Source organism: Acidobacteriota bacterium, from assembly GCA_033549365.1.
Classification (GTDB): domain Bacteria; phylum Acidobacteriota; class Aminicenantia; order Aminicenantales; family Saccharicenantaceae; genus JAWSUF01.
The window spans coordinates 170058-285400 of sequence record JAWSUF010000002.1 but is presented as its reverse complement, the minus strand read 5'-3'; the positions used below and the strand labels follow the sequence as shown (position 1 = coordinate 285400).

Annotated in this window: 100 protein-coding genes and 1 pseudogene (2 of these 101 cut by a window edge); 47 read left to right on the top strand and 54 right to left on the bottom strand. The window is 60.1% G+C overall.

All coding sequences use genetic code 11. The features are described from left to right. The 9 genes from SCM96_04075 to SCM96_04035 form a co-directional block, all read left to right on the top strand. Positions 1 to 1630, top strand: the 3' portion of a protein-coding gene (locus SCM96_04075) for a molybdopterin-dependent oxidoreductase (GenBank protein MDW7759800.1). It extends 614 nt beyond the left edge of the window; only the last 1630 of its 2244 coding nucleotides appear in the window; its start codon lies off the left edge, out of view; the stop codon is at positions 1628 to 1630. Beyond that, a complete protein-coding gene (locus tag SCM96_04070; protein MDW7759799.1) occupies positions 1630 to 2463 on the top strand; it encodes a sulfide/dihydroorotate dehydrogenase-like FAD/NAD-binding protein in 834 nt (277 codons plus the stop codon). The genes SCM96_04075 and SCM96_04070 overlap by 1 nt, the downstream gene beginning before the upstream one ends. A gap of 102 nt (positions 2464 to 2565) precedes the next feature. Continuing rightward, the gene (gene gltA, locus SCM96_04065; GenBank protein MDW7759798.1) at positions 2566 to 3981 is read left to right on the top strand and encodes an NADPH-dependent glutamate synthase; all 1416 of its coding nucleotides are present in this window, start codon (positions 2566 to 2568) and stop codon (positions 3979 to 3981) included. Positions 3982 to 4004: 23 nt separating this feature from the next. Next, the gene (buk, locus tag SCM96_04060; GenBank protein ID MDW7759797.1) at positions 4005 to 5066 is read left to right on the top strand and encodes a butyrate kinase; all 1062 of its coding nucleotides are present in this window, start codon (positions 4005 to 4007) and stop codon (positions 5064 to 5066) included. Positions 5067 to 5162: 96 nt separating this feature from the next. Beyond that, positions 5163 to 6080 (top strand): patatin-like phospholipase family protein, encoded by a 918-nt coding sequence (locus SCM96_04055; GenBank protein ID MDW7759796.1) that lies wholly within the window; start codon positions 5163 to 5165, stop codon positions 6078 to 6080. A gap of 39 nt (positions 6081 to 6119) precedes the next feature. Continuing rightward, positions 6120 to 8303 carry a carbohydrate binding family 9 domain-containing protein gene (locus tag SCM96_04050; protein MDW7759795.1) on the top strand — a complete coding sequence of 728 codons (2184 nt, stop codon included), beginning with the start codon at positions 6120 to 6122 and terminating at the stop codon, positions 8301 to 8303. Positions 8304 to 8378: 75 nt separating this feature from the next. Then, entirely contained in the window at positions 8379 to 10220 is a 1842-nt protein-coding gene (locus SCM96_04045; protein MDW7759794.1) for a M12 family metallo-peptidase, read from the top strand. 12 nt (positions 10221 to 10232) lie between these two features. Further along, positions 10233 to 11144 (top strand): diacylglycerol kinase family lipid kinase, encoded by a 912-nt coding sequence (locus SCM96_04040; GenBank protein ID MDW7759793.1) that lies wholly within the window; start codon positions 10233 to 10235, stop codon positions 11142 to 11144. Further along, positions 11141 to 11869: a lysophospholipid acyltransferase family protein gene (locus tag SCM96_04035; protein MDW7759792.1), complete on the top strand. Its 729-nt coding sequence runs from the start codon at positions 11141 to 11143 to the stop codon at positions 11867 to 11869. The genes SCM96_04040 and SCM96_04035 overlap by 4 nt, the downstream gene beginning before the upstream one ends. 423 nt (positions 11870 to 12292) lie before the next feature. Here the strand turns inward: SCM96_04035 and SCM96_04030 are convergent, their stop codons facing one another. The 6 genes from SCM96_04030 to SCM96_04005 all read right to left on the bottom strand — a co-directional run bounded on the left by SCM96_04030 (position 12293) and on the right by SCM96_04005 (position 19517). Beyond that, positions 12293 to 13261: a YitT family protein gene (locus tag SCM96_04030; GenBank protein MDW7759791.1), complete on the bottom strand. Its 969-nt coding sequence runs from the start codon at positions 13259 to 13261 to the stop codon at positions 12293 to 12295. Then, positions 13245 to 14048 (bottom strand): ATP-dependent sacrificial sulfur transferase LarE, encoded by an 804-nt coding sequence (gene larE / locus SCM96_04025; protein ID MDW7759790.1) that lies wholly within the window; start codon positions 14046 to 14048, stop codon positions 13245 to 13247. Before larE ends, SCM96_04030 begins: the two co-directional genes overlap by 17 nt. A 26-nt stretch (positions 14049 to 14074) precedes the next feature. Further along, positions 14075 to 14575 carry a hypothetical protein gene (locus SCM96_04020; protein ID MDW7759789.1) on the bottom strand — a complete coding sequence of 167 codons (501 nt, stop codon included), beginning with the start codon at positions 14573 to 14575 and terminating at the stop codon, positions 14075 to 14077. After that, positions 14572 to 16494: a phosphate acyltransferase gene (locus SCM96_04015; GenBank protein ID MDW7759788.1), complete on the bottom strand. Its 1923-nt coding sequence runs from the start codon at positions 16492 to 16494 to the stop codon at positions 14572 to 14574. Before SCM96_04015 ends, SCM96_04020 begins: the two co-directional genes overlap by 4 nt. Before the next feature lie 92 nt (positions 16495 to 16586). Beyond that, positions 16587 to 17129 (bottom strand): hypothetical protein, encoded by a 543-nt coding sequence (locus SCM96_04010; protein MDW7759787.1) that lies wholly within the window; start codon positions 17127 to 17129, stop codon positions 16587 to 16589. Positions 17130 to 17522: 393 nt separating this feature from the next. Next, positions 17523 to 19517, bottom strand: a complete 1995-nt coding sequence (locus SCM96_04005) for a biosynthetic peptidoglycan transglycosylase (GenBank protein ID MDW7759786.1) — start codon at positions 19515 to 19517, stop codon at positions 17523 to 17525. 337 nt (positions 19518 to 19854) lie between these two features. Between SCM96_04005 and SCM96_04000 the strand changes: the two genes are divergently transcribed. The 3 genes and pseudogenes from SCM96_04000 to SCM96_03990 all read left to right on the top strand — a co-directional run bounded on the left by SCM96_04000 (position 19855) and on the right by SCM96_03990 (position 21872). After that, on the top strand, positions 19855 to 20019 hold the full coding sequence (locus SCM96_04000) for a CsbD family protein (protein ID MDW7759785.1): 165 nt from the start codon (positions 19855 to 19857) through the stop codon (positions 20017 to 20019). Between the two features lie 40 nt (positions 20020 to 20059). After that, positions 20060 to 20146, top strand: a complete 87-nt coding sequence (locus SCM96_03995; GenBank protein ID MDW7759784.1) for an LPXTG cell wall anchor domain-containing protein — start codon at positions 20060 to 20062, stop codon at positions 20144 to 20146. 229 nt (positions 20147 to 20375) lie between these two features. After that, positions 20376 to 21872 (top strand): annotated as a pseudogene (locus tag SCM96_03990) (L,D-transpeptidase family protein). A 222-nt stretch (positions 21873 to 22094) separates the two neighbouring features. Here the strand turns inward: SCM96_03990 and SCM96_03985 are convergent. Beyond that, entirely contained in the window at positions 22095 to 22520 is a 426-nt protein-coding gene (locus SCM96_03985; GenBank protein ID MDW7759783.1) for a YcbK family protein, read from the bottom strand. On the opposite strand from SCM96_03985, the gene SCM96_03980 reads away from it, so the two are divergent. Then, positions 22473 to 22676 (top strand): hypothetical protein, encoded by a 204-nt coding sequence (locus SCM96_03980; protein MDW7759782.1) that lies wholly within the window; start codon positions 22473 to 22475, stop codon positions 22674 to 22676. The genes SCM96_03985 and SCM96_03980 overlap by 48 nt on opposite strands. A 98-nt stretch (positions 22677 to 22774) precedes the next feature. Here SCM96_03980 and SCM96_03975 read toward each other — a convergent pair whose 3' ends face one another. From SCM96_03975 to SCM96_03955, 5 genes are all read right to left on the bottom strand, one after another. After that, the gene (locus SCM96_03975; protein MDW7759781.1) at positions 22775 to 23842 is read right to left on the bottom strand and encodes a nitronate monooxygenase family protein; all 1068 of its coding nucleotides are present in this window, start codon (positions 23840 to 23842) and stop codon (positions 22775 to 22777) included. After that, positions 23839 to 25095 (bottom strand): beta-ketoacyl-ACP synthase II, encoded by a 1257-nt coding sequence (gene fabF, locus SCM96_03970; GenBank protein MDW7759780.1) that lies wholly within the window; start codon positions 25093 to 25095, stop codon positions 23839 to 23841. Before fabF ends, SCM96_03975 begins: the two co-directional genes overlap by 4 nt. 13 nt (positions 25096 to 25108) lie before the next feature. Next, positions 25109 to 28084, bottom strand: coding sequence for a hypothetical protein (locus SCM96_03965; GenBank protein ID MDW7759779.1), 2976 nt, complete (start codon positions 28082 to 28084; stop codon positions 25109 to 25111). 76 nt (positions 28085 to 28160) lie between these two features. Then, positions 28161 to 30461, bottom strand: coding sequence for a TonB-dependent receptor (locus SCM96_03960; protein ID MDW7759778.1), 2301 nt, complete (start codon positions 30459 to 30461; stop codon positions 28161 to 28163). Between the two features lie 67 nt (positions 30462 to 30528). Further along, positions 30529 to 30801: a hypothetical protein gene (locus tag SCM96_03955; protein ID MDW7759777.1), complete on the bottom strand. Its 273-nt coding sequence runs from the start codon at positions 30799 to 30801 to the stop codon at positions 30529 to 30531. Between the two features lie 121 nt (positions 30802 to 30922). Between SCM96_03955 and SCM96_03950 the strand changes: the two genes are divergently transcribed. Genes SCM96_03950 through SCM96_03925 form a run of 6 tightly spaced genes read left to right on the top strand, consistent with a single transcriptional unit; the run spans position 30923 to position 37681 of the window. Next, entirely contained in the window at positions 30923 to 32647 is a 1725-nt protein-coding gene (locus SCM96_03950; protein ID MDW7759776.1) for a ribulokinase, read from the top strand. 2 nt (positions 32648 to 32649) lie between these two features. Further along, entirely contained in the window at positions 32650 to 33348 is a 699-nt protein-coding gene (gene araD / locus SCM96_03945) for an L-ribulose-5-phosphate 4-epimerase AraD (protein MDW7759775.1), read from the top strand. A 10-nt stretch (positions 33349 to 33358) separates the two neighbouring features. Then, positions 33359 to 34840 (top strand): fucose isomerase, encoded by a 1482-nt coding sequence (locus SCM96_03940; GenBank protein MDW7759774.1) that lies wholly within the window; start codon positions 33359 to 33361, stop codon positions 34838 to 34840. A gap of 9 nt (positions 34841 to 34849) precedes the next feature. Further along, positions 34850 to 35926, top strand: coding sequence for an NAD-dependent epimerase/dehydratase family protein (locus SCM96_03935; protein MDW7759773.1), 1077 nt, complete (start codon positions 34850 to 34852; stop codon positions 35924 to 35926). Further along, entirely contained in the window at positions 35907 to 36650 is a 744-nt protein-coding gene (locus SCM96_03930; protein ID MDW7759772.1) for an SDR family oxidoreductase, read from the top strand. Before SCM96_03935 ends, SCM96_03930 begins: the two co-directional genes overlap by 20 nt. Further along, positions 36647 to 37681, top strand: a complete 1035-nt coding sequence (locus SCM96_03925; GenBank protein ID MDW7759771.1) for an alcohol dehydrogenase catalytic domain-containing protein — start codon at positions 36647 to 36649, stop codon at positions 37679 to 37681. The genes SCM96_03930 and SCM96_03925 overlap by 4 nt, the downstream gene beginning before the upstream one ends. Here the strand turns inward: SCM96_03925 and SCM96_03920 are convergent, their stop codons facing one another. Continuing rightward, positions 37682 to 38890, bottom strand: coding sequence for a glycosyltransferase family 4 protein (locus SCM96_03920; protein MDW7759770.1), 1209 nt, complete (start codon positions 38888 to 38890; stop codon positions 37682 to 37684). 105 nt (positions 38891 to 38995) lie between these two features. Between SCM96_03920 and SCM96_03915 the strand changes: the two genes are divergently transcribed. The 6 genes from SCM96_03915 (at position 38996) to SCM96_03890 (ending at position 45146) form a co-directional block, all read left to right on the top strand. Next, the gene (locus SCM96_03915; protein ID MDW7759769.1) at positions 38996 to 40498 is read left to right on the top strand and encodes an oligosaccharide flippase family protein; all 1503 of its coding nucleotides are present in this window, start codon (positions 38996 to 38998) and stop codon (positions 40496 to 40498) included. Beyond that, entirely contained in the window at positions 40498 to 41724 is a 1227-nt protein-coding gene (locus SCM96_03910; protein ID MDW7759768.1) for a cation:dicarboxylase symporter family transporter, read from the top strand. Before SCM96_03915 ends, SCM96_03910 begins: the two co-directional genes overlap by 1 nt. After that, positions 41721 to 42830, top strand: coding sequence for a hypothetical protein (locus SCM96_03905; GenBank protein ID MDW7759767.1), 1110 nt, complete (start codon positions 41721 to 41723; stop codon positions 42828 to 42830). The genes SCM96_03910 and SCM96_03905 overlap by 4 nt, the downstream gene beginning before the upstream one ends. A gap of 247 nt (positions 42831 to 43077) precedes the next feature. Then, complete coding sequence (locus SCM96_03900; GenBank protein MDW7759766.1) at positions 43078 to 44334, top strand: FAD/NAD(P)-binding oxidoreductase; 1257 nt, start codon at positions 43078 to 43080, stop codon at positions 44332 to 44334. Between the two features lie 16 nt (positions 44335 to 44350). Further along, positions 44351 to 44668, top strand: coding sequence for a TusE/DsrC/DsvC family sulfur relay protein (locus SCM96_03895; GenBank protein MDW7759765.1), 318 nt, complete (start codon positions 44351 to 44353; stop codon positions 44666 to 44668). 10 nt (positions 44669 to 44678) lie between these two features. Further along, on the top strand, positions 44679 to 45146 hold the full coding sequence (locus SCM96_03890; protein MDW7759764.1) for a DsrE/DsrF/DrsH-like family protein: 468 nt from the start codon (positions 44679 to 44681) through the stop codon (positions 45144 to 45146). On the opposite strand, the gene SCM96_03885 is transcribed toward SCM96_03890, so the two are convergent. Next, positions 45139 to 46314 (bottom strand): proline dehydrogenase family protein, encoded by a 1176-nt coding sequence (locus SCM96_03885; GenBank protein MDW7759763.1) that lies wholly within the window; start codon positions 46312 to 46314, stop codon positions 45139 to 45141. The genes SCM96_03890 and SCM96_03885 overlap by 8 nt on opposite strands. 121 nt (positions 46315 to 46435) lie before the next feature. On the opposite strand from SCM96_03885, the gene SCM96_03880 reads away from it, so the two are divergent. Together SCM96_03880 and SCM96_03875 are read left to right on the top strand one after the other, a co-directional pair. Continuing rightward, positions 46436 to 47944, top strand: coding sequence for a M28 family peptidase (locus SCM96_03880; GenBank protein ID MDW7759762.1), 1509 nt, complete (start codon positions 46436 to 46438; stop codon positions 47942 to 47944). A gap of 111 nt (positions 47945 to 48055) precedes the next feature. Beyond that, positions 48056 to 48973, top strand: a complete 918-nt coding sequence (locus SCM96_03875) for a cation diffusion facilitator family transporter (GenBank protein MDW7759761.1) — start codon at positions 48056 to 48058, stop codon at positions 48971 to 48973. A gap of 72 nt (positions 48974 to 49045) precedes the next feature. Here SCM96_03875 and SCM96_03870 read toward each other — a convergent pair whose 3' ends face one another. Both SCM96_03870 and SCM96_03865 read right to left on the bottom strand, forming a co-directional pair. Continuing rightward, positions 49046 to 51409 carry a glycyl radical protein gene (locus tag SCM96_03870; protein ID MDW7759760.1) on the bottom strand — a complete coding sequence of 788 codons (2364 nt, stop codon included), beginning with the start codon at positions 51407 to 51409 and terminating at the stop codon, positions 49046 to 49048. Positions 51410 to 51414: 5 nt separating this feature from the next. Continuing rightward, entirely contained in the window at positions 51415 to 52320 is a 906-nt protein-coding gene (locus SCM96_03865; GenBank protein MDW7759759.1) for a glycyl-radical enzyme activating protein, read from the bottom strand. A gap of 203 nt (positions 52321 to 52523) precedes the next feature. On the opposite strand from SCM96_03865, the gene mnmA reads away from it, so the two are divergent. Next, complete coding sequence (mnmA, locus tag SCM96_03860) at positions 52524 to 53615, top strand: tRNA 2-thiouridine(34) synthase MnmA (protein ID MDW7759758.1); 1092 nt, start codon at positions 52524 to 52526, stop codon at positions 53613 to 53615. 18 nt (positions 53616 to 53633) lie between these two features. Here the strand turns inward: mnmA and tyrS are convergent, their stop codons facing one another. The 12 genes from tyrS to SCM96_03800 form a co-directional block, all read right to left on the bottom strand. Continuing rightward, positions 53634 to 54869, bottom strand: coding sequence for a tyrosine--tRNA ligase (gene tyrS, locus SCM96_03855; GenBank protein MDW7759757.1), 1236 nt, complete (start codon positions 54867 to 54869; stop codon positions 53634 to 53636). Between the two features lie 94 nt (positions 54870 to 54963). Next, positions 54964 to 56112: an aldose epimerase family protein gene (locus SCM96_03850; protein MDW7759756.1), complete on the bottom strand. Its 1149-nt coding sequence runs from the start codon at positions 56110 to 56112 to the stop codon at positions 54964 to 54966. 49 nt (positions 56113 to 56161) lie between these two features. Further along, positions 56162 to 57166 carry a tetratricopeptide repeat protein gene (locus tag SCM96_03845; GenBank protein MDW7759755.1) on the bottom strand — a complete coding sequence of 335 codons (1005 nt, stop codon included), beginning with the start codon at positions 57164 to 57166 and terminating at the stop codon, positions 56162 to 56164. Between the two features lie 24 nt (positions 57167 to 57190). Next, the gene (locus SCM96_03840; protein MDW7759754.1) at positions 57191 to 59260 is read right to left on the bottom strand and encodes a GWxTD domain-containing protein; all 2070 of its coding nucleotides are present in this window, start codon (positions 59258 to 59260) and stop codon (positions 57191 to 57193) included. A 75-nt stretch (positions 59261 to 59335) separates the two neighbouring features. Beyond that, the gene (locus SCM96_03835; GenBank protein ID MDW7759753.1) at positions 59336 to 60076 is read right to left on the bottom strand and encodes a thioesterase; all 741 of its coding nucleotides are present in this window, start codon (positions 60074 to 60076) and stop codon (positions 59336 to 59338) included. Positions 60077 to 60080: 4 nt separating this feature from the next. Next, entirely contained in the window at positions 60081 to 61496 is a 1416-nt protein-coding gene (locus SCM96_03830; protein MDW7759752.1) for an MFS transporter, read from the bottom strand. After that, on the bottom strand, positions 61493 to 63163 hold the full coding sequence (gene murJ, locus SCM96_03825; GenBank protein ID MDW7759751.1) for a murein biosynthesis integral membrane protein MurJ: 1671 nt from the start codon (positions 63161 to 63163) through the stop codon (positions 61493 to 61495). The genes SCM96_03830 and murJ overlap by 4 nt, the downstream gene beginning before the upstream one ends. Further along, positions 63105 to 64688, bottom strand: a complete 1584-nt coding sequence (locus SCM96_03820) for a YgiQ family radical SAM protein (GenBank protein MDW7759750.1) — start codon at positions 64686 to 64688, stop codon at positions 63105 to 63107. Before SCM96_03820 ends, murJ begins: the two co-directional genes overlap by 59 nt. Positions 64689 to 64756: 68 nt before the next feature. Next, complete coding sequence (locus tag SCM96_03815; GenBank protein ID MDW7759749.1) at positions 64757 to 64891, bottom strand: hypothetical protein; 135 nt, start codon at positions 64889 to 64891, stop codon at positions 64757 to 64759. A 116-nt stretch (positions 64892 to 65007) separates the two neighbouring features. Beyond that, positions 65008 to 65979 (bottom strand): DUF4097 family beta strand repeat-containing protein, encoded by a 972-nt coding sequence (locus SCM96_03810; GenBank protein ID MDW7759748.1) that lies wholly within the window; start codon positions 65977 to 65979, stop codon positions 65008 to 65010. Positions 65980 to 66011: 32 nt separating this feature from the next. Further along, on the bottom strand, positions 66012 to 66731 hold the full coding sequence (locus SCM96_03805) for a hypothetical protein (GenBank protein ID MDW7759747.1): 720 nt from the start codon (positions 66729 to 66731) through the stop codon (positions 66012 to 66014). Between the two features lie 19 nt (positions 66732 to 66750). Beyond that, positions 66751 to 67431 carry a sigma-70 family RNA polymerase sigma factor gene (locus tag SCM96_03800; GenBank protein MDW7759746.1) on the bottom strand — a complete coding sequence of 227 codons (681 nt, stop codon included), beginning with the start codon at positions 67429 to 67431 and terminating at the stop codon, positions 66751 to 66753. 98 nt (positions 67432 to 67529) lie between these two features. On the opposite strand from SCM96_03800, the gene SCM96_03795 reads away from it, so the two are divergent. Both SCM96_03795 and SCM96_03790 read left to right on the top strand, forming a co-directional pair. Next, entirely contained in the window at positions 67530 to 69278 is a 1749-nt protein-coding gene (locus SCM96_03795; GenBank protein ID MDW7759745.1) for an SBBP repeat-containing protein, read from the top strand. 14 nt (positions 69279 to 69292) lie between these two features. After that, positions 69293 to 69838 (top strand): hypothetical protein, encoded by a 546-nt coding sequence (locus SCM96_03790; protein MDW7759744.1) that lies wholly within the window; start codon positions 69293 to 69295, stop codon positions 69836 to 69838. Positions 69839 to 69842: 4 nt separating this feature from the next. On the opposite strand, the gene SCM96_03785 is transcribed toward SCM96_03790, so the two are convergent. The 6 genes from SCM96_03785 to SCM96_03760 all read right to left on the bottom strand — a co-directional run bounded on the left by SCM96_03785 (position 69843) and on the right by SCM96_03760 (position 77748). After that, the gene (locus SCM96_03785; GenBank protein MDW7759743.1) at positions 69843 to 71276 is read right to left on the bottom strand and encodes a DUF1302 family protein; all 1434 of its coding nucleotides are present in this window, start codon (positions 71274 to 71276) and stop codon (positions 69843 to 69845) included. After that, positions 71273 to 72037 carry an outer membrane lipoprotein-sorting protein gene (locus SCM96_03780; GenBank protein ID MDW7759742.1) on the bottom strand — a complete coding sequence of 255 codons (765 nt, stop codon included), beginning with the start codon at positions 72035 to 72037 and terminating at the stop codon, positions 71273 to 71275. Before SCM96_03780 ends, SCM96_03785 begins: the two co-directional genes overlap by 4 nt. Continuing rightward, entirely contained in the window at positions 72034 to 74940 is a 2907-nt protein-coding gene (locus tag SCM96_03775; GenBank protein ID MDW7759741.1) for an MMPL family transporter, read from the bottom strand. The genes SCM96_03780 and SCM96_03775 overlap by 4 nt, the downstream gene beginning before the upstream one ends. A 57-nt stretch (positions 74941 to 74997) precedes the next feature. Next, complete coding sequence (locus SCM96_03770) at positions 74998 to 75612, bottom strand: TetR/AcrR family transcriptional regulator (GenBank protein ID MDW7759740.1); 615 nt, start codon at positions 75610 to 75612, stop codon at positions 74998 to 75000. Between the two features lie 68 nt (positions 75613 to 75680). Continuing rightward, positions 75681 to 76892 carry a glycosyl transferase gene (locus tag SCM96_03765; GenBank protein ID MDW7759739.1) on the bottom strand — a complete coding sequence of 404 codons (1212 nt, stop codon included), beginning with the start codon at positions 76890 to 76892 and terminating at the stop codon, positions 75681 to 75683. Between the two features lie 37 nt (positions 76893 to 76929). Then, a complete protein-coding gene (locus SCM96_03760) occupies positions 76930 to 77748 on the bottom strand; it encodes an HAD-IIB family hydrolase (GenBank protein MDW7759738.1) in 819 nt (272 codons plus the stop codon). Positions 77749 to 77880: 132 nt separating this feature from the next. Here SCM96_03760 and SCM96_03755 point away from each other — a divergent pair, with 132 nt between their 5' ends. Further along, on the top strand, positions 77881 to 79146 hold the full coding sequence (locus SCM96_03755; GenBank protein MDW7759737.1) for a glycosyltransferase: 1266 nt from the start codon (positions 77881 to 77883) through the stop codon (positions 79144 to 79146). Positions 79147 to 79154: 8 nt separating this feature from the next. On the opposite strand, the gene rfaE2 is transcribed toward SCM96_03755, so the two are convergent. The 8 genes from rfaE2 to SCM96_03715 form a co-directional block, all read right to left on the bottom strand. Next, on the bottom strand, positions 79155 to 79643 hold the full coding sequence (gene rfaE2, locus SCM96_03750) for a D-glycero-beta-D-manno-heptose 1-phosphate adenylyltransferase (protein ID MDW7759736.1): 489 nt from the start codon (positions 79641 to 79643) through the stop codon (positions 79155 to 79157). 65 nt (positions 79644 to 79708) lie between these two features. Then, complete coding sequence (locus tag SCM96_03745; protein MDW7759735.1) at positions 79709 to 80995, bottom strand: ABC transporter ATP-binding protein; 1287 nt, start codon at positions 80993 to 80995, stop codon at positions 79709 to 79711. Continuing rightward, entirely contained in the window at positions 80996 to 81829 is an 834-nt protein-coding gene (locus SCM96_03740; protein ID MDW7759734.1) for an ABC transporter permease, read from the bottom strand. Further along, positions 81826 to 82572 (bottom strand): methyltransferase, encoded by a 747-nt coding sequence (locus SCM96_03735; GenBank protein MDW7759733.1) that lies wholly within the window; start codon positions 82570 to 82572, stop codon positions 81826 to 81828. Before SCM96_03735 ends, SCM96_03740 begins: the two co-directional genes overlap by 4 nt. Next, positions 82550 to 83878, bottom strand: coding sequence for a folylpolyglutamate synthase/dihydrofolate synthase family protein (locus tag SCM96_03730; protein MDW7759732.1), 1329 nt, complete (start codon positions 83876 to 83878; stop codon positions 82550 to 82552). The genes SCM96_03735 and SCM96_03730 overlap by 23 nt, the downstream gene beginning before the upstream one ends. Further along, complete coding sequence (gene accD, locus SCM96_03725; GenBank protein MDW7759731.1) at positions 83875 to 84666, bottom strand: acetyl-CoA carboxylase, carboxyltransferase subunit beta; 792 nt, start codon at positions 84664 to 84666, stop codon at positions 83875 to 83877. The genes SCM96_03730 and accD overlap by 4 nt, the downstream gene beginning before the upstream one ends. Beyond that, positions 84663 to 85145: a response regulator gene (locus tag SCM96_03720; GenBank protein ID MDW7759730.1), complete on the bottom strand. Its 483-nt coding sequence runs from the start codon at positions 85143 to 85145 to the stop codon at positions 84663 to 84665. The genes accD and SCM96_03720 overlap by 4 nt, the downstream gene beginning before the upstream one ends. 119 nt (positions 85146 to 85264) lie before the next feature. Then, positions 85265 to 87577 (bottom strand): metallophosphoesterase, encoded by a 2313-nt coding sequence (locus tag SCM96_03715; GenBank protein ID MDW7759729.1) that lies wholly within the window; start codon positions 87575 to 87577, stop codon positions 85265 to 85267. Between the two features lie 112 nt (positions 87578 to 87689). On the opposite strand from SCM96_03715, the gene SCM96_03710 reads away from it, so the two are divergent. The 3 genes from SCM96_03710 to SCM96_03700 all read left to right on the top strand — a co-directional run bounded on the left by SCM96_03710 (position 87690) and on the right by SCM96_03700 (position 91208). After that, on the top strand, positions 87690 to 88667 hold the full coding sequence (locus SCM96_03710) for a glycosyltransferase family 2 protein (protein MDW7759728.1): 978 nt from the start codon (positions 87690 to 87692) through the stop codon (positions 88665 to 88667). 23 nt (positions 88668 to 88690) lie between these two features. Further along, entirely contained in the window at positions 88691 to 89845 is a 1155-nt protein-coding gene (locus SCM96_03705) for a glycosyltransferase family 4 protein (GenBank protein ID MDW7759727.1), read from the top strand. A gap of 133 nt (positions 89846 to 89978) precedes the next feature. Further along, the gene (locus tag SCM96_03700) at positions 89979 to 91208 is read left to right on the top strand and encodes a dicarboxylate/amino acid:cation symporter (GenBank protein MDW7759726.1); all 1230 of its coding nucleotides are present in this window, start codon (positions 89979 to 89981) and stop codon (positions 91206 to 91208) included. Positions 91209 to 91568: 360 nt separating this feature from the next. Here the strand turns inward: SCM96_03700 and SCM96_03695 are convergent, their stop codons facing one another. Further along, on the bottom strand, positions 91569 to 92321 hold the full coding sequence (locus SCM96_03695) for an acyltransferase (GenBank protein MDW7759725.1): 753 nt from the start codon (positions 92319 to 92321) through the stop codon (positions 91569 to 91571). Between the two features lie 47 nt (positions 92322 to 92368). Next, complete coding sequence (locus SCM96_03690) at positions 92369 to 93217, bottom strand: ChbG/HpnK family deacetylase (GenBank protein MDW7759724.1); 849 nt, start codon at positions 93215 to 93217, stop codon at positions 92369 to 92371. An 89-nt stretch (positions 93218 to 93306) separates the two neighbouring features. Between SCM96_03690 and rsmA the strand changes: the two genes are divergently transcribed. The 5 genes from rsmA to SCM96_03665 all read left to right on the top strand — a co-directional run bounded on the left by rsmA (position 93307) and on the right by SCM96_03665 (position 98760). Further along, positions 93307 to 94116 carry a 16S rRNA (adenine(1518)-N(6)/adenine(1519)-N(6))-dimethyltransferase RsmA gene (gene rsmA / locus SCM96_03685; protein ID MDW7759723.1) on the top strand — a complete coding sequence of 270 codons (810 nt, stop codon included), beginning with the start codon at positions 93307 to 93309 and terminating at the stop codon, positions 94114 to 94116. 17 nt (positions 94117 to 94133) lie between these two features. Beyond that, on the top strand, positions 94134 to 95108 hold the full coding sequence (locus SCM96_03680; protein ID MDW7759722.1) for a radical SAM protein: 975 nt from the start codon (positions 94134 to 94136) through the stop codon (positions 95106 to 95108). Between the two features lie 196 nt (positions 95109 to 95304). Beyond that, complete coding sequence (locus SCM96_03675; GenBank protein MDW7759721.1) at positions 95305 to 97560, top strand: DNA translocase FtsK 4TM domain-containing protein; 2256 nt, start codon at positions 95305 to 95307, stop codon at positions 97558 to 97560. Further along, positions 97557 to 98048 carry a sigma-70 family RNA polymerase sigma factor gene (locus SCM96_03670; GenBank protein MDW7759720.1) on the top strand — a complete coding sequence of 164 codons (492 nt, stop codon included), beginning with the start codon at positions 97557 to 97559 and terminating at the stop codon, positions 98046 to 98048. Before SCM96_03675 ends, SCM96_03670 begins: the two co-directional genes overlap by 4 nt. Before the next feature lie 61 nt (positions 98049 to 98109). Further along, positions 98110 to 98760 carry a zf-HC2 domain-containing protein gene (locus SCM96_03665; GenBank protein ID MDW7759719.1) on the top strand — a complete coding sequence of 217 codons (651 nt, stop codon included), beginning with the start codon at positions 98110 to 98112 and terminating at the stop codon, positions 98758 to 98760. Here SCM96_03665 and ricT read toward each other — a convergent pair whose 3' ends face one another. Genes ricT through uvrA form a run of 3 tightly spaced genes read right to left on the bottom strand, consistent with a single transcriptional unit; the run spans position 98761 to position 102973 of the window. Continuing rightward, positions 98761 to 99444 carry a regulatory iron-sulfur-containing complex subunit RicT gene (gene ricT / locus SCM96_03660; GenBank protein MDW7759718.1) on the bottom strand — a complete coding sequence of 228 codons (684 nt, stop codon included), beginning with the start codon at positions 99442 to 99444 and terminating at the stop codon, positions 98761 to 98763. It lies immediately after the preceding gene. Between the two features lie 2 nt (positions 99445 to 99446). Beyond that, the gene (gene holB / locus SCM96_03655) at positions 99447 to 100427 is read right to left on the bottom strand and encodes a DNA polymerase III subunit delta' (protein MDW7759717.1); all 981 of its coding nucleotides are present in this window, start codon (positions 100425 to 100427) and stop codon (positions 99447 to 99449) included. Continuing rightward, positions 100415 to 102973 (bottom strand): excinuclease ABC subunit UvrA, encoded by a 2559-nt coding sequence (uvrA, locus tag SCM96_03650; protein MDW7759716.1) that lies wholly within the window; start codon positions 102971 to 102973, stop codon positions 100415 to 100417. The genes holB and uvrA overlap by 13 nt, the downstream gene beginning before the upstream one ends. 69 nt (positions 102974 to 103042) lie before the next feature. On the opposite strand from uvrA, the gene SCM96_03645 reads away from it, so the two are divergent. The 8 genes from SCM96_03645 (at position 103043) to ssb (ending at position 110650) form a co-directional block, all read left to right on the top strand. Then, positions 103043 to 105391, top strand: coding sequence for a DEAD/DEAH box helicase (locus tag SCM96_03645; protein ID MDW7759715.1), 2349 nt, complete (start codon positions 103043 to 103045; stop codon positions 105389 to 105391). Positions 105392 to 105491: 100 nt separating this feature from the next. Next, positions 105492 to 106154 carry a protein TolQ gene (gene tolQ, locus SCM96_03640; protein MDW7759714.1) on the top strand — a complete coding sequence of 221 codons (663 nt, stop codon included), beginning with the start codon at positions 105492 to 105494 and terminating at the stop codon, positions 106152 to 106154. Next, positions 106144 to 106590, top strand: coding sequence for a biopolymer transporter ExbD (locus SCM96_03635; GenBank protein MDW7759713.1), 447 nt, complete (start codon positions 106144 to 106146; stop codon positions 106588 to 106590). Before tolQ ends, SCM96_03635 begins: the two co-directional genes overlap by 11 nt. Then, positions 106587 to 107429 carry an energy transducer TonB gene (locus SCM96_03630; GenBank protein ID MDW7759712.1) on the top strand — a complete coding sequence of 281 codons (843 nt, stop codon included), beginning with the start codon at positions 106587 to 106589 and terminating at the stop codon, positions 107427 to 107429. The genes SCM96_03635 and SCM96_03630 overlap by 4 nt, the downstream gene beginning before the upstream one ends. Further along, positions 107426 to 108715, top strand: coding sequence for a Tol-Pal system beta propeller repeat protein TolB (locus tag SCM96_03625; GenBank protein MDW7759711.1), 1290 nt, complete (start codon positions 107426 to 107428; stop codon positions 108713 to 108715). The genes SCM96_03630 and SCM96_03625 overlap by 4 nt, the downstream gene beginning before the upstream one ends. Positions 108716 to 108845: 130 nt before the next feature. Further along, complete coding sequence (gene pal / locus SCM96_03620) at positions 108846 to 109388, top strand: peptidoglycan-associated lipoprotein Pal (protein ID MDW7759710.1); 543 nt, start codon at positions 108846 to 108848, stop codon at positions 109386 to 109388. Positions 109389 to 109391: 3 nt separating this feature from the next. Next, positions 109392 to 110198 carry a tetratricopeptide repeat protein gene (locus SCM96_03615; GenBank protein MDW7759709.1) on the top strand — a complete coding sequence of 269 codons (807 nt, stop codon included), beginning with the start codon at positions 109392 to 109394 and terminating at the stop codon, positions 110196 to 110198. Then, positions 110195 to 110650, top strand: a complete 456-nt coding sequence (gene ssb / locus SCM96_03610; protein ID MDW7759708.1) for a single-stranded DNA-binding protein — start codon at positions 110195 to 110197, stop codon at positions 110648 to 110650. The genes SCM96_03615 and ssb overlap by 4 nt, the downstream gene beginning before the upstream one ends. On the opposite strand, the gene ptsP is transcribed toward ssb, so the two are convergent. The 7 genes from ptsP to raiA form a co-directional block, all read right to left on the bottom strand. Further along, positions 110647 to 112431, bottom strand: coding sequence for a phosphoenolpyruvate--protein phosphotransferase (gene ptsP / locus SCM96_03605; GenBank protein ID MDW7759707.1), 1785 nt, complete (start codon positions 112429 to 112431; stop codon positions 110647 to 110649). The genes ssb and ptsP overlap by 4 nt on opposite strands. 5 nt (positions 112432 to 112436) lie before the next feature. Continuing rightward, the gene (locus SCM96_03600) at positions 112437 to 112706 is read right to left on the bottom strand and encodes an HPr family phosphocarrier protein (protein MDW7759706.1); all 270 of its coding nucleotides are present in this window, start codon (positions 112704 to 112706) and stop codon (positions 112437 to 112439) included. Further along, positions 112703 to 113116, bottom strand: coding sequence for a hypothetical protein (locus tag SCM96_03595; protein ID MDW7759705.1), 414 nt, complete (start codon positions 113114 to 113116; stop codon positions 112703 to 112705). The genes SCM96_03600 and SCM96_03595 overlap by 4 nt, the downstream gene beginning before the upstream one ends. 82 nt (positions 113117 to 113198) lie before the next feature. Next, positions 113199 to 114074, bottom strand: a complete 876-nt coding sequence (gene rapZ / locus SCM96_03590; GenBank protein MDW7759704.1) for an RNase adapter RapZ — start codon at positions 114072 to 114074, stop codon at positions 113199 to 113201. A 12-nt stretch (positions 114075 to 114086) separates the two neighbouring features. Continuing rightward, positions 114087 to 114629, bottom strand: coding sequence for a hypothetical protein (locus SCM96_03585; protein ID MDW7759703.1), 543 nt, complete (start codon positions 114627 to 114629; stop codon positions 114087 to 114089). After that, positions 114626 to 115087, bottom strand: a complete 462-nt coding sequence (locus SCM96_03580; GenBank protein ID MDW7759702.1) for a PTS sugar transporter subunit IIA — start codon at positions 115085 to 115087, stop codon at positions 114626 to 114628. Before SCM96_03580 ends, SCM96_03585 begins: the two co-directional genes overlap by 4 nt. Before the next feature lie 28 nt (positions 115088 to 115115). Then, positions 115116 to 115343 carry the 3' end of a ribosome-associated translation inhibitor RaiA gene (gene raiA / locus SCM96_03575; protein ID MDW7759701.1) on the bottom strand. 318 nt of this gene lie beyond the right edge of the window, so 228 of the gene's 546 nt are visible here — the last part of the coding sequence; its start codon lies beyond the right edge, outside the window — the gene reads right to left on this strand; its stop codon occupies positions 115116 to 115118.

Sequence of the window (115343 nt, the reverse complement as noted above, 5' to 3'; positions counted from 1 at the left end):
TCGGACGCTGCTCGATTCCGGCTGCCGATTCTGCGGCGCCTGCGTGGATGTCTGTCCGACCGGCGCGCTGACGGAACGGGCCGCCCGGCCGGAACTCCTGCCCGACCGGACGGCTCGGGCCGTCTGCCCGCTCTGCGGCATGGGCTGTGAAGTCGAGGCCGGGATCCGCGACGGCCGGATCATTTCGATATCTCCGGCGGCGGACGGACCGGCCAATTCCGGCCAGGCCTGCGTCAAGGGGCGTTTCGTTTTGCGCGCCTCCGCCGCAAGCCCCAACCGAATTCTTGAACCCCATGTCCGGAAAAACGGGGCCCTCGTTCCCGCAGGCTGGGACGAGGCTTTCGAGAAAGCCGCCGGGTTTTGGAAACAACACCGGCCCGAAGAGAAAGCCGTGACGGTCTCCTCCCAGGGAACGATCGAAGAGATCTTTCAATCGGCCAAATTCGCCGACGCATCGGAAATCGGCGCCTGGGCGGCGACATCCGAGGGAACGTCTTGCCCGACGTTTCGATTCAAGGAGATTTCCCAAGCCCGGACCATCGTTCTCTTCGGAACCGATATTTCCGACACCCACCCGATCGTCTGGGTCGAGGTGTTCAAAGCCCTCAGAAACGGCGCCCGTCTGGCTTACTTCGGTGCCGGACCCATAAGCATCAAACGTCATGTCGCCCTGAATCTTAAAGCCCGGGCCGGACATGAGATTCCGCTTCTTGCCGCCCTGACAAAATTCATTCTCGAAGAGGGTTCGACGGATGGATCCGGAGGAAACACGGACGATCTGCGGCGGATTCTGGAGCCTTATGTCCCGGACGATGCGGCCAAGGCCTCAGGGGTCGATCCCGAGGACTTACGCGCCTTTGCACGCCTTATTGCAGGCAAACAGCCCGCGGTTTTTCTTCACGGTCCGGATTATGCGGAAGACCGGGGAGGAGCCGGAACAGCGCTTCAAAACCTGTCTCTTCTCGTCGGAGCAAGGCGCCTCTCCCTCTCTGAAGACTGCAACAGCCGCGGGCTGGCTGAACTCCGCCGGCTTTTTCCTGCCGGCGAAACAACGCCCGAAAATCTGATTGAGGCCGTTAAATCCAACCGGATCAAGGCTCTTTATCTCCTAGACGGCGGTACCGGTCTCGAAGGAGTCCGGCCGGACGTCCTCATCGGCCAGGGGGCCTTCTGGACCGATGCCCTGCGGGAAGCCGATGTCGTCTTCCCCGGCACGACGGCCCTGGAAACGGCCGGGAGTTTCGTCAACGCCGAAGGACGAATCCAGGCCTGGGATGCGGCCCTGCCGCCGCCGGGCTCGGCGCGGCCGGACACGGAGATCCTGGCGGGTCTGGGACACACCCTTGGTTTTGAAGGATTCGCGGCGGCGGACATCCCGAACATCCGGAAAGACCTCGCCGCCCGGGACGGCGCCTTTGCGGGCCTGGCCGATCTTGCCCCCGGCGATCCGCGCGATGTCTTTCTCCAGGGTTCCGTCGAAACGTCCTCGTCTTTTCTCCCGATCGATTCCCCCGCAGCGGCCGGCAGCCGGATTTCCGGAAATCCCGACATCTATAAGGGCTGGGACCCCGTCCGGGAAGTCAAAGGTCTGGCCCGCGTCCGGAATTCCCCCAAAAAGAAGGTGACCTGATGGCCAAGATCATCCAGCGCATCCGCCTTGCCCCCAATATCCATCTTCTGGAAGTCCATGCCCCCGACGTGTCCCGAAAAAGCGAAGCGGGCCAGTTTCTGATCGTCATGCCCGACGAGAGGGGCGAGCGCATCCCCCTGACCATCGCCGACTGGGACAAAGAGAAAGGCACGGTTACAGCCGTTTTTCTCATCGTCGGCACATCCACTCAGAAACTGTCGCTCCTCAAGGCGGGCGACGACATCCCCGTCTTCGTCGGCCCTCTGGGCAAGGCCTCAGAAATCGCCGATTATGGGACTGTCGTCTGTGCCGGAGGCTGTTTCGGGATCGCCGCCATTCATCCCATCGCCCGGGCCCTCAAAGCCAAGGGCAACCGAGTGATCACCCTCATCGACGTCAAGAGCCCCTATCTCCTTTTCTGGGAGGACAAGCTCCGAAAAGTGAGCGATGCTTTCCATCTCTCCACCCGTGACGGAGCCGTCGACAATCCGAACACCGTGGCCAATGATCTGGCCGGGCTTCTGGAAAAGGAAAAAGACGTCGCCCGCGTCTTCGCCATCGGCTGCACCCAGATGATGGCCACATGCGCCGAGGCCACGCGTCCGCTCGGCATCCGGACGATGGTCAGTCTCAATCCCATCATGGTCGACGGAACGGGCATGTGCGGAGCCTGCCGGGTCACGGTGGGAGAAACGACGAAATTCGCCTGTGTCGACGGGCCGGAATTCAACGGCCATTCCGTCGACTGGGCGGAGCTTTTCGCGCGGAGGAAGTCGTATTTCAATGACGAAATCCGCTCCCTGTGCGCATGGGAACAGGAGATCTATTCCTAGGCCGAACGGCATTCGAGAGGAACCATGACCGAGGAAAAAAAGCTTCCGGCAGAACTCAAGGAAACCCTGAAGGCGGAGTATGACCGCGACTGGCGCCGGGATATGCGCAAGGCCGTTCCGGTCAAGGAACGGATGAAAACCCCCCGGCAACCCATGCCGTCGCGGAGTCCCGAGGAGAGAAACAAAGATTTTTTTGAAGTCAATCAGGGACTCGATGCCGAGGCGGCCGTGCAGGAAGCCCGCCGGTGTCTCGATTGCGCCAATCCGTCCTGCGTTCTCGGGTGTCCCGTCTGCATCGACATTCCTTCTTTTATCAAGCTCATCGAAAAAGGGGATTTCGCCGCAAGCGTCCGCAAGATCAAGGAGACCAACAGCCTGCCGGCCATCTGCGGCCGCGTCTGTCCCCAGGAAACTCAGTGCGAGGAAGTCTGCAATCTGAAGAAAGCGGCCGGATCGCCGGTGGCCATCGGCAATCTCGAACGATTCGTCTCCGACATCGAGCGGGCCGAAGGACCGGCCTTCATCCCAGAAATCCCGGCTTCGACCGGGAAAAAAGCGGCCATCATCGGGGGCGGCCCGGCCGGCCTCACGGTGGCCGGAGAGCTGGCCAAGAAAGGCCACGAAGTGACGGTCTTCGAAGCCCTGCACGTCGCCGGCGGCGTTCTCGTCTATGGCATTCCGGAGTTTCGACTGCCCAAGGAAACCCTCAAGGCCGAAGTTGAATATCTCGAAAAACTCGGCGTCGAATTCCGGATGAACGTCGTCGTCGGGAAAACCGTCGGGCTGGACGATCTCCGGGCGGCCGGTTACGAAGCCTTTTTCATCGGCAGCGGCGCCGGATTGCCCAACTTCATGAAAATCCCCGGAGAAAATTTGGTCGGCGTCTATTCGGCCAATGAGTATCTCACCCGCGTCAATCTCATGAAGGCCTATGATTTCCCCAATTACGACACACCGGTTTTTCTGGGCAAACGGGCGGCCGTGATCGGCGGCGGAAACGTGGCCATGGATTCGGTGCGGACGGCGCAGCGATTGGGAGCCGAGAAATCGATGATCATCTACCGCCGGTCCCGGACGGAGATGCCGGCCCGCGTGGAAGAAGTTCATCACGCCGAGGAGGAGGGCATCGAGTTCCATTTCCTGACGACGCCCATCCGGTATATCGGCGACGAACAGGGCCGCGTCCGGGCCATGGAATGCCAGAGAATGGGATTGGGCGAGCCGGATGCCTCCGGCCGGAGGCGGCCCGTTCCCATCGAGGGCTCGGAATACACGGAGGAAGTCGATCTCGTCGTCGTGGCCATCGGCCAAAGCCCGAACCCCCTGATCTCTCAGGCCATGCCTGAATTGAAGATGGGCAAATGGGGGAACGTCGAAGTCGATTGGGCGACCATGGCCACCAACATTCCGGGCGTCTATGCCGGAGGAGACATCATCCGCGGCGGCGCCACGGTCATCCTGGCCATGGGCGACGCCCGGATCGCCGCGGCCGAAATGGACAAATATCTCCGCGGTTGAACCATCCCCGTTCAGGAGGACGCATGCGGATTCTGGTCATCAATCCCGGTTCAACTTCAACCAAGATCGCCGTCTACGAGAATGACCGGGAGATTTTTTCGGAAAACATCGCCCATTCCGTCGAAGATCTCGAACGCTTCGCGAAAATCGTCGATCAGAAAAGCTACCGGAAGGATATCATTCTCCAGGTTCTGAAGGAACGTGGATTCGAGGCCGGGGACTTTGCGGCCGTCGTCGGGCGGGGCGGCGTTCTCCATCCCATTCCGAGCGGCGTCTACCGGGTCAATGCCAAGATGCTCCGGGATCTCCAGGAAGGTGTTCAGGGAGAGCACGCCTCGAATCTCGGCGGCCTGATCGCCGACGAGATCGCCCGGCCTCTGGATCTTCCGGCCTTCATCGCCGATCCCGTCGTCGTCGACGAACTCGACGACTGGGCCCGGCTGACCGGAATTCCCGAAATCCCCCGGCGGAGCATCTTCCACGCCCTGAACCACAAATACACGGCCCGGCTTGCGGCCGCTGATCTGGGAAAGGCTTATGAGGACTGCCGTCTGATCGTCTGCCATATGGGGGGCGGCGTCACGGTCGGAGCCCACAAGCACGGACGCGTCGTCGACGTCAACAACGGATTGAACGGCGAGGGCCCGATCACGCCCGAACGGGCCGGCACGATGCCCGCGGCCGATCTCGTCGATCTGGTCCTTTCCGCGAAATACGACCGCGGCACTCTGCGGAAAATGCTGGCCGGGCAAGGCGGCATGGTCGCCCATCTCGGGACCAACGATATGCGCGACGTTGTTCGGAGAATGGACGAGGGCGATGCCGCGGCCCGCCTCGTTTTCGAAGCCATGGTCATGACGACGGCCAAGCAGGTCGGGCAATGCGCCGCCGTTCTCAAAGGGCGGGTCGATGCGGTCGTTCTGACGGGCGGGCTGGCTCACAGCCGGGAATTCGTCGACCGGCTACGGGAGCAGGTCGAATTCATCGCCCCCGTCTTTATCTACCCCGGGGAAAACGAAATGGTCGCCCTGGCCGAAGGCGTTCTCCGGGTGCTTCAGGGAAAAGAGACCGCCAAGACCTATTGACTCTCCTTCGCCGGCGGTGTTATCAAACCGAAGATCAACAATCAAGATATCCGATTTTCAGCCGACTAATGCTGTAAAAGATTAAGGAGGCCGGTGATGATCGGAGTCTGCATTTCCGGAGGCGGTGCGAAAATCGGATTTGCCGTGGGGGTTCTCGAGGTGATGGCGGAGCGTGGAATCCGGCCGGACCTGCTTTACGGGATATCGAGCGGAAGCCTCTGCACGGCCGCCCTCTGTTACGGAGACCTGGCGTTTCTGAAGGACACCCTCCTGGCCATCGAAAAACGGCGTGATGTTCTGAAGAAACAATGGCACAAGGTCATCTGGACCCTCCTGACAAAAAAGGGTGAAGCGGACGGCTGGTTCGAAATGGACACCATGCGGCGGAAGCTGGACACTCTGCCCAGGGACACACCGCAAATCAAGGGCGTCGTGGGGTACGTCAAACTGCGGAGCGGAGAGATTGTGTTCAAGTCCACGTCCCAAACCGACAAGAAAGATTTTCTCGACGCCGTTCAGGCCAGCTGCTCCATTCCGGTTTACATGCAGACCCGGCGCGTGAACGGGGACAACTACGTGGACGGAGGGGTCCGGGACATTCTCCCCATGAAACCCCTCCTCAAAGACGACCTCAAGGTCGACGAAGTCCACGTCATCTGCCTGAGTCCGCTCAATCCCGCCTCCGACAAGACCTTCCGCACCATCATCGACGTCGCGGTTCGGTCCCTGGACCTTCTGCTTAACGAAATCCTGCAGAACGACTACGACACCATGATCCGCACGAACCGGCTGATCGCCCAGAAACAGGCCCTCGAAGGCCGGCTTCAACAATGGCTGGAAGGCAAACGCATCGTCACACCCTTCCGTTACCTGCCCGAACGCATCATCTGCGACACAACGGATTTTCGAAGGGAAACCATTCTGGAGGGAATCGCCCACGGCCGGGAAATCGCCGCACGGGTTCTGAAAGATTATCCTCATCCGCCGCCGGACTCCTCGGCGTTCCCCGGATAAGATTGATCTCGTCAGGCGGGACGGGTAAAATGGCCTTTCATGTTTTATCCGATCCTTGCCGGCTGCCTTGGTTTTCTCCTTGCGGCGACCGCTCTTCCCGCCGCAGAGATCACGGCGGTCCGTACCGCTGAACCGCCCAAAATCGATGGGCTGCTTGCGGATCCGGCCTGGAAATCGGCTGTCCCCGTCACGGATTTCCTCATGGTCGAACCGCGCCCCGGCGACGAGCCGACGGAACGGACCGAAGTCCGCATTCTTTACGACGACGCCAATCTCTACATCGGCGTTTTCTGTTTCGACGCCGAACCCGGAAGGATCTCGGCCAACACCATGGCTCACGACAGCGCCGAGTCCGTCCAGAGAATGGGTTTCGGCCGGCCGCCCGCCGCGGCCGCGGAAGACCTGGTCCGCATTCTGCTCGATCCGTTCCAGGACAGACGAACCGCCTATGTCTTCATCGTCAATCCCCTCGGCGCCCGAAGCGAAGGTCTGGCCTTCGCCGGGAGCGCCAGCCTGAACTGGGACGGAATCTGGGAAGCCCGCAGCCGGATCCTGGACAACGGCTGGAGCGCCGAAATCCGGATTCCTTTCAAGAGCATTTCCTTCAAACCCGGCCTGTCCGCCTGGGGAATCAATATCGAGCGCACCATCCCCCGCAAACAGGAAACCATTCGCCTGTCGGGGACAACGGCCGACAGCAATTTCAACAACCCGGGCGACGCGGCCGTCCTGGCCGGGATCGAAGGCATCCGCCAGGGTCTGGGAATCACCTTCAAACCTTATGGGCTGACGGCGGTCCGCCGCAGCGGCCCGGAAAACCGACCCGCCTCCTGGGAAATCGACGGCGGATTCGACCTTTATAAGAGCATCACCCCGAATCTGGCCGGTGTCGTCAGTTACAACATGGACTTTGCCGAGACCGAGGCCGACGAGCGGCGCATCAACCTGACCCGCTTTCCCCTGTTCTTTCCGGAAAAACGCATGTTTTTTCTGGAGGGGTCCGAAGTCTTCAGCTTCAGTTCAAGCATCAGCTTCACCCCCTTTTTCAGCCGGAAGATCGGGCTTGTTCAGGGGGCTCCGGTTCCGGTTCTCTACGGCGCCAAAATCTACGGCAAGATCGGCGACACCAATCTGGCCGCCTTGAACGTCCGGACCGGCGAGTCCGGCGATCTTCCCGGACGCAATCTTCTGGCCGCCCGGATGACCCGGAATATTTTCGCCCAGAGCCGAATCGGCTGGATCTTCACGAACGGCAGCCCGACGGGCGAAAGGAACGCCCTGGCGGGAGCGGATTTCAATTACACCTCCTCGGAATTTCTCGGCAATAAAAACCTCTTGCTGGCCGCCTGGGCGGCCTACAATTGGAACGAACGGGATGAGGGCCGCCATCACGGTTTCGGTTTCCGCGCCGACTATCCCAACGATCTCCTGAATATCCAGTCGACTTACGCCTACTACGGCGAGGCGCTCGACCCCGGACTGGGCTTCATGATGCGCCGGGGAATTCAGACCGGTTACGCCCGAATCGGCTACCGCCCGCGCCCGGCAGACGGCTTTCTCGGCCGTTTCGTCCGGCAGTTCTTCTTCAGCACGAGCGCCGATCTCTACTGGGACCTGGCCGGAAATCTCGAAACGCGCAGACTGGATGTTTCGCCTTTGAGTTTCCGCACGGAAAGCGGGGAGCAGATCGAAACGAAAATCACGGCCAACCGGGACATCCTGCCCTTTGATTTCGAGGTCGCCCGGGGAGTCGTCCTTCCGGCCGGACCTTACGATTTCACGAATTTCGAGTTCGGCTTCACAACGTCCCGGCACCGCCCGGCCTCGTTCGAAGCGGAGGTCAAGTTCGGGGGGTTTTATTCCGGACGCTACGACGACATCAAGCTCGGATTGACCTTAAAACCCAGCGGATACCTCATGTTGGGTTTCGACACCAACATGGTTCGGGGCCGACTTCCCGAGGGCCGCTTCAGCGAAAACGTCACTCAGATCAAGGTCGATCTTTTCCTTTCGCCCGACTTCGGTTTCATGAACTACATCCAATATGACGACATCTCGCGCAGGCTCGGCTGGAACGCCCGGCTCCGCTGGCAGATTTCTCCGGGAAACGAAATCTATCTCGTTTACAATACAAACTGGGAACGGCGCTGGGACCCGGCCCGACGGTTTCATCCCCTGGAGGGACGGGGCGTTCTCAAGATCTCGCTGTCCATAAGGCCGTAACCCGCCTGTGGATTTTTCTTCAAGAAACAGCGGGATTCGTGTAAAATCGGTTTCAAGAGTGAAGAGGAGGATGTCATGACTCTAACGCCTCTCAAAACCATGTCGAGGCCATGGATCGCCGTGCTGATTCTGATTCTCATCGGGTCCGTCCTGCCTCTCTCCGCGGACGATGTCCATCTTTTCCGAACCGAGGGAGTCGTCGGTCTCGTGTTGCCCCCTCCTCCGGATTTCCCGGCGGCGGCACGACTGAGACCCGTCGCCTTGACTCCGGACATCACGACTTCGGGCCGACTGGCCGAGGGAGACAGGCTGGTTCTCGATCTGTTTCCGGGTCGGATGTATACGGCCCTCATCGACAGCACGGATTTGAACGTCAACGGCACATGGACGGTCCGCGGCCGCATCGAAGAATATCCTTTCGGCTACGTCCTGATCTCGACAACCGGCGGTCGGAGCCTGGGCGCCGTCCGGATCCCTGAGAAAGGCGAACGCTATATTATCCAAAGCGAACCTGAGGCCCTGACGCATTATCTGATCGAACCCCTGGCGGATCATCCGGACGAGGTGCAGGTCGGTCCTCCTCTCATCCCTCCGGGGCCAGGAGCTCAGGAAATTCAGGATATTGAAAAGATCGCTGCGGCGACGGCGGCCGCCGGACCTCAGGATCCGGCCCAAATCGATGTGATGATCGTCTATACGCCCGCCGCCCGGGAGTGGGCCGAAGCATCGGGCGGGGGGATCGCCAATGTCATCGCCCAGGCGATGGCCAAAGCGAAGCTCGGCCTGGACAACAGCAACACGTTCCTGACCATGTTCCTGGTCCGCTCCTTCGAGGTCAATTATACGGAAAGCGGCAGTTCGAATACCGACCTGGAACGACTGACCTACCATGCCGGCTACGATCCCTGGAACCGCGATCCCGACCGCTATATGGAGGAAGTCCATACGTGGCGCAACCAATACGGGGCGGACCTGGTGTCTCTTTTCGCCCTCGTCAGCGATACGGGGGGGCTCGCCTGGTTGTTGAATTCGGGTTCGGGCCGTCCTCATTTCGGGTTTTCCCTGACCCGTGTTCAGCAGGCGGCCACGGGCTACACCCATATTCATGAAATGGGCCATAACATGGGCTGCCATCACCATAAGGAACAGAACGTTCAGCCCGGCCCCGGATTGTTCGGCTTTTCCGCCGGCTGGCGATGGGTCGGAAACGACGCTCTCCGGTACTGTTCGATTATGACGTATGCGTCGGGATCGTATTTCACCGACGGTCAAACCCACACCCAGGTGGCTCATTTTTCGAGCCCGAATATTCTTCATCAAAGCGTTCCCACGGGTCACGGGACCAACGGAGACAACGCCCGCACCATCCGCGAGGTCAAGCATGCCGTCGCCGCCTATCGGACGGTTCCCAAAAACAATTTGACGATCCAGGCCGGCGCGGGCGGAACCACGGATCCGTCTCCGGGAACGTACGGCTATATCCCCGGCGATTCGGCGATGGTCACGGCCATTCCCGACGACCATCATGTTTTCACAAATTGGACCGGGGATGCCGGCGGCTCGACCAGTCCGATCCATATCACCATGGATCGAAACAAGACCGTCAGGGCGAATTTCCGGGCCGTCCAAGCGCCTTCGAATGCATCCGGCCAAAAGGTCTTCAACCGGTCTCTTCTGCAGGGCGAGCATATCAATGTCCTCCGCTGGCAGGCCAATCCGGCCAACCAGGGGCTTTCCATCGCCAAGTACCGGATCCATATGAGAAGCGGCAATACCTGGAGCATGCTCGCCGAGGTGGATCCCGGCGTCTTTGAGTATCGGCATCGGAAAGTGGACAAGTCGGCGGGCTATACTTACGCGGTGGTCGCCGTCGTCGACGGCCGCGACGGCTATCCGGCCTATATCACCATCCAGTAGAAACGGTCGGGAATGTCTTTACAAAAATCGCTTCTCGTCGTCAATCCGGCTGCCGGACACGGCCGCGGGTTGAAGTGTTTCCGCCGTCTGGAAAGCCGGATCCGAGCCGCATTTCCGGGAATCGCCGTGCGCCTATCGGAATACCCCGGGCACGCCGTGGACATCGGGCGTTCGGCGGCCGGCGGGGGCTTCACCCGGGTGATTTGCCTCGGCGGCGACGGGACGCCTTTCGAAGTCCTCAACGGCCTCTGCACGGAGGGCCGACCCGATTCGCTTCCCGAGCTTGGGCTGATTCCGGCCGGAACGGGAAATTCCTTTCTCCGTGACTTCGATGTCCTATCGGCCGATCAGGCCCTTGACGGCATCACCGCCGGCCGGCGCCGCGCCGTCGACATGGTGGAGTTTTCTTATGACCAGGACGGCCGCAGGGTGCGCCGCTTCATGATCAACATTCTCGGCGTCGGGCTCATCGCCGATATCCTCAAGTTGACAAACGAGCGCCTGAAAGGATTCGGCGCCCTGGGATACAGCCTGGCCGTTCTGATCCGGTTGGCCAAGGGCATGCGCAACAGCATCGACATCACGGCCGACGGCCGGACCCGGACGGTGAAAAACAGCGCTCTGGTCGTCTCCAACTCCAAATTCACGGGCGGAAAAATGAAAATCGCGCCGGACGCCGATACGGCGGACGGACAAGCCGACCTCGTCGTTTTCCGTGAAGTCAACCGGCGGGAAATCCTGGCCATTTTTCAAGGTGTTTTTTCCGGATCGCACTCAGCGCACCCCAAGGTGGAGATGGAACGGGCCTCGGAGATCGCGATCGACGGGTCTCCCCCGCTTCTCCTCATGGCCGATGGAGAACTTCTCGGTAAAACCCCGCTCACCCTGAAGGTCCTTCCCGGCGCCTTGACCGTCCTCGCATGAAAGGGATTCTCCGCGCTCTTCGCTCCCTGGTTCTCTGGACGGCGGCCCTGCCGGTCTTTGCCGTTTGTTGCCTTCTCGTTCTCATCGCCGCATCCGTCTTCAGCGGACCGAAACTGGAAACCCTGATCAAAACCTGTTGCCGCCTTGTGCTTCTTGCCTGCGGCATCCGCGTCCGGGTCCACGGGCGGGAGAATCACCTCCCGGGAAATCGCTACATCGCCGTGATGAACCACGTCAACTTTTTCGATCCGCTTGTTTTTTACGCGGGATTTCCCGGGATGGCCCGCGGCATCGAGGAAGAGAGTCACTTCCGCTGGCCGCTCTACGGGGCGGTTTTGAGGCGGATCGGCATGATTCCCGTCAACCGCAAGGACCGAGGGAAAGCCAGGGTCAGCCTGCGCCGGGCGGCCGACCTCATTCGAAACAGGCGGGACTTTTCCTTTGTCGTCCTGCCCGAAGGCACGAGGACTCCGGACGGACGCTTGATGCCCTTCAAGCCGGGCGCTTTTCTCCTGGCCACCGGCTCCGGTCTGGACATCCTGCCCGTCGTCCAGACCGGAGCCCGCCGTATCAATCGCAAGGGAAGCCTGGCCATCCGGCCCGGCCGCGTCGACCTTCACATCGAGCCGCCGGTCTCCGTCGCCGGATTTCCCACGGACGACATCCAACCGCTTATGAATCACGTAAGGAACATCTTTCTACACCTTTTGGAAACCGCCCCCTGAGGGCGTACCGATCTCGCCATTCCGACTGCGTCACTCCTCTTTAATATCCCGCAAGGAGGCTTCTGCGGGGCGCAGGGGGGATCCCGGAGCAAGCCGTCGGAGGGTCGAGCGGGCACGGATCCGAGACTCTCGGCCTCGGAGAGCGAGACCCGGAGCCGGGGTCGTACGTGAAAACGCTGTTTTTTCTTCTCTTCTCATAATCCCAGCGTTTTCACCCTGCGGGCGAGTCGATCTTACCGCGTCGGCTTCGTTGCAGCCTGCTCGACGTAGGCATGCTACGCCTTCGCAAGCCGCGGCCTCGCCGCCACGGCAACCTCGACTCGCGTACAACCCCGGAGCCGGAGTGGACGGGACTCGCTGGGGCCCGGACACGTCTTGTGAAGGGATTCCCCCGAGCCCGCAAAGCAGAAGCCGACGCAGCCCTTAAGGTCCGTCGGTGTAGTCGATGGTCCGTTTGCGGAAGCCGAGGCCCATGACGTCGTAGGCGTCATGGAGAACCATGAAGGCCTCGGGATCGATGGTCTTGACCAACTTCTGGAGCACCATCACCTGCCGGCGATGAACGCAGACGTAGACGATGTCGCGGTCTTTTTTATCGTAGCCGCCCTGACCCTTGAGGAACGTCACGCCTCGGTCGAGGTGTTCGTAGACGGCGTCGCGGATCTTGTCGGCGTGATCGCTGACGATGAATACGGCCTTGACGAAGGGGATGCCCTCGGCGGCCAGGTCGGTCATTTTTGTGGACAGGAAGAGATTGAGATAGGCCCAAATCACCAGCCGGGGATCGCCGAAGACCACACCGACACAAAGAATGATGACGCTTTCGACCATCCAGTAACCGGTCGAGATGGTGACGCCCATGTATTTTTTCAGAATGGCCACGGGGATGTCCGTTCCTCCCGTCGAGGCCCGGAACCGGAAGATCAATCCGAGCCCGATGCCCAGGAGGGCCGACCCGGCCACGGAGGCCAAAAGAATGTCCATTTCGCTTTGCCCCGAGAACAGGACGGCCTGCCGGGGAAGCTCTCCCGGCGGGGCGACATTGTGGACGAGTGTGGAGAATCCGGGGATGAAATCGAGGTTCGCCGGCCGGAAGAGCCAGCAGGAGGCGTTGGACAGCATCATGCCGATGAAACTGCGGACGCCGAACTGTTTTCCCACGAGTTTGTATCCCAGGATGAAGAGAGGGATGTTGAAGCCGAACATCCAGAGACTTTCCGGTACGCCTGAGAAATGATAGAGAATCTGCGACAGCCCGGCCACGCCGCCCGGCGAGATCCGAAAGGGAAACAGAAACCAGGAATAGGCGATGCCGAAAAGAACGGCGCCCAGGACGATGCCGAAGTAGTCCCGACCCGGAAGAAGCTGTTTGGCCTTAGGAGAGGACTTCATTCATGCTCCCGGTTCGATAACCTTCCAGGTCGAGCGTCACATACCTGAAGCCGCATCCCTTCAAGGTCGCGATGAGTTCGCTTCGCAGAGGTTCCAGAAAGAGCTTCACCGATTCGTCGCGGCCGACCTCGATCCGGGCGATATCTCCGTGGCATCTCACCCGGGATGTCCGAAAGCCCTTCTTGATCAGGAATTTTTCCGACTGCTCGATCCGGAAAAGATCTTCGGTTTTGATCTCCTGTCCATAGGGAATGCGGGAATAGAGACAGGCGTAGGCCGGTTTATCCCACGTGGGAAGTCCCATTTCTCGCGACAACTCCCTGATATCGTTTTTGGTCAGGCCCGCTTCGAGCAGAGGACTGACGACGGCCAGCTCCTTGACGGCCTTCATGCCCGGCCTGTAGTCGCCCGTGTCGTCGGCGTTGCTCCCGTCGAGGACATAGGGAAATCCCAGCCGGGACGCCTCCTCGAGGATGGAACCGAACTCGAATTTCTTGCAGTGGTAACAGCGGTCGGCGGGGTTCTTCCGCACCTCGTCCTCGATATCCGGGGATTCGAGGATATTGTGGCGGGCCCCGATCCGGGCCGCAAGGTTGACGGCGTCTTCGAGTTCATGCCGGGGGAGAGCCGGCGAATCGACGGTGATGCCGACGGTGTTGTCCGCGCCCAGCGTTTCCCTCGCCGCGGCCAGCAGAAACGAGCTGTCCACGCCGCCGGAGAAGGCGACCGCGACCCGGCCGAGACGCTTCAGATGCCGCGTCAGCTTTTCGTATTTTTCGTCTTTCATGGCCGCGTTGGAAAGCGGATCGCCGTTTACAATCCGATGATGGAATAAACGATGTCCTTGATGACGCCTTCCCAGGCCAGGGGCACAAGGATCCGGTCCAATTCCTTGGGCGAGCCGGCCAGAAAGTACGTCCAGGTGTCCTCGCCCCGGCCGACAAGCTCCGTGGTCAGGAAAGATTCCTCTCCCGCAACGTCCCGGGGGACGAGTTTCCGGGTTGTGAGAACAATGGCCGATTTGCGGAGGATTTTGGAGTCGTAGGGCCGCTCTTCGAGCGACATGACCTTGCTCAGTCTTTTGACCTTGCGGACCATGACGTCCTTTTTGTCCTCATCGCAGAAAAAGGTCATGACCACGCTTCCGACCGTGGACGTTTTCTCCTCGACGCCGTGTCCGACGATGGTGTCGATGCTGACCCCCTCGTTGCTGAAGCACGAGGCGATGCTGGTCAGGGCGCCGACCCGGTCGACGAGATGGGCCCGAAAGACCCACTGGGATTTTTTCGATGATGTGTCGGGCGATTCCTTCATTTCCGTTTTCTCCCCGGATCGGATTTGGCCTGGAGAAAGGCCAGGGCTTCCTGTGCGGCGAGGGCCGTTGAACGCGCATCGGGCCGTCCTTCGAAGATCAGGATCGGCGCCAGGGCGCCGATGGATTTTCGCACGGCCCGGCCCAGGCCGGAATTGCGGGCCAGTTCCCCTGTCAGGATCACGGCGTGAACATGACCGTTCTTTTCCGCAACGGCGTTTTCAATTTCCCGGACGACGGGAGCCGCAACCTGCAGGGCCCTCTCTTCCGTCAATCCGGTTTTATTGACGGCATCCATGTCGAGAATGGTCACACGGGCGACATCGACGCGATCCCCCTCGACGCTCATCACGGTGATATCCTCGGCGCCGTGAGCCAGAACGACGGACAGCGTTTCGACCGGAAGACCGATTCTGTCGGCGGTATCCCGAAGCGCTGCAGGGGCGAGCCACTCCCGGAACATGATTTTCCGGTCTCCCGTTCTCAGGGTTTTCCAGGACTCGGCCGAAAATTCAGCCGGTTGAACGGCCAGAGGAGGAACGGCCAAGGCTTCGGCCAGACGGCGGACAAGGGGAATTCCGAGATGAACGGCGCCTCCGGCCTCCACCAGTTCGAGCCGGTTGAATAGAGCCGAGGGCGCTCCGGCTTTTTTCGCCGCAGCGACATCCGCCTTGAAGACGTGTCCGCAGATTCTCTCCGTCCTTTCCCGGACGACACCGCCGCCGCAGGCGACGGCGGCCGGGCGAAGAGACGCGGTTTCCAACCGGGCCTGAACCTGGTCCGACCACAAGCCGATCTGCCTGTCCCATTCGACATCCGGGGGCGGCACTTCGGCCTCCAAAGGAAAGACGTCTTCCCACACACAGCGGCTTCCCGCAAAGAGGGCCGCGGTCAAACCTTCCAGCCCGGGCATAACGGACAGGACGGGCAGGGCTTCTCCCCGGACGAGATGGGTGTGCCGGATGGGATGGGGCTTCTCCCGCGTCCGCTGGGCAAAAACGCTGCAGAAAGCAATCGAGGCCAGGCGGACCTCCAGTGAATCGGCCCGCGACATAATCCCGTAGGACACCTCGAATCCGACGGTGATATTGGCCAGCGAGGCATCGCCGTAGCTTTCCTGAGCGGCGATGCTCTTGTAGAGGACGTTGCCCGTCTCGATGTTGGGGCAAATGAGAATATCGGCCCGCCCGGCCACCTTGTCGGCATTCGGCAGTTTCGGAAGGCCCTTCACCTCGAGGGCACACATGGAAGTGGCCAAGTCAAAGGAGAGCGGGCCGCAGACATCGGCGTCCGGCCAAGCCAGGCCGGCCAACTCGAAGGCGGCGGCGGTCGAGGGCAGGGTCGGGATCAAGCCTTCATAGGCATTCAAAACGGCCACTCTGGGACGTTCGATCTCCAGGACGGCTTTGGCGACGTCCACGGCATTGCGGATGATTCCGGTCAATCGCCCGAAATTCGTGATCGTCGTGAGTCCCGGATCCGAAAGGAGCATGGGGCGGCCGCCGGCGATGGACGAAGCGTCGAGGAGTGTCACAAGGCTGGCCGTCGGCCGATTGGCCAGTTTCATCATCTCCCGGCTGAGAATTCCCGTGGGGACGCCGCCTTTGAGCAGGATTTCAATATCCTCATCGAGCGCCGCACGCACGGTTTCGGCCGCCACGGCTTCATGCCCCTCGGCATGGATCATATCCTTCTCGGGAATATCGATTCCCAGCTTCTCGACCGTCTCGAGGATTTTCTTGCGGTCGCCGACCAGAACGATTCTTTCCACGATCCCATGATCCCGAGCTGTTTCGACAAGCTCCACATCCTCAGGTCTGTCGCCTCCCGCGACGATCACGCTCGAGCAACGAAGACGGCCGGCCGTGTCGATGATGTCCAAAACGCGCTGGAGCGGGAGGTCCCGCCGTTCGCCGGGCATGGTTCTTTCTCCTTATCCGAGTTTGAGAGAACGGAATTATACCATGTTTGGCGGCCGACTTCAGCCGCTCCGGGACCCGCAAGGAGGAGCGGCTATTTTTTCTTGCCCTTTCTCTGGGCCTTGCCCCGGGCTTCATCCTTGGTCTTGCGGTCATGTTCCCGCGCTCGCACCAGTTCCTGTTTTTGTTGTGCTTTCCGGGCCTTGGCCATGGATTTCATGTGGCCAAGGGAGCCGCGGGCGTTGGCCTTCAACTGCTTGAATTCCGGCGAACCGGGCTTGATGCCCATGCTCATGGCCGTCACGCCCCATCCTCTGCCCTGGTTCTGCTTGTACTCTTCGGCAACGACTCCGATCGGCCTCTTTGAGATCCTGGACAGGCCCGTGGCCATATAGGTGTCTCCATAGCTGAGTCGGTGCCGTTCCATCGCCTGCCGGATCTCTTCCTCAGGGGTGCCGTGCTTCCGGCTGAGCTGGTGGAAAAACACGTCCGGGTCGGCGCTCGCCTTCTCGTTGATCTTCTCCAGATAAGAATCGAGCTTCCTGTCCCCGGTGTTGACCTTCTGGGCGAAGGCCGCGCCGTGGACGAGAAGCGAGAGGAAGATCAGGCACGTCGTTGAGGTTAGGAATTTTTTCATTTCATGCTCCTTCTTTGCCGCGGCTTCTCGTTGCCTCGCACTTTTTCTAGATTTGCCGGTTTCATGCCAGATCCCTCCTTAGGGCTTGGCATGGGAATTGCTGGGTTGATTTGATATCTAACTGATCGATCTTTCTCACGATTCCGGACATCCGTGCTTTGCTGCAGGAAACATTCCTGCCTGGTCACTTTGCCGGATTTCGGGGTAAGGAGCAAGCCCGCGATCAGTCCGATCAAGCCCCCATACAAGAAATGCCGCATGCTCATGACCAACTCTCCTTCATCCGGTTCTTCATTTCGCTCTTGTGAGCTACGCAAGTCCCGTGCCAAACCGCCTCACTGGAGCTAAAAATCCGCCTCGCCCTCAGCCCGGCTTCGCGAACACGGCGCCGCGTCATCGGATATCCCAGGCGGGCTCTTCCGGCCGAGTGTCCCGGCCTTTGAGCAGGAGGCGGGCCGGGCCCCGCAACCGGATATCGGCGGTCAGAGCGTCGAAATCCCGCTGTTCGATCCATCCCCGCTTCAACATCTTGGCGGACACGTCGGTGTAATAGGCCTGCAGCCATGAGCGCAGACGCTGCTCCTCGTCGAACGAGGCCATGAAACGCTTGGGCTGCGGGATGATGCTGGCCATGAATATCGCCTCGGCCAGGGTCAGGTCGGCGACATCCTTGTCGAAATAGAAGCGCGCCGCTTCCTGGGCACCGTACACCTGCGGCCCCCATTCGATGATGTTCAGATAGATCTCGAGCATGCGCTCCTTGCTGACCAGCCGGTTCTCCTCGATCAGCCAGGTAATGATCATCTCCTCCAGCTTGCGGGCGATGGTCTTCTGTCTCTTGAGGAAAAGGTTCTTGACCAGCTGCATGGAGATGGTGCTGGCGCCGCGCACAAAGCGCTTCTCCCTCAGGTTGAGGGCGATGGACTCTTTGAAGGGCTCGAGCAGGAAGCCGCGATGACCGAAAAACGCGCCGTCCTCCGAGATCATGACGGCGCTCTTCAGAAAAGACGGGATGTCTTCGAGGACGCGGAAATCGGGGTTTTCAGGCCCGACCACGAACGACCTCAGCGCCTCGCCTTCCTCAAAAACCGTATGGAGAAAGGGCTCGTTGACGGACCTGAAGTCGGCGCGGCCGAATCGTATGATGCTGAAATCGCGCTTTTCGAGGCCCGATTCGAGCTGGAGCGCCTGAGGGCGGCTGAAGTCGATGAAAAAATCGAGCCGGTAGGCAAGATCGCCGCCGGCTTCCAGGCCGGCAAGCTGGGTGAACAGTCCGGCCGGCAGCGAGCCGAAAAAATCGTCGGCCTTGAATTCGGTCTTATCGAGCCTCAGGGTCAATTGCCCGGCCGGCCCGGCTTGGAACTTGAAGTACGGATGGAAGGAAAGCCTGTTGAAAGAAACCTTTGTGGCATTATCCAGCTCGATAGAATCGGCGCCGATGCGCAGGGTGTAGTCGATGGAGGCGTTCTGCAGGTGGACGTCTTCGGCGGCGACGCTCTGGTGGTTAAGCGCCAGTCTACTGACCGCAAGCAGGCCGTCCAGGCTCAGCACGCCGCCCTTGCGCCCCCGGCTGTGCAGGCCGACGGCCAGGGAGTCGAAATCGACCTTCAGCCCCCACTGCCGTTCGACGAACGGCAGAACGGCCGGGCTGCTGCTGAACCGGGGCTCCAGGCGCAACTCCAGCCGCCTTTCCTCCCTCTCGATCGCTCCGGCCAGGAGGTAGACCCATTTATCCCCTTGGTCGAAGACCTCGAGCGTCGTCTCAAAAGCGGAGTCGTGGATGGCCAGCCGGGGGAAGAAGAGGCCCTGCCGGACATCGCCGAAAACGGAATTGAGAGTGAGCCGTTCGATTTCCAATCTGTCGGGGATAAGGGTGAAATACAGGTCGAGCAGCCGCGCTCCCCTGGCCCCCAGGTCGGGCGCCAGGCTTGGGGCGGGACGAGGCGGGACGGGCGCGCCTGTGTCGCTTGGCGAGACCGGGAGCGGGCCGGGAGCGTCTTCGCGGCTCAGGTCGAGAGTCACGTCACTCAGTACAAGGCGCTTCAGCCGCACGCGGCCGCTGAGCATCTTAAGGAAGTGGACCTCGATGGAGCATTTTTTTACGGTCGCGGCGAGGTCCTTGGCTGTGGCAAGCACCTGGATGTTTTCCAGGTCGATGCCCTCCAATCCGCTGAATCTCGCTGTACCTATGCGGATGAAATCCCCGGCGTGGTTCGCCTGGTAGGAGCGGATGCGACTGTCCAGGACGCTGCGCAAAATGACATTGCGCAGGGAAAAGAACAGGGCGCCGAGGAGCAGGGCCACACCCAACAGGGCGATCGCCCCGATGCGCAGCGCCTTTCGGAACTTAAATTTTGAAATAACCCAACCTCCACGAAATCGCCTCAATTCTATTCATGACAAACTCTCCTTCATCCGGTGTTCACTCCGCTCTTTTATCCTATGCAAGCCCCGTGCCAAACAGCCTCACCAAGCGAATAGCCGGGCCCCTGAGCGCATCCTTTGCCGTCTGTGCGGAATGTCCGACCAAACAGGAATTGTCCTGTTCAAGAGACTGTTTTCTTGTTCACGAAAGCGGTTTCACCTGTTCACCCCCAAAATCCGAATCGCCGGTCGCCCGGAATTCGACCTTTTTCCTGAGAGGAGATCCATTCCCCGATATTCCGCGCAAGCGGAGGGATCCTGGCATGAAAACGGCATTAGCTATTAGTCCAGGAGGTGGAAGATGGGCGAATTGGCAGATAAAAGCAAAGGCAAGATCAAGCAAGCCGTCGGGGACTTGACCGGCAACAAGAAGCTCGAGCGAGAGGGCCGGAGGGATGAGATCAAGGGCCGGGCCAAGGGCGCGGCCAAGGATCTGAAGCGCACGGTCAAGCGCGCCGTGAAATGACAACTCTTATCATTTGACAGAATAAAGAAAGGAAACGACCATGAGCAGCACAACACTTCTCATCATCATCGTCCTGGCCATCCTCTTTCTCGGCGGAGGCGGTTACTACTGGAGAAGGCGCCGGTAGTCGCTCTACCCCCCACCGCGCCGAGGCTCGCGCTCACAGACAAAGGGCGCCTGTTCCCGATGGTGAGGTTTGCCTGATTTGGCGACTCTCAACGGCCCCTCTCGATCCGGCTTAAATGGCATGATTCATGCGAGTAACAAACGTGGAGGGAACCACCGCGGCGCTGTCGCTCGCTCCTTCGGGCGCCCGCGCCGCGAGGGAATATCATTGAGGAGGACCTTTCAAGGCGATGGGTCTGAAACCGGCGGCTGCGATTCTCGGTCTCGTCTCGCTCTGCGCAGCGGTCCTACTCCCCTCCTGCGGGGCTCCGATGGCACCGCCGATCTCAGAAATCTCGCCGGTCGAGGCGACTCGAAGCGTGCTTCAGACCCGGGTCGGCCCGACCGGGACCACCGGACCCATATATTGCCGGAACATCCCGCTATGCGGCTCTGAGATCCTGCCCGATTTCTACAGGGCCCGGGATTTCCGCCCGGCCTGGATTTATGACGGGCTCGCTCTCACGGAGGCCTCGTCCTACCTGGATGCTCTGCGCCTCGTTTCCGAGGACGGGCTGGATCCCGACAACTACCACCTGGAGGCCATCGAATCCCTGCTGTCCGAGATCACGGAGGACCTCGAGACAAAGCCCCGGAAGGCCCGGCCCGAGGCCTTGGTCGATCTGGAACTGCTCCTGACGGACTCCTTCCTCCTCTGCGGGTCTCAGCTCGTCCACGGCCAGCTCGATCCGGAAACCTTCCAGTCCGAATGGTTCATCAAGGGGCGCATCGAGGACCTGGCCGCCGTCCTGGAAAAAGGCCTGACGGACCAGGACATCCCCGGCGCGCTCGATTCGCTCCGGCCGAATCACGCCGTGTACCGCGGCCTGATCAAGGCGTTCCGAGCCACCCAGACAGTCGCCGCCGCGGGCGGCTGGCCGGAGTTCCCGCCCGGTCCGAAGCTTGAAAGGAGCGACGTGGACCCGAGGGTCAAGGCCCTCCGGACCGGTCTCGAAGCCAGGGGGGATATCGCGCTTTCGGAGTCCTTCGGGCAGGACTTTTTCGATGCTGAGCTCGAAGAGGGTGTCAAGTCCTTCCAACGTCGCCACGGCCTCCAGCCCGACGGCATCGTCGGGCCGGCGACCGAGGCCGCCTTGAACGTCCCCGCCGAAGTCCGGCTGACGCAGATCCTGGCCAACCTCGAGCGCTGGCGCTGGATCACCCAGGACCTGGGAGATAAGTTTATCCTGATCAACATCGCTGATTTTCGGGTCGGCGTCTTCGAGGGCGTCCGGGAGGTCCTGTCCATGCCGGCCATCGTCGGCAGCGCCTACCGGCGCACGCCGGAATTCAGCGGCAAGATGACCTACATCGAGATCAACCCCACCTGGACCGTCCCGCCCAAACTCGCCCGGGAGGACATCCTGCCCAAGGTCAGGGAAGACCCGGATTATCTCAAGGAAAGGGGGATCCGGGTCTTCCACGGCTGGTCGGAGGATGCGCCGGAGATCGACACCGAAGCCGTCGACTGGTCACAGGTCGAGGCCGAAGCCGAGGCCTTCATGTTCCGGCAGGACCCGGGGCCCAGAAACTCTCTCGGCCGGATCAAGTTCATGTTCCCGAATAAGTTCGACGTCTACCTGCACGACACCCCGGACCGGGGGCTTTTCGCCCAAGCGGGGCGGGATCTCAGCTCGGGCTGCATCCGGCTCGAACAGCCGCTGGAGCTGGCCGAATACATTCTGCGGGACGATCCGGTCTGGAGCCGGGAAAAGATCCTGGCGGCGCTCGAGGACACGACGACCCGTGTCATCACCCTGCGGAATCCGATCGGCGTCCACCTCCTGTATTGGACCGCCTGGCTGACCGACGACGAGCGCGTGCAATTCCGGGAGGACATTTACAAGCGGGACGCGGCCCTCTCCGAGGCCTTGCGACAGCATGCACTGCCGTCGGCCGGGTCGCCCGGCCTACCAGGTCCGGACGCGGCCGATATCAACATGGACAAAGTCCGACTTGGGATAGATCCCCACGCCCCCGGCCCGCAGGGAAACCGCCGCCCGATAGAGGTCCTGAAGCTTGAGGCCCGGGACCCGGATGTCGACGGCCTGCCCGCGAAGGTGCAGGCTGTTCTCGGCGACGCCCGACCCGTTGGCCCGCAGGTGGGCATTGGTCCGGGGAGACCGGTAGCCGGAGATGATATGGAAGGGCCGGGCGGCGCCAACCTTCCGGGAGAGCACATGAAGTAAGTCGAGAAGACGGACATCGATGTCCTTGGTCTCTCCGGTCCGATGGTCTCTGAGGATGTGATTGATCTTCTCGAGCGACGAGGAGATGAGGGAGCCGGAATGGCAATAGTCGAGGGCCGCCTGCTCCCCGGTATGGGTGTTGTACAAGGCGAGGCCGCGGTCGGGGGGAAGCGGCTCGGAGAACGCGGCGGCCGGGATCCGGGATATGAACGGCAGGGCCAGGGCGGCGGCGCCCAGACTTATGAATCGGCGCCGGCTCACAGGCGCGGGGACCAGCATTTTCGGTTCATTCTCGTTCATTGACTTTTCCGATACAAAGCATTTTATTATACCATATTATGAATTTGTTTGTTCATCTTCACAGTGTAAGGTGAGCCTCTATATCATTCGCACCCCGTTGATCAGGCGGTTTTCAGTTCGGCAAGCAGTTCGGCGATGAGTTCCTTGACGGTCACGATCTTGTCGCAGCGGTGGGCGTTTCGGCCGCAAAAAATGAGCCCGTTGTCGACATCCCCCAGGTAGGCGTTCAGCAGGGCCAGGGCGATGCAATATCGGGCCTCCGTCACCTTGCACGCAGTCAGGCAGTGATAGGGACAGTTGATCTTGAGCTTTTCCACAACGTCGAGTTTTTTGAGGAAAGGATTCCGGATGGCCCGCCCGGGCATGCCGACCGGGCTTTTGATGATGACGATGTCCTCTTCTTTCGCATCCAGGTAACACTGTTTGAATTCCCGGGAGACGTCGCACTCCTCCGTGCAGACGAAACGGGTCGCCATCTGGACGCCCGAGGCGCCCAGGGACAGCATGCGGGCGATATCGCGGCCGTTGAAAATCCCGCCGGCGGCGAAAACCGGGATCTTTTTCCCGAAACGGTCCTCAAAGGGCTTGATCGCCTCCAGAATCCGGGGCAGAAGTTTCTCCAGGGAATAATCCTCAGCATTTTCGAGCTGTTCGAGGGAAAATCCGAGATGACCGCCGGCCAGAGGCCCTTCGAGAATGAGCGCGTCCACCGTCCTCGCAAAACGCTTTTCCCAGCCGCGGAGAATGATTTCCGCGACCCGGGCCGAGCTGACGATGGGCACAAGACTGACCGAGGTTTCGGGAACAAGTTCCGGAAGTTTCATGGGCAGCCCGGCGCCGAAGACGATCATCCGGATGCCTTCGCGGACCGCCGTCCGCACCAGGTCCTCGACGTTGCTCAGGGCGCCCATGAAATTGACGGCCAGGACGCCCCGGGTCATGCTGCGGGCTTTCCGGATTTCGTTTTCCAGGGCTTCCCGGGAGATCCGTTCATACTCGGTTTTCGAGGCTTCGAAATCCCCCAGGCCGATGCTCGAGATGGTGCCGATCCCGCCTTCCTCCGCAACGGCCGCGGCCAGGCCGGCCAGCGAGACACGGACGCCCATCCCCCCCTGGACGATGGGAATTTCGGCGGTCAGTCCGCCGATGCGCAATTCGGGTATCTTCATGGTTCTCTCACATATTTTTTGACGGCCAGGCAGGCGTTTCCACCCCCAAAGCCGAAAGATTGGCTGAGCGCCGCCCGGAGGTCGATCTCTTCGGCGCCTCCGGCGACATAGTCCAGCGGACAGTCCGGGTCGGGATGTTCGCAGTTGAGGGTGGGATGAATCCGTCCGGTCGCGACGCTCAAGACGGCCACGGCGAATTCGACCGCACCGGCCGCCGCCAGCAGGTGGCCGATCATGGATTTTGTGGAACTGATCTTGAGCTTTCGGGCATGATCCCCGAAAACCTTGATGATCGCCGCGCTTTCGATCCGGTCATTGAGATCCGTCGACGTTCCGTGGGCGTTGATGTATCCGATGTCCTCCGGCTCCAGACCGGCGTCGCGCAAGGCCGCTTCCATAACCCGGACCATGCCGTCCCCGTCGGGTTCGGGCGCCGTGAAGTGAAAGGCGTCGGCCGTATTGCCGTAGCCCGCCAATTCGGCGTAAATCGGAGCCTCCCTGGCCAGGGCATGCTCAAGACTTTCCAGAACAATGACGCCGGCGCCTTCCCCCATGACGAATCCGTCGCGGTCTCTGTCGAAGGGGCGGCTGGCCCGTTCCGGATCGTCGTTTCTCACGGACATGGAGCGCGTGCCGCAGAATCCGCCGTAAGGCAGCGGGCTGACGCTGGCCTCGCTCCCTCCGGCCAGCATGACATCGGCGTCGCCCCTCTCGATGACCCGGGCGGCGTCGCCGACGGCATTGGCCCCGGTCGAGCAGGCGACCGAGGGCGCGGACAGAAAACCTTTGAGGCCGTGGGTGATGGACACCATGCAGGCGGCCGTGTTGATCAGGACCTTGGTGACGACGAACGGTCCCAGCGATTTCGGCCCTTTTTCGAGAAGGTCGACGTGGGCGCCTTCCAGCGTTTGGGCGCCGCCGATTCCAGACCCGATGATGACGCCGGCCCTCCGGCCATCGAAGGTTCCGGCGGCCAGCTTGGCATCCTTGACGGCAAGGTCCGCGGCGGTCAGAGCGAAGTGCGTGAAGCGGTCCATGCGGCCGGCCAATTTGGAATCGATCCAATCTCCGGGCCGAAAGTTTTTGACTTCACCGGCCATTTGAGACCGGAATTCAGACGGATCGAAAAGCGTAATCCGGGAAATGCCGTTTTTTCCGGCCAGGGCCGCCCGCCAGAATTCCTCCCGGCCGATCCCGATCGGCGTGACGACTCCAAGACCCGTCACAACCACGCGGCGGTGTTGGTTTTTCATCTGCCGTTCAGATTCACTTCTCCAGCATGGGATCAAGACGGACGGAGACCGTTCCGGAGGCCGTTTTTTCGCCGAAGGTCACTTTCACGGCATAAACCCCGGGTGCGGCCGTCTCCGCGCCCATGCCCGGGCCGCCCCTGAAACGCATGAATCCGCCGAACCCGATGGCGTCGAACGCCTCCCGAACGATGCCCATGGCTTCCCTATAGCCGAGGCCGGGTTTCTGGATTTCATCCAGGGCTTTTTGAACGATCGTCTTGGCGCTCTCTTCGACTTCCGGCCGCTGGAGAATCATTCCGATCTGGCCGCGAAGCATGTTCAGCGTCTGGGCGAGTTGCTGCGGCGAGGGATCGAAACGCATGTCCCAAAGCAGCCTGTGGATCCCGGCATCCGGGTCCTTGAGCGTGTAGACCGTCTTGAGATCGCCGGTCACGTCGGAAATCTCGACCGTCACCGGTCCGGCCGGTTTCTCTTTCAAATAAAAATGAACGGCGGCTCCCTCGGCCGGGTTTTCGCCGCGGAAGAAGAGATCGCCGCGGCCGTATCCCCCGCGTGGGAGACTCAGCCATTGGGTCCCCGGACGTTCGTTGGCGAAGACATGAACGTCCGCGGACAGAACTTCGGCCGCGGCCTGCTGGAGAGGCGAGATGTCGTCCAGAATCCAAATTCCCCGGCCGTGGGTTCCGGCGATGAGATCGTTCTCCCGGGGATGGATGATCAAGTCGTGGAAGGCGACCGTCGGCATATTGAGATTGAGCCGGGACCAGTTCGCCCCCCCGTTGATGGAAAAGAAGACGGCGAATTCCGTGCCCAGAAAGAGCAGGTTCTTGTTTTTGAGATCTTCCCGGATCACATAAACCGGACCGTTGTCCGGAAGGCCGGCGGTGAGGGGCACCCAGGTTTTCCCGAAGTCCGTCGTTTTGAAGACATGGGGCCGGAAATCGTCGCTCCGATGCCCGTCGAACGACAGATAGCAGGTCCCTTCGTGAAAACGCGAGGCCTCGACGCGGCTGACCCAGGTTCCGGCCGGGACGCCGGGGACATTGGCCCGGACATTGGTCCAGGAGACGCCGCCGTTCCGGGTCAACTGGACGTTGCCGTCGTCCGTTCCGACCCAGATGAGTCCGGGCGCGATGGGCGATTCGGATATCGTGATGATGGTGCAGTGGGTTTCCGCTCCGGTCTGATCGCGAGTGATGCCGCCCGTGGGACGGCTGTGTTTTTCCGGGTCATTCGTCGTCAGATCGGGAGATAGGATTTGCCAGTTGTCGCCGCGATTGACCGATTTGAAGAGATGGTTGCCGCCGAAAAAGACGGTATGGGGATTGTGCGGACTGATCAGGATGGGCGAGCTCCAGTTGAAACGGAAAGGCTGGGGGCCCTGCCGGAAAGCCGCGGCCTGACCGGCGGACGGCTGCTCGGCGGCCTTTTTCTGTTCGCTCTTCGGCAGGTGGTCTTTCCAATTGTAGGTGTTCTGAGCCGAAGGCCGGATGCGCGCCGTCTCCCGCGTCTCGACATTGACCCGCATGATGTTTCCGCCCTGGGTTTCGGCGTAGAGCGTTCTCCAGTCCATGGGATCGATCTGGACGTGGAAGCCGTCCCCGCCGGCAAGGTTGAACCAGAAGTCCGTCAGGATGGTCCCCTCGCGGCTCAAGCTGGGACCGCCCCAGGTCCCGTTGTCCTGAAGCCCGCCGTAGACGTAGTAGGGATCCCGGTTATCGGCGCCCACGGCATAGAACTGGGAAAGGCACAGGTTGTCGAAGAGAATCCAGGTATTCCCATGATCATGCGTGAGAGCCGCTCCGGCATCCTGGCCGACATAATAGCGGTTCCGGTTGGACGGGTCGAGCCACATGGCATGGAAATCCGGATGGAGGCCCGGAACGTTTTTCCACGTTCGTCCTTTGTCTTCCGACATCTGGAGATTCGTCGCCAGATAGTAGATGAGCGTATCGTCGAACGGGTTGATATAAATATGACTGTAATAAAACGGGCGGACATTGATCCGGTTCATGTACATCCAGGACCGCCCTCCGTCCTCGGAGCGATAGATCCCCGTCCCGAGTTTGGTCATGTCTTCATATTCGGGATTGGGTTTGCGACCCTCTTTGGTCTGGATCGTCGGCTGCGGTTGAAAACCGTGTTCGACGACGGCCATCAGGACTTCGGGATTGTTGCGGGATATGGCCAGTCCGATCCGTCCCAGATCGCCCTTGGGAAGACCCTGCATCAGTTGGGTCCAGGTCTTGCCGCCGTCCTCGGTCCGGAAAATGCCGCCGTTCGGACCGCCGGAGTCGAAGCGCCAGGGCCGCCGGATGCGCTGCCAGAAGCTGACATAGAGAATGTCCGGGTTTTCGGGATGCATGACCAGGTCGATGGCGCCCGTGCGCCCGTCGTTCGGCAAACCGCCTCCGAGTTTTGTCCAGGTTTTGCCGCCGTCCTCGGTTTTGAACAGGCCCCGATCTCCGGAGAATCCCCAGAGAGGTCCGGTCGCCGCGGCGTAGACGACGTCGGGATTGTCCGGATGGGTCAACACCCGGCCGATCACCTGGGTGGTTTCGAGTCCCATGCGCGCGAACGTTTTTCCCCCGTCGACGGACTTGTAAATGCCGTCGCCCCAGGCCACGCTGTTTCTCGAACATTCCTCGCCCGTCCCGACCCAGATGATGTCGGGGTTTTTCTGAAAGACGGCGATATCGCCGATGGAGGCCGAGCCGTAATGATCGAAAATGGGTTCCCAGGTGGTTCCCGCGTTCACGGATTTCCAGACTCCGCCCGAAGCGGAGGCCACAAGGACGTGGGAGAAGTCGCTCTCGAGGGCGACGATATCCGAAATCCGGCCGGACATGTTGGCCGGACCGATATTCCGCCACCTCAGATTCTTGATCAAGTCCTCCTCGGCGGGCTGGGACGTCAGCGCAGCCGTTGCAGACAGAACAAAACACAGCCCCAACAGAAGGCTCGAATATTTTCGGGAAGCACCGGTCATCAGGACCTCCATGGGATCAGACGGGATTTTTCTTGAATCCGCATTATAAGCCCAACCCCCCGGGAATGCAATTCCACTAGAAATTGAAGGTGAAACCGGCGGTGAAGGAGCGGGGCTTTGAAGGGCCGTAAAGGTATCCGGCATCGCGGTCGGGACCACGGTCGAGATCGCGCTGGAAGGCATTCAAAAGATTGAAGACTCCGGCGAAGATCTTGGCCGAAAACCCGTCGGAGAACTTGATTTCCCGGGAAAACCGGGCGTTCAGCATCCAAAAATCCTCCACGATCTCAAGGCGGGCCTCCTCGATATATCCGGCGAAATGCGGAACGCTCATGGGCCCGGTATAATCCAGGGACAGTTCGAGGTCGGCCAACTTATTGTTTTCCCAGGCAAACTGGAAGAAACCGTAGACATCGGGCGTACGGAAGAACCGCAGGGATTCGAAATCAGGCTCGGGGTCGTCCAGCCGGCTGCGTTGAAACGTCCAGCCGGTATTGATCCGCCACCCCGAACCGGACAACAATCCGAATTCCAGGGATACGCCGGCCACTCGGGCGCCCGGACTGTTGATCCGTTCAAAGGCCAGGACGTTCTCCCGGGTATCGGAATCCTGCTGTTCCATGACGAAGGCGTCGCGAAGAACCGTGAAGAACCCTTCGGCGCTCAACTGAAGGAGATGGGTCCCGACCTGGCGGCCGAAATCGAATCCGGAGCTGAGGCTGAGGGACTGCTCCTCCTTGAGGTCGGGAGCGTTTCGAATCACCACGCCCTGCCCGCCGACCTGAGTGATGTGAAGGTCCTCGTCAAACACTTGGGGGGCCCGGAACCCGGTCGACAATGTCGTCCGCCAGCCGAGGTCCGGAGTGAGGTTGGCCAGGAAGCTGAAGCGGGGATTAAAAATAAGGCGGTCAATCAGGGAGTGTTGCGTTGCGCGGAGACCGGCCAGCAGGGACAGCGTCCGGCTGATTCTCATGTCGTCCTGGATGAAGACGCCGATTTCACTGTAGGTGTCGTCGATGACGCGGCCGTAGCCGAGGGCCCTGTCTTCCAGGCGCTCGCTCTTGGCCTGCACACCGAACGACAGGAGATGCCCGCGCGATTGCCGGTTGAACTGGCCGCTGAAAATCAGGAGAGGATTCCGGGTCGAACCGTAGGCGTTGAGGTCCTGTCCGGATCCATAATAGGATTCTCGGGCGGCGTCCAGATAGGAAAATCCGACATTGTAGAACATGCGGGTGGAGAGATACTGATTCCACTCGAGCGAAAGGCCGGTCATGTTGGATTCGACGGCTTCGGCGATATCCGCCTGGTGAGGTAAAAGATCGAAGGCGTTGCCGCCGCGGCGGTTCTCGACGATGCGGGTGACACCGAGTTTGAGCTTGCCCCGGACGCCCGGCGCATCCTGATAGAGGTTGAAACCGAAACTTGTCGCCTTGAGTTTTCCGATTTCGCTGAAGCCGTCGCCGTTGACGTCGACGGGGCTTCGGTTTCGGGCATTGGCGAACAGAAAGCCCTTTGTGGTTCCCGAGGGGCTGGTCAGACTCGAGTGAAAACCGAAGTTCGAAAACGGCCGGCCGTCGATGGCCTCCTGTTGAAAGCTGAGAGACGCGCCGTTCTCGTGAGGTTCCTTCGTCAGCACATTGATGACGCCGGCAACGGCGTTTCCGCCGTAGAGGGCCGACCCGCCGCCTTTGACGACTTCAATGCGGTTGATCATCTCGGCCGGAATCTGCTCCAGGCCGTAGACGCCGACCATGGATCCGAAAACGGGCGAATTGTCGATCAGGATCTGGGTGTATTTCCCCTCCATGCCGTTGATGCGAACCTGGGTGAAGTTGCAGTTGAGGCAGTTGGTTTCGACCCGGAGACCCGTCGTGTAGGCCAGGGACTCGGCCAGTTGCGTGGCTTGGCGGATTTCGATTTCGCGGGCGCCGATAATCTGGGTTTTTACGGGAACTTCGGCATAAAGCCGCGGCGTCCGCGTGGCCGTAACGACGATCTCTTCGGCGGGAATCCGGGGCAGGACGGCTTCGAATTCGTCGATATCGGCGGACAGCTCGAAAAGCTCCGACCGGAAATCCATGTGCCCCGGAGCGTACACTTCGACCTGGTATCGACCCGGAGGGATTCCGGAAATTTCGAAAACGCCGTCGGCTCGGGTTTCGACCGATTTCGGAAACGGCGGGATCAGGACGACGGCGCCGGCAAGCGGCTGTCTGTCCGCATCGATCACCGTTCCCCGAACGGACAGATGCCCTTCGGCGCCGTGGCGGGCACCCAGGCGCCGGCGCTGTTGATCCTCATCTGCAGCGTGTGCGAACGACGCAGCCAAACCGGCGGCCAGGCAAAGAAGAAGAATTTTTCTCGCGATTGTCATCTTGGACCTCCTTATGGAATCAAGGAACTCGGGTTTTCCGTCGAGGTGACGGAGCGGGAGAAGGAGGTCAGGCGAGAGGCGGACCGCGCGGCGATGCGCGATGAAGGCCGTCATTTTCAAAAAGGACGATCTCTTCGGAAAAAACGACCGATGTGCAGGTGCAGATGATGGGCAGGGCGAAATGGACGGCCGTCGTGCTCAGGGAGCATTTCTGGAAATGGCAGGCCGGGCAATCGTCCCTTTCCTGGATCGTCGTTTCGATGTGGAAGAAGTTGCCGAAAAGAGAAAGGGCCAGAAAAAGTCCCAAAGCAGCGACGTCGATGGTTTTGCGAAACTTCATTTCTACACCTGATATATTTTATCCGGTCGCCGCACTGTTGTCAATTCTCTCTGATGCCGTGTTGTCCGGGCGGGCGGATTATGATAAAGATGAGACGGAGAAATGTCCAGGAGGTTCAGTCATGAAGCGGCAGACGGCCTATAGTCTCGGACTCGACTTCGGCACAAATTCCGTACGGGCCCTCCTTGTCGATATCCGCAACGGACGGGAAGTCGGAACGGCCGTCCACGGTTATGCGTCGGGTCAGGAGGGCATTCTCCTCCATCCGGCCGATCCCGACCTGGCCCGCCAGAATCCCGCCGACTATCTTGCGGGCATGGAGACATCCCTCGCCGCAGCCCTCAAGGCGGCCCGGAAAAACGACAAGGCTTTCGATCCCGGCCGGATCATCGGCATCGGCGTCGACACCACGGGCTCGACGCCGCTTCCCGTCGATGCGGCGGGCGTCCCTCTTTGTTTTCGCGCCAAGTTCCGCAAAAACCTCAACGCTATGGCCTGGTTGTGGAAAGACCACACGGCCCATGCCGAAGCGGCGGAGATCACCCGTCTCGCCGCTGAAAAACATCCCGAGTATCTGGCCAAGTGCGGCGGGACTTATTCCTCGGAGTGGTTTTTCAGCAAAATCCTCCATTGCCTCCGGATCGATCCGGACGTCTTCGCCGCCGCCCATTCCTGGGTGGAATGCTGCGATTACATCCCGGCCGTTCTGACCGGCGTCAAAACGGCGGAAGACATCAAGCGCAGCCGCTGCGCCGCCGGCCACAAGGCCATGTTCAACGGAACCTGGGGCGGGCTTCCTTCGGCCGATTTTCTGTCCGCGCTTCATCCCAAACTCGGCCGTCTTCGCACCCGCCTTTACGACCGTACCGAGACCTCGGATGTTCCGGCCGGAGGACTGACGAAGACCTGGGCCGCTCAACTCGGTCTGCGCGAGGGAACGCCCGTGGCCGTCGGCGCCTTCGACGCTCATCTCGGCGGAGTGGGCTCGGGCGTCGCCCCAGGCGTCTTCGTCAAGATCGTCGGCACCAGCACATGCGATATCGCCGTCTGGCCCGAAAGCGAAAATCTTCCCGACATCCCCGGTCTCTGCGGCATCGTCGAAGGCTCGGTTCTGCCCGGATATCTCGGTCTCGAAGCGGGCCAGTCGGCGGTCGGCGACATTTTCAACTGGTTCGTCAACACGATTCAACCGGGCGGCCCGAAAAAAGGCTCGCATGACGCACTGACGCGCCGCGCCGCCCGGCTTCGTCCCGGGCGCTCGGGACTTCTGGCTCTCGACTGGAACAACGGCAACCGGACCGTTCTCGTCGACCAGCGCCTGACCGGCCTCCTCGTCGGCCAGACCCTCCACACAAAGCCTGAAGAAATCTACCGCGCCCTCATCGAGGCCACGGCCTTCGGAGCCCTGACCATCATCCGGCGATTCGAGGAATACGGGGTGGCCGTCCGTGAAGTCGTCAACTGCGGCGGTATCGCCGAAAAAAACCCCCTGGTTATGCAGATCTACGCCGACGTGACGGGTAAAGAAATGAAGATCGCCCGCTCGGTCCAGACCTGCGCCCTGGGCGCGGCCATGGCCGGAGCCGTCGCCGCCGGCGAGGAACGAGGCGGGTACGCCCGTTTCGAGGACGCCCAGGCGGCCATGGCGGGCGTCCGGAAAAAGACCTTCAAGCCCAATCCGGAGAATCACGCCGTCTACAGAGAACTTTTTCTTTTATATAAGAAGCTTCACGATGCATTTGGAACGAAGGAAGGAGACGGCCGGTTATATCCCATCATGAAAGACCTTCTCGATATTCGGGATCGAAAACCGGGCGGGAAGAAACCCCGGCGCCGAAGGAAATGACCGTGTTCGAAGAGCTGAAGGAGCGCGTCTGGAAGGCCAATCGGGATCTGATCCGCCATGATCTCGTCATCCTGACCTTCGGAAACGTCAGCGGCACAGACCGGACCGCCGGCGTTGCGGCCATCAAGCCGAGCGGCGTATCTTATGAAGACATGACGCCGGACGATATCGTCGTCGTCGACCTCGAAGGAAAAACCGTCGACGGCCGCCGGGCGCCGTCTTCGGACACGGCCGCCCACCTGGAAATCTACAAGTCCTTTTCCGAAGCGGGAGGGGTCGTCCACGCCCACAGCCCCTACGCGACGGCTTTCGCCCAGGCCGGCCGCGAAATCCCCTGCCTGGGGACAACGCACGCCGATCATTTTCACGGGCCCGTCCGCCTGGCGCGCCCTTTGACGAAGAAAGAGGTCGAATCGGAGTATGAAAGAAACACGGGTCGGACCGTCGTCGAATCGTTCCGCGGGCGCGATCCCATGACCGTTCCGGCCGTTCTGGCGCCCGGCCACGGCCCCTTTGTCTGGGGACGGACGCCGGAGGAGGCCGTCCAAAACGCCGTCGCCCTGGAATTTACGGCCCGCGCCGCCTTTCTGGCTCTGACCCTGAATCCCGAAGCGGCCGCTCTCCCTGAGTTCATTCTGAACAAGCATTACCAAAGAAAGCACGGCCCCCGCGCCTATTACGGACAGAAGAAGGAGTCTTGAGATGAAAGCCCTGATCAATATTCCCGATGTCCTCGTCGGACTTGTCGCCGTCAGCCGCGACTGCTTTCCCATCGAACTCTCCCGAACACGGCGGGCCCGAGTCGCCGAGGCCTGCCGGGCCAAAGGCCTTCCGTTCGTCGAACTCGAGACCGTCGTCGAAAGCGAATCCGACGCCCTCAAGGCCCTGGACGAGGCCCGGAGCCGCGGCGCGAATGCGCTCGCCGTCTATCTCGGGAACTTCGGTCCGGAAGGGCCGACGACCCTGATGGCCCAAAAATTCGGCGGGCCGGTCATGTTCGCCGCCGCCGCCGAGGAAACGGAAGCCGATCTCGTCGGCGGCCGGGGCGATGCCTACTGCGGTCTTCTCAATACGTCCTACAATTGCGGCCTGCGCAAGCTGCGGCCGTTCATCCCCGAAACTCCGTTCGGCCTGCCCGACGCGATCGCCGGCATGATGGACGATTTCGTTCCGGCCGCGCGCGTCGTCCTCGGCCTCCGCGGTCTCAAGATTTTCGGCTTCGGACCGCGGCCCCAGGACTTTCTGGCCTGCAACGCGCCCGTCAAGCCCCTTTATGACCTGGGGGTCGAAGTCATGGAAAATTCCGAACTCGACCTCTACGACATCTTTCTCAAAGCCGAGGGCCGGCCCGAGGTCGAGGACGTCGCCCGCGACATGGCCGAAGAGCTGGGCGCGGGAAACACCTACCCCGACCTTCTGAAAAAACTGGCCCGATACGAAACCGCCCTCATGACGTTCATGGAAACCCATCTCGGCGCCTCGGCCTACGGCGTTTTCGCCAACAAATGCTGGCCGGCCTTCGAAAGCTTTTTCGGTTTCGTCCCCTGTTACGTCAATTCCCGGCTGGCCGGACGGGGCATCCCCGTCGCCTGCGAAGTCGACATCTACGGCGCCCTCAGCGAATACATGGCCGTCTGCGCGACCGGTCTCCCGGCCACGCTCCTCGACGTCAACAACACCGTCCCCTGCGATATGATCGTCGCTTCGGCCGGAGCGTTTCGCGGCTTCAAGCCGACCGACCTTTTCATGGGCTTCCACTGTGGAAACACGCCGGCGCCTTGTCTTGTCGACGGAGCCATGAAGCACCAGCTTATCATGCACCGGCTGATGGAGCCGGAGAATGATCCGGACATCACGCGCGGCACGCTCGAAGGCCGGATCCGTCCGGGAGGCATCACGCTGTTCCGCCTTCAGTCGACGGCGGACACCGTTCTCCTTTCCTATATCGCCGAGGGCGATGTGCTGGATGTCGACCCGAAATCCTTCGGCGGCATCGGCGTGTTCGCCGTTCCCGAAATGGGACGCTTCTATCGCCACGTTCTGATCGAAAAGCGCTTTCCCCACCACACGGCGGTGGCTTTCGCCAAGGCGGGACGGGCTCTTTGGAACGCGCTTCGGATGCTGGGCGTCGAGGATGTTTCCTTCAACCGGCCGAAGGACCTGCCCTACCCCACGGAAAATCCGTTTGGCTGAGGCCCCACCGTGAGCGTTTCGACATCCATGGAAGAGAAATTCCGGACGCGAAGCGGGGAAGCGGCCCGGGGACCGGCCGTTCTGATCACCGGGGGACACGGCTTCCTGGGCCAATATGTCGTCCGGGCGCTTCTCGAGGAGTTTCCCGGGGCGGTCCTCACCATTCTCGACAAGCAAGGCCCCGCCATCGATCTTTTCGGGCTGAGCGAACGGCCGGAGATATCGACCGTCCTTGCGGACATCACAAGCTACACAGCCATCGAAAGCGCCTTCGCCGGAAAGGACGCCGTCATTCACCTGGCCGGTCTGGTGACGACGTCGCGAAAGGACCGAAAGAGTCTTCTCGCCGTCAACGTGGAGGGGACCCTCAATGTCCTCCGGGCGATCGCCGCCCATCATGTCTCCCGCTTGGTTCACGTCAGTTCCGTGGCCGCCGTGGGATACAACGGCAACAGGGGACAGCCGGTCGACGAGGATTTCGCCTTCGACTGGAAAATCGCCCGCCGCCGGAAAAAATTCTACATGTTGACCAAGCACCTGGCCGACGAGGCCGTCCTTCAGAGCATGGCGGAGGGGTTGGACGCGGTCGTTCTTCATCCGAGCCTGATGTTCGGCCCCGGCGATCTTTCCAATTCGGCCCGATTCATCCGGGCGATGCAACAAGGACGCATCGCCTTCAACATGCCCGGGGGGATGAGCGTCATGCATGTCCGGGACGCAGCGGAGGGAATCCGGGCCGTCATGAAAAACGGCGTGCGCCGGGGGCGCTATCTCCTCTCCGGAGACAACCACACGTTCCGGGACATCAACCGGATCACGGCTGAAGAACTGGGGGTTCGTCCGCCCCGATGGAACGCACCCCGGGCCGCCGGCCCGTTTCTCTATCGATTGGCGCGCTTTCTGGAAGCCGCCAGCCCGAAAAAAATCGAAGTCACCGCAGAAGATGTCGACAATTGTTTCAGGTTCCGCTACTGCGACAATTCCCGGGCCCGCAAAGATCTTCAGTGGCGGCCGTCCGTTTCTTTTCCGGAAACGATTCGGGAAACCGTCGACTGGCTGAAAACCCATGGGTTTCTTGACGGATAAGGTCCTGATCGTCACCGGGGCCGGTTCCGGAATCGGCTCGGCGGCGGCCCAAGCCTGCGCCCGGCGCGGCGCCGCCGTCGTTCTGGCCGGGCGGCGGGCGGACAAACTGGATCTTGTGAGGGAGAAACTGACCGGACACGGTTTCCGGGCCGCCGCCGTTCCGGCCGACGTCACCCGGCCGGAGGACGTCCGGCGCCTTTTCGATGAAACGGAAAAGATTTTCGGCCCGGTCGATATCCTCGTCAACAACGCCGGGCGGGGCCTCAAGGCCGACATCCTCGAAATCCGGGATGAAGACTGGCGAGAGGTTCTCGACACCGATCTGACGAGCGTTTTTCTCTGCTCGCGCGAGGCCTTGAGACGGATGATCAAAGCGGGCCGCCGCGGACACATCATCACGGTTTCTTCCATCGCCGGACTCTACGGCACAGGCGGATACGCCGCCTACTGCGCGGCCAAGCACGGCGTCACGGGCTTTCAGCGTTCGCTCAAATGGGAAGCTCGAAAACGCGGCGTCAAGGTCTCAACGGTGTTCCCCGGGCGTGTGGATACGGAGTTTTTCGACGTTTACTCCAAGCGGCCCGGTCAGAGACAGATGCTTCCGGCCGCCGCTCTCGGCGAATACATCGCAGCCATCGCAGAGCGGAAGCCCCTGAAACGCCAAGCCCTCCGGATCTTGAATATCGGGAGAAGAGTCGTTCGTCTGGCTGGGATCGACTCGTGAAGGCCGCCGTTCTCGCCGGCCCCAGCCGCATCGAAATCCGGGACATTCCCAAGCCGGAAATCAAAGATCCCCGGGATGTTCTTCTGCGTGTTGTGCGGGCCGGGATCTGCGGGAGCGATCTGCACTATTATGTCCCCGGCTATTTTGAAGCGGGCGGCGTCGCCTATCCGCTCGTTCCCGGACACGAGTGCACCGCGGTCATCGAGGAGATCGGGAGCGGCGTGTCTCGCCTGAGACCCGGGATGCGGGCGGCCGTCGATCCCGCCATCGCCTGTGGACGATGCGACCAGTGCCGCGCCGGACGGCCTCATACCTGCCGGAATATCGGCTTTCTCGGTTTTCCCGGACAGCTCGTCGGCGGACTGGCTGAGTTCATCTCCGTCCCCGAGGCCAATGTCTTCCCCCTGCCGGACGGCGTGAGTTTTGAGGAGGGCGCGCTCGTCGAGCCCCTGGCTATCGGCATGTATGCCGTATCTCTGGCCGGCGGAACGCCGGGAAAAAGCGTCGGGATTCTGGGCGCGGGACCGATCGGGCTCTGCGTGCTTCTTGCCGCGCGCGCAGAGGGTTGCGGTCCGGTTTTCGTGACCGACAAGGTCGAAGACCGCCTTAGGGCTGCGGCCGAAACCGGCGCGTCATGGACGAGGAACCCGGATGATGTCGATATGGCTGAAGACATCCCGGCCCGCGAGCCGGCCGGACTCGATCTCGTCTTCGAATGCTGCGGTGATCAGGCGGCTCTTGACCAAGCCCTGGCCGTTCTCAATCCGGGCGGCAAACTCCTGGTTCTCGGCATCCCTCCGGCTTCACGAATTTCCTTTGATGCCGGCCGCCTGCGACGGCACGAGATCTCAATCATTCACGTCCGCCGCCAGAACGGCTTCACCGGCCGGGCCGTCGAGGCCGTCGCCTCCGGGCTTATCTCCCCGGCCTTTCTGGCCACCCACCAGTTCCCTCTGGACCGGACACAGGACGCTTTCATTCTGGCCGCCTCCCGCGCCGACGGCGCCCTTAAAGTCATGGTTTCGCCTTAATCACAGCCGCCCGGCCCGCTCGCCGAGCTCGCGGATTTTTTGATAAACGGGCTGCAGGACACGGCGGGGCGTAAGCTCCTTGACGGATTCGAGGCAGCGGGAGACAGTGTAGATATCCGGGCGACTGAGAATCCTGTCGAGGGCATTGCCGATGTCCTCTGCCGAGGCGTCGACGATCTCTCCAGAAACTCCGCTCCTGACAAAGCAACGAACTTCGCCGACGTCCGTGGTTACGACGGGAATTCCACTGCCGAGGGCCTCCAGGACTGAACGCGGTCCGCCCTCGGTCAGGCTGGTCGAGACAAGGATGTCCGCGGCCCGATAAAAATCCGCCAAAGCCTTCTGCGTCATCTCGCCGAGCAGAAAAACATCGTCCACCAGTTCTTCCCGGCGGATGGTTTCGGCGATCCGCTCCCTGAGATTGCCTTCACCGATGATGAGAAGCTTTCCGGCGCCGCCCGCCCGGCGAAATTGCCGGAAGCCGGCGACGGCCAGCCGGGGGTTCTTGACCTTTTGAAGCCGTCCCGCGAAAACGATCCAGGGGTCATCGATTGGAAGAAAAGGACGGATCTGCCGGAGATTTTCCCGGGCGGAGCGTTTCGACTCGGCGGAGGGGAAAAAAAGCTCGGGATCCACCCAAATCGAAACATAGGCGAACTTGCCCGTCGCCCGGGGATGGCGGCGCATATAGTGCTCCAGACTCCTACGGTTGTTGACGAAAACCATATGGAGACGCCGGAAAGCCGCCTTTTCTAAAAGCGAATAGGCATGCGGCCAGCGGGACCACAGGACTTCGGTCGCCCCGGCGGCCGTTTGGCGGGTCATATCCGAATGAATGAATCCGATCTTGGGGTCGGTCCTTCCCGGAAAAGCAAGCGATGGCTCAATTCTGTTGAAGACGAAAACGCCCGGAGCCGGACGGACACGGCGCAGGAGAAGAGCCAGGCTGAATTTCAGGGCAAGGGGGATAGGATCTTTCTCGTTTTCGTTCCTTTTTTCGAGAACGGGAACAAACGAGAAAGATTTCGCTCCGAACGCAAGAGTCCGCCTTTTCCAGAGAGGCCGATTCCGGCGATCAGACGTGATGCCGAAGAAATCGAAATGGAAATCCGGGGGAGAATGGGCGATGAGTCCTTTGAGAAACGTGACCACTCCGCCGATTTTGGAACCCAGCGGATCCATCGGGTAGACGATGACGACATGGAGCATCGGAAAAGCTGAATGTACTTCAGACCGCGAGATCTGTCAACGAATCCGGCACACCTAAAACACCTTTCATGAAATGCTTTTCCGGAATCATGAGATTCGAGTAAAATGAAGGCCATGCCGGCCGAAGGTTCTCCCGAAAATCTCGGTTTATCCGTGGTTAAAGGCGCATCATGGATCGCCGTTTTGAGAATCAGCGCCGGGATTCTGAGGGCCGTCCGGCTGGCCGTGCTCGCCCGTCTTCTCTCCCCGAAGGATTTCGGGACCTTCGCCGTGGCCCTTCTGACGGTGGATTTTCTGACGACGTTTTTTCACAGCGGATTCATCCAGGCCCTGATCCACAAGAAAACCGATACGAAGCTTTACCTTGACACCGCCTGGACCATCGGAATCATCCGGAGAGGTTTTTTGGCCCTGTTCCTATTTGTCCTCGCCCCCCAGGCCGCCTTGTTTTTCAATACGCCGGAGGCGGCACCGGTCATTCGGCTGCTGTCGGTATCCTTTCTCTTCCGGGCGGCGGCGAATATCGCCGTGGTTTTTTTCGAAAAAGACCTCGCCTATCATAAATATTTCCGCTATGAATTCATCGGGGCGGCGGTCGACTTCACGGTCTCAATCAGTACCGCTTTTTTGCTGAGAAGCTACTTGGCGCTGGCCTGGGGTTTCCTGGCGGGAGTCGCGGCTCAGAGCGCGATTTCCTATCTCATGTCGCCGTACCGGCCGAGACTCCGGTTGGATTTCGCCAGAGCGAGCGAGCTTTTCCGGTACGGAAAATGGATTGTCCTTTCAGGGATTCTTCTCTATTTCGGGGCTAACCTTGGGCAAATCTTCGTCGGCCGGCTTTTGGGAACCGCCCTGTTGGGCCTTTTCCTGGTGGCATCGAGAACAGCGGACTTGGCGACGGGCGAAATCAGCCGTATCGCAACCCGGGTGGTTTTTCCCGCCGTGGCCAAGATCCAGGACGATGCCGCACGCCTTCAGTCCGCCTGGTTCAGGGTCCTCGGGACGGTCTGGACCGTCGCCCTTCTCCCGGCAACGATCCTCCTCTGCTTGACCCCTGAAATCACGTCCGTACTCCTCGGTCCTCAGTGGCTCGAGGCCGTTCCGGCCATTCGGCTATTAACCGTGGCCGGAGCTGTCATGGCCGCGGCCCAGGCGGCCAGTCCGCTTTTCCGGGGAACCGGATCTCCTCGAAACGACGTGCTCATGCACTCCGCCAGGGTTCTCGTTCTGCTGTTCGTTCTTTATCCGCTCTCCCGGAGATGGGGAATTGCCGGAGCCGCTTTCGGCGCCGGACTCGGCGCGGCGGCGGCCGCCGGAATCGCGCTTCTGTTGTCCCAAAGGACCCTTCGTGTCTCCGCCCGAAGATATTTCGAGGCCATCTGCCCCCCGGCTGCAGGCGCCCTGGTCATGGCGGGTGTCATCCTTCTGATTCGAAGCGCCTTCAAGACCGAACCGGCCTTGACTTTCCCGACGGCCGCGATGACGGCGGCGGCCGCCGCCGCAGGAACGGCGGCCTACGGACTCATACTGGTCCTGATCTCACGGATCCGTCCGGAATGGAGCATCTTGAAATTCCCGCTTCCAGGATTCCGAAGAAGGGCGCTGTGATGAACACGCGGTATCTGACCCTCGGTTCGATGAGCGGCCTCATCGCGGGCATCGCTCTCGGTCTAGCCGCCTATGCGAAACAGGACGCCGGTCTTCTGACCGCGTCACGCTTTTTCGAAGCCTTCGGAATGCTCTGGACGAATTGTCTCGGCCTTCTCGTCGCTCCGATGATCTTCGTCTCCGTTTTTCTGGCCGTTTTGTCCTTCGCCAGGACAAGCACCGCGGGGAAGATCGGCATCTCGGCATTCCTTGTCCACGCCGTCATTCTGGCCGTGACCGCGCTCCTTACCGTCACGATCAGCCTGTGGATCGTTCCCCGGCTACCGGTCGGCTTGCCCGCACCGGGAGCAAGTCTTGAGCCCGTCCCGGACTCCGGCGACACCCCTCGGCTCCCGGGTGGTTTGGCGGCCGTCGTCACTCTGGAGCCCGTCATGAAACCCGTGAGGGACAATCTCCTCCCGGTCATTGCCGTGACATTTCTCCTGGCCCTGGCGTCCACGCGCCTCGATAATAACCGAAGAAAGGCTTTGACGGATTTTTTCCGCCGGACGGCCTTGCGGTTGACCGCTCTGCTCAACGGAATTCTCCTGCTTCTCCCTGCGGCCGTCTTCGGCCTCTCCTTCGCCCTGGCCGCCGAAACGGGTCTCTCCCTCGCCGGTGTGGTTACGGCATTCATCATCCTGACAAGCCTCCTGCTGATCCTCTATACCCTGGCGCTTTATATCCCCGCATCGGTCGGAGGCCGCATCCCCCTCCGGATATATGCGGCCGCGCTCTGGCCTTCCCAGGCCGTCGCCGCCGGAACTCGATCCTCCCTGGCCTGCCTGCCGACTCTTCTTGAAGGAGCCGAAAAACTCAACCTTCCCAAACCTGCGGCCGGTTTTGTCCTCCCTCTTTCGGTCTCCACATTCAAGCTCACACGCGCCGTTTCGAGTCCTCTCAAGCTTATCTTTCTCGCCCACGTCTACGGGATCGATCTTTCTCCGGCCACAATTGCCGGTTTTGTGGCCACATCGCTTTTCCTCAGTTTCAGCACACCCGGCATTCCAAGCGGGGGAACATACACGATCCTGCCTCTTTATCTGGCCGCCGGCATCCCCATGGAAGGAATCGTGCTGCTGAAAGGCGTGGACGCCATCCCGGATATCTTCAAGACCATTCTGCACGTTTCCGAAGGCATGGCCGTCACTTCCATCGTCTCGCGGAAGGAACGGAAAATTCCATGATTCATTATCTCGTCACTCGGGATGAGAACCGGGGCATCACCCGCTACCTGGCCGGGCGCGGAAAACCTCTGGCCGGATTCCTGCGGATCCTCTATCTCGATGATTTGCACCGTTTCCCAAGCTTTCCGTGCGGAACCTTTATCTTTTCCAACCTCGATCACCTGTCTCCGTTCCAGCGCGATGTCGCAGGTCAAGTCGCCCGGAGTCTTTTCCGGAGCGGCCCAGGACTGAAAATCTTGAACCATCCCGATCGGGTTCTCTTGCGGTACGAACTGCTTTGCAGGCTCCATGCCCTCGGCATCAATCGATTCCGGGCCGTTCGGGCCTCCGAATCCCTGGATTCGCTCAATTACCCGGTCTTTCTCCGGGCTGAAAATCATCATCTGGGTGCGTTGACGAATTTGCTTCCCGACCGTGCATCCCTTGAGCGGGCCATCCGCGAAAAAATGATTCTGGGATATCGCCGGTCCGAGCTTCTGGCCGTCGAGCTCTGCGATACATCAGACGGATCCGGCCTATTTCGGAAGTACTCGGCCTTCAAGATCGGCAATAGGATTGTGCCCCGCTACGTCAATATCAGCTCTCACTGGGTCGTGAAGTTCGAAGCTTGGAGCCCTGAAATCGCCGGCGAGGTCCTGGACTATCTCGAAAACAATCCACATGAATCTTTGCTTCGGGAGATCTTCGACATCGCCGGCGCGGACTACGGGCGGATCGATTACGGGATGCAGGACGGCCGGCCCCAAGTCTGGGAGATCAATCTGAATCCGCTTTTCGGGCGGGGTCGGTTGAAATCCGAATCCGGAGCAGCGGGAAAAACGGATATCATGAACAGGCTCGAAGAGGCTAAGAATATCATCCACGTCCGCCTGTTGGAGGCGTTTCGGGAACTGGACGACCCGGACGGCTCTGAAAGGGAGGCCGTTTTGGATATTCCCCGGAAAACGCTTCGGACACTGAAAATCTCCCTGGGAAAGCAGACTCAATCCCAGTTCCGGGCTTTCATGAACATGAAAAGAAAACCCTGGTCTTACGTCCGGAGAAGTCTTGACGGGGCTGCCGCTGCCATCGTCAAAGCGGAAGCACTCCTCAAGTGCCGCCGCTGATCAGAGACTCCGTCACCTGGCGCGGCGAAGGATGCGATCCTTTTTCCGACTTGGCCGCGGACCGAATCTATGCCGGGGTCCGGTTTGGCAACCTTAAACAGGCGGGATTACGGCCGAATTGAGGGCTTGTCCCTCATTGAATGATGATCGGCAGATGCTCGATTCTCCGGGAAATCAAGGCTCTCTGCAGGCTCTGGATTGGTTTCGATAAATAATATATAATTGGTCGGGATTAAAGGAAGCCGACATGCCCGCACGAAACAAGCATCTCCTCATCCTCGGGGCCGGGACGGCGGGGACCGTCGTCGCCAACCTCATCCGCAGGCGCCTTCCGGAGGCGGAATGGGCCGTGACCGTCGTCGACAGGGACGACGCCCACTATTACCAGCCGGGGTTTCTGTTCATCCCCTTCGGTTTCTATACGCGGGCGGATATCGTCAAGCCCAAGTCGAAATTCCTGCCCAAGGGCGTCCGTTTCGTCGTCTCCGAAGTCGAGACCATCCGGCCCGAGGCGAGCGAGATCGTCTTCCGCGACGGCGTCCGGATGCCCTATGACATCCTTGTCGTCGCAACGGGCGCCGAGATCGTCCCCGGTGAAACCCCCGGCCTTCTTGAAGGCTGGCGCAACACGATCTTCGATTTCTACACGCCGGACGGTGCCGAAGCCCTGGGGGAAAAGCTCCGGTCTTTCCCCGGCGGCACGATCGCCGTCCATGTCAACGAAATGCCCATCAAATGCCCCGTCGCCCCCATCGAGTTCGCCTTTTTCTGCGACTGGTGCCTGACCCGCCACGGCCGGCGCGGGGAGATCGACATCGTCTACGTCACGCCGCTCGACGGCGCCTTCACCAAGCCCGTGGCGGCCGCGGCGCTGGCCGGACTGCTCGAGGAAAAAGGCATCCGCATGGTGACCGAATTCAACGCCGAGCGAGCCGACGCGGCCGGCCGGAAGCTCATCGGCTTCGACGGCCGGGAAGTCCCTTACGACCTCCTGGTCACGGTTCCGACCAACATGGGTGATGCCCTGATCGAGAGGTCGGGAATGGGCGACGAGTTCCGCTTTCTACCCACAGATCGTCATACACTCCGATCCAAGGCTTACGAAAACATCTTCGCCATCGGGGACGCGACCGATTTGCCGACTTCCAAAGCCGGATCCGTGGCCCATTTTCAATCTGATACCCTGATCGAGAACATCCTTCGAACCGTCGCCGGACGTCCCCTGGAGCCCGGCTTCGACGGCCATGCCAACTGCTTCGTCGAGACGGGGCGCGGAAAGGCCGTCCTCATCGACTTCAATTACGATGTCGAACCGCTTCCGGGACGGTTTCCGTTTCCAGTCGTCGGCCCGATGCCGCTGCTCAAGCCCAGCCGGATCAATCATTGGAGCAAGCTCGCCTTCCGCTGGATCTACTGGAACGTTCTTTTGAGAGGGCTTCCCATTCCTTTCGTCCCCGCCCGGATGCGCACAGCCGGCAAGAAGCGCCCAAAATCGAAGGCTTAACGGCAAGGAGGAATCAATGCCCCAAAAACAATTCGGAGCGGCCGCCGCCGACGTCGATGCCGAGGGTTTTCTGACCGACTTTTCCCAATGGACACGCGAAATCGCCGAGGCCGTTGCGGCCGAAGAAGGCATCCCGGCACTCACGGCGGACCATTGGAAGGTCATCGAGTTTCTGCAGAAGGAGTTCCTGGAGAACGGGCAGGTGCCAAGCGTCCGCCGTCTCAACAAATCGGGTGTTGTCGGCACCAAGGAACTTTATGCCCTCTTTCCCGGCGGTCCGGCCAAAAAAGCGGCCCGGATCGCAGGGCTCAAGAAGCCCGAAGGCTGCGTCTGAGGAGAGAACCATGGATGACAAGATCCGCAAACTATCGATCATCATATCCAAGGGCGGACTGGACGGCGTCTACCCCGGGCTGATCATGGCCAACGGTGCCCGCCTGGAGGGCATCGAGGCCAATCTGTTTTTCACCTTCTTCGGCCTCGACGCCGTCATAAAAAAAAGAATGGGCCGAATCAAGATCGCCACGGTGGGCAATCCCGGCATGCACATGCCGACCCTCCTGGGCATGCTCCCCGGGATGTCGGCCATGGCTACGGCCATGATGAACAAGACCATGGACAAGCTCGATATCCCCCCCGTTCCGGAGTTTGTCGAGATGGTTTCGGACGCCGGCTGCCGGCTTTTCGCCTGCAAGGCGACCGTCGACATGTTCAAGCTGAAGATGGAGGATTTCTGCCCCCAGGTCGAGGCCGTGATCAACGTCGGGCGGTTCTACGAGCTCGCCGCCGGAGGCCAGATCATCTTCACCTGACCGCGGTGCGGGCGACTTTCCGTCTCTTCCGTTCCTCGCTCAGCAACCTCAGTTCGCGGCCCGTCTGTCCGGCCACGGCCGTGTTTTCCTCGGCCCGGCGGAGGAGATACGGGAGAACGTGTTTCACGGGTCCGTAGGGAATGTACTTGGCGACGTTGTATCCGGCCCGGGCCATGTTGAAGCTGATGTGGTCGCTCATTCCGTAGAGCTGGGAGGACCAGACCCGCGGATCGTTCGGCGGCAGGCCCTTCTTTTTCAGGAGATCCATAAGGTGGAGGCAGCTCGCCTCGTTGTGTGTGCCGTTGAAGACCGAAATCCTGTCGATGTGTTCGACGCAAAAGGTCAGGGCGTCGTCATAGGCCTTGTCGGTCGCCGGCTTGTCCGGATGAATGGGTGAGGGATATCCGAGTTTTTCGGCCCGGGCCCGCTCCTTCTCCATATAGGCGCCACGGACGAGTTTGATGCCCAGAAAATAGTTGCCTTTTTCGGCGGCGGCCAGGGCCTTCCCGAGGAACGACAGCCGGTCGTGCCGGTACATCTGCAGCGTGTTGAAGACGATGGCCTTTTTCGTGTTGTAGGTCTCCATCAGGCGGTGCACGAGGTCGTCGATCGTGGACTGAATCCAGGTCTCCTCGGCGTCGATCATGATGGGCTTGTCTCCTTCCCAGGCGGTTCGGAACAATGTCTCCAGGCGTTTTTCGAACTTGGCCGCCTCGGCTTTTTCCGCCTCGGTTCTCAATTCCCCCGCCGCGGCCTTTTCGAGAATTTCGAAAGGCGCGAAGGCCGTCGGCTTGAAGACGGCGAAGGGGATGTTGCGATCGGCCACCGCATGCCGCACGGCCCGCAGCGTCTCATCCAGGGCGGCCGTGATGTCCTCCTCCGATTCCTTGCCCTCGACCGAATAGTCCAGAATGGACCGAACGTTGTGGGCGGCCAGGCGCTCGACGACGGGAGCGCAGGATTCCAGCGTCTCCCCTCCGCAAAAATGGGCGAAAATCGTCGGTTTCACCATCCATTTGATGGGAATGTGAAGGAATCTTGCGATGGCCAGAAGAACCTTCCCGAACTTGACCAGACGCGGGAACGAGACCGTCTTGAACAGCCACCAGGCCTTGAGGAGTTGCCCGTCGGACTTAATGATGAAAGCGGTTTCCGTGTTGTTGAACATTGTGGGAGATACGATAGCCTGTCCCGATGCAAAATGCAAACGGCCGAAGCCACACCCGGGCTTGTCTTCCCGGGACCGAAGCTTTATAGTGGATTCTTAGGATCGAGGAGGAAACGTCGCCATGAAAAAATCTCTTTTTCTGACCCTTCTGATCGCCCTGGGTGCCGCACTTCCCGCCGCTCAAACGCCCTCGGGCATTTCCGACGCCGAACGGGACATGCTCCGGATTTTTCACACGATTTCAAGCCACGACATTCTGGACTATGCCGTCAAGCTGAGCTCGGAGAAATACGACGGACGCCCCGCCGGGCATCCAGGCTATATCGAAGCCGCCCGCTGGGTCGCCGACCGTCTCACCGAATGGGGCATCCGTCCGGGCGGGGACGACGGAACCTATTTCCAGTGGTTCGACAAGCCCTATGTCGAAGTCCTGAGTCCCGGCGGTCTGTCCATCCATGTTCCGGGACGGGGCGGCGAGACGCTCACGGTCGCTTATAAATTCCCCGATGACTATTACCCGGGCTACAATTCCGGCTCCGGCACGGTTTCGGCGGACGTCGTATTCGCCGGATTCGGCATCACGGCGCCCGAACTCGGCTACGACGACTATCAAGGCGTCGACGTCCGCGGCAAAATCGTGCTGGTTGACGCCGGCGTCCCCTACGCCGGAAACGACCCCGACGAAATCACCCGCTGGGAACCTTACAGTTATCACCAGCACAAGCTCGACAATGCCGCCCGCCAGGGCGCATCCGGCCTTCTCTACATCGGCAAAGCGGCCAATCCGAACACCTCCTACAATCCCGGTCTGATTTACGTGCATCCCGACATGCCCGTCGTCGACCATCTCTTCTTCGGAACGGGAAAAACCTATCCGACCGTCAAGGAAAGCCTCATCAAGACCCGCCGCCCGGCCTCATTCAACATGGGAAAAAAGGCGACCATCGACGCCGAAACCGTCTTTCATCCCGACCGGAAAACCTGCAATGTCATCGGCATCCTCGACGGCGCCGATCCCGTCCTGAAGGACGAGGTCATCATCGTCGGCGGCCACCTCGACGGCATCGGCACTCTGGCCGGCCTGTTCATGCCGGGCGCCCTGGACAACGCCTCGGGATGTGTCAACATTCTCGGCGCGGCCCGAGCGCTGGCCGCCCTGCCCGTCCGTCCGGCCCGGTCCATCATGTTCCTGTTCATCGGGGCCGAGGAAAGTGGGCTGCAGGGCTCCATTCACTACACTCGGAATCCGGTGTTTCCCAAGGACAAGACCGTGGCCTTTTTCAACCTGGACATGGTCGGGACGGGGACGGGCCTTGTACTCGGCGGCGGACAGTCCTTTCCGGAAATTCTGAGGCATTTCGAAACGGCCAACAACCGGTTCATTCACCGCGACATGAGGGCGACCGAAGCCCGGAAACCCATCGGCCGGCCGCGTTCCGACGGCGTCATCTTCAGCCGGGCGGGATTCCGGACCCTGAGCATCGGAACCATGGGGACCGACAAGACGATCTACTACCACGATCCGCTGGATACGACGAACACGCTGACGCCGGAGCTTATGGAGGATGTCGCCAAATGGATTTACCTGGCCTTCGCCGGAATGGCTTCGGACCCGGATCTCGAGCTTTAGCCGTCTTGTCAACGGGCCTTTGAATACGGCATTCCATACCGACCCGAATCTTGAATTTCGGGCGATCGGAAGGCTTATGATAGACTTCATTTTTTCTTTTGGGGACATTCGATGAACACAACGGCGCGCGAAATACAAAATTCGCAAGTGGCCAAAGTCACATGGGTCGGCCTTATCGTCAACCTGGCTCTCGCCGCTTTCAAATTCACAGCCGGGATCATCGGGAGGAGCCAAGCCGTCACGGCCGACGCCGTTCATTCCCTTTCCGATGTTTCGACCGATGTCGCCATCCTGGTCGGGGGGAAGTATTGGTCCCGGCCTCCCGACAACACCCACCCGCACGGCCATAACCGGCTGGAAATTCTGATCACGACGGGCATCGGTCTGGTCCTGATCGCAGTCGGTTGCGGCATCGTTTGGAATGCGATCACGACGCTTTCTGAAAAACACGACGTCTCTCCTCCCGGCACGATCGCCGTCATCGCGGCGGCCGTTTCCATCATCACCAAGGAGATTCTCTGCCGATGGACGATGGGCAAGAGCCGGGATCTGCGGTCCATGCCGCTTCTGGCCAACGCCTGGCATCAGAGATCGGACGCCCTGAGCTCCCTCCCGGCGCTCATCGCCGTCGCCGTGGCCCGGATCAAGCCGGAATGGGCCTTTGTGGATCACATCGGCGCCGTCGTTGTCTCCCTATTCATTTTCCGGGCGGCCGTCAGGATTCTGCGGCTCGAGCTGGACAAACTCCTCGACGGGGCCGCCCCGGCCGAGACCGTCGCCGCCATCCATCGCATCGCGGGAGCCGTCACAGGCGTCCGACATGTGCACGGCGTCCGGACCCGCTACGTCGGCGGATCTTACGTGGCCGTCGATCTTCACATCACCGTCGATCCCGAAATGCCGGTGAGCCGGGGACACGACATATCCGAGGAGGTCAAGGATCACCTGATCGAAGGCGGCCTGGAAATCGTTGATGCCGTCGTCCACCTCGAACCCGACGACGTCCGCCCGGTCGATCCGCACCCCTAAACGCATTGCCGATCCGGCGCTTTTTCCGCACCCCGCCGGAACCGGCGCGGGTGCGCAAGCTGAGATGGCCGGTCAATAGTCGTGGTGTTCGGTGCGCTGGATGATCTCCTCCTGAAGTTCGGCGCTGCAATCGACGAAATAGTCGCTGTACCCGGCCACGCGGACGATGAGGTCGCGGTGCTTTTCGGGATGCTTGCGGGCCTCCTTGAGGAGATCGGCTGTGACGACGTTGAACTGGATGTGGTGGCCGTCCATGCGGAAGTAGGACCGGACAAGCTGCGCGAGCTTCCACAAGCCGTCTTCATCTTCGAGAAGCTGGGGCGTAAATTTCTGGTTGAGGAGCGTTCCTCCGGTCCGGATATGGTCCATCTTGCCCACCGACTTGATGACGGCCGTGGGTCCGTGACGGTCGGCGCCCTGGACGGGCGAGATGCCTTCGGAGACGGGCTCGCCGGCCTTCCGGCCGTCCGCCGTCGCCCCCGTCACCTTGCCGAAATAGACGTGGGCCGTTGTGGGCAGGAGATTGATCCGGTAGCGCCCGCCTCGCGGCGTCGGCCGCCCGTCCACGGCCTCGAAATACGTCTCGAAGACCCGTGTCATGAGGGAGTCGGCTGCGTCGTCGTCGTTTCCGTATTTCGGCGTCTTGTTGAGGAAGATCCGCCGCAGGTCCTCGCGGTTCTCGAAATTCCGGTCGAGGACGTCGACGAGTTCGGTCAGGGCGACGGTTTTCTTTTCAAAAACATGGTGTTTGACGGACGCCAGAATGTCCGTGATCGTGCCCATGCCGACGCCCTGAATATAGTTCGTGTTGTACCGGGCGCCTCCACCGTGATAGTCCCTCCCCCGGGCGATGCAGTCCTCGATGAGAAGCGAGAGAAACGGCGCCGGAAGAACATCCATGTAGAGTTTCTCGATGACGTTGCTGCCGCGGACCTTGATGTCGGCGAAATGCCGGATTTGCCGTCCGTAGGCTTCGAACACATCGTCGAATGTTGCGAATGACGACGGTTCGCCTGTTTCGAGCCCGATTCTCTTTCCGGTCCGCGGATCGAGCCCGTTGTGAAGCGTGATCTCAAAGATTTTCGGCAGATTGAAATATCCCGTGAGAATGTAGGCCTCGCGACCGAAGGCGCCGGCCTCGACGCAGCCGCTGGCGCCGCCGGCACGGGCGTCCTGGACGGATTTTCCCTGGCGGATGAGTTCCTTGACGATGGCATCGGTGTTGAAAATCGACGGCTGGCCGAATCCCGTTTTGACGATCTTGAGCGCCCGCAGCAGAAACCGGTCCGGACCTTTGGCGCTGATCTGGACCATGGAGCTCGGTTGCAGAAGGCGCATCTCCTCGATGACGTCGAGGATGAGATAGGAGAGGTCGTTCACCGCGTCCGTGCCGTCCTCCTTGAGGCCGCCGACGTTGATGAGGGCGAAGTCGGTATAGGTGCCGCTTTCTTCGGCCGTCACCCCGACCTTGGGCGGCGCGGGCTGGTTGTTGAACTTGACCCAGAAAGCCTGAAGAAGTTCCCGGGCGCTTTCGACGGTCAGCGTTCCCTCGTCCAGACCGGCTTTGTAGAACGGCTGGAGATGCTGGTCGAGACGGCCGGGGTTGAAGGAATCCCAGGTGTTGTACTCGGTGATGACGCCGATATGGACGAACCAATAGGCCTGCAGGGCTTCATGGAAATCCCGAGGCGCCTCGGCCGGAACGCGCTCGCAGACCTCGGCGATTTTTTCGAGTTCGGCTTTGCGGAGAGCCTTCTTTTCCCCGGCGGCAAGATCGCGGGCGGCCGCGGCGTGGCGACGGGCGTAGGTGACAAGCGCGTTCGCGCAAACCGCCATGGCCCGAAGCTCCTCCTGTTTGTCGAGAGCCTCGGGATCGTTGAGAAAATCGAGGCCGGCCAGGGCGGCCGCGATGTCGTTCTTGATCTCAAGCAGGCCCTTGCGATAAATCGTCCCGCCCAGAACCGTGTGTCCCGGGGCCCGCTGTTCCATGAACTCGGTGAAGACTCCGGCCTCGTAGGCGTCTTTCCACTCCGGCGTCATCTCGGCGAAAATGCGGTCCCTCATGGACCGGCCCTTCCAGAACGGGATGACCGTGTCCTTATACACTTTTTTCGTTCCGGCATCCACGGCGAAGGAGGTCTTGGGCCGGCTGTTCAGGATATCCAGATCCTCGAGGCTGTGACAGGTGACCTCGGGATAAGTCGGGGTCGCTTTGGGGGCCGGACCGCGTTCTCCGACGATGATCTCGCCGTCGTTGATGCAGACCGCCTTGTTTTCCATGATGTGCCTGAAGACCCGGGCTCTCTGCATGGGGACGGAAATCCCGCGTGACTCGGGACTTGCATAAAACTCGGTGACCAGCCGGGCTCGTTCCGAGCTGATCGAGGGCGGCGCGTCCAGGGATTGCTGCCTGAGTTTTTGTATTCTTTCGTTCATGGTCGTCATCCTCCTGTTTTGACTGCTAATCCGCGGTCCCGGTAAAGATCCCGAATCTCCCGGATTCTCTCCGGCCGAAGTGCGGGGAACTCCGGAAAAGCCGAGGCCTTTCCCAGTTTTTCGGCCTTTTCCACGCCGCCCTTGTGATAGGGAAGAAGATTCACGGATCGAACCGTTCCCAGGGAGACAATGAAGTCGGCCATCCGCCCGATCTCGTCCGCGTCGTCATTGACGCCGGAAACGAGGGGAACGCGGATGTTGACGGGCGGCCCTGATGAGGCGGCCCATTTTAAATTGTCAAGAATGAGGCGGTTGGAAACTCCGGTCGAATTCCGGTGCCGGGAATCATCCACCGTCTTGAGATCGAACAACAGAAGATCCGCCCGGGCGGCCGTCCGGCGGAAGACATCCTCCGGCGCATAGCCCGAAGTGTCCAGAACGGAATGAATGCGCCTTTGCCGGAGAGCATCGAGAAACGCCCCGGCGAATTCGTGTTGCAGCAAAGGCTCGCCGCCGGTCAGCGTGACGCCGCCTCCGGACTGGTCGTAGAAAATGCGGTCTTTTTCGACTTCGTCCAGAAGCTCGAAAAGACCAATGGTCCGCCCGGCGATCTGGAGCGCGCCCGTCGGGCAGGCCTCAACGCAGGCGGCGCAGGTATCGCAGAGATTGTGATCCACAACCACAGACCCGTCCTTGTCTTTTCGCAGCGCCCCGTGCGGACAGGTTTCAAGACAGGCGTAGCATCGGGCGCAAATCCCAGGCCGCGTCAGCAGTTCCGCTCGCGTCTCCACACCCTCGGGATTGTGACACCAGCGGCAGCGCAGGGGACAGCCCTTGAAAAAGACGGCCGTCCGGATGCCGGGACCGTCATGCACGGCATAGCGCTTGATGTCGAAAATTGAAGCTTTCACGATCAACCCTATCTTCATCTTCTTTTTTCGTTCCTAATATATCACATATCAGTGAGCAAAACAATACCGGAAATGAACTTTTTTCGGGTCAGGATATCCGAATGAATTCGAAAATTTCCTCGATCTCCCGCGAATCCGGAAGAACCGCCATAACATAGCGGGGAATACGCTTTTTGGCAAGCGGCTGTGCTATTCTATCTCTCATGAGGAGAAGAAAAATACGGGCGGCCGTCGCCATGAGCGGAGGCGTGGATTCCTCCGTCGCCGCGGCCATCCTCAAGGAAGAGGGCTATGATGTTCTGGGTTTCACCATGCTTCTGTTCGATGCCTTGCCCTCTTCTGGGGATTGCGGAAATGCCGGCCTGCCGGGAGGTCCGGACGCAACCGCAGCCGCGGCGCGCGCCGCCGAACGCTTCGGCATCCCGCATCATGTTGTGGATCTGCGCAAGGATTTCGCCCGGCGGGTGATCGAGCCCTTCCGCCGGGCCTACGGCCGGGGCCGGACACCGAATCCCTGCATCCTCTGCAATCGGTTCATCAAGTTCGGCGCTCTCTTTCGCGGAGTCCGGGCTTCAGGTGCCGATTTCCTGGCTACGGGACATTATGCCCGCATCAGCCGACGGGAAAACCCCAGGGAATGGCGGTTGGAGAAAGCCCGGGACGCAACACGCGACCAATCCTACTTCCTTTACACCCTGACACAGCCGCGCCTCGCCCGAATTCTGTTTCCCGTCGGCAACATGACTAAAAGCGCCGTTAAAGCCATGGCTCGTTCGCTCGGTCTTTCCGCCGCCGAAAGACCCGAAAGCCGCGAGATCTGTTTCATCCCGGGTGACGACTACCAGGCTTATCTGAGGAATACGGCTCCCGGCCTTTTCCGTCCGGGCCCGATCGTCGATACGTCGGGAGCCTTGCGGGGGAGTCATAAGGGGATTGCCGGCTACACGATCGGCCAGCGCCGCGGCCTCGGAATCGCCGCTCCCCGGCCGCTCTATGTCATCGCCCTTGAAGCGACGGCGCGGACCGTCCGGGTCGGGGAAGAAGAGGCGCTTTATCGGAAAACCCTTCGGGCCGGCGACGTGCGCTTCATCTCCCGCGTGAAACCGCGCCGGCCCTTCAGAGTCTCGGCCCGGATCCGCTACAAACACGCCGAATCTCCGGCCCTCGTCACCCCCGGAAAAGACGGCACGGCCGTCGTGGAATTCGACAAGCCCCAGCGCGCGATTTCTCCGGGACAGGCCGTGGTATTTTACGACGGAGACACGGTCCTCGGCGGGGGCGTCATTCTGACCTGAGAACCGGGACGGCGGACATCAGCCGGCCAGGATGCGGCGGACTTTCTTTTTTCCGGCGCGGAGGAGAATCCCTTCGGGTCCGATTTCGGCATCCGTGAAAACCCGGTCCAGGGCATCCACTCGGGTCTCGCCCGCGGTAATTCCGCCCTGCTGGATGAGACGTTTGGCCTCACCTCTCGAGGAGGTCAGCCCGGATTCCACAATAAGATCGACAACGCCCACGCCGGCCTTCAGACGGTCCGCGGCGATGACCGTGGTCGGAAGGGCCGCGACATCCCCGGCGCCGCCGAAGGCCGCCTCCGAAGCCGCCCGGGCCTCCGCCGCGGCGTTCTCACCATGCGTGATTTTCGTGGCTTCGAAGGCCAGAATCCGCTTGGCCGCGCGCAGAGCCTCCGCGCCGGCATCGGCCGGCGCGAGCCCGGCAATCTCGTCCAGGGAGAGCAACGTGTAGAGCTTCAGAAAACGCCCGACATCGCGGTCGTCGCAGTTGATCCAGTACTGGTAATAATCGTAGGGGCTGAACATTCCGGCGTCGAGCCAGACGGCGCCCTCGGCCGTCTTTCCCATCTTCGCCCCGCCCGCCGTCGTCAGGAGCGGGAACGTCAGGGCTTCGACCTGGGCGCTCTCGACCCGGCGGATGAGATCGACACCGGCCAGGATGTTCCCCCACTGGTCGTCGCCGCCCATCTGGAGACGGCAGCCGTAACGCCGGAACAGCACGAGATAGTCATAGGCCTGAAGGAGTTGGTAGTTGAATTCGATGAAGGACAGGCCCTTTTCCAGGCGGAGCTTGTAGGCTTCGGCGGTCAGCATCCGGTTGACGCTGAAATGGCGGCCGATGTCCCTGAGGAAGGCTATATAATTCAGGGACAGAAGCCAGTCGGCGTTGTCGAGGGCCAGGGAGGCGTCGCCGTCGAAGTGAAGATAGCGGTCGAGCTGGTCCTGGATCCTCCGGCCGAAGGCGCGGATGGTCTCTTCGTCGAGAATCCGCCTCATTTCAGTCCGCCCGCTTGGGTCGCCGACCATGGTCGTCCCGCCGCCGACAATGGCGATGGGACGGTGCCCGGCCCTCTTCAAATGCATCATGGCCATGATGGGCACAAGGCTTCCGGCATGCAGGCTTTCGGCCGTGCCGTCGAAGCCGATATAGAACGTCACCCTCTCGCCGCCGATCATGCGGCGGACGGCCTCCTCGTCGGAGACTTGGGCGATGAAACCTCGCGCTTTCAGTTCGTCGTACACATTTTCGGGCATCGGGGGAACTCCTCGGCACGGCGTATGGCCGCGCGCGGTCAGTTTACACCAGCCGAAGCCGGATATCAAAGCCGAAGAATCCGGCGGACCGTTATCAGCGCGTTAAAAAACGGTGGACGGTCAGGCTCCGGTAGATCGTTCCCGGTTCGAGGATGGTCGACGGGAATTGCGGCTTGTTGGGAGAATCCGGAAAGCGCTGGGTTTCAAGACAGAAACCGAAGTGCTTTTGATAGGCCCGGCCGTTTTTCCCGGTGATCGACCCGTCGAGGAAATTTCCTGAATAGAACTGGATGCCCGGTTCCGTTGTCAGAATCTCCATGACCCGGCCTGTGTCCGGATCGCGGACCGTCGCGGCGAGGGCCAATTCCCCCCCGGGGCTCCTCAAGACATAACAGTGATCATATCCGCCTTCGACCTCGGCGATCCGAGAACCGATGGTTGCGGGAGAGGTGAAATCCATGGGCGTTCCCTGAACGGGGGCGATCTCACCGGTCGGAATCAGTCCGGCGTCGACGGGAAGATAAGCGTCGGCTTCGAGCCCGAGCTCATGGCCCAGGATGTCGCGGGTTCCCGCCCCGGCGAGGTTGAAGTAGCTGTGGTGGGTCAGATTGATGGGTGTCGCCCTGTCCGTTTCCGCCTCGTAGTTGATGCGAAGCTCATTGGAGTTGGTCAAGGCATAAGTGACGGTGCATTTCAGGCTCCCGGGATAGCCTTCCTCGCCGTCCGGGCTGAGATAAGTGAACCTGACGCCGACGGCCTCGGATTCGCGGACGGTTTCGGCGTTCCAGACGACCTTGTCGAAGCCCTTGATGCCGCCGTGAAGGTGATTGGCCCCGTCGTTCGTCGCCAGTTGATACGTCACGCCGCCGAGGACGAAGCGTCCTCCGGCGATACGGTTTCCGTAGCGCCCGACGGTCGAACCGAAATAGGGGCTCGCTGACAGGTAACCCTCCAGGTTGTCGTGTCCGAGAACGATATCGGAGAGGGCACCGTTTTTATCCGGGACCTCGAGAAAAACGAGCGTCGCGCCGTAGGTGATGAGCCCGGCCTTGAGACCGTTGGCATTCGTCAGCGTGTAGAGATCGATTCCCTTGCCGTCCGGTAAAACACCGAAAGCGTCCTTCGTCACATCCATGAGCTTGTTTCCTTTCGCTTCCGCAAGATTCTCCGATGGATCGCCGCCGGTTCCGCACGCCATGAGGAGCAGGAGTCCGGAAAAGCCCACAAGCATCTTCTTGGTCATTGTCGTCTCCTTGGGTCGGAGCCCGGCCGCCCCCGGCCGAACCTCCGGTTTATTTTTTCATCTTGGAGATCGTGTCGATGATGTTTCTGACGGTCGGAACCTCGGGGTTTTCGGGATCGATCTCGATGAACTTTCTTAAGTACTCGAGGGACTTTTCGAAATCCCCCTTGTTGAGATAAACAAGTCCCAGCTTGTGATAGGCTTTGGACCAGGACGGCTTGATGCGAATGGCCATTTCGAAGTACTTGATGGCCTCGTCGATTTGCTGGTTCGAGAAAAAGATCTCCCCGACATTGTAGGCGGCCGCCTCATCTTCCGGAGAGAGCGCCAAGCCCTGGCTGAAAAAATCCCGGGCTTCCTCGAAATTCTGTTTGGCGAGCTGGATTTCCCCCAATCCCGTCAGGGCCCGAACCGAAGTCGCTTTGTCCGCGGAGTATCCGCCGACGGCCTTGCGGATCGTTTCCAGGATCTGCGTGTATTCCGTCTCGGCCGACTCCAGGTCGCCTTTCCTGAAGTGACTTGAGGCGATGTTGATCCGGGCCTGATAAACTTCGGGATACCGTTGGGAAAATTCCTCGAAGATCCGGACGGCGTCGTCGTAACGGCCTTCCTCGAACAAGGCATTGCCTTTCTCGAGCAGTTCCTGCCCGGCTTTGTCCGCTTGAAAAGCGGCGAGTCCCGTGAGTTTTTCCAGAACGATCCGGACCGGCGTATTGGCCCGGAGCTGCCGGATTTCCTGGTCCACAAAGGCTGAAGCATACCCCTCCTTCGTGGCCGTGAACCGCCACATCCCCGTTCCGAAACCGGCAATGGCGAAATTCCCTTTCCTGTCGGATTTCCCCTCGAGTTTGGCTGTGCTTTGCAGACTCTGGGCGACGATGAGAGCGTCTTCGATCGGATTTCCCGAATTATCGACGACCTGTCCCGTGACCCGCCCTCGGCCGAGGTTTTCCTGGGCGGTGGACGGGACAAGGCAGGCGATGAGGATGGCCGCAACGAGGCCGCCTCGCACGAGGCGCTTCTTTGCGCCGGGTTTCGAGATTCTGGTTATCATGATGGTGACCTCCGGGAGAGTGACTTATTTCTTTGTGATGTTTTCGATTTTTTTTCGGATTTCGGGCTGGTCGGAGCTGAGCTCCAAAGATCTTTCCCAGGCTGCCCGGGCTTCGGAAGCGTTGCCCAGATCGAAGTGGCATTCTCCGACCGCATTCAGAAGCGAAGCGTTGATCCCGAACCTTTTTACGGCCTGCTCGAAGATTTCGAGCGCCCGGCCGGGATCGCCAGCCTCCCTGAACGCCGTTCCCGCTTGAATGAAGACCTCGTAGTCGGCCCCGGCGTCGTCGACAAGAAACTTCTCCAGAACGCCGGCCGCGGAGGCGTATTCTTCCTGCGACGCCAGGAGGTTGGCCAGCGCCAACGCCGCTTCGGCGGAATCCGGCATTCCCGCCGCGGCCCGTTCCAAATAAAGGCGGGCCTCGGAGATGCGGCCGAGATTGAAAAACTGCGTGCCCAGAACGAGTTCCTGCACGGCCGACCCGGCCGCCGGGGAGAGGCGCGAGAAGACCCAGGGACGAGGCATTGCTTCGGCATAGGTGACGTCAAATTCTTCCGCGGACGTCACGATATCCCGGCCGCCGGAAACGACAGCGACCCGGACACCGTAGTGGGCGGGCGGAAATTCGGATAGGTCGAATTCCAGAACGACATTGGGAAGTTGGGGAAATTGGGAGGCGCGATAGGACTTTTCGCTGATGATCTCCCCGTCCCGCGTGAAGGAAACCCGGATCCCGACGGCGTCGAGTTTCTCCCTGTCCAAACCCAGCACCTGAAAAACGACGCCGAGCGTCTCGTTGCGCAGAAAAACCCGGTTCGGCTGTGCGTAGAGCCGGATCGGCCCGAGCTGGAAGGACCGCAAGGCCCCCGGGACCTCCCCGGCGGCGGCCGTCCGGTAGGTCAGGAGGGGAGGCGTCAGGAGTATACCCGCACCCTCGGCGGGCACGGACAGGTTCTGTTCAAAAGAGGAGAATTCCTTGGAAATTTCATTCTTGAGCAGAAGCGACAGGCGGTACTCACCGGGAACAATGGGAAAGGCATCCAGGAGGTTGAAGGGCTGGACGTTGGCCGCGCGAATCTGCTCTTCCGTGAGCTCGATGTTGTAAGTCCTGTCGAACTGGTAGACCCGGCGGCCGTCGAGGGCCGTCAGATTGCCGTTGAGCTTGAGAGTCGTCATGTATCTCCGGTCGAACTGATTGACGGAGAGCCTCATCGGCTGAATGGCGAAGTGGACGAAGGCCGTTCCCGTCGACGGCCCACGAAAAACCCGCAGCAGCGCCTCGCTGTCCATGTAATTGGCCGTGTATTCGACCTCGACGATATCCTTGTATTCGAGAAACTTGCGCGCATAGATATCCCGGATCACGCTCTGGGGAGTCGTTTCGATGCGCTGAATAAGGACATCCGACGACAGCGACGGCCGTCCAAAGGTCCCCGACGAGTCGCCGGGAACCAGGGATAGGGAAACACTGGCCAGGGCCGGCTGGATCTCCCGGAGGTCCTGGTAAGCCTGTTCATAATTCGTCGGGCTGCCCATATATCCGGCCAGGAGCGCCTGGGGCCCGTCGCGCGTCGGACTATAGAGACGGTATTCGCCGTGGCCGCCTTCCTTGAAGAAAACGACATTGAATCCCGTCGGGAGGCCGAGATCCTCCTTATTCTGGTAAAACCAGATTTCGGCGGCATAGACACCGGAGCTGCCGTCAAATCTTTGGATTTCGCCCGGTTCACCCAGGATGATGTAGATCCGACCCCTGTCCGTGCGCCAGCCCGGGCGCGGAGTCTCCCGGCCGAGATAGCGGTTGGCATGGCTGATCCGGCGGTAATGCTCCGTCCGGAATTCGTTGTCCGGCGTTCCCGGCGTGGGGTCACGCTGTTTCCAGAAGGCCTCGATGAACATGTCCCTTTCGCGGTCGGATTGAAGCTTTAGGAAGACCTCCTTCTCGATGGAGGTAATGATATAGACGACTTCTTCCTCCAGCCACTTCTTATAGGAAGAGGGAAGGGACTGTTTCTGGACGGATGCCGAAGCCAGAGCGGCGGCGATCAACAAGACCGGGACGAGCATCCAAACCGCCAAATGAGTTTTTCTCATTCGAGCTACCATGGTTATTCTCACGAATTCATTATGGCTGTGTTAACGTACAAAATCAAGCCGACGGGAACCTTTTTAAGCCCAGGAGGTCCGCATTCTGGCGATTTCGGCGCCGTCGGATTCGCGGGCGATCCGGTGCAGGAACGTTCGTCCCTCGCCGCCGGCCTCCTCCCTCGCCCCGGAGAGGATCGCATCGCCGAGAAAGGCCTCGGCCTTGTAGGAGATTTCGATGCGCGACGGCCGAGACGTCATGAGGACATCTCGGGGAACGGCCTCCAACCCCCATTGGATGTAGACGACATTGTTGACGTGGCGGTTGAAGTCCAGGTCCTGTCTGCGGACGGGGAAGCGCACCGGATCCGGCGTCTCCTCGACTTCGGGCAGCGATCGGAAATCATCGGGGAGCGCCCGTTCCTCGAGGACGGCCTCGGCCGGAATCAAACCGTCCATCCGGACGGGTTTTTTCGATTTCAGATCAAGAATCATCCAGGAACTCGTCGCCGTCAAGACGGTCCCGCCGTCCGCACCCGTCATTATGAAGTCGCGGAGAGCGAACACGCCCTGACGGCCCGACGGCCAGGTTTGAACCTCGACGTTTTCGCCCAACATCGGGTATCGGAATATCCGGGCATGATAGCGGGACAGGACCCAGGTCAAGCCTTTTCGGACAAGATCGGGAACCGAGAAGCCGTGGGCGAGGGCATGCCTCCCCGCGGCATCCTGGAGATAATTTAAAAGTGAGGCCGGATGGACCCGGCCCTCGAAATCGACTTCATAAGTATGAATGCCGTAAGTCGTGACAAGTTTGATTTCCATACGCTTACTCCTTTTTGAATTCCCCGCCGCGGTTGCCTCGGGCCAGGGAGGCCAGCATTCCCGCGACACAGAGGACGGCGAAAACCGCAAACGCCGTGCGAACGCTTTGGAGCAGAAGATCGAGGTTTCCCGCGGAAACCGGAACTCTCCCCATGATCACGGACAGAATGCTCGTGGTGATCCCGAGACTCAGCATCTGTCCCGTCAACCGCATCGTTCCCAAAGCGGCGGCGGCGACGCCGAAATGGCGTCGTTTGACGGAACCCATGATCGCGTTTGTGTTGGGGGAGGCGAAAAGGCCGAAGCCCACCCCCAGAAGGGCCAAGCCGAAAGCCAGAAAAGACAAGGACGAGCTCGGGCTGAGAAAGGCGAAGACCCCGAGCCCCGCGGCCGAAAGCCCCATGCCGGCCGAGGCGATGACCCGGGGTTCGATTCGGTCGGAGATCCGGCCTGCAGCGGGCGAGCAGGCGGCCATGATGAGCGGACGGATGATGAGGATCAATCCCGCCGCCTGGGGACCGAAGCCGAGGTTATACTGCAGATACAGGCTCAGCAGGAAACCGGCGGCATACGTGGCGCTGTAGTTGATGAGAGCGGCCAGATTGGAAAAGGCGAAGACCCGGTTTTGCAGAAAAAGGCGGACATCGAGCAGCGGCGCCGTCGTTCGCGTTTCCCAAACGGCGAAGGCGGCCAGAAGCATGATCCCGGCCGCCGCCAGCAGGGCGGCCGGCCACGACGGCAGGCGGGAAAAGCCGTACATGAAGGCGGCCAGACCGAGGCCGTAAGTCACCGCCCCCCAAACGTCGAACCTCTCCCCTTTCGCCTCCGCCCATTCGCCTTCGAGCCGCGCTCCCAGAAAAATCAAGGCGGCCAGTCCCATGGGGACATTGACCCAAAAGATGCTTCGCCAGCCGAAATTCTGGACAAGAAAGCCGCCGAGAACGGGCCCCAACGAGAGTCCGAGATAAACGGCCGCCGTGTTGATGCCGAGGGCCTTCCCCCGGCTTCCCGGCGGATAAACCGAGGTCAGGATGGCGACGCCCGTGGCGAAGATCATCGCGGCGCCGAGGCCCTGGGCCAGCCGGCCCGCAATCAGCATGGGCGCGGAGAGCGAAAGCGCGGAGAAAAGAGACGCCGCCGTGTAGACGACGAGACCCAGGGAAAAAATTCTTTTCCGTCCGACAATGTCGGCCAACCGGCCGAACGAAACAAGGAAGACCGCGGCCGCGAGGAGATAGGCGGTCGCAATCCAGCCCAGGGAAACCGCCGTCAGATGGAATTCCCGGCCGATCATCGGAAGAGCGATATTGACCGAGGATCCCATAAAGGGGGTTAAAAATGAGGCCAGGACGGAAACGAGCAGCGCGGCTCGGCGGACCCGGGCCTCGGAAGCCGTCGAAAGGGAATGCTTTTCCGTCACTTGAGGAACCTCACAGCATAATCCCGGATCTCGCGAAGTCCGAGCAGGCGTCCGGCCGCATAAAAGACCGCCAGGGCGGCCGCACCGGCCAAAACAACCCCGAGCAGAGACGACAGGAAAGCCGGCCCCGGAATCCGGGCGAGCTCCGTGTTTAAGAACCAACCCGCCGCACCGCCCACCGCCGCGGCAGCCGTTGTCCTCAGGAAGAAACCGGCCAGGGGCCCCCAGTCCGTCGGCCCGATCCTCCGGGGCAGAAGAGCCATCAGAATCCCGAGATTCAGAACGGACGCAATCGTCGCAGAAAGAGGAAAAGCCAGAAAACCCAGCGGCCGCATCAGGATCAGGTTGAGGACGATGTTGGCCGCGATGGAGGCCAGGCCCGCACGCATGGGGGTCCGGGCGTCTTTCCAGGCATAGAACGCCGCGGCGGCGTTTCTCAGGGCGGACATGAAGGGGATGCCGAGAAGATAGAGGACAAGGGCCTGGGCTGTTGCGGCCGTATCGAGCGGCGTGAATTTGCCCCGTTCATAAATGAGCCGGGTGATCGGAGACGCCAGAAAGGCCATCACGGCCGCCGCCGGAATCGTCATGACAAAAACCATTTTCAGGGAATCCGTGACCGTTTCCCGAATCTCCTCCAGCCGCCCTTCTCCCGCCAGGCGCGACAATCGCGGCAGGGCCACGGTGCCCACGGCGATCCCGAAAAGGCCCAGGGGCAGATGCATGACCCGGAAGGCGTAGTTCAGCCAGGTCATGCTTTTTTCCTCGAGCAGAGTAACGAGAACCGTGCTCACGGTGATGTTGATCCGGGACGCGGCCAGCCCGACGGCGACGGGAATGAACAACGCCAGGGCGCGCCGCAGGGCCGGATCCCTGAAATCGATGACGGGGCGGAAACGGAAACCTTTCCGGTGGAGTCCGGGAATCTGGACAAGAAACTGCATGAGGCCCCCGGCGACGACACCGATGGCCATACCGTATATCGGATCGCCGCCGCGGCGGACAAACCAGCCGTAAAGTCCGACCGGCACGGCGATGGACGCCATATTGAAAAAAGCCGGAGCCAGGGAGGGCAGGAAAAAGGACCCCTCCGTGTTGAGGTAGCTCATGGCCCAGGCGGCCAGAGCGATAAAAAGGAGAAAGGGAAAGACGACGGCCGTCAGCCGGGCCGTGAGCTCGATCTTTTCGGGAACGCCGCCAAAGCCGACGGCTATCAAACGGGCCAGTTGGGGAGAGAGAAATACGCCGGCGATCGAAACCAGACCGGCGGCCAAAAACAGGACATTGAAAACGTTGGAAGCAAAACGGTTCTGAGCCTCCTTCCCCTTCGCCTTTTCGGAGGCCAGGACCGGGACAAAGGCCGCGGACAGGGCGGTCTCGGCGAACAGATCGCGCAGAAGGTTGGGGATGCGGAAGGCGGCCACGAAGGCGTCCGTCGACCGTCCGGCTCCGAAAAGCCAGGCGAAGACCGACTCGCGGACGAGCCCCAGAACGCGGCTTATGGCCGTACCGATGCTGAACGAGCGGACGCCGCGGGCGATGTCTTCCATGGTTTTTTCCGAAGGCCCATCATAGACCGACTGCGCCCGGATGCGCAACCGGCCGCCGTCAGCACCGTGCGAGCATCCGAAGCTGCCGCTTCTTCTCTTCGTAAGTCCGAGGCACATGGACGGGTTCTCCGGTCTCCGGAATCATCCCCGTGTGATACATGCATGTCGAGCGGGTCATCGGCGTCGGCGTGAAGACCTGGACACCCTCGACGGGCCGCTCCCCGGCGGATTCGAGCCGGCGGATGAACCGGGCCAGCTCGTTCGCTTCGCGATCCGAGCTCCCGGGATGGGCGGCCATGAAATAATATTTCAGGTGCTGCCGGAGGTCCCCTCCCGAGGCAGCGAATATCCGGCGGAATTTTTCGAGGACCTCCGGGCTTCCGCCGGACTTGTTCATGAGTTCGAGAACCCGGGGCGAGACGTGTTCGGGCGCAATCTTCAAAAGCCCCGAGACATGGTGCCGGGCCAGTTCTCGGACATACTCGGGGCTTCGCACGGCCAGATCGAAGCGCACGCCGCTGCGGACAAACACTTTCTTTACGCCGGGAATCTCCCGGGCCTTCCGCATCAGGTCGATCAGGCGGGCATGGCTCAGGTCGGCCTCGGGACAGTCAAGGCAATGTCCATCCCGGCAGGGCCGCCGGCAATCCATGCCGTACATGTTGGCCGTGGGGCCGCCGAGATCATCGACATAACCTTTGAAATCCGGCATGCGGACCAAACGGCGGATCTCTTCCAGAATGGACGCCTCGCTGCGCGAGATGATTCTCGGACCCTGGTGAAAGGCCAGCGCGCAGAACGAACACCGCCCGGTGCAACCCCGATGAGTGACAACGGAAAAGCGGGCCATGTCGAACTGCGGGAAATTCTCCGGGATCCGCCGAGAGAACGGCAGTCCATAGATTCGGTCCAGTTCATCCGAAGTGATGACCGGTGCCGGATATTGGACGACAAAGCGCCCGGCGTGTCCCTGGGCGAGAAGCCGGTCGTTCCCCAGCATGTTCTGGGCTCGCCGAAACGCTTCGGGATCCTCGGCGACGTCCTCGAACGAAGGCAGAACGGCCGCCTCCGCGGGCGGCGAGGAGCGGATGACACAGGTTCCGGGAATGCCGTCGAGATCAGCGCCTTCGCGGAATCGGCGGGCGATCTCAACAACAGCCGTCTCTCCCGGGCCGTAGACCAGGATATCCGCCCGCGTGTCGAGAAGAAGACTTCGTCTCACCCGATTTTCCCAGTAATCGTAGTGGGCGAATCTCCGGAGCGAGGCCTCGATGCCTCCCAATACGACCGGGACGCCGGGGAAGGCCTCCCGGATTCTGTTGGCATAGACAATGACGGCCCGGTCCGGCAATCTCGAGACATGGGGGGCATGCGGGTCCTTCTCCCGGCGCCTCTTCAAAGGCGTGGTATTGACCAGCATGCTGTCGATGGAGCCCGAGGTCAGGCCGGCGAAAAGCCGCGGGCGGCCGAGACGCCGGAAATCGTCCGCCGATGTCCATTCCGGCCGCTCGATGATTCCGACGCTCAAGCCCTCGGCTTCCAGCACCCGGGCGATGACTCCGACCGGAGACAAGGGATGATCGGCCCAGGGCTCGCCGCTCACCAGAACGACATCAAATCCGGAACCGTAAGTCGCTATCATCGCCTTGTCCTTGAAGTTTAACACACCCGGCCCACAAAAAGGCGGCCGGGTGCAGGGCATTTGGAGGGTCAATCGTAGCGGTCGTTTCGAAAAACAAACAGTCCGAAGACGGCATTGGCCAGGAGAAGCGCACCGCTCACAAGGAAAACCGCAGGCAGCCCGACATATTGGCCGAGGGCCGGGAAAACAAGCGCTCCGGTCATGTGTCCCGCCGTTTGGGCGGCAGGCGGGCTATTATACGATAACCGGGCTATAAATAAAAAAGGCGCGCAGCCCCGAACGGGAACTGCGCGCCGGCTCTGAGACTTCGGTAAAGATGTTAGTTGTTTTTACGGAGCTCGATGTTGCCGCTGAACGACGAAAGCTTGATATCCGCTCCGCCGCCGCCGACAACGCCCCGGAGCTCGCGCGGCGAAATCTTTCCGGAAACCTCGATCGGGAAATCCGTTTCGATGACGCCGCTGAAGGTTTTGGCGTTGAAGTCGAACGCAGACGCGGCCGGGATGGTCATTCTCACATTGCCGCTGTGGCTTTCCATCGTATATCGGCCCTTGGCATCGATCGTTCCGTTATAGACAATGCCCCCGCTCAGCGATTTGGCCCTGACGGTCCGCGCTTCGGACACGTCTTCGAGCCGGACTCGGCCGCTGACCGTTTCCGCCTGAATCGACCCTTTGACCCGGGCCACCTCGATGCTTCCGGACACGGCCTTGAGATAGACATCGCCGGAGATGTTTTCCAACCGGATGCCGCCGCTGACAACATTGACGTCGACGTTTCCGGCTGCGCCGAGAATGTCCACGCCGCCGCTGATTGCCCCGGCCTTGACCGCGCCGCCGGCGGCTTCGACTTTGATGTCGCCGCTGATGGACTTGATTTCAGGCGAGGCTTTGTCGGGAATCCACAGCGTGTAATTCACGGAGATGTTGAGGGATCTGTCCCCCCAGCCGCCCTTCCGGCGGGGATACTTGGTTTCGATGCGAAGTTCCCCGGCCTCACGGGCCACCTCGATGGTCACTTGACCGGCATTCTCCCTGGCCGCCTCCTGTGTTGCGGCCCGGGACACCTTCACGGCCTCGATGCGGACTTTCTCGTCCTTCCAGACCTTGACATCGATCGTCCCGCTGAGGTTGCTGAGGAAAATCCGGCCGTCCCGGGCCAGGCTTTCGACCTTTTCGAATTTTTCCTCGTAGGTTTCACGGTCCCGGGCCGAGCCGGACAGGGCCATGGCCAGGACGAGACCCGCGGCCAGGAAGGCCGCTCCGTAACGTTTTTCCGATCTGTTTCTCATCTCAACCTCCATGTTGATTCAAAAATTCTCATTTAAAGCGTATCCCGGGCCGGCCCGGACGTTGTCACCCAGGATGCATCCTGAAACGACAGGGCGTCGTCCATAAAGGCCATTTTTTCCCTGTAGGCGGACAGGAGAAAAGCCCTCGCCTGGATGTCTTCGGGCGCCATGAGCACGGCCTCCCGGCAAACCTGGATCGTGGCGTCGAAAACTTCGAAATTCTTTTCGAAGATTTCCGCGATCTCGACCGGCAGGTTTTCCCTTTCGTCGGCAAAAGCCTCGCTCAAGGATTGGATGGCCAGAATGTAATACCGTTCGGCTTCATCCAGTTTGGCCAGGGCGGTCCTTTCGCCGTTTTCCGCAAGCACGGGAACGCTCTGCCGCCCCATGCGGACGCCCAAGAAGATTCCCCCGCCGACCGCAACCAGAAGAAGCGCGGCGGCCGCGGCGAATCGCCAGGCCGGGCCGAGCGACCGAAAACTCCGCCGCGGAGCTTCAGCCCGCACCGAACGTACGGCGGGTTCCGAAACCGCGGATTTCTCCAATTCGGACCGGATCCGCAGCCAAACCCTTTCGGGAGGATCGGGCGTTTCCAAGCGGCTGGCTCCCGCGGCGATGGCCTGGAAGTCCTTCAGGATCTCCCGGCATTCGGAACACGTCGCCAAATGGGCGTCCAGTCGCCCGGCTTTTCTCTCATTCGCCCGGACGCCGCCATATTCGCTGATCTGTTTTCTGGCCGTTGCACATCTCATGTTCAATCTCCCTCGCCTCTCATATCGCCTGACGGGCTTTGAGAAATTCCCGGATCCTCATGCGCGCCTTGAAGAGCTGGGACTTGGAGTTCCCCACGGAGCAGCCCAGAATACCGGCGATTTCCTCATGTTTGAAACCCTGGACGTCGTAGAGCAGAAAAACGCTGCGCAGTCCGGGCGGAAGCGCCGCGGCCGCCTCGTCGATCGACTTGGCCAAATCGGTCTCATGGGAATCGTAGGCCGCCTCGTCCAGCCTCCCCTCGACATCGCTCAGGGGGACGGTTTTATCAAACCGGGTTTTCATCTTTCTCAGGTAGCTGAAACAGGTGTTGACGGCGATTTTATACACCCATCCGGCGAATGTCTCCGTATTCCGAACGTCCCGGATGTTGGAGAAGACCTTGAGGAAAACATCCTGCAGGAGGTCCTCGGCGGCCGCGGCATTCCCGGTATACCGCCAGGCGATCCCGAAGACGGGACGCTTGAAATGCCCATAAATGGATTCCATGGCTCCGATGTCCCCGTTTCGGGCTCTTTCCAGAATTTCTGGGTCAATGGCGGCCCGGGCCGCCTCCGAAGTTCCGAGACGGCCGTTGTCCGGACTCGTCATGACAACTCCCTCGAATCGGCGTTCCTGTTTCCAGGAGATATTATCGCCGATTCGCGCCGTCGCCGCCATAACCGTTGTCGAATTCATCATGCGTCCTCAAAATGAAAGATGCCTTTCGGGGCCGGATGGTTGCCTTTTCCGGAAAAAGATATAAAATAAACATCGGTCGGAGATATTTGGAGATAACGATGAAAACCATTCCGGCACGCGGATTTTTCCTCGGTTGGGCCTTGATCGCCCTGGCCTCATTTGCCGGGGGACAGGTTCTCTTTAAAATCGGAGGCCCCCACACCGATTCGGGCCAACATGTCGTTGTGGACGATGACGGGAACATCTTTATCGCCGGATGCTTTCAGGGAACGGTGGATTTCGATCCCGGCCCGGAGACGGCCCGACGCACCGCCTCGGGAGATCCGGCCGACCCCTTGACGGGACAGGATGCCGTCGACATCTTTCTGGCCAAGTATGACCCGGCGGGGAAATTCCTGTGGGTCGTCACCCTGGGAGACGAGGGTCCGGACAAGCCTCTGGCCCTCGATCTCGATCCTGAAGGACATGTTGTCCTGGCCGGCCGCTTTTTCCTCGACGGAGAAGGCCGAACCAGGACGTTCATCGCCAAATATGACGGCGACGGCGCTTTGCTCTGGGTCTTCGAACTCGATCCCGACGGCCTTCCGCCTTCGGATGATGAGGACGCGGCCTTCGAACCCACCCTGGCTTTGTCGGCCGCCTCCAACGGTCATATCGCGGTCACAGGGTCTTTCCGCGGAACGATCGATCTCGACCCATCCGGAAAAGCGGGGACGGATGCCGTCTTCACCTCGGACTCCGGCTCGTCGGATGCTTTTATCGCCGTTTATTCTTCGCTCGGGGAATTCCGCTGGGGAAAGGCCCTTGGAAGCCCCGGAGAGGACCAGGGCCGGGCCGTCCGGATGGATGCCGAAGGCCGGATTGTCGTCGCCGGGCTCCTCTCCGGAGATCTGTTTGTCGTTAAGTTTGACGCTTCGGGAGAAATCCTCTGGGAGAGTCGCGCCGGAGGCTCCGGCTCGATTCAGGTCGCTTCCGGTGCGCTGGCCCTCGATAATGCCGGAAGCATCCTTCTGACCGGCGAGTTCAGCCGAACCGCGGATTTCGATTCCGAGAGGGAAACGCCTCCCCTTATCGCTCGAGGCGAAAGCGACATCTTCACGGCCAAGTACGCGACGGACGGCGATTTTCTCTGGGCCGTCGGGGCCGGGAGCGTGTACCACGATTTCGGTACCGCCGTCGCCGTCGACAAAAACGGCAACGTCTTCGTCACCGGGTCTTTCAGCGGTGCGACCGACTTCGATCCCGGTGAAAAGGAAAACATCCTGATTCCAAAAGGCGGTCCCGAGGTCGGAGATATTTTCCTTGTCAAATACGATCCGGAGGGAAAATGCCTCTGGGCCCGGTCTTTCGGCGGCCCCGAAAACGACCCGGATAGCCTCCAAGCCGGTTGGGGGCTTGCGGTCGACGGCCGGGGCAACGCCTTCGTCACGGGGCGTTTCCATCTTTCGGCCGATTTCGATCCCGGCCCATCCTCGGAGTTTCTGACCAGCGACGGATGCGCCGATGTTTTCCTCACCCAATTCGATGGAGACGGGGAGCTCGTCGCCGCCCGGCTCCGTCATCCTCCGCTCCAGTTCCGCGGTTATAAATACCTCAACCGGTCGTTGTCCCAATTCGAATATATCAACATCCTGATCTGGTCCCGGAACCCGGGCGATCCCGGCGCCGTCTCTTTCCGGATCTATCTTGTCGTCGACGGAGTCCGGTCGCTGGAAACCGAAATCGACGTTTCGTCGACGACCTATTGGCACCGGAACGTCGCCCGAGACAAATCCTACCATTACATCTGCACGGCCGTGGATGTCTGGGGAAACGAGGGGGGCACGGCCGAGATCGTCGTCCGTTAACCGGATCGTTGACCATGAAAAAATGTTTCCTCATCCCGGCGTCGATTCTTGTTCTTCATGCCGCCGGGCTGGCTCAGGATTTCACCGTCGTCGTCAAGGCTCACCACTTCAGTCCCTCCGACCGGGTCTTTCGGGCCATCTACGGCGGCGGCTGGACCTACGGAGCCGAGGCGACCATCCGGCCCTGGAAAAACATCGGGTTCTGGCTCGGCGGCCATCTCTACACCAAAAAAGGCGAACTCAGCTTCACCCGGGAAGAAACCAAGCTGGAGATCTTTCCGATCGGAGGCGGATTGAAATACATGACGACGTCCGGCCGCACGGATTTTTACGCCGGTCTGGGTGTCGGATATTTCCATTTCAACGAGATCAACCCCATCGGGAACGTCGACAAGGCCCATGTCGGAGCCCTGGCCAAAATCGGGACCATGATCCGGCTGCAGGAGGCGATCGTTCTCGATATATTTCTTGACTATACCTACTGCCGGCTCAAGCCCGCGGACACGCCCATCAATATCGGCGGATTTCTGACCGGCGCCGGGCTGGGCATCGAATTCTGACGAATCAGAAATCGAGCCGCGCCGACACAAAGGCCAGCCGGTCTTTTTTGAAGGGTCCGAATTTGGTTCCGATTTCGTCCCCGGCGACAAACACCGCACCGGCCTGAACGATCACCGCGTCCGAGACCCGCCATTCCAACCCCGGAGTCAGCAGAAAGGCGGAGGCGTTTTTTCCGGCAAACTCGCCGAGCGCGTTGAAAGCGATTTTCAGGTCTCCGCCGAGAAGGGGATATTCCAGGCGGCCGACCAGGTAATCCCCCGGTTCACCGAAAAACATGCCCTTGCGGAATCCGAAAATCGCCTCGGCCTCCGCGGTGGCGTCGATCTCGTCGAAAAGACCATGGGCGTATTGGAGATTGAGATAGAGGCCGTTTCCGATACCAAACGTATAGTCGGCCCCTGCGACGAAACGCGGGAATCCTTTTTCAAAAAGCCGAAAATGATGCCATTCAACCCTGGGTTTGGGAAGGATCCAGTACGGAATCTGGACGAATCCCTTGAAATATTCCGGCCGGACCCAGGCCGCCTCGGCCCACCAGCCGACCGATGACAGCTCCCCGGCAAGATCAAGACCGAAGACCTGCTTTAAAGGATGACGGTAATAGAGGTCCGGTCCCAATGTCAGCCCGTCCTCACGCAGGGCCGCGCTTCCGAAGATGGTGGGCAGGTCGAAATTTCCGCGATAGAAGCTGAGTCCGGCATCCACTCCGAAAAGATGAGTGGACAGCCTCACCGCCCAATTCGTGTTTTTGAGAAGAGCGCGGTCCTTCTTGATGATAAACCCGGCTGACGGATTAAGGCCCTGCGCGAGCAGATTCGTGAATCCATACGGCAGAGGGGCAATCTGCCTCGACAGGAGCCAAACGAACTGAAGACGGGTCGACCGTCCGGGGTGGAATTCGAGATTCAAGGCGGTTTGGGGCCGTCTCTCCCCGAAATAGTCGGGATCGAAGGTCAGGAAATTGGCGAAATCGACAGGATTGAGATTGTCGACGACGCTGATTTTGTCGGCCGTTCCCCAGGCGATCCGTTGTTTCCCCAAGGTCAGATCGAGATTCTTCAGAAGAAATCCTGTGACGCGGATATATCCCTCATAGAGCGCAAGCTCGAACGGCTCCGTCCGCACCGGAGTTCCCAGCGGGCCGGATTCCGGAAAAATGCGGCCGCCAAACATCGGCTCCGCGCCGGCGAAGGCCTCCAAACGGACGGCATAGGAAACCTTGTCGCCGGCACTCCCCGTAAGGGACAGCCGCGTTTCCAGCCTTTTCAGCCCGAACTCCCCGGCGTCATGGGAAAAATATCGGCCGTCCGGGTGTTCGGCCAGAAAAACGGAGGAAAACAGCTTGATTCGCCCGGAAATGCGGGGTCCGTCCGCCCATGCCGAACCCCCGGTCAGGATCAGGACCGCAACGAATGTTGCCAGGCTTCTCCGTTTCATCGAACGCTCCTTTTTAAAAATCTCTCGCTGAAGATCTCCTCGTCAAGATTCTGATCGACCCGGATATCCGTCATTTCCAGCACGGTGTGCGACTTGGCTTTCAAGTCTCTCATGACGATCTTCACGGGGATCCGGTAGGCGCCGGCCTTTCCGATCTCCTGTTCGGCGACTTTCCAGGGCGCCCCGGAATCGTCGGCCATCTCCATGCGATCGGGGAGTCCGGAGTCCTTGAGCACGCGCAGGCGCACGGTTTTGTAGGGCTTGTCCGACTCCGGTTTTCGCTCGAGTTCCAGAATCCAGGCTCCGTCCTCCTCACCGGCCAGACGGGGCGTGTAATGGGCGGAATACACCGAGGTGCCCAGATCGTCATAGGAAAAATCCGATCCCATGAAATTGTCCTTTTTATTGTGCGAAGCAATCCGGCGGACCCGGCGGAATTCCGGAAGATAGAGGTACATTCTGTCCTCGGCCAGAACCAGGAGACCGATATCCCGCATGTCGGCCGGTGACAGGAATTTCATGATCCTCCAGTCGTCGCCCGACTCGTTGTTTTTGGACCAGGCCCGAAGCTCCCGGACTTTGGAATCTCCCCGGGTTCCGACAAGAGTCATGCGCAGAGTCGACTCCATGTCCCGGGGCGCCTCGTCGCCGCTCGTCTTTTTTTCAACAGCGGTCAGAATCTCCTCGGCCGTCTGGGCCGGGGCCGCGGCGGCCAGGAACAGGACGGCGGAAATCACGAAAACGGCATGTGAAGATCTCATGATGAACCTCCTTGGGTTTTTTTCGGCCGGCAGACCAGAATCGAAGCCGGCAGAATGGACAAGGCCGCCAGAGCGGCCAGAACCATGGACCCCGCCATCAGTCCGCCGAAATGGCGGAGCGGGCTCATGGAAGAAAACTGGAGAACGGCGAATCCCAGAACGACCGCGGACGAGTTCACAAGGATGGCCCGGCCTTTCTCCATGATGGTTTTTCGGACGGCGTCCTCGAGATCGTCCCCGCGTTCCGTTGCGGCCAGGACGCCGTGAACGAAATGGATCGTGTAATCGATCCCGACGCCGATGGAAACCCCGGCGATCATCATCGTCGAATAGTCGAGGGGGATGCCGGAAAATCCGAGAAATCCGTAGATCACGCCGAGCGTGAAAAGAGTAGGAAGGATGGACAACGTTCCGAGAAGAAGCGAACGCCGCAGGGCGATCATGAGCAGAAAGGTCATGCCGAGAGCCAGGAGAAGAGACTGGATCTGCGAGGAGAAAAGAAAGCGGTCGAGTCGCGAAAAAGCCGCCGTCAGCCCGCTCTGCGCGACCCGGGAAAAAACCACCGGTTGTCCCGATTCCATCATGTCTTCGGCCCAGGCGGCCGGAAAAACGGCCAGATCGTCGGCGACATCCAGGAGAAGTCCCCGGACTTTTTTTTCGAAGTCGGGGTTGCCTCGAGCCGCGGGCGCGAAGAGATCCCGAAGGGCGGAAAACGCGGTTTCGGAGAAGGCTTTTTGCAGGCTTTCTTCGACACGCAGGGCCAGGCCGAAAGCCACGTCCGAAGCCAGATCCTCGTCATCCCTCGCCTCCGGGATTGTGTGTTTCAGGACGGCGGCCAGATCTTCTTCGCCGGCGCGGCCGCCGGCGACGGAAGACAGGAGTTCCTCGAAGACTCGGCGGGCCGGGGCGGGATCGACGGCGAAGTCGAAATTGGGAGACAGAACGACGGCGGCGAATTCCTCGCGGACCATGTCCTGGACCGCAGAGTCGTCATATCCCGCACGGCCTTCGATCGCGTCCGCAAGACCCCTTTCCGCCTCCGTGGCATCGAAAGGAGCGTTCCGGGCGTAACGCCGGTGAAGCCAGTCGATCTCCTCCAAAACGGCCCGCGCCTCATGTTTTCGCAGCACGGTGACGGTCGCCGGATCCAAACCCCGAAGATCGAAGGCGGCATAGTTCCGGGCTTTTTCTCCGTTGAGAAAGGCCTCGACACGGGCTTCGAGATCCTTTTGAACGGGCATTCTCAATGTCGAAACCTTGGTGAACACCAGAGCTTCCCGCAGATCGTCGGTGATCATCTGGCTGAGCTCGTCGCGGCCCTCGAGAAAGAACCAGAGATTGGCCGCACCCCCGTCCGTCGCGGGGAGGACAAAGCGGTCGTTGAGCATGTGGTTCATTTCCTGGAGAACGTCGGGAACGCCCAGGGGCATGCCTGTATGATCGAGTCCGGCCAAAAAGTGAACGGCGCGACGGACAAGTCGTAACGTATCGGCCGAGCGGACGTTTTCGCCCTGAAAATAGATCGTCAGAGGAAAGGCTCCGTCAAAATGCTCTTCGACGACGGCGGTGGCCCGGCGCGGCGTGCTGTCGGCGGGAAAATACCGCGAGAAATCGACTTCCCGGGAAATCCGGGGGATGCCGAGAAGGAACGCGACGAATACGACTCCCGCCGCAAGGAGGACGACTCTCCTTCTCCGGATGACGAAGGACGCGATCGGCCCGAGGAAACGGAAGGAGAGCGTTCGAGACCTTGCTCCGGTTCGGATTCGGGGCGGCGGAAGAAGACCGGTCGCGGCGGGAATGAAGAGCACGGCAACGATGGCGGCAAACAGGATTCCGAGCGCGGCGAGTGCGCCGAATTCCATGACCAGCTTGAGCCGGGCCGTCAGAAACGAGGTGAATCCGATCATCGTGGTCAGACTCGCCATCATGACGGGAACAATGACCCGGCGGAGAGAGGCGGCGACCGCCGCGGACGTGTGACCCGTCCCGCCCGGAGAAAGCGACAGGACATTGACGATATGAATGCCGTAGGCCGAACCGAGCGCGATCAGAAGAACGGGAAGAGCGGGCGTGATCATTTTGAGGGGAATGCCGAGAAGCCCCATGAGACCGAAGACCCAGACCGTCGAAAACCAGACGGTGATCGACGGAAAAAGGACACCCCGCAGGCTTCCGAAACCGACGAAAAGAGTCAGAAGGACAATCAGAACGACCATGGGAACGAGACGGAAGATGTCGCTCTTGATGAACGCGTCCATGTAATAGGTCGTCGCCGGTTCGCCGGAATAATGGAGTTCGGCCAGCCCGCCCAAATGCTTTTCCAGAACCGGCCGGATGATTCCGGCGAAGATCCGATTCGAGTCCTGGCCGTTGCGGAGAAATACGGTCAGGGACAGCCACTCGCCGTCGCGTGAAATGAACGTGTCGGTGAAGTTTTCCCGCGATAACGCATCCTTTTTTACGGCTTCGAGAACGGCGCCGTCCCGGGGGATGTCGCGAAGAAAATCCGAAACCCTGAGGCCGTCCTCATCCCGGGAGATGTCGGGAGCGTTGACAATGGACGTCGCGAAAAAGACCTCGGGTTTCAGGGCCAGTTCCTCCTGGGCGTTTCTGAGCGCTTCCAGGATCTCATAGGAAAATGTCTCTCCGGATGCGGCCTTCAAGGTGACCAGAACGAGTTCGTTCATCCCGAACGTGTGGCCCGTATCGAGGAACAGACTCATGACGTCGTCGTCTTGGGGCAGCCATTCCGTGACGATGTTGCGGAACTGAAGATGTCGAAGCGGAATGAGAGCGGCGAGGGTCACGGCGATGATGAGAGCGACGATCAAACGGCGGTGCTTCAGAATGCCGTCCGTGAGGGCGACCATGGCGCGGCTGTCTTCGAAGTGAGCCTTCACTCTCTTTTCTTTTGATACGGGAGCAGGTTTCATGTTCTTCCTTATGATGACTTTGATCTAAAACGGGGTCGGAACGGCTATCCCGGCCATCAGTTGCGCCATGAGCCCCCGTCCGATATCCCGAAGTGAGGGACCGCGTTTCTTGATGGTCCAGAAGGAGAAGGCGACCTGGATGATCCCCATAAAGTGGATGGCCGCCAGGGCCGGATCGAGATTGCGCCGGAAATGCCCGTCCCTCATCCCCCGGCGAAAGATCTTTTCCAGGGAGGCCGTCAGAAACTCCGTCAGAGCGCCCAGCTTGTCGAGCAGTTCGGGTTCTCCCATGTGGATTTCATCCGAGTAGACGATCCGGAAGATTCCGGGATAGAGTTCCAGAAAATCCAGGTGGAGATCCAGCATGAGCCGGAGCTCCTGATCGCCGCCGCCGGCTTTCTTGCCGACTTCCCGGAACTGATTTTCGGCGACTTTCAGGGTTTCATCCAGAATCAGGGCCAGAATGTCTCTCTTCGAACGAAAATGCCGATAGAGGGCCGACTCCACGAAGCCGACCTCGCGGGCGATGCGGGCCACTGTCAGCCCCTTGAGCCCGCTCTGATCGACGATGCGGAGGCAGGTCGCGACGATCTCGCTTTTTCTGGTGTCTTCGCCGCTGAAAAATATTGTGCTGTCCATCGTAGTGAACCCTCACTCACATTACGCATTCCCGAACCATTTGTCAAGCCGCCGGGGTTGTACGCGGGTCAGGCGTTTTCGCGTTCGACGACGGTATGGAGCCGCTCCAGGAAATCGGGGATGGCCGAGGTCACCCGGCTCCAGCTCGGGATGAGCGGCGAGTACAGCGGGTCATCCAGGAATTCCCGGCCGGCGATCTGGAGCGCCCGCGTGAAGGCTTCGACCATGACCGCTTCCTGATGGCTGTCGAAGATCAGCCCGTTGATGGCCGAATCGTCGCTGTACCGCTTGATGGCGTCCTTGGCCGTCCGTTGATAGTTGATGATCAGGGTGTGCAGAACCGAATCGCTGAGGACGGCGCCTTCGACGGCCAGGTTGCGGAACAGGGACTTGGCGATGTCGATGGACATCTTCATCAACCCTGTTTTCGGGTTCTCGGCCGAAAGCGGCTGGTGCTTGTGTTCATAGGTCTCGCAGATCTCGGCCTGACAGATGCGCCGCGGCGAATAATTGCGCTGAACCTCGCACAGCGTTTCGACCTCGAGCCCCCAGTCGCCGGGGATGCGGTTGATCCGGGCCAGTTCCGCGATCATGGCGAACTCTCCGGCCAGGGGATAGCGAAAACTGTCCAGGTAGGCAAGAAGCGGCAGGGAACCGAAAATCTTCATCAGGCTCCGGAGGACGGGCGTGACGAACAGCCGCGTGACCCGGCCGTGCATCCGGTCGGTCACACGGGCATAGAATCCCTTGCAGAAGGCATAGTCGATGTGAGGCGAGACGACCGGATAACACAGGCGGCCCAGGATTTCCGGCGAATAATTGACGATGTCGCAATCGTGGAGGGCGATGACCTTGCTTTCGCCGCGCGAGAGAATGTAACCGTATGAGATCCAGGCCGAGCGCCCCTTGCCGTCGTCACCGGCCGACAGTTCACTTTCGGAAAGCAGTCTGTAGAGGTCGGAAATCCCGGGACCCGTGGCCCAAAGGATCCGATGGCGCTGCGGGAGAACGGAGAAAAATGCCTTGGTCTTTTCGAATGTCTCCGCGTCCGGTGTTCGACCCAGGGGGATGACGATCTCGTTAATGTACGTCACCGTCTTGAGGTGATCGACGATCCGTCCGATCGCCGGCGACTGGAATTCGGCGGGGATCATGGGCAAGACAAGAGCTATGGGCCGGCTCCGGCCGAATTCTTCCAGCTCTTTCTCCATGCGGGCCATGTCCGTCGCCCCGAAGCGGTGAAACGTCGTGATGACTCCGGTGTGATGAAAATCCGCCATGATCCCCCTCCTGCCGGACGGTCCGGCATTTTTCATTTTATGGGCGGCGGGACAGAATTTCGAGAACGGCCGCCCGCCAGCCTTCGGGCCCGACGCCCTTTTCCAAGACAAGGCCGTCGAATTGCACGGCGGGATCGTGAACCCCGCCCGGCCGGGCGACGAGAACCGGCACATCGACGACCCGCAGCATCGGCAGATCGTTGAGGCTGTCGCCGATTCCGACGGTCGTCGTCGGCCCCCGGTCCCGGACAAACCATTCGATGAGCATCCGAACGGCGCGGCCTTTGTCGCTCGGTCCCGTCAGATGAAAAAACCGCCCCCCGCGGTCGATGCGAAGGCCCGCTTCGGCGGCCATCCGGCGGACCGTATCTTCCCCGGCCGGATCGTTCAGAATGAAGGGTTCGTCGTATTCCCTCCGCCGGGCCGGCTCCGCCTGCTCCTTGGAATACCCGCAGAGCCGGGCGATTTCATCCGTGTTCATATCTCCGAAACCCCGCATCGGAATGTTGCCTTCCGTCCTCATCCTCTGAAAAGCAGCCCGCAATATCTCATAGCGGGTCCCGAGTTCGACCACGGAGTAACCCGCAAGATCCCGCGCCTCCGGAATCCGGAACGGGAAATATCCCCTGGGGATGAAAATGCCGCTGCCGTTTTCGGAAACGAAGGGATCGTGGTTGCCGAACGCCCCGCGCAAGGCTTCGATTTCCGCCCGCGTCTTGCTGGAGCAGAAAACAAGCGGCACACGAAGGGCGGCCAGCGCCTCGAGGGCGGGACGGGCCGCATCAAAGCCGTATGTCGCATGGTCGAGCAGAGTCCCGTCCAGATCCGAGAAGACAACAAGTCCCGGAGAATTCACGGATAAGGCCCTCCTTTGAACTTAGTATAGAGGACCGGATTTCCGTCTGTCAAACCGGTGACGGAATTTGACTCCCCCGTTCCCGGCATGATAAAAAAATAGAAAGTCCCAAATCGCGGAAAGGAGTTTCATTTGACATATTTCACGGCTTTACGGGGTTACACGGCGAAAAGAATCGAGGAGATCCGGGATGCCGACATTCTCGTCGGAATCCCATGCTTCAATAACGACAAAACGATTGCTCACGTCATCCAGATGCTGACCCACGGACTGGACAAATATTACCGCGATCTCAAATCCGTGATCTTCGTCGCCGACGGCGGATCAACCGACGACACACGGGAGGCGGCCCGGGAATTCGAAATCAAACCCTGGCAGGAAAAAGTCGTGTCCATCTATCGGGGTCCCGGCGGCAAAGGCACGGCTCTGCGTTCGGTCTTCGAGGCCGCCCAGAAACTCAATGTCAGAGCCTGCGCGGTGGTCGACGCCGATCTCCGGAGCATCACCTCGGATTGGGTTCACTTCCTGATCGACCCCGTCCTTAAGAAAGATTATCATTTCGTCGCCCCCATTTATCTCCGGCACAAGTACGACGGAACGATCACCAACAACATCGTCTACAGCCTGACCCGGGCCCTCTACGGCAAGCGCATCCGCCAGCCCATCGGCGGCGACTTCGCCTTTTCCCGCAAGGTCGCCGAGGTCTACACGGCCCAGGACGTCTGGGATACGGATGTGGCCCGCTTCGGCATCGACATCTGGATGACGACGACGGCCATCACCCAGGGGTTCAAGATCTGCCAGTCCAATCTCGGCGTCAAGATCCACGACGCCAAGGATCCGGGCGAGCATCTCGGCCCCATGTTCCGCCAGGTCGTCTGGATTCTCTTCTCGCTCATGGAGACGTTCGAGCCGTACTGGAAAAAGGTTCGGGGCAGCGAGCCGGTCGAAACGTTCGGACACCGGAACCATATCGAGCCGGAGCCGATTTCCGTGAATCTCGAAGATCTCATCGATCGTTTCAAGGTCGGCTACGGACAATTCTCCTCCCTGTGGAAGGATCTCTTCAGCCCTGAAAGCTATGCGGAAATCCAAAGAGCCGCCGAATCCGGTCCGGCCGACTTTCAGCTTGTGACCGACACCTGGGTCCGGATCCTCTATGAACTGGCCGCGACCTTCCATGCCTGGCCCCGGAACCGGTTCAAGATCATCGAGCTCGTCACGCCTCTCTACTACGCCCGCGTGGCTCATTTCGTCCTCCGGACCAAGGACATGACTTCGGAGGAGGCGGAAAGCCTGATCGAGGAACAGACCCTGAGTTTTGAGAGACAAAAAGACTATCTGATTAAAATTTGGGATGAAAAAACCGAGCAGGCCGTGAGGGCCGCGCAGAGCTGAGCGGCGATTCAGGACGCCGACTCAAGCACGCGGTCGATGATCGAGGAACTGGACCGCCCTTCCAGATAGGGCACGATGACGAGCCGCCCGCCCGCGGCCTCGACCTCGGCCCGGCCGACGACCTCTTCCGGCCTCCAGTCGCCGCCCTTGACCAGGACATCGGGCCGGAGGCGCCTGATGAGTTGCAGCGGGGTGTCCTCGCCGAAAGAGATCAAGCCGCCGATATCCGTAAGGGCCGCCAGGACTTCAAGCCTTTCCCGGAGAGGGAAAACGGGCCTGTTCGGGCCTTTCAAGCGCCGCACCGATGCGTCAGCGTTCACCCCGACGACGAGAACGTCGCCGAGCTTCCGGGCTTCCCGAAAAAGACGGATATGCCCGGCATGAAGAAGGTCGAAACAGCCGTTCGTGAAAACCACCGTCCGCCCCTCTCTTTTCACCCCATCCCGGAATGCGGCGACCTCCGTCCGGCGAATGAGTTTCTTGAACTTCACCATCATTCGTCTCTTCTCATCAGGGGAAATATTGTCTTTCCCAAAATCGCGTTTCATGTTGTCCCCGGGTTTCATCGCTGAGGCGGCTTGACGGCGATGCCCTGGGAAAACTCCCAGACATGGGGCAGGCGGGCAACCCCGTTGTCCCTGGCCGTGGACGACACCAGAAATGAGTACATGTTCTGATGATAGTCGTAGGGATAGCCGTCCCTTTTGTGAACGGCGACATCGAGATAATACGTGCCGTTGATGAGGTTGAGGGCATCGATACGGCAGGAGACCCGTCCCGGGCCCTTGATCAGAACGGGCGCGAAATCCTCGAGGTGGGTATTCGTTCCATAGACGGCGATGCCCTTGGAATTGAAGACACCGATGCCGAAAACGAAATCCTCGATCCGGGAATAGGCCTCGACTTCGATGTCGATGGTCAGGCCTTCGTCCGGTGAGAAAACATGCTTCTCCCGCCCCTCGGCATTGCGCAGGACGACCTTTTTGATTTCGACCTCCCGCATGCCCCAGCGATTCTCCCGGCGCCCTTCGTCCCAGGTTTCGGCCCCCGCCGCGGTTTCCGTCTCGCGTTCCTGGCGTTTCTTCTCGAAGGATTTTTCCTGTTTGTCGGTCACATCCTGGAGATAGGCGTCCACGATGCGTTTGGGCTCCCCGATGGTCATGATGCGGCCGTTCTTGAGCCAGACGACGCGGTCGCAGATCTTTTCGACCGTGGCCAGGTCGTGGCTGACGAAAAGAATGGTTTTTCCGCGACGGCGGAAATCGTCGATCTTGTCGAGGCATTTGGGAACGAACGAGGCGTCGCCGACGGCCAGGACTTCGTCGATGAGCAGGATGTCGGGGTTGACGTTGATGGCCACGGAAAAACCCAGCCTCATGTACATGCCTGAGGAATAGGTCTTGACCGGGGCGTCGATGAATTCCTCGAGTTCAGCGAAGCCGACGATCTGGTCGAATTTCCGATGAATCTCCTTTTTCGAAAGACCGAGCATGATGCCGTTGATGAAGACATTCTCCCGGCCGCTGATTTCGGGATGAAATCCGGCACCGAGTTCGATGAGGGCCGAGACCTTGCCGTTGACGGCGATCCGGCCCGAGGTCGGCTTGGTGATTCCGGACACGATTTTGAGCAGGGTGCTTTTTCCCGAACCGTTCTCGCCGATGACGCCGAACGTCCGCCCCTTGTCCACGGTGAAACTCACGTCTTCAAGGGCCGAGACCAGTTCGGCCGACTTGAGCGTCCGGAAGATATCCCCGCGGAGAAGGGCGCTTTTGAAGGTCTGAAACCGGTGGCGCGCCGAGTATTTCTGGTAGATTCGGGAAACGTTGTCGATGACGATGGCGCTCACCTAGACCTCCTCGGGAAACGAATCGCGCAATCTGTCGAAAATGAGATAACCGAAATAGAGAAAGACGAGACCGGCCAGCAGGGTCAGGCCCAGGCCGGCCCACCGGAGAATCTCGCCGTAGAAAAGGCTGCTCTGGTATCCCCCGATGATGTGCGTCATCGGGTTCAGGCTCAGAAACGTCCTCAGAAACGACGATTTCTGGATCGATTGAAAGGTCAGGGGATAAACGATGGGTGTCGAGAAAAACCAGAACGTCAGAAGGTTGGACAGGATGTCCTTGATGTCGCGGAAATGAACGGTCAGCGCCGAAAGCAGGAAAGCGAAGCCCAGAGAGAAGACGAACTGGACGATCATGACCAGAGGAATCAGAAGGACATGCCAGGTGAACGGGCGGGCGCCGGGGATGAGGAGAACGATCAAACCCTTGGCCGCAAGCAGAATCGGCAACCCGAAAAGAAAATGAATGAAATTCGACGTGACGACGACGATCGGCAGGATTTCGGCGGGAAAAAGGACTTTCTTGATCAGGTTGCCCTGAATCATCAGCACATTGGCCGATTCGATGGCCGATGAAGAGAACCAGGTCCAGGGCAGAACGCCGCAGAAAAGGAACAGCGCATAGAGAATGGGGCTGTTCCCGAAGGCCGGATCCCTCGGGCCGATGATGAATCCAAAGACGATCGTGTAGACGATCATGAGCAGAAGGGGATTGAAAAACGACCAGAAAAATCCGAGCACCGTTCCCCGGTAGCGGGCTTTGAGTTCCCGAACGACGAGGTTTTGGATCAGAACCCGGCACTTCCAGAGATCCCGAATGTTGTGAATGATGTTCAAAATGCGATTCTCCCTGAAAATACGGCCTCGGCTTCGGCCGTGTATTTTCCGTCGGCCCCGAAAAGAACAAGCGGGGGAAGGATCTCCGGCCTCTCCACCCCCGGACCGCAGGCGGCCAGAAACAGCTTCGGTGGCGCATCCTTGCGGGCCAGGACGTCGCGGATATTGCGGACGGCCAATCCCCGGTATTCCACAGCCTGCATGAAATCCTTTCTCCGTTGATCCGGATAGATGAAATACGCTCTTCCGTCGGCCTTCAGGCACTCCCGAGTCTTGCGCATTATATCAGATATGTCGCAGGCAATCTCATGTTTCGCAATGGACTTTTCCGGGCAGGGGCTGAGCACGCCGCCCCGCCTTCGGAAATACGGCGGATTGGAAAAGACGACATCGAAACCGGCGGGCGGACGGAAATCTCTGAGATCGGCCGACAGGATCTCGATCCTGTCCTCAAGACCGTTGATAAGGACGTTGCGCCGGGCCAGAGCAGCCAGATCCGTCTGGATCTCCAGGCCCGTCACGCGGCCGAAAGGCTTGATGCTGAGCAGCAGGGATACGATGCCGTTTCCCGTTCCCAATTCGAGGCAAACATCGCCCGGCCGGATCTCGACAAAATCGGCCAGAAGAACCGCGTCCACGGAAAACCGGTAGCCCTTCTTTTTCTGAATGATGCGGATCCGGCCGTGAAAAAAAGCATCCCGGGTCTCCCCGGAACCCGGTTCAGCGGCGATGCGATCCGTCATGATGATCCTCGGAAAAACAACCGAGCCGCTTGATTTCACCGGCCAAAAAAAGCGATCCGGCCGCCACGATGGGAATCCGCCCGGCCGAGAGCCGCCGGGCCAGGCGGCAGGCGGCCGCCGGGTCCGGCTCGAACAGGATTCGGGCTTTGGTTTTTCCAACCCGGGACGCGATGTCTTCCGGATCGGCGGCACGCTCCTGCGGCACCCGGGTCAGAATGACGGCCTCGGCCTCGGGAAAGAGCCGCCGGACCATTCCGGCGACGTCCTTGTCCTTCATGACCGCAAAAAGCAGAATGACTTTCCTTCCGACGGCCTGTCGGATGTGGTCGCGCAGCGCTACGGCTCCTTCGACATTATGCGCACCGTCGAGAAGAATCGGGGGCCGGCTCGAGAGGATTTCCAGGCGGGCTTCCCAAGAGGCCGTCCGGATGCCCGCGGATACGGCCCGCTGTGGAACGGGTTTCCAGGTCGAGTCGAGGACCTCCGCACAAACCGCCGTCACGGCGGCATTCCTCCCCTGATGACTCCCGGGAAGGGAAGGGGCCAGCCTGCGCCGGACGCCGTCGCGCTCGAAAAGGAAGATCCTCCGGCCGTCCCGGAGCCGGACGGTTTCTTCAAGACGCGAGCCCGCTTCGAAGACCGGGACGAAGGGCGCCTTCAATTCGCGGGCACGGCGCCTGATGGTCCGGAAGGCTTCTCCGCGGTCCGGTCCGCAGACGATGGGAATTCCGGGGCGGAGAATTCCGGCTTTTTCGAAGGCGATGCCGCCGAGGGTGCGGCCCAGTTGGCGCTCATGATCCCGGGATATGGTCGTGATCACGGAAACCACGGGATCGACGATGTTCGTTGCGTCGAGGCGCCCTCCCAGGCCGACTTCGAGGACGGCGATATCCGCCCGTTCCCGGGAAAAATACTGAAACGCCAAAGCTGTCAGGACTTCGAAATAGGTCGGTTGGACGGACTCTCCGCCGGACCGCTGGAGATTTTCGACTGCGTCCCGGATCCTCTCCAGAGTCCGGCAAAACCGGGACTCCGGGATCATGGCGCCGTCGAGACGGATTCTCTCTTCCGGACGAACCAAGTGAGGTGACGTATAGAGACCCGTCTTGTAACCCGCCAGGGTCAGGCTCCGGGAGAGCATGGCGCAGACCGAGCCCTTGCCGTTTGTCCCGGCCACAAGAACGGCGGGGAATCCGAGTTGGGGATCGCCCAGCTCCGCGCAGAGACGGCGGATGTTGTCCAGACCGAGTTTGACGCCGAAGCGTTCCAACCCGTCCAGATAAGACCGGCACCGGGAAGGGGTCATTGGGGGCGGTTGAGAAACAGGCGCAGGGCGCGGACCAGGTAATTCCGCAGGTGCTTGCGCTCGACGACGTCGTCGAGCATGCCGTGCTCGAGGAGAAACTCGGATCTCTGGAATCCCTTGGGAAGCTTCTCTTTGATGGTCTGTTCGATGACGCGGGGACCGGCGAAGCCGATGAGGGCCTGGGGCTCCGCGATGTTGATGTCGCCCAGCATGGCGAAGCTGGCCGTCGTCCCGCCTGTCGTCGGATCGCTGAGGATGGAAATAAAAGGCAGGCCGGCCGCGCCGAGCCGGGCGACCGCGGCGCTGGTCTTGATCATCTGCATCAGCGACAACATGCCTTCCTGCATCCGGGCGCCGCCGGAGCAGGAAATGATGATGACCGGACTCAGATCCTGCACGGCTTTCTCGCAGGCCCGGGCGATTTTCTCTCCGACCACCGACCCCATGCTGCCGCCGAGAAAGGCGAATTCCATGGCCAGGATATAAACCGGAATCCCGTCGAGAAAACCCCTGGCCGAAACGATGGCGTCGGCCATTCCGGTCTTTTCGCGGCTCTGCTCGAGCCGCTCGGCATACGGCCGGGTGTCTTCAAACTCCAGGGCGTCGACGGGGCGGATGTTTTCATCCAGAACATCGAATCGGCCGTCGTCGAACAGCATTTTCAGGCGTTCATCGGCCGCGATCCGGAAATGAAAGTTGCAGGCCGGACAAACCGACAGGTTGTCGAGAATATCCTGCTTGAAAAGAATTCTCTGGCAATTGTTGCATCGCGTCCACAGGCTGGTCATGACCCCTCGCTCTTGGAAGACTTCTTTCCGGGACGGGGATGGATCCTCCGGGTCAGGCCGGCGATGACGTCGTCGGCATTCGGAAGGTCTTCGTCGATATCCTCGTCGTCCCGCAACAATTTCTGAATCGCGGCCCGGAATTTCCCGGGATCAACGGGCTTTTCGAAATAATCCGCCGCGCCGAGACAAGACAGGGCTTCATGCCGGTACTGAGGGCCCCTGTAGAGTCCCGTGACGATGATCACCGGAACCCGGCCGTTCGACTCCTGATGGATCCTCCGGGTCAGATCGAAACCGTGGATTTTGGGAAGAATGGCTTCCAAAACAACGCAATCCGGATTCTCGGAAAGGAAAAGATCGTAGGCCTCCTGCCCGTCCGCTGCCCGGATGATGGTCAGCCGGGAGGAACTCAACATTTCGGCCAGGGCCTCGAGACTTCTGGCGTCATAGTCCACAATCAATATCTTTTTTTCGGTCATTGTCGGTCAGCAGATTTTAATGGAATCCCCCCCGGATGTCAAACACGCCGGGACCCGGCCGGAAGCCTTCTGAGGCCTTGATTTTCAATACTTTCAGTCATTTCGCGCGGCGGAACGATTCACGTCCTGATGGATGTCAGAGCCGCCGGCCCCTCCCTCCCTTTGGCATCGAAGGAGGCCAGGGAAAAGGGATAGGCGCGGAAACCCGGCGGAACGAACCGCAGGATATGTCGGTCGGTTTGAGAGCCGATCGTAGCCAGAAGAGTGCGCCGGCCCGACTCTTCAAGAAAGCTCAGTTTGTATCCGGCGATGCGCCTGTTCCGGGGATCGGGCGCCCAAGTGAAAACAATCACGTCTCGATGGAGATCCAGGATCTCTCTGGATTGGAGTTTCGCGGAAAAATCGAGCGGGGCGAAAATCGGAGGCGGAAGAACCTTGAGCGCGACGAGAATGTCGCTCGGGCTTCCCTGTGTTCCCGGACTTTCGACAGTGATCCGGGTTGCATAATTCCCCTCATCCAGCTTCGAAACGTCGGCCGCAAGGACAACCTTTTCGGGTTCCTCCCACACCTTCCCTTCCCGGGGTGTCAAAGCCAGCCAGGCCGCCGCGGAACGGGCCGTCCACTTCAGCCCCATCCCTCCGGCATTTCGGATTTCCAGGATCCCGGAAGCAGGCACGGCATCGCCTTCCACACTTTCAAGTGAGATGTCGGAGGACTGAACGGACAGCACCGGCGGCATATTCGGAAGAACGGAGCTGCTGAGGATCATCCCGACCCGGCTTTCCCAGGGAATGTTGGAATGCACCGTTTTTCCGGTCACCAGGGTATCGAAGCGAACCTCATCCCGCCGGATGGTCATTCGCACAACTCCCGGGGGTCCCCAGAAATCGGGAGTCGGGAGCGCACGTGAACCGTAGAACCGGCTCCAAAACGGCATTTGCCACCAGCCGACTTCACCCATGTATTTCGGAGAACCCGCACAGACTCCGGCACAATCCTTGTATCCGATTCTCCTGTCCAGCCTGTGGTGATAGCTGATATGGTCGTGCCCGTAGAGAAAGGCGCTCAGGCCGTGCTTGCGGGCCGTCTCCGTCAGCTCGACTTGTTCCGTCAGTGCGGGATCGGAAAGGCCTTCATAATCGTTCGTCTCGAACAGCGGGCCTCTTCCATAAGCCAGCTCGTAGCTCAACTCATCGGGTCCGGCCGGCCAGCCGCCCAGAACATGATGAAAACAGGCGAAAGTCCAGTCCTTCTTCCCCATGGCCAGGACTTTTTTAAACCAGGCCTTCTGTTCTTCTCCCAGAGTCCATTCCTCCGGCTTGCGGGGCGCGCGGGTTCCGCCGAAAGCGCAGATATCGAGAATGGCAAAACGCGCGCCACCCCTGTTTTCAGAATCGCCCCCCCAGGAAAAAGCATAATAATTTCCGTCGCGGTGCCCTCCCTCGCCGTAAGTGCCGTCGTCGGGCATGGGAAAAAGGCGTTTGCGCCATTCCCTGGATTTATGGCGCGTGGCATTCCAGGACGTCTCTCCGTCATGATTCCCGAAACACAAGTGAAACGGCACACACGACGTCACTCCCGAGAAGATCTTTCTCATCCTCAACCAGAATGTGCGGGCCAAAGCGTCATAATCCGCGGCCGTCAGATTTTGCTTGGGGAGGTTGAACCCCGGCCATTTATGGCGAGCCCCGAGCCCTGTGGTGTCACCCAGGTTGATGATGAAATCCGGATCTTCATAAGCCAGAATGTACCTCTGCATCTGCGCCAGCGTGAATCCGTTTCGAAGGCTGTTCAGAGGCGGCTTTCCGAACCAATCGGGGTTCATTCTCAAGCCCTTTAAAAAGGACACGACATAGTCGCCGCCGAGTTTGGCCGGCATCTCCTCCGGAGGAACTTCGTAGTCGGCGTCGTCGAAGGTGTGATCGTCGCCAATGAGGATGATGGAGATTTCGTCGCCCCGGTCCAGGTCGACGTTCGGCAGTTTGAAAGCCTTGGGCGCGAGCGCTTTCCAGGGACCCGTTCCCTCACGATATTGAACCTGGTAGTGAAGCCGGCGGCTTTCATATCCCGTCAATTCGACGTCGAGCGTCCCTTCAACTCCGGTAAACGCATGAAGGCGCATCGGCGCCGCCAGGCCTTCAGCTCGGTCGCTGACGGGTATCCGGATATCAAGGCGGCAACCCTCCTTGAGGATGAGATGAAGATTCGCCCGGCAGGCGCCGCCGGACGCTTTCCTGACATTGTAAACCCTTTCGGCGCTTTCAAAGACGGTCTCGTCATACGGGAACGGATAGGATGTGTCGAAAAGGTAATCGCGAAGAGGAGATGACGGCGGCTGGGAGGAGTTTCCGGCTAAAAAACGCGGACAAAACCCTGCGGCGGCCAGACCGAAGCCTCCGGCTTTGAGAATATCTCTTCTGGTCCAGCGCAATCGTCGTCGCCTTCAGCGTTTTCTTTTAAAAAAACATCCGCGGCCCCCAAGCTGCGGACGCAGGAATTATATTGAACAAACACAAAAAGTCAAGTATGATGGGGTGCCTGTCATGGAAAAACACGAGCAACCCGACGTTTCCGTCGTCGTCCCCATTTATAACGAGGCGGAAAACCTGTCCGACCTGCACCGGGAAATCTCCGAGGCCTGCCGAAGCATCAACAGACGCTTCGAATTTTTATTCATCGACGACGGAAGCACCGACTCGTCTTTCGCCGTCCTCAAGGATATCAGCGCCTCCGATCCCCGGATGCGTGTCATCCGCTTCCGGAAGAATTTCGGCCAGACCGCCGCGATATCGGCCGGATTTGAGCACGCCCGGGGCGAGATCATCATCACCATGGACGCGGATCTTCAGAACGACCCGGCCGATTTTGCGCGTCTTCTGGAAAAAATCGAAGCCGGGTTCGACGTCGTCAGCGGCTGGAGACAAAACCGCAAGGACCGTTGGCTGACCCGCCGCATTCCCTCCATGCTCGCCAACCGGCTGATCTCCCGGATCACCGGGGTCAAGCTGCACGACTACGGATGCACCCTCAAGGCCTTCCGCCGCGAAGTCGTCAAGAATCTCAGTCTCTACGGCGAGATGCACCGCTTCATTCCCGCCATCGCCTCGAGCCTGGGCATCGTTCTGGCCGAAATTCCCGTCAACCACCGCCCGCGCCGCCGCGGCCGCTCCAAATACACCATTTTCCGGGCCCCGCGCGTTCTCCTGGACCTTATGACCGTCAAGTTTCTTCAGAGTTACTCAACCCGCCCGCTGCAGATTTTCGGTCTTCTCGGTTTTCTGGCCGGGTTTCTGGGCGCAGGCCTGGCCGTGTTCATGTCTTACGAGCGGCTCTTCCTCAATAAAGGCCTCGGTGACCGGCCGCTCCTTCTCCTGGCAGTGCTGCTCATCGTCATCGGTTTTCAATTCATCACCCTGGGCCTTCTGGCCGAGATCATGATCCGGACCTATCACGAATCGTCCCATAAAAAAACGTACCACATCAAAGACATCATCGGCCCGGATTCCGGGGAAAAGTCCTGACGTCCGCGGCCATGAAGATCCTCATGATCGCTCCCGAGCCGTTCTTCCAGCCGCGGGGGACTCCGATCAGCGTGTATTTTCGAAATCAGGCTCTCACGTCCCAGGGCCACAGCGTCGATCTCGTCACCTATCCCCTCGGGGAAGACGTGGTGATGCCCGGATTGAAAATCCACCGGGTTCCCAACATCCTGTTTCTCAAGAAAATCAAGATCGGGCCTTCTTTTGCGAAAATTCCCCTGGACGCCCTTCTGCTGTTCAAGGCGGCGTCGGCCTTGCTGAGGAAAAAATACGATCTGATCTTCACCCACGAGGAGGGATCCTTTATCGGGGTCCTGCTCGCGGCCTTCCGGCGCCTTCCCCATGTCTATGACATGCATTCGAGTCTTCCGCAACAGCTGGAAAATTTTGCGTTTACAAGGTCGCCCATTCTGAAAGGCCTCTTCTCCTATTTGGAATCCCTGGTTCTGAAAAGGGCCCAGGCCGTCATCGTCATCTGCCCGGACCTCGAAAATCTTGTGAAAAGCCTGGGACATGGGGAAAAAACCGTCCTCATCGAAAACGTTCTCGATTTTCCCTGCGAGGGATTCAGCGCCGGGGACATCGAAAACCTGCGGCGGGATGCGGCTCCGAGCGGCGAAAAGATCGTTCTCTATGCGGGAAATTTCGGTCCCTACCAGGGAATTTCCCTCCTTCTCGAGGCCGCCGCCCGGGTTCGCGAACCCGCCGTCTTCGTTCTGGTCGGAGGAAGCGGCCCCGACAGGACGGCCATGGAAAAAAAAGCCGGGGAACTCGAACTCGGACGACGGGCCGTTTTTTATGACAGGGTGCCGCCCGACCGTGTCCCCCTCTTCGTCGCTGCGGCCGATGTCCTGGTTTCTCCGCGCGATTCGGGAACCAACACGCCGCTTAAAATCTACTCTTTTCTGAAGTCGGGAAAGCCTCTGGTGGCCACGCGTTTGTGGACCCACACTCAGGTTCTCGACGACCGGATCGCCGTTCTGGCCGATCCGACACCCGAAGCCTTTGCCGAAGGACTGAGCTTCGCGCTGTCGAACCCGGAAGCGGCGGCCCGGGCCCGGGCCGCCCTGGCTTTGGCCGAGAAGGAATACACGTTCGAAGCCTATAAAAGCCGGCTGGAACGCGTTCTCTCCCTTGCCGTCAGACCGCGCCGGACATGAACCCGATTCTTGGGGAATTCGGCCCGCGGGCGCAGGTTGACATCGGTCGATCATCCCGATACGATAAGCGTCCGCAACGCGTCGGCGGGGTCGGCCTCGGGACGCTGAAGCCGGTCTTGCGGACGGAGCATCGATGAAACGACTGCCGCTTTACACCAAGATCCTGATCGGCCTCGCTCTGGGCGTCGTCGTCGGTCTCGTTTTCGGCGAGAAGGCCGCCGTCATCCGCCCGATCGGAACGGTTTTCATCCGCTTGATCACGATGATCGTCGTGCCCCTCGTCTTCGTCTCCCTGACGCTGGGCACGGCCAGCCTCGGCGATATCAAGAAAGTCGGCCGCATCGGCGTCAAAACCTTCGCCTATTTTACAGTTACCACCATTATCGCCATCTCATTGGGGCTCGGCCTGGGCAACCTTTTGAAACCGGGAACGGCTCTTGACGATTCGGTAAAAACCGAACTCCAGGAGAGCTATGCCGCGTCGGCCGAAGCCGGGCTCAGCCGTCTCGAAGAACGGCCCTCGACCGTTGAAATTCTGATCGATATCGTTCCCACCAATCCGATCAAGGCCCTGACAGAAGGGAACATGCTCCAGGTCATCTTTATGGCTCTGCTCTTCGGCATCGCCCTGACTCTGATTCCCAAGGCCAAATCCGAACAGGTCACGGCGCTGCTCGACAGCGTCAACGACGCCGTCATCCAGATCGTTCACATCGCCATGAAGATCGCCCCTTACGGCGTTCTGGCTTTGATCGCCTCCGTCGTCGGGCAATTCGGTCTCAAAGTTCTCGTCGCGCTTCTCAATTATTCCCTGGTCACGATCGCCGGCCTGGCTATTCACGCCTTTGTCGTCAACGGCTTGGCCGTGCGTTTTCTCGGCCGCATGAATCCCCTGACCTTTTTCCGCGCCGCCAAGGACGCCATGCTGATCGCCTTCAGCACCTCGAGTTCGAGCGCCGCCCTCCCGGTCGGGATGCAGAGCGCCGAAAAGATCGGAGTCAAACGCCAGTACTCGAGCTTCGTCATTCCCCTCGGCACCACGATCAACATGGACGGCACGGCCCTCTATCAGGGCGTCTCGGCCATTTTCATCGCCCAGATCTACGGCCTCAATCTTAGTCTCGGCGACCAGTTGACGATTGTGCTGATGGCCACGCTGGCCTCCATCGGCACGGCGGGCGTGCCGGCCGCCGGCATCATCATGCTGGTCATGGTCCTCAAGCAAATCGGCATCCCTCTCGAGGGCATCAGCCTGATCATGGGGGTGGAGCGGCTGCTCGACATGTGCCGGACGGCAACGAACATGGCGGGGAATATTGCCAGTTCCGTCGTCATACAAGCCTCAGAAAAAAACACCTCCTAGCCTGATCTCTTCACAAAAATGCTTGTTAAGGTTCTTTGTTTGTAATCCAGCACTTTTGCCCTCCGGGCGAGCCGATCCGGCCGCATCTGCTGCGTTGCACAGGGTTCGCAGTACCGAAGAGTACAGCTTCACCCTGCGCGCCTTGCATCTACGACCGCCTCGACTCGTGAACAGATCAGGTCTTTCCCTTTCGGGCGAGTCGATCTCATCATTCCGGCTACGTCGAGGGGGCTGCAACGCAGTTGGAATAGTGAGATCGGCACGCCCAAAGGGTGAAAACGCCCGATTAAGGCGAAAAAAGAAATCAGGGGGTTTTCACGCACGGCTCCGGAACAAGCCGTTGGAGGCTACCGCGGGTTTTTACTGGATGTCCCGGCGGCTCTGGATCTTCAGCATCCGTGCGCCGCGGGCGAAGGAGAATTCCGGAAGCGACGCCGTCACCACGGAACCGGCGCCGACGACGGTTCCGCGGCCGATGTTCGCTCCGTCCAGAACCATGACCCCGGCGCCCAGCCAGACATCGTCTTCGATCCCGATCCCCCCCTTGCCCACGGAGGGCTGAAACATGATCGGGGTTTCGAGATCGTCAAACCGGTGGTTGCCGCCCGCAACCAGATAACAGTTGCCGGCCAGAAAACAATACCGGCCGAGGCGGATCACCGTTTCCGAAAGCAACGTGCAATGGGCCGAAATGTTGCAAAAATCCCCGAGATGAATGGAGCCTTCCTTGCAACTCAGAATGGTTCCCCGTCCGATGTAACAGTCCTCGCCCACAACAATCCCCTCATTGGCTTCGCCTTTGGCGTCCAGAACGACCTGGTCATCGATGACGGTCCGGGCTCCGATGCGGATTTTATGGGGGTGCCGCAGGGTGATGCCCCGGCCGAAAACCACGCCGCGGCCGGTTTCTCCGAGAAGACACGGAAAAAAGATCTTTCTGAGAAAGAACCCGAGGGCGCCGGGAAAACCGGAAAACAAACCGGTGATGATTTCATATTTCAAGAGAGCGAGCAGGCCTTTGCGGCCGACGACGAGGGTGCCGTATTTTGCGGACAGGGATTTTTTACCGTCCGCAAGCTCCTTATGGATGCTTCCCCGGAAAGGATCGGTCATCGTCCCGCCTCCTCAAGCCGTATCTCCACCGCGTCGACTCCGAGTTCTCAGAGCTCTCCATAGGTCGTCAGCGCAATGCCTCGGCGCTTCAGGATTCTCTTCGGACCTTCATCCAGGAGCGCCTCCAGTTCGAGCCTCCGATGATTGCGGACATAGGCGCATCCCGTCATCCTGTCGAGCGCAAGGAGCTCCGGCGTCATGCGTCCCGGATGGACCATGATTTCGCAGACGCCTTCCAACCGTTCGAGAACGGCTTCGAGGCGCCGGCGTGTCATGCAACCGCTGACACAGAGGCCCCGGAAACGCGCGGCGGCCATTATACCATGAGCCCGCAGGCGCCGTCGCAAAACCGGAGCGGCGGCGGATAACGCCAGGGCCTTGAGGGCCGGAACCGGCCCGCCGGCCAGGCAAATCTCCTCAACAATGCGGATGCCCCGGATGCCGTATTCCGCGGCGATTTTCACCGCCGCGGGAAAAACGGGAAACAGGGCGTGGACATGTTTTTCACTGTCGAGATGGTCGGGGACGATTCCCGAGGCCAGGACTTTTTCGACCTGGGCCCGGAATTCCCTTTCGATTTCGGCCCGACACAGCTCTCCGGACATGAGCCTTTTTAATACCGTATAAGGACTTCCCGTGAATGAGCCGGAGGCGCAGAGAAGCCCGGCCACGCGGCCGGGCGGGGCGACCGGAACACCGCGGATGATATTGAGGTGAACGCCCACGCCCAGTTTCGGCCGGCCGCGGGCCAGTTCGACCGCATGATCGAATCCGGGCATATTGACCATCAGCGAGGCGCTGCTGAGAATCCCGGAATCGTGGGCCTCGATGATGCCTTCGTTGACCCCTCGGCAGAGACCGAAGTCGTCGGCATTGATGATGGCTCGTCGTATCATGAATCGTCTTCATCATAGCCGCGCCGGAAAGAAAATTGCAAGCGCCCGCCCTCTTGTTCCGGCGGCGGGGTTGTGTCATAAAGGACACAATGAAACGATCGCGCCGGCACGCTCTCGGCCAGCATTTTCTGGACAACCCCTCCCTTCTCAACAAAATCGCCGCGCTCGTCGCCCCGGGCCCGGAAGAAACCGTTCTGGAAATCGGCGCCGGGGAAGGCGCCCTGACACGGGCCCTGGCCGAAAGAGCCGGCCGGGTGATCGCCATCGAAAAAGATCATCGTCTGATTCCGGCGTTGCAAGAATCCGTCCCGTCCAACGTCGCCGTCATCGAGGGAGATATCCTCGACATGGACCTCGACCGTCTGATCCGTGAACTGAACACCGGCCCGTTGACCGTCGCCGGCAACCTTCCCTATTCCATCTCCACCCCGCTTCTTTTCAAAATCCTCGATTCGAGAGTCTCTTTCAAAGCCTGTTTTTTTCTCCTTCAGAAGGAGGTCGCCGACCGTCTGGGGGCCGGCCCCGGCACGAAAGCCTATGCGCCGCTGTCCATCCTTTTTCAAAACGTGTTCGCCGTCCGGCGGGAATTCGCCGTCCGCCCCGGTTCTTTCCGGCCGCCCCCCAAGGTGGATTCGGCCTTCGTCTCCCTTCGGCCGAGAGCCGAGCCCCTGTTCCGGGAAGGCGGGGATCCGGGATTCCGGAACTTTCTGAGGTCCGCCTTCGCCCAACGCCGCAAGATTCTTCGAAAAAATCTTGAGCCGGGATGGGGAGCCGCATCCCTCGTTACGGCTTGGGAAAGCCTGTCTCTCGAACCCAAGGCCCGAGCCGAAGAACTCGCCCCGGAACGCCTCGCGGCCCTCTACCGTCACCTGTCCTCTTCCCTGGAAAATTCGGCGTGATGTATAATACCGGGGCCATGACAAAAACAGACTACTACCGGCGGCTGGTTGACATTTTTCTCGCCTACAAACGGCGGCGGACGGTTCTGAACTACGCGCCCATCCGGCTGTGGATCGAACCCACAAGCCACTGCAATCTCAAGTGCGTCATGTGCCCGAACAAGGATCTCAAGCCGGCGGATCGGGGTTTCATGGACGTCGCCCTGTTCCAGGGCCTCATTGATGAAATGCGCGACTCCGTCCATGAGATCAATCTCACCCACAGGGGGGAATCCCTCCTTCATCCCGGGTTTTTCGACATGGTCCGCTATGCGGCCGGCTCGGGAGTCGTGACTAAACTTCACACCAACGCCACTTTGCTCGACGAGGACAAAGCCCGCGCCCTGCTCGAATCCGGTTTGGACCAACTGACATTTTCATTCGACGGGTACGACAAGGAGGCCTACGAAAAGATCCGGGTCAACGCCGATTTCGATAAAACCCTGGCCCGAATCGAAGGGTTTCTCCGACTCAAAAAGGACCTTCAAGCCCGGAAACCCTATACCATCCTGGAATTGATCGATTTTCCCGAAATCGCCGAAAAGAACCCCGGCGGCCGAAAGGCTTTTTTGCAGAAGTTCAAGGACCTTCCGGTCGACCACATCCGCGTCAAGGAGATGCACAACTGGGCCGGCGAAATCTCCCCCCGGCCGAAAAAAGCCGGATATTCCCCCTGCACATTCCTCTGGGCTTCCCTGATCATTTTCTGGGACGGCCGCGTGCTTCCCTGCACCCAGGATTTCCACGGCGTCCTGTCCCCGGGACGTTTCGGCCGCGAAAGCCTGATGGACATCTGGAACGGCGGGGCCATGGTCGAACTCCGGGAAAGAGCCGTCCGCGGCGACATCGACGACCTTCATCCCTGCAACGCCTGTGACCGTCCCTGGCGCAAACGGTTCCTCGGCGTCCCCCGGGACTATATTCTCCGGCTTCTGCTCCGGCGCATGCCCTAACCTGGATTATTCATAAAAACGCCGTTTTGTCCCGCAAGTCCTGATATGCATTTTGCTTAACGCGTCTCACATGTTTTTTTGGGGCTTTCCAATTGAACAGAGTATATCATACGGCGTTTTTATGAATAATCCAGGCTAGCCCGATCCGCCTCGGGGGCAATGATAAAAATCGGGGCCGATATGTTATAATTCCGGCATGGCGCGATCAAAAAAATCGGCCGAAGAGAGGGGTCGCAGCGTGGAAATTGCGGCCGTCCTGCTGGTCTTTGCGGCCGTTTTCTCCCTCATCAGCATCCTGAGCTATCATTCCGGAGATCCGTCCTGGGGGAAAAAACCCGCCGGGGCCGGAACCGAAAATGTTGCCGGACGCATCGGATCTCACTTCGCCGAGCCGGTGCTTATCGGACTCGGCGCGGCCGCCCTGCTCCTTCCCTTGTCCCTGGGCTATCTGGGCGTCACCGCACTGTTCCCCGGGAAAAGAAAACGCCTGCCCGGCGCCGCGGGGCGGGCGATTCTCCTGATCGCCATTCTTTCGCCGTTGCTCGTCCTGGCTGTGGATCGCTTCCATTGGGGCGGCGGAGAATTTTACGCCGGAGGACTTTTCGGAAAATTCGCCGCCGAATTTCTCAAGCATTATCTCAACACCCTCGGCTCCTGGGCGGTCCTCTCGGCGGCCCTCATCTTCTTTGTGCTCCTGTCCACCCGGTGGTCTCCGGGCCAAACCGCCGAGAGACTTCAAGGCCTGTTCCATTCGGCTTTTCAGGATGTCCGCATCAAAGTCACCCGGTACGGCAACAGCCGGAAAAAAGAGAAAATGCGACGGAAGGTTCAGGAAAAATACGCCGCGCCGCAAAAACAAACACCCCCTCCCGCCCCGCTCCGCAAGGAGACAAAAAAGGCCGAAAAGAAGATGTCCCTTCCCGCCAAGTCCGTCGAAGACAACATGCTGTTTCCCGACCTCGGCAAGCGCGGCGATTATCATTTTCCCCCTTTCAGTCTTCTCGACCTGGGCAAGCCGGCCGAAAAGGTCGACACCCGGGAACTCTCGGAAAAGAAACAGCGCATCGAGGAAAAACTCGGCGAGTTCGGAGTCGCCGGGGAAGTCCGCGAGTATCATCCCGGACCGGTCATCACCACCTACGAATTTTTTCCCGCCGCCGGCATCAAGGTCAGCCAGGTGGCCAACCTGACCGAAGAATTGTCACTGGCGCTCGAAGCGGAATCCGTCCGCATCCAGAGAATCCCGGGCAAATCCTCCCTGGGCATCGAGATCCCCAACAATAAAAGAGAAGACATCCGGCTCCGGGACATTCTTCAATCCCGAAAATTTATGGATGCGCCCTCCAAACTGACCATCGCTCTGGGGAAAACCGTCCACGGCGAAGTTTATCTCACCGACCTGTCGGTCATGCCCCATCTGCTGATCGCCGGAGCCACGGGAACGGGAAAAAGCGTGGCTCTGAACACCCTGATCGCCAGCATCCTTTACAAGGCTACTCCGGATGAAGTCAAGCTCATCCTGATCGATCCGAAGCGGCTGGAATTTTCGCTCTACGAAGGGATTCCCCATCTCCTGGCCCCCGTCGTCAACGACGCGAAAAAGGCCGGCATCATCCTCATCGACATCGTCAAGAAAATGGAGGACCGGCTCCGGAAACTGGGGGCGATGAAGGTCCGGAATATCGAACAGTACAACCAGACCGTTTCCGACATTCTGGCGGACAAAAAAAGCAAACTGTCCGACGAGGACCGGCAGAAGCTTCAGCCGCTGCCTTTCCTTGTCGTCATCATCGACGAACTGGCCGAACTCATGATGGTCGGAGCCCAGGAGGTCGAAGCCTCGATCGCCCGCCTGGCCCAATTGGCGCGGGCTGTCGGCATCCATCTGGTCATGGCCACGCAGCGACCGTCCATCGACGTCATCACCGGAACGATCAAGAACAACTTCACAAGCCGGATCGGATTCCGTGTGCCGACAAAAATCGACTCCCGTGTCATCATCGACACCGTGGGCGCCGAAAAGCTCCTGGGCAATGGCGACATGCTTTTTCTTCCGCCCAACTTTCCCCGTCTGCTCAGACTTCACTGCTCGTATATCTCGATCCCCGAGGTCCGCCGGCTGGTCAAGCATGTCAAGGATCAGGGAGCACCCGTTTTCGACGAGAGGATTCTTCAGGTCATCAAGGGTCCCGACGATTTCGTCTGGGATGACGACGGCGAAAAGGACCCCCTGTTCGACAAGGCCGTCGAATTGGTGCTGCTCACCGGACAGGCCTCCGCCTCCAACCTTCAGCGCAAAATGAAACTCGGCTATGCCCGGGCGGCCCGGATCATAGACCAGATGGAGAACGACGGCATTGTCGGCCCCGCCGACGGCAGCAAGCCGCGGGAGATTCTCGTCGACCCCAAGGAATATCTCCGGGGGCGGAGACAGACCGGGAAGGACTCATGAAAAAGTCCGTCGACCTTGACGCCATGGCCGCCTCCTATCGGCCCGTCATCTATTTCCGCATCCGAAAAGCCCTGGGTCGGGACAATCCGGACTGCGAGGATATCGCCAACTCCGTGCTCATGCAGGCTGTGGAAAAGGTTCGCAAGGGGGAGTTTCGGGGTGAATCCACGATCGGGACTTTCCTCTATACCATCACCAGCCGGCGGATCATCGATTACATCCGATGGAAACAGCGCGTCCTGCAGCATGCTCCCGAACCGAGTCTTCCCGCCGATCCCGGCAAATCCTATGAGCTTCAGGAAAGGGAAGCCCACATCGCCGAAGCCGTCAAAGGACTGAAGCCCCGCTTTAAAAAGATCCTCCAGTTGTATTACTACCAGGGTCTTTCCCGGGAGGACGTGGCCGCCCGGCTGGGAGTTTCGCCGAAAAAAGTCAGTGAACAGGCGCATTATGCCGTCAAATTGATAAAAAAGAGCGTCAAGCGGTGATTTTTTTCACTTTTTCTCAGGATCTCCGACTAAACGGATGAGTAACCAAAAGGTGAGGCTGATGAGAAAATGTCACTTCGAAGAAAAAATCGACGATTATCTCCTTGAAAAGCTGGAGGAAGCGGAGCGCGAGGCATTTCAAGAACATCTTTTCAATTGCCCGTCGTGTTTCGCCCGGACTTCCGATCGTGAAGAAATCCTCCATGTCATCAAGACAAATCCCTCTCTTCTGACCGAACCGGAAGGCGTCCCGGAAAAAACCCGCCCGTTTTTCGGAATGCGCCTCTGGCTGGCCTCCTTCAAACCCCGGGAATGGGCTCTGGCCGGCCTGACCGCCTGTGTCAGCCTGGCGGTGCTCGCCTTGCTTTTGACCCGGCCGTCGGATTCGCCGGTTTTTCTTCTGGAGGACGACACCGCCGTCCGGGGAAAAGCCGTAACTCTGATTTCGCCCGTCATCGATGTCGGGGGCATCCCGGCCTTTTTCGAATGGCGGGTCGTCGGAGAAAACACGCTCTACGACCTCACCCTTTCCAATCACACCGTCCTTTGGAAAACAACAACGCGGGAGAACCGGGTTGTTCTTCCGCCCGAAATCCGGGCCAAGATGAAAGCCGGGGAGAGCTATTCCTGGCAGATCAAGGCCTTCACCGCGGAGGGGACGCTCATCGCCGTTTCGAGCCGCGTCCGATTCACGGTGGCCCGGCCGGACTGATCAGTCCTCGGGAGCGGCGTTGTCCTCAGGCGTGAAAATCCTGCCCCGGGTCTGATCCTCGAATCCGAGACAGCACATCAGACGTCCGCAGAGACCGGAGATCTTGGTCGGATTGATGGCAATCTGTTGGCGGCGGGCTTTCTGAATGGTCACGGGTTCGAAGTTCCGGATAAAGGAAAAACAACACAGCGACCGTCCGCAGACCCCCAGCCCTCCCATCATCCGGGCCTCATCGCGGACGCCGACCTGGCGCATTTCGATCCGCATCCTCAATTCTTTGGCCAGATCCTTGACAAGCTGACGAAAATCGATGCGCCCGTCGGCGGTATAGAAAAAGACACCCTTTTTCTCGTTGAAAAAATATCTCACGGCCACAAGCTTCATGGCCAGACGGCGGAAACGGATCCTGTCCTGGCAGAGCTCGAAGGCCCGCTTTTCCCTTTCCCAGAGCCATTCGAATTTTCCGATGTCGTCGTCCGTGGCCTTGCGGATCACCGGGACGGCTTCGTGGCCCGCCTTGGGATTCCGGCAGACCGGGCTGGCATCATCGACGACGGCGGCCAGATCGCCGCCGTAATCCGATTCCACAATGCAGAGATCGCCTCTTTTCAGGTCGAGTTCGCCCTTCCGGGCCCGGACGATTTTCCCGGTACTCCGGGACAACAGCAGGATGATGTCGGACATGGTCATATCTCCAATCCGGCGAACAGCGCGTTCACCAGGAGTTTTCGATTGAGGTTTTTGGGCAGGTCCTGAAGCAGGCTTTCGAGCCTGTCCAGAACCTCGAGGACCCGGCGCCGCCCGGCCGCCGTGGAAGCCTCGACGATCGGTTTTTCAAAATCCGGGTTCATGAGCATCCGGAGATTCCCCTGCGAGACGACAAGCAGACAGTCCCGGCAGAAACAGACGAAAAAGCCCAGGGTTCGCCGGAGCGCATCCTCCAGGCGCCAGTTGGGATAACGGCTGAAAAGCGTCAGAAAGCGGGACGGACGATCCCACAGCAGGACGGCGGAAAAAAGCTCCCAGGTCCGTCGTCTCTCTTCACCGATCTCCTCCCAATCCATGTCCCGAGCCCGGAACAGGCTTCCCTGGGCCAGAAGAGCCAGGATTCTCGCCTGCTCCTCAGGATGACCTTCCTCGATCAGGATCCCGGCGATTTCCTCTTCGGCAAGACCGGTGAATTCGAGCACCTGACATCGGGAGGCGATGGTGGTCAGAAGAAGATGGGGATTCGGGGTCACGAGAATGAGGTAGGTCCCGACAGGCGGCTCTTCAAGAACCTTAAGGACGGAGTGCGCCGCGGCCTCACCCAGCTTGTCCGCATCATCGATGATGAAAACCTTGTTTCTTCCGGACATTGGCCGGAGATAGGCTCTTTGCTTCATGTCCCGAATGGCGTTGATGCTTATGCTGGAGGTCACCGGCTCGATTTCCAGAACATCCGGAAATCGGCCGTTTTTTATGGCCCGGCAGTTGGCGCATCGCCCGCAGGCGTCGTCCGAAAGCTCCAGGCAGTTCAGGGCTTGGGCCAGAACCAGGGCCGTAGCCTTTTTCCCCAAGTCCTCGGGACCGGAGAAGATCAGGGCATGAGGCAGGCGGCCCTTGGCAAGCGCCCGCTTCAGGATGTTCTTGATCCGGCCATGCCCCGGAATATCTAAAAATGCCATGGCTTTCCTTGTTCTCCTTCGCGACCGGACCGCTCGAGAACCGCCTTCAGGAATCGCCCGGTGTGGGACGACTCGACTTCGGCGACCTCTTCCGGCGTGCCCCGGGCGACGATCCGGCCGCCGGCCTCGCCGCCCTCCGGGCCCAAGTCAATAATATAGTCGCTTGCCTTGACGACATCAAGGTTGTGTTCAATAACGACCACCGTGTTGCCCAGAGCGACCAGTTCGCGCAGGACCGCCAGAAGCCGGGAGACATCGTCGAAATGAAGTCCGGTCGTCGGTTCATCCAGAATATAAAGCGTCCGTCCCGTGGCTTTCCGTCCCAGCTCGCGGCTGAGCTTGATCCTCTGCGCCTCGCCGCCGGACAGCGTCGGCGCAGGCTGTCCCAGCCGGAGATAGCCCAGACCGACCTCCTTCAGAACAGCCAGTTTCCTCTTCAACAGGGGATGCGCCCGGAGCTCCTCAACGGCTTCATCCACCGTCATGTCCAAAAAATCGGCGATTGTCTTGTCCCTGTAGAAGACGGCCAGGGTTTCCCGATTGTACCGCTTTCCCGCACATCGATCGCAGGTGACGAAAACATCAGGCAGGAAGTGCATGGCGATTTTCTTGACCCCCGCCCCTCGGCATTCCTCGCAGCGGCCGCCGGCCACATTGAAACTGAACCGTCCCGCGCCGTAACCTCTCGCCCGGGCCTCGGCCGTTCGGGAGAAGACCTCCCGAAGGATCGTGAACACCCCAGTATAGGTGGCCGGATTCGAACGCGGGGTCCGGCCGATGGGTTTCTGGTCGACGGCCACGACTTTATCGATCTTGTCCACGCCCCGAATCCCCTGATGGGCGCCGGCCTTGAATCCCGAATCATGCAAGACGTTCATCAGGCTCTTGAAGAGCACATCATGAACGAGCGTGCTTTTCCCCGAACCGGAGACCCCGGTCACGGCGGTCATGACGCCCAGGGGAATGTCGACGTCCATGCCCTTCAGGTTGTGTTCCCGGGGGCTCAGGATGGTCAGGCAATGCGCAGGCTTCCGCCTTTCGGACGGGACGGCGACGCTCTTTTCACCGCGGAGATAGAGGGCCGTGAGCGAGGCCGGATCGGACAGGAGCGTCTCGATCGGTCCTTCGGCCACCTTGTATCCCCCGGCTTCGCCCGCACCGGGGCCGAGGTCGAGAATATGGTCGGCGGCCCGGATGGTCTGCTCGTCGTGCTCGACAACGATGACGGAGTTGCCCTCGTCACGCAGGCTTTTCAAAAGCGCAATCAGACGGCCGTTGTCTCTCTGGTGAAGGCCGATGGTCGGCTCGTCGAGGACATAGAGCACACCCCGCAGCCGGGCCCCCACCTGGGCGGCCAGACGCAGACGCTGGGCTTCCCCGCCGGAAAGGGAGACGGCCGTGCGGTTCAATTGAAGATACCCCATTCCGAGTTCTTTCAAAACGGCCAGACGTCCGGAGATCTCCTTGAGGATTTTATCGGCCACAGGGCGAATCCCGGTGAGAAAAACAAACTCCGGAATTTTTTCGGCCAGCCCGTCGAGTGGGAGTTCGCCGATTTCATGAATGGACAGACCGCCGACCTTGACGGCCAGGCTTTCCGGACGCAGCCGGGCGCCGCGGCAGGCCGCACAGGCCTCCTCCTTGAGCACGGTCTCACCCCATTCGTCGACTTCCGCGGCAAATCCCAAACCGTTACAAACCCGGCAGGCCCCGTAGGGACTGTTGAACGAAAAACTGCGGGGTTCGAGCTCGGGCAGGTTGACGGCGCAGTCGGGGCAGAGAAATTTTCCGGAATAGAGATGGTCTTGCCCCTCCTCGTCGATGAGAAGGAGATCGCCTCCCGAAAGTTCCAGGGCTTTGGCCACGGATTCCGCCGTCCGATCGCCGGAGGCATCGTTCAGGACAAGGTCATCGACCAAAACATCTATGGTGTGTTTGCGGGTTTTATCCAGAGGAATGTCGTCATCGAGTTCCGTCAAGGCGCCGTCGACCCGGACCCGGAGATATCCCTTTTTCCTCATCCTCTCGAACAGCCTCTGGTATTCGCCTTTGCGCCCCCGGACCAGAGGGGCCAGAAGCTTGACGCGGCGCTCCGCGAAATCCTCGCCGACCCGGATGAGAATCTGTTCCCGGGACTGGGATCGAACCTCCCGGCCGCAGCGCGGGCAGTGGGGCGCGCCGGCCCGGGCGAACAGCAGCCGCAGGAAATCGCTGATCTCGGTCACCGTTCCCACGGTCGACCGGGGGTTGGCGGAGATTGTTTTCTGGTCGATGGAAACGGCCGGCGAAATGCCCTCGACCGACTCCACGTCGGGTTTCTCCATCTGCTCGACGAATTGCCGGGCGTAGGCCGACAGGCATTCGATGTATCGCCGCTGCCCTTCGGCGAACAGGGTGTCGAAGGCCAGGGAGGACTTGCCCGAACCGCTCGGGCCGGTGACGACGACGAGTTTGTTGCGGGGCAGACCGACATCGATGCCCTTCAGGTTGTGCTGGGCCGCCCGTTTGACGCGGATCTCTTCAAGCATGACGGGATATTGTAGCACGGGCCCCGCCTCTCCGGCGATTTGACCGGCGGCGCGGTTTTCTATACGATAAGCGGCGTCCCGACGCCCATGAGCAGCGCCGAAAAAATTCGAAAATCCCTGGCCGATCTGAGCGACCTGGCCCTCCGGACGGATTCGCTGCGCGACGTCCGCCACATCCCGGCCCGGGAGGGCCGTTACCGCCCCTATCCGCCGGATGTCCATTCCGCCCTGACCGACGTTCTGAAGGCCCGGGGCTTCACCGAACTCTATTCCCACCAGCATGCAGCCTGGGAGGCAGTCGGAGACCGCCGGAATACGGTCGTCGTCACTCCCACGGCCTCGGGAAAAACCCTCTGTTACAACCTCCCCGTTCTCGACGCCATCCTCAAGGACACCTCGACGCGGGCGCTCTACCTTTTCCCGACAAAAGCCCTGGCCAACGACCAGCGGGCCGAACTCGACGAGGTCACCCGGTCGCTTCCCGAAGAGATCCGGATCTTCACCTACGACGGCGACACGCCCCAGGATGCGCGCAAAGCCATCCGGGCCCGCGGCCACATCATCCTCACCAACCCGGATATGCTTCACGCCGGAATCCTGCCCCACCACACGAAGTGGATCAAGCTGTTCGAAAACCTGAAGTACGTCGTCATCGACGAACTCCACAATTACCGGGGCGTCTTCGGCAGCCACCTGGCCAATGTTCTGAGGCGGCTGCGGCGGATCGCCCGCTTCTACGGCAGCGATCCCGTCTTCATCCTGTGCACGGCGACCATCGCCAACCCCGTCGAGATGGCCGAGCGCATGATCGAAGCTCCCGTCGCCCTGATCGACGACAACGGAGCGCCCCGGGGCGAAAAATTCTTCATCTTCTACACGCCTCCCGTCGTCAATGCCGCCCTGGGCATCCGAAAATCCTACGTCAACGAGACCCGGCGCGTGGCCTCGATTTTCCTGAACAACAATCTGCAGACGATCGTCTTCGCCCCCAGCCGGTTGATAACCGAGGTTCTTGTCACTTATCTCAAGGGCGACATCGCCTCGAAAGTCGGCCAGGAGGGTCTCATCCGCGGCTATCGCGGCGGCTACCTGCCCATCAAAAGGCGGGAGGTCGAAAAGGGGTTGCGCGAAGGCGACATCCTCGGCGTCGTCTCCACAAACGCCCTGGAACTCGGCATCGACATCGGAACGCTCGACGCGGCCGTCATGGCCGGCTATCCGGGGACGATCGCCAGCACCTGGCAGAGAGCCGGGCGGGCGGGCCGGAAGACCGGAAGTTCGGCGGCCGTTCTTGTCGCCTCAAGCGCACCCCTCGACCAGTTCATCGTCAACAACCCGGAGTATTTCTTCGGCGGGTCGCCGGAAAAAGCCCTCATCAATCCCGATAACCTGTCCATCCTGGCCAGTCATGTCGAGTGCGCCGTGTTTGAACTTCCCTTCGAGGACGGAGAGACCTTCGGCACCGTCGAAATCGGGGATATCCTGAAACTTCTCGAGGAAGAACATCTCGTTCACCATTCCGGAGACAAATGGTTCTGGACCTCGGAATCCTATCCCGCCGACACCGTGAGTCTCCGCAGCATCAGCTCCGACAACTTCGTCGTCGTGGACACCACGGGCAAATCCCGGGTCATCGCCGAAGTCGACTTTTCCTCGGCGCTGACGACACTCCATCCCAAGGCCATCTACATCTGTGAAGGCGAGCAGTATTTCGTCGAATCCCTGGATTTCGAACAGCGCAGAGCCTACGTCAAAAAAACCGACATCGACTACTACACGGACGCCATCGACTATACCAAGATCAAGGTTCTCGACGTCTTCGACACGCGCGACCTCGACCGCTGCCGGGCCCACCATGGAGAGGTCCATGTGGCCGTCCAGGTGGTCGGGTTCAAGAAGATCAAGTTCCACACCATGGAAAACGTCGGCGCCGGGGACCTCCAGCTTCCGGAAAACGAGATGCACACCACGGCCTGGTGGCTGACGCTGCCCGCCGTTCTCCTTCAATCGCTGTCCTACGACTCCGAGGAGAAAATCAACGGCCTCTTCGGCTTGTCCTATATCCTCCATCACATCGCTCCGCTCTTCCTGATGTGCGACGTTCATGACCTCGGCGTGTCGATCAGCGACAATACGACCGGAAGACCTCTGCCTCCCCGCGATGTCCGGACTCGGCCGAAAGCCGTCGCCGAAGGGCCGCAATTTGACGAAACATCCTTCGAACCGAACATTTTCCTCTATGACAACTATCCCGGCGGGATCGGCCTCAGCCCCGCTCTTTACTACCTGGAAACGCGCCTCATGGACCATGCCCTGAAGACGATCGAGGCCTGCCCCTGCCGCGACGGCTGCCCCTCCTGCGTCGGGCCGCCCAGCGAAAGCGGCCGACGGGCCAAGGAGGCGGCGCGGGATATGCTCCGGCACATCCTCCGCTGACCCCCCTCCATGACGCTTTTTCCGCATAACCTCGGCGCTCAGCGAGCCGAGGGTTCAATTGACAGGCTGGAACCCCTATGTTATTTAATAATTGATTGCCATGAACGTTTTTAAACTCGTCCTCCACGCCTCCATCGTCGTCCAGGGCATCCTTCTTATTCTCCTGTTTTTTTCCATATTTTCCTGGGCGATCATCATTTTCAAGCGCAAGGCCCTGCGTCTTTCCGCGGCTCAGTCCCGGCGTTTCGTCACGGTCTTCCGCAACAGCAAAAACCTCGCCGATGTCGGTGATGCGGCCAGAAAATACGGCTCCAGCCCGCTGACGGCCCTGTTTCAGGCCGGATCCAAGGAACTCGCCTATATCCGGAGGGCTTCGCCTCCCGGCGCGGCCAACAACAACCGCATGGACGGACTGTCGCGGGCTCTGCTCAAAGCGACAAACATCGAAATCAGCCGGATGGAACGCCTCATGCCCTTTTTGGCCACGACGGCCAGCGTCACGCCCTTCATCGGACTCCTCGGCACCGTCTGGGGGATCATGGACGCATTCCAGATGATCGGCATCCAGAGATCGGCCAGCCTTGTCACCGTGGCTCCGGGCATCGCCGAAGCCCTGGTGGCCACCGCCCTGGGCCTGTTCGCCGCCATTCCGGCCGTCATCGCCTACAACCATTTCCTGGCCCGCATCAAGGAAACCATCACGGAGATGGAAGACTTCTCCCTTGAATTCCAGGCCATCGCGGAGAGGCTCCTTGGGAATTAGACTGGACGCTCCGAGATCCGGCCGCGGTCGCCATCCGGGGACCTCCCTGGCCGAAATCAATGTCATTCCCCTGGTCGATATCATGCTGGTTCTGCTCATCATTTTCATGGTCACGGCCCCCATGATGCAGACGGGCATCGGCGTCGACCTCCCCCGGGCGGAGACCGAATCGGCACCGGCCGAGGACGGCCTGACTCTGACCGTGACCAAGGACATGCACATTTATGTCGGCGATTCCATCATCAACATCAACCTTCTGGAAGGACGCCTGCTCGAACACTTCTACGGACAGGAAAAGAAAGTCGTTTATATCAAGGGCGACGAAGGCCTCCCCTACGGATTCATCGTCAATATCCTGGACATCGCCAAAAAGGCGGGCGTGGAGGTTATCGGCCTGGTGACCGACCCGCCCGAGGAAAAGAAACGCCGGCGATGACGGTGACGACCATGGGAGGCGATCGGGCCTTCAAACGCGCCGTCATCATTTCCGCCGTTCTCCATGCCGCTCTCTTCATCGTGATGGTGACATCCCCATCGCTCCCCAAGCCGGCCCGCAAAGGCATGATTCACTATGTCAGCATGAGCGCCGGTCTGCCGGGTGGGGGCGGCGCCGGAGGACCCGGCGGAGGAGGCGGCGGACCGAGCGTTCGCGCCGCCGATGAGCCGCAACCCCTGCCGCCGGCCAAAAAGGAAACTCTGCGCGACCTGACAACACCCCAAAAGATCCAGCCCCAGGAAGCGGACACCGCTCTCCGTTATCCCGTCGAAAAGCCAGCACGGGACCGGAAACCCCAGGAAAAAAAGGCGGTGATTTCCAAGGCTCCTCCCGACGCCAAAGCCGACCGGACGGATGCCTCGGCGGCCGCCGCCGCAGGAACGGGCGGAACGGGCTCCGGGCTCAGGATCGGGGTCGGGGACGGCACGGGAGGCGGCGGCGGTGGAGGCGGATTCGGACCCGGTTTCGGCGGAGGCGGAGGCACGGGTTTTTTCCCTCATGCCTACTACGTTCAAATCGTCTACGACCGCGTTTCGGCAAGCTGGTTCACCGCCCTTGTCGATCCGGGGGTTTCCGGATCGTTTTCGGCTCAAGTCACGTTCCGCATCTTCCGGAACGGACGCATTTCCGACCTGAAAATCTCCGAATCAAGCGGCCTGCCCTCTCTCGATCTCTCCGCCCTCCGGGCCATTCAAACGGCAGCCCCGTTTCCGCCTCTTCCGAACGATTATGACGGAGAGTATCTTGTCTTTCATATCATCTTTGAGCATAACAAATGAAAATGAAAACGTTTTTTTCAGCCGCGCTGTGCCTCGGGGCCGCCATCGGGTTTTCAGGCCAGCAGGAAGTCGTTCTCACCATCCGGGAAGGCATGCCGGCCATTCCTTTCGCCCTCCCGGAGTTCGCCGTGCGCTCAGCCGTCCCCGAAACCAGGGAGGCGGCCCGGGAGATCCACCAGGTCTTGAATGACAACCTCAGATATTCCCGCATCTTCCAGCTTCTCCCCCGGAGTTACTACGCCTACATCCGGCCCCTGAACCCCGACAAGATTGACTTCAAGGAGTGGGAATCCATCCAGGCCGCCCTGCTTCTGGCCGGCGAGGTCTCGGAAGGCGAGGACGGAACGTTCGTCTTCGATGCCAAACTCTACGACGTCCGCAGCGAACGCTTCATCATCGGGAAACGTTATCAGGCCGACAAAAGCCAGCTTCGCCTCGCCGCCCACCGCATGGCCGACGAAATCATGAAGGTTTACGGGGAGAAGCCGATTTTCACGACCAAGATCTCTTTCATCTCCAATCGAGACGGAAATGAAGAGATCTACATCATGGACTACGACGGGTCCAATCAGACCCGGATCACATTCAATCTCAGCCAGGACTACATGCCGGCCTGGTCTCCGGATCAGAGGGTCATCGCGCATACGACCTACAGAAGAAACAACGCCGACCTGAATCTTCTCTACCTCTACGAGGGCAAGTCCGTTCCCATCTCCACGCGGGGGACAAACTACGCCGCCGCTTTTTCTCCTGACGGGAAGCGCATCGCCTTCTGTTCCACCATGGACGGCAACGCCGAAATCTATATCGCCGACGCCTCCGGGGCCAACATCCGGCGGCTGACCTTCAACAGCGCCGTCGACACCGCCCCGTCCTGGTCGCCGACCGGGCGGGAAATCGCCTTCACCTCCGACCGGGCCGGAGTCGGAAGTCCCCAGATATACATCATGGATGCGGAAGGGGCCAACGTCCGGAGAGTCAGTTTCGGCGGCAATTATCACGATTCGCCGGCCTGGTCCCCGGCCGGCGACAGGCTGGCCTACGTTTCCCGCGTCGACCGGGTCTTCGACATCTACATCCTGAATCTCCGGACGAATCAGATCATGAAAATCACGGAAAGCAACGCCATCAATGAATCGCCAAGCTGGTCTCCCGACGGACGCCACCTCGTGTTTTCCTCCAACCTCTCCGGAACCATTCAGATCTACAGCATCGACTACGACGGGGCCAACCTGCGCCGCCTGACGTCCGCCGGGACGAACAAGCTTCCGAATTGGACGAATTGACGGCCCGGAGACGTTCGGGGCCGTATCAAAATATCTTGACTTCCTTCATAGACCAATGTATAAAGTTCAAGGAAGACATGGCGCGTCCGCCCGGGCGGTGGAGCGACACTTCATCTCATAAGGAGGCCCAATGAAAAAACTGGTTATTTGGACCGTCGCGTGTATCCTCGTCTTTTCTTTCGCCGTTTCCTGCAAGAAAGCCCAGCAGGTTCCTCCTCCGCCTCAGGTGGTCGAGCAGCCCAAGGTTGAAGTGGTGGAAGAGCCGGAAGTCAAGGAACCCGTTTTGACCGAAGAAGAAATCTACATGCGCAAGACGCTCGATGAGCTCAACAGGGAAAAACCTCTGGCCATGGTTCATTTCGACTTCGACCGGTACTTCATCCGCGAAGACGCCAAGCCTGTTTTGGCCTCCAACGCCGCCTGGCTGAACAAGTTCCGGACGGCCAGGATCCTGATCGAAGGCCATTGCGACGAGAGGGGCACCGAGGAATACAACCTGGCTCTCGGCGAAAAGCGGGCCAAGAGCACCATGGACTATCTGCTGTCTCTCGGCATTTCCGCCGACCGGTTGAAGATCATTTCCTACGGCAAGAGTCAGCCGCTGGACCCCGCCAGCAACGAGACCGCCTGGGCCAAGAACCGCCGCGCCCAGTTCACGATCATCGAAAAGTAATCCGTGAAGGTCAGGCTCCTCGGGACGCTGGTCGTCTGTGTTCTGGCGGCGTCGCTCCCCGCCGCCGGCCAGAGCAAGAGAACCTACGAGCTGATTTACGATGACATCCAGGTTCTCAAGCAGAAGATCCTGCAGATCGAGGAGCGACTCGACCGGAACACCGGCGAACTGAAATCCCTCAGGGAGCAGGTCAAGGCACTCGGCGATCAGCTTCAACGGTGGCAGGCCGGACAGTTCGGCCTTCAGGAAGATCTGAAGACGCTTCCGGCCCGCTACCAGACGCTCCATGAAAAAATCGACCAAGTGCAGGCGCGTCTGGGTCAGATTCTCGCCGAATTCGCGGCCGTCAGGCTTCCCGGCGAACCAGCCGAAGGCCGGGATCCGGCCAAATTCTCCGAAGGAGACCCTGTGGCGGTCTCTCCATCCGGTCTCTCTCCCCGCGAAGTCTACAGCGCCGCCTACGCCGACTATGTCAACGAAAACTTCGAACTCGCCGCCGAGGGATTCCGGCTTTACAGGGATCAGTTTCCGGACAGTCCGCTGGCCGACACCGCGCTCTACTGGATGGGCGAATGCTTCTTCAGCCTGAGACGGCTTGCGGAGGCCGTCGCCCATTTTGACGAGCTTCTCCTGAACTACCCGCAGAGCGACAAAACCGCCGCCGCCCTTTTGAAGAAGGGTCTGGCCTTCCTCGAGATGGGACGGACGGACGAGTCCCTGGCCGTCTTCAAACTTCTCGTCGGAAAGTTCCCGATGGCGGACGAAAGCAAAATCGCACAGCAGAAAATCAAGGATATCGAGGACCGATGAGAGATCTGAACAGCCTCAACAAGGTCATCCTCATAGGCCGGCTGGGACAAAAGCCCGAGCTTCGCGTTTTGCCCCAGCGGGACCGCCAAGTGGCCCGTTTCACCATGGCCACCAACGAGCGGTTTTACAACACGTCGACCCGGGAAAGCACGGACCGCACGGAGTGGCATCGGATCGTCGTCTGGGGAAAACAGGCCGAGTTCTGCGAAAAATATCTTGACCAGGGCCGTCAGGTCTGCGTGGAAGGGAAGCTCCGGACGCGATCCTGGCAGGACCGCGACGGCAACAAACGAACCACGACCGAAATCGAAGCGGACAACATCATTCTGATCGGCAAGCGGGAAGGATCCTCCGCCCCGGATCACGCCGAAGACACGTCTCCGGGGGATTTTCCCATGGACGACCCGGAACCCGAGCGGGACGGAAACGGCGACGACGACATCCCGTTTTAATTTCGTTTTTTCGATCCGCCGTTGTCCCCGCTCATCAGAAAAGCGTCGGGATGACGGGTCATGACGCTTTCAATCACGAACTCCTCGATTTCCTGAGCACTCCGTAAATCCAGAGCCTCCCGGCAGGCCTTCTCCAGAGTCCCGGTTTCGACGGACCGCAAAGCTTTCTTGACCTTGGGGATGAAAATCGGATTCATGCTGAATTCCCGCAACCCCAGACCGAGAAGCACCATCGCGGAAAGGGGGTCGGCGGCCATTTCTCCGCAAACCGTCACGCTTTTTCCGGCCCGGCGCGCCGCCCGGATCACGTCCCGGATCAGGCGGAGGACCGCGGGATGAAACGATTTGTAGAGATAAGAAACAAATTCGTTGGACCGGTCGACGGCCAGATAATACTGGATGAGATCGTTCGTGCCGATGCTCAGGAAATCCGCTTCCCGAATCAGGACATCGGCCAAGGCTGCGGCGGCCGGGACTTCGATCATCACCCCCATGGGGATATTCTCGTCGAATTTGATTTTATCTTTCCGCAGGCCGTCCTTGACTTCCTCGAAAACCGCCCGAGCCTCGTTGAGCTCCTCGATTTCCGTCACCATGGGGATCAGGACGCGGACATTCTTTCCGGAACTCGCCCGGAGAACGGCCCGCAACTGAAGCCGGAACATCTCTCTGTTTCTCAGGGAAAACCGGATGCCTCTCAAGCCCAAGGCGGGGTTGGGCTCCTTTTCGATGTTCAACTGGGGGATGGATTTTTCCCCCCCGATATCGATCGTCCGGATGAAGACCGGCTGGGGGTGGACGGTTCTCGCGATGGAGGCATAGCAGGCGAAATGGTCCTCCTCCGTGGGGACCTCCAGGCTTTGAAGATAGATGAATTCCGACCGGAAAAGCCCGATGCCCTCGGCGCCGAGCGACAGGGCCGTGGCCGCCTCCTCGGGGAGCTCGATGTTGGCCAGGGGCGTGAAGGACACGCCGTCCAATGTCTCGGACTTGAGCTTGGCCGTTTTTCGGAGCTCCGTGCGATAGGCGTCGTACTTGTCCCTTTTGCTCAGATATTCCCGGCGGACCGCCTGGGGGGGATTGACCATGACTTCCCCGATCGTTCCGTCGACAATCAGATAATCGCCGTTTTTGACCCACTGGGTGATGTTGCGGAGGCCGACGACGGCGGGAATGTTGAGAGAGCGGGCCAGGATGGCCGTGTGCGAGGTCGGTCCTCCGACATCCAGGGCCACGCCCAGAACGGTCTCCCGGCTCAGGCTCAGAGCGGCTTCCGAAGGCAGGAGTTCATGGGCCACAAGAACCCGCCGCTTGCCGGTTTCCGGCTCCTTCTCCCGGATTTTTTCCAGGTTTCTGTAAACTTTGGCCAGAACGTCGGACAGGTCGGCCTTTCGCTGCCGGAAATATTCGTCGTTCAGAGAATCGAAAACCGCCTCATACTTGGCGTTGATGCGGGACAGGGCCCATTCCGCGCGCACGGCGTCGTCGCGGATGATTTTCTCCAGGCTTCCCATCAGGGATGGATCTTCGAGGATCAGGAGATGGGCATCGAAAATGAAGGCATGCTCCTCTCCCACCTCGGACTGGATTTTTTCCCGAAGCTTGACAAGTTCTTTCCGGGTGCGGGCGACGGCTTTGCCCAACCGCGTCAGCTCATCGTCCACATGGCCGGGGTCGATGGGCTCCCTCCGGGACGTGAAAACGACACGCCGGGACAGGGAGGCTTCGCCCATGGCGATCCCGGGAGAGACGCCCATGCCTTTCAGTCGAATGAATTCCATGCCGGCTATTCTTTCTCGTCGAAAAGGTTGTCGATCAGATCGACCAGAGCCTGAAGCGCCGCCTCCTGGTCGCGCCCGGAGACAACGAGCCGCACCCGGCTGCCCTGGGTTGCGGCCAGGGTCAGGATGCCGAGGATGCTTTTGCCCTCAATGGATTGTCCGTCTTTTTCAATCCGGACATTCGAGCCGAACCGATTGGCCAGGTTGACGAACTTGACCGCCGCCCGGGCGTGCAGGCCCAGCCTGTTCTTGATGGTGACCGTTTTTTCAATCATGAGCCTTTGTGCTGGCCGGCCAGAAGGCCACTCACCAGGTGGATGTTCTTTTTCCCCTGTTCGACGACTTTTCCGGCGACGTCCTTCAAATGATTGCTCCTCTGAAGGGACACGAACTTGATGAGCATGGGCAGGTTGACGCCGGTGATGATCTCGACTTGATTGTCCTTGAGGAAGCTGAAACTCAGGTTCGAAGGCGTGCCGCCGAACATGTCCGTGAAGATGACCGCGCCGCTTTTCTGATTCACGCGTTTCAGACTTTGATTGATTTTCTTCTTGGATTCCTCGACATCGTCGTACCACCCGATGGAGATGGCCTCGATGTTGGGCGCCTCGCCCAGAATGATGGTCAGGGCGTTCAAGAGCTCCTCGCCCAATTTTCCATGGGAGACAATGACACCGCCGATCATGATCCGTCGCTTTCTTGCCTTCTTTTCATGCGTTTCTTTTCCCGTCTTTCGGGCTGATGATCTATTTTAACGGAAAACGCGGTTATTTAAAAATATCCCGGTGATATAGCCCGGCCGACAGGCCGAGAGTTCTCAGGATTTTCTTCATTTCTTCGGCAACGACGACGGAGCGGTGTTTGCCTCCCGTGCAGCCGAAGGCGATGGTCAGCTGGCTTTTCCCCTCCTTGCGGAATTCCGGCAGGAGCTTTTCGATGAAGTCGCGGACCGCGCCCAGAAGGAGGCGGGTTTCGGGGTTTTCCATGACGAATTTCTTCACAGGCGCCGTTTGCCCGTTTTTGGCCCTCAGTTTATCGATATAAAACGGGTTGGGAAGAAACCGGGTGTCGAAGACGAGGTCGGCATCCAGGGGAATTCCGAATTTATATCCGAAACTGATGAGAACGGCCCGCAGGATCGAATTTTTATGGCCCAGAATCCGGCCGGCGATCAGATTCTTGAGCTGCATGATGGACAGGTGCGTGGTGTCCACGATCTCGTCGGACATCGACTTGATTCCGGCCAATCGTCTTCTTTCCAGGCAGATGCCTTCCAGGACGGATTTGGCCCGATAAATGGGGTGAGGCCGGCGGCTCTCGCTGAATCGCTTGGCCAGAGTCTCATCCGAGGCTTCAAAAAAAAGAACCCAGGGGTCGACACGTTTTTTCCTGCGGATGTCTTCGAGAACGACGGGGAAATCCTTGAGAAAGGACGGTTCGCGGATATCGACGACCAGCGCCATTTTTTCGATTTCGGCTTTTCTCCCGGCCCACAGCCGGACCAGGCTCGGAATCAGCTTGGCGGGGAGATTGTCCACGCAGTAGTACCCCATGTCTTCAAGAAAGCGGCTGACGGCCGATTTTCCCGATCCCGAAAGCCCGGTCAGGATCAGAAACCGCCTTTCTTTTTTCGGTGAACGCATGGCCTTTCCTCCCTATCTCATGGCCTTTTCAAGCCTTCGAACGATTTCCCGGGGGGCATGATAGCCTTTTTTTCTGAGGGCATGCACCCGGCAGGCGATTTCGATCAACGTGGCGATATTGCGGCCGGGCGCCACGGGGATGTTCAAGACGGGAATCCTGACACCGAGGATGTCCTCATCGGCGGGGGTGTCGAGGCCCAGTCTTTCGCAGGCCTTCCCGCGGGTCCATTTTCTCAACCGGATGATGAGATCGATCATCGAGGACCGCCGGATGGCCTGGGGACCGAAAACCTCCCGGATGTTGATGATGCCCAGACCGCGCAGTTCCATGAAATCCCGGCTGAGAGGGGGGGCCGTTCCGAAGAGCCGCCCCCGGGGCGATTTCTTGAGAATAACGACATCGTCGGAGACGAACTTGTGGCCGCGGGCGATGAGTTCGGCGCAGCTTTCGCTCTTTCCGATTCCGCTGTCGCCGATGATCAGGATCCCGACATCGAAGATTCTCATCAGCCCGGCGGAAACCTTGATCCGGGGGCCGTCGCGATCCGGATTCACGACCCTTCTTCCGTACGGATGACGTCGAGAATGCCGTTGACGCCGGGTGCATTCAGGATCTTCTGGGTGAGCCGGGGCGTCCGGCGGACGAGCTGAGCGACGGCGGCGAGGATCTGCAGGCTCAACCCGGGGTTTTCGGGTGGAGAGATCACCAGAAAAAACACATGCGAGGGGTTTCCGTCCAGCGATTCGAACGGAACTCCCTCCCGGGAGACAGCCAGGATGAACAGAGGTGCGGAGAGGCCTTTCATTTTGCAGTGAGGGATGGCCACGCCTTCGCCGATGGCCGTGCTGCCGAGGGTTTCCCTCTGGATCAGTTTGTCGAAAAGATCCCGGGGTCTGGAGATTCTCTTCTTGTTCCTTAGGAAATCGACAAGCTCTTTCAGAACGTCGTTGCGGTTGCGCCCGGAGAGATCCGCAAGAACCATGTCTTCGGCGAGCAGGGACTGGATTTTCACACCGCCTCCCGTCGTTTTGCGATGGCGATCAATCCGGTTCGACCAAGCCGTAGTGGCCGTCTTTTCTGCGGAACAGGACCGCCCATCTCTCACCCGCCGCGCGGCGGAACATCAGCACTTCCCGTTTCTTCACGTCGAACTGGATCAGGGCCTCTTCCACGGTCATCGGCTTGAGAGAATAATAGGGGCTGCGCAGGACCCGGACGACGGTTCCCTCGGCCTTCTCATCCGGCTCCGCCTCTTCAATAACGGCGGA

What these genes read in the sequence shown, in the direction of transcription:
- SCM96_04070 (MDW7759799.1), top strand. Translation starts at nt 1,630, where the DNA reads ATGGCCAAGATCATCCAGCGCATCCGCCTTGCCCCCAATATCCATCTT.
- gltA (MDW7759798.1), top strand. Translation starts at nt 2,566, where the DNA reads ATGCGCAAGGCCGTTCCGGTCAAGGAACGGATGAAAACCCCCCGGCAA.
- buk (MDW7759797.1), top strand. Translation starts at nt 4,005, where the DNA reads ATGCGGATTCTGGTCATCAATCCCGGTTCAACTTCAACCAAGATCGCC.
- SCM96_04055 (MDW7759796.1), top strand. Translation starts at nt 5,163, where the DNA reads ATGATCGGAGTCTGCATTTCCGGAGGCGGTGCGAAAATCGGATTTGCC.
- SCM96_04050 (MDW7759795.1), top strand. Translation starts at nt 6,120, where the DNA reads ATGTTTTATCCGATCCTTGCCGGCTGCCTTGGTTTTCTCCTTGCGGCG.
- SCM96_04045 (MDW7759794.1), top strand. Translation starts at nt 8,379, where the DNA reads ATGACTCTAACGCCTCTCAAAACCATGTCGAGGCCATGGATCGCCGTG.
- SCM96_04040 (MDW7759793.1), top strand. Translation starts at nt 10,233, where the DNA reads ATGTCTTTACAAAAATCGCTTCTCGTCGTCAATCCGGCTGCCGGACAC.
- SCM96_04035 (MDW7759792.1), top strand. Translation starts at nt 11,141, where the DNA reads ATGAAAGGGATTCTCCGCGCTCTTCGCTCCCTGGTTCTCTGGACGGCG.
- SCM96_04030 (MDW7759791.1), bottom strand. Translation starts at nt 13,261, where the DNA reads ATGAAGTCCTCTCCTAAGGCCAAACAGCTTCTTCCGGGTCGGGACTAC.
- larE (MDW7759790.1), bottom strand. Translation starts at nt 14,048, where the DNA reads ATGAAAGACGAAAAATACGAAAAGCTGACGCGGCATCTGAAGCGTCTC.
- SCM96_04020 (MDW7759789.1), bottom strand. Translation starts at nt 14,575, where the DNA reads ATGAAGGAATCGCCCGACACATCATCGAAAAAATCCCAGTGGGTCTTT.
- SCM96_04015 (MDW7759788.1), bottom strand. Translation starts at nt 16,494, where the DNA reads ATGCCCGGCGAACGGCGGGACCTCCCGCTCCAGCGCGTTTTGGACATC.
- SCM96_04010 (MDW7759787.1), bottom strand. Translation starts at nt 17,129, where the DNA reads ATGAAAAAATTCCTAACCTCAACGACGTGCCTGATCTTCCTCTCGCTT.
- SCM96_04000 (MDW7759785.1), top strand. Translation starts at nt 19,855, where the DNA reads ATGGGCGAATTGGCAGATAAAAGCAAAGGCAAGATCAAGCAAGCCGTC.
- SCM96_03995 (MDW7759784.1), top strand. Translation starts at nt 20,060, where the DNA reads ATGAGCAGCACAACACTTCTCATCATCATCGTCCTGGCCATCCTCTTT.
- SCM96_03980 (MDW7759782.1), top strand. Translation starts at nt 22,473, where the DNA reads ATGGCAATAGTCGAGGGCCGCCTGCTCCCCGGTATGGGTGTTGTACAA.
- SCM96_03975 (MDW7759781.1), bottom strand. Translation starts at nt 23,842, where the DNA reads ATGAAGATACCCGAATTGCGCATCGGCGGACTGACCGCCGAAATTCCC.
- fabF (MDW7759780.1), bottom strand. Translation starts at nt 25,095, where the DNA reads ATGAAAAACCAACACCGCCGCGTGGTTGTGACGGGTCTTGGAGTCGTC.
- SCM96_03965 (MDW7759779.1), bottom strand. Translation starts at nt 28,084, where the DNA reads ATGACCGGTGCTTCCCGAAAATATTCGAGCCTTCTGTTGGGGCTGTGT.
- SCM96_03960 (MDW7759778.1), bottom strand. Translation starts at nt 30,461, where the DNA reads ATGACAATCGCGAGAAAAATTCTTCTTCTTTGCCTGGCCGCCGGTTTG.
- SCM96_03955 (MDW7759777.1), bottom strand. Translation starts at nt 30,801, where the DNA reads ATGAAGTTTCGCAAAACCATCGACGTCGCTGCTTTGGGACTTTTTCTG.
- SCM96_03950 (MDW7759776.1), top strand. Translation starts at nt 30,923, where the DNA reads ATGAAGCGGCAGACGGCCTATAGTCTCGGACTCGACTTCGGCACAAAT.
- SCM96_03930 (MDW7759772.1), top strand. Translation starts at nt 35,907, where the DNA reads ATGGGTTTCTTGACGGATAAGGTCCTGATCGTCACCGGGGCCGGTTCC.
- SCM96_03920 (MDW7759770.1), bottom strand. Translation starts at nt 38,890, where the DNA reads ATGCTCCATGTCGTCATCGTCTACCCGATGGATCCGCTGGGTTCCAAA.
- SCM96_03915 (MDW7759769.1), top strand. Translation starts at nt 38,996, where the DNA reads ATGAAGGCCATGCCGGCCGAAGGTTCTCCCGAAAATCTCGGTTTATCC.
- SCM96_03910 (MDW7759768.1), top strand. Translation starts at nt 40,498, where the DNA reads ATGAACACGCGGTATCTGACCCTCGGTTCGATGAGCGGCCTCATCGCG.
- SCM96_03905 (MDW7759767.1), top strand. Translation starts at nt 41,721, where the DNA reads ATGATTCATTATCTCGTCACTCGGGATGAGAACCGGGGCATCACCCGC.
- SCM96_03900 (MDW7759766.1), top strand. Translation starts at nt 43,078, where the DNA reads ATGCCCGCACGAAACAAGCATCTCCTCATCCTCGGGGCCGGGACGGCG.
- SCM96_03895 (MDW7759765.1), top strand. Translation starts at nt 44,351, where the DNA reads ATGCCCCAAAAACAATTCGGAGCGGCCGCCGCCGACGTCGATGCCGAG.
- SCM96_03890 (MDW7759764.1), top strand. Translation starts at nt 44,679, where the DNA reads ATGGATGACAAGATCCGCAAACTATCGATCATCATATCCAAGGGCGGA.
- SCM96_03885 (MDW7759763.1), bottom strand. Translation starts at nt 46,314, where the DNA reads ATGTTCAACAACACGGAAACCGCTTTCATCATTAAGTCCGACGGGCAA.
- SCM96_03880 (MDW7759762.1), top strand. Translation starts at nt 46,436, where the DNA reads ATGAAAAAATCTCTTTTTCTGACCCTTCTGATCGCCCTGGGTGCCGCA.
- SCM96_03875 (MDW7759761.1), top strand. Translation starts at nt 48,056, where the DNA reads ATGAACACAACGGCGCGCGAAATACAAAATTCGCAAGTGGCCAAAGTC.
- SCM96_03870 (MDW7759760.1), bottom strand. Translation starts at nt 51,409, where the DNA reads ATGAACGAAAGAATACAAAAACTCAGGCAGCAATCCCTGGACGCGCCG.
- mnmA (MDW7759758.1), top strand. Translation starts at nt 52,524, where the DNA reads ATGAGGAGAAGAAAAATACGGGCGGCCGTCGCCATGAGCGGAGGCGTG.
- tyrS (MDW7759757.1), bottom strand. Translation starts at nt 54,869, where the DNA reads ATGCCCGAAAATGTGTACGACGAACTGAAAGCGCGAGGTTTCATCGCC.
- SCM96_03850 (MDW7759756.1), bottom strand. Translation starts at nt 56,112, where the DNA reads ATGACCAAGAAGATGCTTGTGGGCTTTTCCGGACTCCTGCTCCTCATG.
- SCM96_03845 (MDW7759755.1), bottom strand. Translation starts at nt 57,166, where the DNA reads ATGATAACCAGAATCTCGAAACCCGGCGCAAAGAAGCGCCTCGTGCGA.
- SCM96_03840 (MDW7759754.1), bottom strand. Translation starts at nt 59,260, where the DNA reads ATGAGAAAAACTCATTTGGCGGTTTGGATGCTCGTCCCGGTCTTGTTG.
- SCM96_03835 (MDW7759753.1), bottom strand. Translation starts at nt 60,076, where the DNA reads ATGGAAATCAAACTTGTCACGACTTACGGCATTCATACTTATGAAGTC.
- murJ (MDW7759751.1), bottom strand. Translation starts at nt 63,163, where the DNA reads ATGTGCCTCGGACTTACGAAGAGAAGAAGCGGCAGCTTCGGATGCTCG.
- SCM96_03820 (MDW7759750.1), bottom strand. Translation starts at nt 64,688, where the DNA reads ATGATAGCGACTTACGGTTCCGGATTTGATGTCGTTCTGGTGAGCGGC.
- SCM96_03815 (MDW7759749.1), bottom strand. Translation starts at nt 64,891, where the DNA reads ATGACCGGAGCGCTTGTTTTCCCGGCCCTCGGCCAATATGTCGGGCTG.
- SCM96_03810 (MDW7759748.1), bottom strand. Translation starts at nt 65,979, where the DNA reads ATGAGAAACAGATCGGAAAAACGTTACGGAGCGGCCTTCCTGGCCGCG.
- SCM96_03805 (MDW7759747.1), bottom strand. Translation starts at nt 66,731, where the DNA reads ATGAGATGTGCAACGGCCAGAAAACAGATCAGCGAATATGGCGGCGTC.
- SCM96_03800 (MDW7759746.1), bottom strand. Translation starts at nt 67,431, where the DNA reads ATGATGAATTCGACAACGGTTATGGCGGCGACGGCGCGAATCGGCGAT.
- SCM96_03795 (MDW7759745.1), top strand. Translation starts at nt 67,530, where the DNA reads ATGAAAACCATTCCGGCACGCGGATTTTTCCTCGGTTGGGCCTTGATC.
- SCM96_03790 (MDW7759744.1), top strand. Translation starts at nt 69,293, where the DNA reads ATGAAAAAATGTTTCCTCATCCCGGCGTCGATTCTTGTTCTTCATGCC.
- SCM96_03785 (MDW7759743.1), bottom strand. Translation starts at nt 71,276, where the DNA reads ATGAAACGGAGAAGCCTGGCAACATTCGTTGCGGTCCTGATCCTGACC.
- SCM96_03780 (MDW7759742.1), bottom strand. Translation starts at nt 72,037, where the DNA reads ATGAGATCTTCACATGCCGTTTTCGTGATTTCCGCCGTCCTGTTCCTG.
- SCM96_03770 (MDW7759740.1), bottom strand. Translation starts at nt 75,612, where the DNA reads ATGGACAGCACAATATTTTTCAGCGGCGAAGACACCAGAAAAAGCGAG.
- SCM96_03765 (MDW7759739.1), bottom strand. Translation starts at nt 76,892, where the DNA reads ATGGCGGATTTTCATCACACCGGAGTCATCACGACGTTTCACCGCTTC.
- rfaE2 (MDW7759736.1), bottom strand. Translation starts at nt 79,643, where the DNA reads ATGATGGTGAAGTTCAAGAAACTCATTCGCCGGACGGAGGTCGCCGCA.
- SCM96_03735 (MDW7759733.1), bottom strand. Translation starts at nt 82,572, where the DNA reads ATGACGGATCGCATCGCCGCTGAACCGGGTTCCGGGGAGACCCGGGAT.
- SCM96_03730 (MDW7759732.1), bottom strand. Translation starts at nt 83,878, where the DNA reads ATGACCCCTTCCCGGTGCCGGTCTTATCTGGACGGGTTGGAACGCTTC.
- accD (MDW7759731.1), bottom strand. Translation starts at nt 84,666, where the DNA reads ATGACCAGCCTGTGGACGCGATGCAACAATTGCCAGAGAATTCTTTTC.
- SCM96_03720 (MDW7759730.1), bottom strand. Translation starts at nt 85,145, where the DNA reads ATGACCGAAAAAAAGATATTGATTGTGGACTATGACGCCAGAAGTCTC.
- SCM96_03710 (MDW7759728.1), top strand. Translation starts at nt 87,690, where the DNA reads ATGGAAAAACACGAGCAACCCGACGTTTCCGTCGTCGTCCCCATTTAT.
- SCM96_03705 (MDW7759727.1), top strand. Translation starts at nt 88,691, where the DNA reads ATGATCGCTCCCGAGCCGTTCTTCCAGCCGCGGGGGACTCCGATCAGC.
- SCM96_03700 (MDW7759726.1), top strand. Translation starts at nt 89,979, where the DNA reads ATGAAACGACTGCCGCTTTACACCAAGATCCTGATCGGCCTCGCTCTG.
- SCM96_03695 (MDW7759725.1), bottom strand. Translation starts at nt 92,321, where the DNA reads ATGACCGATCCTTTCCGGGGAAGCATCCATAAGGAGCTTGCGGACGGT.
- SCM96_03690 (MDW7759724.1), bottom strand. Translation starts at nt 93,217, where the DNA reads ATGATACGACGAGCCATCATCAATGCCGACGACTTCGGTCTCTGCCGA.
- rsmA (MDW7759723.1), top strand. Translation starts at nt 93,307, where the DNA reads ATGAAACGATCGCGCCGGCACGCTCTCGGCCAGCATTTTCTGGACAAC.
- SCM96_03680 (MDW7759722.1), top strand. Translation starts at nt 94,134, where the DNA reads ATGACAAAAACAGACTACTACCGGCGGCTGGTTGACATTTTTCTCGCC.
- SCM96_03675 (MDW7759721.1), top strand. Translation starts at nt 95,305, where the DNA reads ATGGCGCGATCAAAAAAATCGGCCGAAGAGAGGGGTCGCAGCGTGGAA.
- SCM96_03670 (MDW7759720.1), top strand. Translation starts at nt 97,557, where the DNA reads ATGAAAAAGTCCGTCGACCTTGACGCCATGGCCGCCTCCTATCGGCCC.
- SCM96_03665 (MDW7759719.1), top strand. Translation starts at nt 98,110, where the DNA reads ATGAGAAAATGTCACTTCGAAGAAAAAATCGACGATTATCTCCTTGAA.
- ricT (MDW7759718.1), bottom strand. Translation starts at nt 99,444, where the DNA reads ATGTCCGACATCATCCTGCTGTTGTCCCGGAGTACCGGGAAAATCGTC.
- holB (MDW7759717.1), bottom strand. Translation starts at nt 100,427, where the DNA reads ATGGCATTTTTAGATATTCCGGGGCATGGCCGGATCAAGAACATCCTG.
- SCM96_03645 (MDW7759715.1), top strand. Translation starts at nt 103,043, where the DNA reads ATGAGCAGCGCCGAAAAAATTCGAAAATCCCTGGCCGATCTGAGCGAC.
- tolQ (MDW7759714.1), top strand. Translation starts at nt 105,492, where the DNA reads ATGAACGTTTTTAAACTCGTCCTCCACGCCTCCATCGTCGTCCAGGGC.
- SCM96_03630 (MDW7759712.1), top strand. Translation starts at nt 106,587, where the DNA reads ATGACGGTGACGACCATGGGAGGCGATCGGGCCTTCAAACGCGCCGTC.
- SCM96_03625 (MDW7759711.1), top strand. Translation starts at nt 107,426, where the DNA reads ATGAAAATGAAAACGTTTTTTTCAGCCGCGCTGTGCCTCGGGGCCGCC.
- pal (MDW7759710.1), top strand. Translation starts at nt 108,846, where the DNA reads ATGAAAAAACTGGTTATTTGGACCGTCGCGTGTATCCTCGTCTTTTCT.
- ssb (MDW7759708.1), top strand. Translation starts at nt 110,195, where the DNA reads ATGAGAGATCTGAACAGCCTCAACAAGGTCATCCTCATAGGCCGGCTG.
- ptsP (MDW7759707.1), bottom strand. Translation starts at nt 112,431, where the DNA reads ATGGAATTCATTCGACTGAAAGGCATGGGCGTCTCTCCCGGGATCGCC.
- SCM96_03600 (MDW7759706.1), bottom strand. Translation starts at nt 112,706, where the DNA reads ATGATTGAAAAAACGGTCACCATCAAGAACAGGCTGGGCCTGCACGCC.
- SCM96_03595 (MDW7759705.1), bottom strand. Translation starts at nt 113,116, where the DNA reads ATGATCGGCGGTGTCATTGTCTCCCATGGAAAATTGGGCGAGGAGCTC.
- rapZ (MDW7759704.1), bottom strand. Translation starts at nt 114,074, where the DNA reads ATGCGTTCACCGAAAAAAGAAAGGCGGTTTCTGATCCTGACCGGGCTT.